We start from the raw sequence: 112,429 nt of genomic DNA on the forward strand, positions 1-112,429 counted from the left end.
GTGAGGGTGGCGCCGCGGACGGAGAGGGCGGCGGCGATGGTGGGGAGTATGCCGTCGCGGCGGTGGAGGAGGGTGGGGGCGTGGGGGGTTTCGGTGGCGCTCCAGCCGATGCGGGGGTCGCCGGACGGCCCGGTGTGCGGTGCCGTGTGTGGTCCCGTCTGCGTCGCGTTCATGATCGTCTTCCCCTCCCGAGCCTCCCCCGGAGGTCACAGAGTGCCAAATGCCGTGGCTGGTGCGGAAGCTGGGGCGGTGCGACACGCCCGGGTTTGGGCGGGCTGTCACGGCGGGGTGACGGCTGGTCACGGAAGCGGAGGGTGGCTGACCGGTGCCCGGTGACCGGTGCGGTCGTACCGCATAGGCTGTCGGCACCGCGATCCACGCGGCGGACGTGTGGAGAGGGTTGTACAGGAGATACGGGGCGGGTTGGCCGGTGGCGGTCATCGCGGTCCGTAACGAACGCCGCAGGGGGCAAGCGCCATGACGACAGGTCGGCTCGGGCAGCAAGCCGCGCCGCCGAACGCGGCTTATGCCGGGCAGGTCGTGCATTTCCCGGATCCGGTCCGGGCGGCACGTCACCCGAGAGGGGTACGTGTGGATGAGCGCGGTTACCCCGACTTCTCGCCGTATGCGCGTGCTGCTGCGGAGATCGCGGAGCCGCCGGAGGGGTTCGGGGTCGACGAGTTGCGGCTGACGGACTACGTGTCGGCGAATGCGGCGCTTGCGGCCTCCGGGCATGAACTGTGGGACACGGTGCCGGCGGTGGCGACGCCGCATGGCTGGACGTGGCATCACGTGGTGGGGTCGCGGCGGCTGGAGTTGGTGCCGGTCGAGGTCAAGGCGTTGCTGCGGCATCACGGTGGGATCGCGACGGCGGCGGTGGATCAGGGCAAGCGGGGGACGCGGCCGTTGCAGGAGACGCGGCCGGCGCATTTCGGGTTGCCGAAGTCGGGTGTGGCGGTGACGGAGTCGCAGGTGCAGGGGGTCGAGGAGGACCTCGGGTATCGGTTGCCGGGTGCGTACCGTTCGTTTTTGAAGGCTGCGGGTGGGTGTGCGCCGGTGGGTGCGGCGCTGGATGCCGAGCTGGGGTTGCTGGTCGACCAGCCGTTCTTCACGGTGCGGGACGAGGCGGCGGTCAATGATCTGGTCTACGTCAACAAGTGTCTGCGTGACCATCTGACCAAGGATTACTTGGGTGTTGGGTTTGTGCAGGGCGGTTTGCTGGCGTTGAAGGTGAAGGGCGAGCGGCCCGGTTCGGTGTGGTTCTGTGCGTATGACGACGCGAGGGACGTGGATCCTTCGTGGGCGCCGGCGGATCGGGTGGAGCGGTTGTTGCTGCCGTGCGGTGAGGACTTCGACGCGTTCCTGGCGCGACTCGCGGGCAATCCGCCGGAGTTGGAGACGGTGGCGAATCTGATGGTGGACGGCGGGTTCGCGTATTCCGTTCCGGTCTCTTCCGTCTCTTCGGTGGGGGAGTGAGCGTTGCGATGGTGACCTTCGCGCAGGCGCAGGAGCGCGCCGAGGAGTGGATCAACGGGGATGTGCCGGCGTATCAGCATCGTGAGGTGCGGGTGCGGGAGTTCGGGCTCGGGTTCGTGGTGTGGGCCGAGGACCGGGCGGAGGGGCCGCGTTCGGACGGGGGTCTGCAGCGGCTGGTGATCGCCCGGGACAGCGGTGAGGCGACGCTGTGGCCTTCGCTGCCGGTGGGTGAGGTGATTCGCCGGTACGAGGAGGAGTACGGCCGGCGGGACGAGGCCGCGGAGCCGGTGCCGGCGGCTTCGGCGCGGGTGGATCTGAATCAGACGTCGTTCCTGTTGAGTCCGCCGGAGTGGTTGCAGGAGGCGGCGGACAAGCTGGGGATGGCGGATCGGCGGGGCGGCGCGGCTGCTACGTCCGGTGGTGGCGCGGGGTGGCCGGAGGCCGGGGCGGGCGGTGACGGGCCGGGTGCGCCCGCGGCGCCGACTCCGTGGGCCGGGACGGACACCAACGGCGGCGGCGAGGACCTTTCCGTCCCGCTGCCCGCGACCGTGTTCGCGCCGCCGCTGAACGATGCGGGCGAGGAGACACCGCCGGACGCCGAGACGGCGCTGATGGCGGGCGGCAGCGGGCTTCCGCGGACGACGGAGGAGCGGGCCCTTGATGAGCCGGGGGCTCCGGGGGGTTCGCCTGCGCCGCCGCCGGGCTATGGATATCCGCAGGGCGCGGCAGCGCAGGGGGCGCCTCCTCCGCCACCGGCGCCTCCGTCGTACGGTTATCCGCAGCCGCCGGGTGCCCCTGGGCGGCCGCTCGCGCCGAACGCCGGGGACATCGCCGACGCCGCGACGAGCAAGGCGGCTCCGCCGTCGCGCCGGGGTTCGTCCACGCCGCCTCCGCCGAGTGCTCCGGGAACGCCGGGTGCGCGGCCGGGGTCCGGAGCGGGCGGTTACGTTCCGACGCAGCTGGTGTCGGCGCTCGGTCCCGAGGGGCCGGAGGATGCGACGCCCGGGGCACCGGGGGGTGCCCCGAATCCGCCGGGTGCGCCGACTCCTCCGGGCGTCCCGCACCCGCCGGGCGCGCCGAACGCCCCCGGCGGTACGCCTCCGGCCAACGTCCACCAGGCCGCCACCATGCTCGCCGACCCCAGCCGGATGGGGCCGGGTGCGCCGCAGCCTCCGGGCGCACCTGGTGCTCCGGGCGCGGGTGCGCCGCAGCCTCCGGGGCCTCCCGGTGCCCCGCAGCCTCCGGGCGCCCCCTTCCCTCCGGGTGCTCCCGGCATGAGTGCCCCGCCCCAGCCTCCTGCGGCTCCCGGTGCGCCTGGTTTTCCGCAGGCGCCGGCTCCCGGGGGGCCTGGCGCGCCCCAGCCTCCGGGTGCTCCGGGGGCCCCTGGCTTCCCGCAGCCCTCCGGTGCTCCGGGCGGCCCCGGCTTCCCGCAGCCTCCCGGTGCTCCTGGTGGGTCTCAGCAATCCGGCGCTGGGGGTAGCTCTGGCGCCGGGCAGCCTCCGGTGGGCCCCGGTGCTCCGGGCGGCCCCGGCTTCCCGCAGCCTCCCGGTGCTCCTGGTGGCCCCAGTGGTTCTCAGCCTTCCGGTGCTCCGGGTGGTTCGGGTGCCCCGCAGCCTCCGGTGGGCCCCGGTTTCCCGCAGCCCCCGGGTGCTCCTGGTGGCCCCAGTGGTTCTCAGCCTTCCGGTGCTCCGGGTGGTTCTGGTGCCCCGCAGCCTCCGGTGGGCCCCGGTGGTCCGGGCGGACCCGGCTTCCCGCAGCCTCCCGGTACTCCCGGTGCTCCCGGCTTCCCGCAGCCGCCTGGAGCTCCGAATGCGCCCGCGGCCCCCGGCACCCCGCCGCCCCCTGGTGCTCCGGGAGGTCCTGGCGGCCCCGGTGCTCCCGGTTCCGCCGGTGGTCGAGGTGCCGTACACCATGCGGAGACCGTGTTGGCCGGGCCCCCGGTGGGTGCACCCGGTGCGCCCCCGCCGCCGGCCCCCGGTGTCCCCGGTGTGGCTCCGGGCGCCCCGCAGCCGCCCGTGCCGCCCGGTGCGGTGCCGCCGCCCCCCGCCTACGGCTATCCGCAGCCGCAGGGTCAGCCCACCGTGGGCCCCGGTTATCAGGCCGTGCTTCGGTACCGGGCGCAGGACGGGTCCGAGCAGCAGTTGATCCGGCGGTCGGCGCCGGGTGTGCCGCATCCGGAGTGGCAGATCTTCCATGAGCTGCGCGGTATGAACGTGCCGCCGGACCAGGTGCTGGAGCTGCACACCGAGTTGGAGTCGTGCGAGCTGCCGGGTGCGTACTGTGCGCGGATGATCCGCGAGCAGTGGCCGCAGGCGCGGATCACGTCCATCGCGCCGTACGGGACGGATCACGCGAGCCGGCAGCAGGGCATGCAGCAACTGCTGGCGCACCAGGGCGAGTTGCACCAGGTGGCGGACGGGCCGGCCCGGCCTGCTCCGGTGCGGGCGCCGTTGCCGCCGGTGCAGTCGGCGCCGCCGATTCCGCCGGAGGCGGTGGGGCAGGAGCTGGCGGGTGCGTTCGGGCCGGGTGTGTTCCGGTTCGAGCAGGCTGCCGTGTCCCGGCAGGGTGTGCCGCCGGTGGTGGCGCATTCGCTCGTGGCGGCGGGGCTGCCGATGGACATGGGTCCGTTCTTCTGGGCGCAGGCCCAGCCGGGGCGGCCGGTGCCGACGCTTGCCGAGCTGGCGCAGGAGCGTGGTGTGCAGCCGGCCTCGGACGCGGGCTCGTATCTCGTCATGGGCAGCGACTTCGGCCGGGCGGTGTGTGTGCAGTACGGCACGGCGAACATCGTGGCCGTGCCGGTGGAGGCGGGGCCGGGTGGTGCGCCGGTGCCGCCGCAGTTCGTGAACACGGGGCTGCCGGAGTTCCAGCGGTGTCTGGCGCTGCTGGGCCGGATGTGGCGGCTCAGGTTCGGTCTGAACCAGGAGCAGGCGGGCCGTTGGACCGTCGACTTCCAGGCCCAGCTGGCCTCCCTCGATCCGGCGGCGCTCGGTTCACCGGAGAGCTGGTGGTCGGTGCTGCTGGAGCAGATGTGGGACGGGCTGCTGTGATGCACCGCCGCTGAGGAACTGGCTGCTCGGCGCGGGCCGGGCCGGTCACAACGACCGGCCCGGCCCTTTTGCGTTCGTACGCCGATCGCGATACGCCTTCGGAGTGTCGCGTTATGAACACTTCTGCCCGATATATCAAGATGTGCGCGAAATCATCATTGCGCGCCCGTACGGCGGAGAGTTCGGCGGAGAGGGGTTCCAGGATGAGCAGCACACCGATCTCGCCCCATGGCTTCGGGGCCGTACGGGGGCGCGGTTACTGCCCCGAACAGGTCGAAGTGTTCGCCGAGGCGCTCTCCCTGGACCGGGATGCCGCCTGGGAGCGGGCGGCCCGGCTCACCGTTCTCGCCAAGGACATGGAGGCGGAGGCCGCGCTGCTGCAGGAGACCGTGTCGAAGCTGTCCCCGCAGACCTACGAGTCGCTCGGGGAGGGCGCCCGGGACCTCTTCCTGCATGTGCAGGAGGAGGCCGCCGCCGTACGGGAGCGGGCCCGGCAGGAGGCGCAGCGCCTGGTGGAGGCCGCCCAGGCGCACGCGAGCGGTGTGCTGGACGCCGCCCAGGCGCACGCCGAGTCCGTGCTCGCCGAGGCCGAGGAACATGCCGGTCAGCGGCTGCTGGTGGCGCGTGCCGAGGCCGACGAGATCCGCATCGGCGCCCGGCAGGCGCTGAAGGAGGGCCGGGGCGAGGTGCTGGCCCTGCTCAGGGAGGCGCGGCAGCGCGCCACCGTGAAACTCGCCGAGCAGGCCCAGGAGTTCGCCGAGCGGTGGGACGAGGTGGAGCGGGCCGAGGCCGAGCGTGCGGCGGCGATCGATGCGCACGCCGCCGGGCTGATGGCCCGGGCGGAGGCCGAGCTGGCCGAGGCGAGGCGGGAGTTCATGGCGGCGGAGGAGTACGCCCACCGCTGCCAGGAGGAGGCGAACGCGCGCGCCGCGGAGATCCTCGCGGCGGCGCGCCGGCAGGAGGAGCAGATCGCCCGGGAGACGGAGCAGGTGCTGCAGCAGCACAGCGAGCGCTCGGACGAGATGCAGGTGCAGATGGACAACGTACGCAGCAGTCTTACGGCGTTGACGGGTTCGGCGTCGGGGGAGTGACGGGCGGGACGGGGGCGCCCGGCACAGGCCGCGCCTCCGTCCCGCCGACCACGGCCGGCGCCGCTCGGGCGCCGCGGGCCGTCACCCGCTTCTGCGTACCGCCCCTGCCAGGATCCACCCCTCCACGGCCTCGTACTCGCGTCGCTGTTCCTCCGACGCCCGGCGGCCGGAGGCCACCGTGCCGAGCCAGCCGAAGGCGAAGCCCAGGGGGATCGTCACCAGGCCGGTGGTGGTGAACGGGAACCAGTTGAAGTCGGCGTCGGGGAAAGCGGAGACGGGGGAGCCGGAGACCAGGTTGGTGCCCGGCATGATCAGCAGGACCGCGAGCGTGCCGCCGATCAGCGTGCACAGCAGGCCCATACGGGTGTAGCGGCGCCAGAAGAGGCTGTAGACCAGGGCGGGGGCGATCGCGGAGGCGCCCAGACAGAAGGACAGGGTCACCAGGGGTTGCAGGCTGTGGTGCTGGACCAGGGTGGCCAGCAGGATCGCCGGGACGCCCACCGCGAGGGCGGAGACCCGGGCCAGCAGCATCTCGCGGCGCTCCGACAGCTCCTGTACCCGGGCGGCGAAGACGTCATGGGCGAGGGAGTTGGCGCAGGCGAGGATCATCCCGGCGACCGAGGCGAGCAGGGTCAGGAAGATCGCCGTGGTGACCGTGGTGAACAGGAACGTCTCCGACGTCGACACGTTCGCACCGAACGCCGCCCGGGAGCCGAGCAGGTACGCCGTGTTGCCCTGGGGGTCGGCCTGCGCGATCGCCGCCCGTCCGATCAGTGCCGTCGCGCCGAACCCGACGACCGTCATGATGAGCACGAACAGCACCACCGACGACACCGCCCAGGACATCGAGCGGCGCACCTGACGGGCGCTGCGCGCGGTGTACATGCGCATGGTGACGTGCGGCAGACAGGCGCCGCCGAGGACGATGGTGAGCTCCGAAGTGATCATGTCCAGGCGGGGGTTGGAGCTGCCCGCGAACTCGACGCCGGAGTGCAGGAAGGCGGAGCCGACCCCGCTCTGCGCGGCCGCGGCGTTGAACAGCGCTCCCGGGTCCCAGTCGAAGCGCTGCAGCACCAGCAGGGCGACCACGGCGCCCGAGCCGAGCAGCATCACGATCTTCACGATCTGGATGAGGGCGGTGCCCTTCATCCCGCCGATCGCCGCGTAGCTGATCATCAGGGCGCCGAGCCCGATGATGCAGCCGGTCTTCAGCGAGTCGCTGGAGAAACCGAGGATGAACGCCAGCAGCTGTCCGGTGCCCGCCAGTTGGACCAGCATCAGCGGCAGCAGTGCGGCGATGGTGACCACGCAGGCGGTGATGCGCACTCCGCGCCCCGGCATACGGCGGGCCAGCGCGTCCCCCATGGTGAACCGGCCCGCGTTGCGCAGGGGTTCGGCCAGCAGGAACATCAGCAGCATCAGCGACAGCGCGGTGCTCAGGGCGAGCGCGATCCCGTCGTAGCCGCACAGGGCGATCACGCCGCCCGTGCCGAGCACGCTCGCCGCGGAGATGTAGTCACCGGCGATCGCGAGGCCGTTGCGCATGGGGGAGAGGGAGCCGTAGCCGGTGTAGAACTCGTCGAGGTCGTCGCCGTCCGGTCCGGTCATCACGCACAGCAGCAGGGTGATCGCGGCGACGGTGGAGAAGGCGACCAGGGACATGGCCTGGGCGCTTCCGCTGAACCCTGTCATCGTGCGGCCTCCCGCTTGGCGTCCAGCTCGGCCTGCTTGCGGATGCGGTCGGCGATCGGGTCGACGTAGCGGCGGGCCGTGTGCTCGTACAGCGCGATCGCCAGCCAGGTGACGGGTATCTGGAGCAGGGCGAGCAGCAGCCCGGTGGGCAGTCCGTCGGCGACGGTGGTCGTCATGAACGACGGGGCGAACGCCGACAGGATCAGGAACAGCGTGAAGTAGCCGAGTGCGGTGAGGGTGGCGGTGCGCCGCTGCCAGCGGTGCGCACTGCGCAGGATCCGCAGATCGCTGTGGTGGCCGAGAGGGGCCTCGGGAGGGCGGCGCCGAGTGGCCGGTTCGGGCGGCGGGGAGGGCGGCATCCACGGGTAGGTGGCCTCGTACGGCTGGGACGTGTTCTGCGGTGCATGGCGGTACGGGTACGACGGGGACCGGTCGTAGGACATCCCGGTGCTCCTTGCGTGGCTCGGGTCCTGTGCGGGGACCGCAGGGAGGTTGGGGGGCGGTGCGGAGCCACGCACGCTACTCGCCGGTTTCCGGCGGCGCGGCGTTTTCACCAAACTGGCCGGTCGGTATGCGCTTACTACGCTGACCTGCGGTGTTACCCGCGTTAACTCAGACTTTTGCGCCCCGGGGGATGACATATGCCCCCGCCGCGGACCGTCAGTCCTTGAGCACCGGGAAGCGTCGCGGGGCCAGGAACAGCAGCACCAGGAAGGCCGCGGCGGCCGCGCACGCCGCGCCCAGATACACCGCGTGCACGGCGTCCGCGATGGCCCGCCGCGTGGCCTCCGGCACCGCACCCCCGTCCAGGCCCCGGGTCACCGAGTCCAGGTCGCTCGCGCCGCCCAGCCGCCCGGCCAGCACCCCGTTGGCCACCGCGCCGAACACCGACGCCCCGATCGTCTGGCCGGTCTGACGGCAGAACAGCACCGACGCCGTGGTCGTGCCGCGCTCCGCCCATCCCACCGTCGACTGCACGCCCACGATCAGCGGGAGCTGGAACAGGCCCAGGGCCGCGCCGAGCAGCAGCATCAGCAGGGCCGGCTGCCAGGCCCGCCCCGGATAGGGCAGGAAAGGGAAGGCGAACAGGATCAGCGCCGCCGTCCCGATGCCGAGCATGGCGGTGTTGCGGAAGCCGATCCGCCGGTACACGTGCTGGCTCAGCGCCGCCGAGACCGGCCAGCTCAGCGTCCACACGGACAGGACGAAGCCGGCCGCCACCGGGGCCAGGCCCAGCACCGACTGCGCATACGTCGGCAGGAACACGCTCGGCGCCACCATCAGCAGCCCCAGCGCACCCAGGGCGAGATTGACCGCCGCGATCGTACGGCGCCGCCACACCCAGCCGGGGATGATCGGCTCGGCCGCCCGGCGCTCGACCAGGACCACCACCCAGGCCAGCGCAAGTCCCGTACCGAACAAGGCCGTTGACGGGCCCGACAGCCAGGGCCAGGCCACCCCGCCCTGCACCAGGGCCGTCAGCAGGACGCCCCCGCACGCGAACACCGCGAGCGCGCCCGCCCAGTCGATACGAGGGCGCTCGGCCGACTCCCGCTGAGGCTCGTGCAGATGACAGACCACGAGCCACAACGCCACTGCGCCGATGGGGAGGTTGACCAGGAAGATCCAGCGCCAGTCCGCGTAGGCGGCCAGGACACCGCCCACACCCGGGCCGGCCACCGCCGAAACCGCCCACACCGTGGACAGCTTGGACTGGATCTTCGGACGGTCCTTGAGCGGGTAGAGGTCGGCGGCGAGCGTCTGCACCGTGCCCTGGAGCGCCCCGCCGCCCAGGCCCTGGAGGATGCGGAAGGCGATCAGCGCGCCCATGTTCCAGGCCACCGCGCACAGCAGCGAACCGGCCAGGAACACCGACGCGCCCGCTATCAGGACCGGCTTGCGGCCGAAGGTGTCCGACAGCTTGCCGTACACCGGGAGCGTCACCGTCACGGCGAGCAGATAGCCGGAGAACAGCCAGGAGAACACCGAGAAACCGCCCAGGTCTCCGACGATCTGCGGGACGGCCGTCGAGACGATCGTGGAGTCGAGGGCGGCGAGCGCCATGGCGAGCATCAGCGCGGCGACCACGGCGCCGCGTCCGCGTGTGTCCGGCGTGCGCTGCTCCGCAGCCGTCCGTATTCCGGCCTCCCCCTGGTCCACAGGATTCCTTCCCCTTGCATCTATCCGCCGCAGAACAGCTTCCCACTTGACCCTGACGCGACGGGAGGGTGGAAGCTCAGTGGGCCGGAGGGTGGAGCGGAACCCCGAGAACGTCTCCACCCGTCGGTGGACTGCCCCTAGGGGTTCCTCCGTACTACGGCCCGGGGAGGGTTCGTACCGCCGGAGGAGGAACGGGGCCGGGTGCGTCCTTAACCTGGTTTTACGTCGCTGGGGAGCCGGTGAGGGGTGGTTGACCGAACCGGCGGGGGTGGGGTTTTCCCCAGCACAAGAGGGTGCCGGGCACCAGCGCGCCGGACCCCTCCGCGAGGCCAGACTCATCCGCGTAACCAGCACAGCACGTCCGGCAGGACCGGTCCGACGCAGTACTCGTGCGTCGTCTTCGTAACCGACATAGGAGACTTACCATGACTTCGGCCGTGACCATTCCCAGGCACGGGGGCACTGGAGGGCGTACGGCCGTAGCCGCGCGGGCGCGGCAGGTCGTGAAGGCGTACGGGGCCGGCGAGACCCGTGTCGTCGCCCTCGACCACGTGGACGTCGACATCGCCCGCGGGCAGTTCACCGCGATCATGGGCCCCTCGGGCTCCGGCAAGTCCACGCTCATGCACTGCCTCGCCGGGCTCGACACCGTCTCCTCGGGGCAGATCTACCTCGACGAGACCGAGATCACCGGGCTCAAGGACAAGAAGCTCACGAAGCTGCGCCGGGACCGGATCGGGTTCATCTTCCAGGCGTTCAACCTGCTGCCGACGCTGAACGCGATCGAGAACATCACGCTGCCCATGGACATCGCCGGGCGCAAGCCCGACAAGCAGTGGCTGGCGCGGGTCGTCGACACCGTGGGGCTGAGCGACCGGCTCAAGCACCGGCCCACCCAGCTCTCCGGCGGCCAGCAGCAGCGCGTCGCCGTGGCCCGGGCGCTGGCCGCCCGGCCCGAGATCATCTTCGGTGACGAGCCGACCGGAAACCTCGACTCCCGTGCAGGGGCGGAGGTGTTGGGCTTCCTGCGCCGCTCGGTCGACGAGCTCGGGCAGACCATCGTGATGGTCACGCACGACCCGGTGGCGGCCTCGTACGCGGACCGGGTGCTGTATCTCGCCGACGGCCGGATCGTCGACGAGATGCACAAGCCGACCGCGGACGCCGTCCTCGACCGCATGAAGGACTTCGACGCCCGGGGGCGCACGTCATGACCGTGCTGAAGACGTCGATGCGCAACTTCTTCGCGCACAAGGGGCGGATGGCCCTCTCCGCGATCGCCGTGCTGCTGTCGGTGGCCTTCGTCTGCGGGACGCTGGTCTTCACCGACACCATGAACACCACCTTCGACAAGCTCTTCCAGGCGACGTCGTCCGATGTGACGGTGAGCGCCAAGGGCGCCTCCGACAGCGGGGAGACGACCTCCGACAACGGCAAGCCGCCGGTCATGCCGGCCTCCGTGGTCGCCAAGGTGCGCGCCGCGCAGGGCGTGAAGGCGGCCGAAGGGACCGTCTTCTCCACCTCCGTGACCGTCGTCGACGCCAGGAAGGACAGCCTGTCGCCGTCCAGCGGCGCCCCGACCATCGTCGGCAGCTGGAACGGCAACGACGCCCGCACCATGAAGATCACCTCCGGTACGGCGCCCAAGGGCCCCGACCAGGTGATGGTCGACCGCGACACCGCCGACAAGCACCACCTCAAACTCGGTGACGAGATCGGCGTGATCAGCGCGGTCGGCACGCACGAGGCGAAGATCTCCGGGATCGCCGACTTCCAGGTCACCAACCCCGGTGCGGCGATCTTCTACCTCGACACGAGGACCGCGCAGCAGACGCTCGTCGGGAAGACCGGCGTCTTCACCAACGTCAACGTCACGGCCGACCCCGGGGTGACCGACCCGCAGCTGAAGAGGAACGTCGTCTCGGCACTCGGCACCACCTACAAGGTGCAGACCGCCAAGGAGACCGCCGACGCCAACCAGAAGGACGTCGAGGGCTTCATGAACGTCATGAAGTACGCGATGCTCGGCTTCGCCGGGATCGCCTTCCTCGTCGGCATCTTCCTGATCATCAACACCTTCTCGATGCTGGTCGCCCAGCGGACCCGCGAGATCGGCCTGATGCGGGCCATCGGGTCCAGCCGCAAGCAGGTCAACCGGTCGGTGCTGGCCGAGGCACTGCTGCTCGGTGTCTTCGGATCCGTCCTCGGTGTCGGCGCGGGCGTCGGCCTCGCGGTCGGCCTGATGAAGCTCATGGGCCGGTTGGGCATGCACCTGTCGACCGCCGATCTGACGGTCGCCTGGACGACCCCGGTGGTCGGTCTGCTGCTCGGCGTCGTCGTCACCGTCCTCGCCGCCTATCTGCCCGCCCGCCGGGCCGGCAAGGTCTCCCCGATGGCCGCACTGCGCGACGCCGGCGCCCCCGCCGACGCCAAGGCGGGCCGCATACGGGCCCTGGTGGGCCTGCTGCTCACCGGCGCCGGCGGCTACAGCCTGTACCTGGCCGCGAACGTCGACAAGGCGAAGGACGGCTCGCTGTGGCTGGGCCTCGGCGTCGTGCTCTCCCTCATCGGGTTCGTCGTCATCGGCCCGCTCCTCGCGGGCGGTGTGGTGCGCGTCCTGGGCGCCGTACTGCTGCGGGCCTTCGGACCGGTCGGACGGATGGCCGAACGCAACGCGCTGCGCAACCCGCGCCGCACGGGCGCCACCGGCGCCGCCCTCATGATCGGCCTCGCCCTGGTCGCATGCCTCTCGGTGGTCGGCTCCTCCATGGTGGCCTCCGCGACCGACCAGCTCGACAAGACCGTCGGCACGGACTTCATCATCCAGTCCGACAGCGGCCAGTTGGTCACACCGCAGGCCGTCAAGGCCGTGAAGGACACGCCGGGGCTGGCACGGGTCACCGAGTACAGGCGGAACCAGGCGGACTTCACCACCCCCGACGGCAAGACGCTCGACGACACGGCCATCACGGCTGCCGACCCGACGTACGCGACCGACCTGCGCACCAAGACGGTCGCCGGGAACCTCAAGGACGCCTACCTGCCGGACTCGATGTCCGTGCACGAGAAGTTCGCCAAGGCCCACGGGGTCCACCTCGGTTCGAAGATCAAGGTCGCCTTCAAGGACGGCTCCACGGCCGAGCTGACGGTCCGCGCGATCACCAGCAGCGACGTCGTCATCGACCAGGGGGCGATGTACACGTCGATCTCGACGCTGGCGAAGTACGTCCCCGCCGACAAGATGCCCCTCGACCAGCTGGTCTTCGCCACCGCCAAGGACGGGCAGCAGGACGCCGCGTACAAGTCGCTGAAGTCCGCCCTGCACGACTACCCGCAGTACAAGGTGCGCGACCAGACCGACTACAAGCAGGCGCTCAAGGACCAGATCGGCCAGCTGCTGAACATGATCTACGGCCTGCTGGCCCTCGCGATCATCGTCGCGATCCTCGGTGTCGTGAACACCCTGGCGCTGTCGGTGGTCGAGCGGACCAGGGAGATCGGGCTGATGCGGGCGATCGGTCTGTCGCGGCGGCAGCTGCGCCGGATGATCCGCATGGAGTCCGTGGTGATCGCCCTGTTCGGTGCCCTGCTGGGGCTCGGCCTGGGCATGGGCTGGGGGGCGACGGCCCAGCAGTTGCTCGCCCTGGAGGGCCTGAAGGTCCTCGAGATCCCGTGGTCCACCCTGATCGCGGTCTTCCTCGGCTCGGCCTTCGTGGGTCTGTTCGCCGCCCTGATCCCGGCGTTCCGGGCGGGCCGGATGAACGTACTGAACGCGATCGCCACCGAATAGCCACCGCACACGGGGGTTGCGGGGGAGCGCCCGGTGCCGGGGAGTCCTGGGGGACTCACCGGCACCGGGCAGTTTCGTGCGTCCTCAAACGCCGGACGGGCTGACTTTTCGCCGGCCGGGGTTTGATCTTTTCAGCCCGTCCGGCGTTTGAGGACGAGGCCGTTCAGGCCGAAGCGGGGGCGTGGGGGCGGCAGCCCCCAGGGACGGGACGGGTAGGGGCGGCGGGGGCGAGAAGGCTCCGGCGCTCGGGCCAGCGGCGACGTACCCTGGAAAACCCCCGGCCCGCCGCGCGCGTCGGGCCCTTCGCGTTGCCCGCCCCCCGGACGAAAGCCGCCCCGAATGAGCCTGCACGGTCTGCTCGACGCCGTCGTCAAGGACACCGCCCTCGCAGAAGCCGTCAAGGCGGCCACAGACGGCAACCGCATGCACATCGACCTCGTCGGCCCCCCGGCCGCCCGACCCTTCGCGATCGCCGCCCTCGCCCGCGAGACCGCCCGCCCCGTCCTCGCGGTGACGGCGACAGGCCGCGAGGCCGAGGACCTGGCCGCAGCCCTGCGCTCGCTGCTGCCGCCGGACGGCGTCGTGGACTACCCCTCCTGGGAGACGCTCCCGCACGAGCGGCTGAGCCCCCGTAGCGACACCGTCGGCCGTCGCCTCGCCGTCCTGCGCCGCCTGGCCCACCCCCGCCCGGACGACCCCGAGACCGGCCCCGTCTCCGTCGTCGTAGCGCCGGTACGATCCGTGCTGCAGCCGCAGGTCAAGGGTCTCGGCGACCTGGAACCGGTGGCACTGAGGACCGGCCAGACCGCCGACCTGAACGAGGTCGTGGAAGCCCTGGCCGCCGCCGCGTACGCGCGCGTGGAGCTCGTCGAGAAGCGCGGCGAGTTCGCCGTACGAGGCGGCATCCTGGACGTCTTCCCGCCCACCGAGGAACACCCCCTGCGCCTGGAGTTCTGGGGCGACGACGTCGAGGAGATCCGCTACTTCAAGGTCGCCGACCAGCGCTCCCTCGAGGTCGCCGGGCACGGCCTGTGGGCGCCGCCCTGCCGTGAGCTGCTGCTGACGGAGGACGTACGTGCGCGTGCCCGCGCCCTCGCCGAGCAGCACCCCGAGCTGGGCGAGCTGCTCGGCAAGATCGCGGAGGGCATCGCGGTCGAGGGCATGGAGTCCCTCGCCCCCGTCCTGGTCGACGACATGGAGCTGCTGATCGACGTGCTGCCCAAGGGCGCCATGGCCGTCGTATGCGATCCGGAGCGGGTACGTACGCGTGCCGCCGATCTGGTCGCGACCTCCCAGGAGTTCCTGCAGGCGTCCTGGGCGGCGACGGCGGGCGGCGGCGAGGCCCCCATCGACGTCGGTGCCGCATCGCTGTGGTCCATCGCGGACGTCCGCGACCGGGCCCGCGAGCTGGACATGATGTGGTGGTCGGTCTCGCCCTTCGCCGCCGACGAAGAGCTCGATGCAGACACCCTCAAGCTCGGCATGCACGCCCCCGAGACCTACCGCGGCGACACCGCCAAGGCCCTCGCCGACACCAAGGGCTGGCTCGCCGAGGGCTGGCGCACGGTGTTCGTCACCGAGGGCCACGGCCCGGCGGCCCGCACGGTCGAGGTGCTCGGCGGAGAGGGCATCGCGGCCCGCCTCGACGTGGAACTCGGGGAGATCTCCCCGTCCGTGGTGCATGTGTCGTGCGGCTCGATCGACTACGGCTTCGTCGACCCGGCGCTCAAGCTCGCCGTCCTGACCGAGACCGACCTGTCCGGCCAGAAGGCGGCCGGCAAGGACGGCGCCCGGATGCCGGCCCGCCGCCGCAAGACCATCGACCCGCTCACCCTGGAGGCGGGCGACTACATCGTCCACGAGCAGCACGGCGTCGGCCGCTACATCGAGATGGTGCAGCGCACCGTCCAGGGCGCCACCCGCGAGTACCTCGTCGTCGAGTACGCCCCCGCCAAGCGCGGCCAGCCCGGCGACCGCCTGTACATCCCCACCGACCAGCTGGAGCAGATCACCAAGTACGTCGGCGGGGAGGCGCCCACCCTGCACCGCCTGGGCGGCGCCGACTGGACGAAGACCAAGGCGCGCGCGAAGAAGGCCGTCAAGGAGATCGCGGCCGACCTCATCAGGCTGTACAGCGCGCGCATGGCGGCCCCCGGCCACACCTTCGGCCCGGACACCCCCTGGCAGCGCGAGCTGGAGGACGCCTTCCCGTACGCGGAGACGCCCGACCAGCTCACCACCATCGCCGAGGTCAAGGAGGACATGGAGAAGTCGGTCCCCATGGACCGTCTGATCTGCGGTGACGTCGGCTACGGCAAGACGGAGATCGCGGTCCGGGCCGCCTTCAAGGCCGTACAGGACGGCAAGCAGGTCGCGGTCCTCGTCCCCACGACCCTTCTCGTGCAGCAGCACTTCGGGACGTTCTCCGAGCGCTACTCCCAATTCCCCGTCAACGTGAGGGCGCTCAGCCGCTTCCAGACGGACACCGAGGCGAAGGCCGTCCTGGAGGGCCTGCGGGAGGGCTCGGTGGACGTCGTCATCGGCACCCACCGCCTGTTCTCCTCGGAGACCAAGTTCAAGGACCTCGGTCTGGTCATCGTCGACGAGGAGCAGCGCTTCGGCGTCGAGCACAAGGAGCAGCTGAAGAAGCTGCGCGCCAACGTCGACGTCCTGACGATGTCCGCGACCCCCATCCCCAGGACCCTGGAGATGGCCGTGACCGGCATCCGCGAGATGTCGACGATCACCACACCTCCGGAGGAGCGCCACCCCGTCCTGACCTTCGTCGGGCCGTACGAGGAGAAGCAGATCGGCGCCGCCATCCGCCGCGAACTCCTGCGCGAGGGCCAGGTCTTCTACATCCACAACCGGGTCGAGTCCATCGACCGGGCCGCCTCCCGGCTGCGGGAGATCGTCCCCGAGGCGCGGATCGCGACCGCCCACGGCCAGATGTCCGAGTCGACCCTCGAACAGGTCGTCGTCGACTTCTGGGAGAAGAAGTACGACGTCCTCGTCTCGACGACGATCGTCGAGTCCGGCATCGACATCTCCAACGCCAACACCCTGATCGTGGAGCGCGGCGACAACTTCGGCCTCTCCCAGCTGCACCAGCTGCGCGGCCGGGTGGGCCGCGGCCGCGAACGCGGTTACGCGTACTTCCTGTACCCGCCGGAGAAGCCCCTGACGGAGACCGCCCACGAGCGCCTGGCCACCATCGCCCAGCACACCGAGATGGGCGCGGGCATGTACGTCGCGATGAAGGACCTGGAGATCCGCGGCGCGGGCAACCTCCTCGGCGGCGAACAGTCCGGCCACATCGCCGGCGTCGGCTTCGACCTGTACGTCCGCATGGTCGGCGAGGCCGTGGCGGACTACCGGGCCTCCCTGGAGGGCGGGGTGGAGGAGGAGCCGCCCCTGGAGGTCAAGATCGAGCTCCCCGTCGACGCGCACGTCCCGCACGACTACGCGCCGGGCGAGCGCCTGCGTCTGCAGGCCTACCGTGCCATCGCCTCCGCCAACACGGAGGAGGACATCAAGTCCGTACGCGAGGAACTCGTCGACCGCTACGGCAAGTTGCCCGAACCGGTGGAGAACCTGCTGCTCGTCGCGGGCCTGCGGATGCTCGCCCGCGCCTGCTCGGTCGGCGAGATCGTCCTGCAGGGCAACAACATCCGCTTCGCACCGGTGGAGCTCCGGGAGTCCCAGGAGCTCAGGGTGAAGCGCCTGTACCCGGGGACCGTCATCAAGCCGGCCGTCCACCAGGTGCTGGTACCGCGTCCGAAGACGGCGAAGGTGGGCGGAAAGCCGCTCGTCGGGCGGGAGTTGCTGGGCTGGGTGGGCGAGTTCCTGGCGTCGATCCTGGGGTCGTAGAGCCGGACGGCAGACGGACGTGCGAAGCCGTCCGCGGGAGGCGGATTCCGCGGACGGCTGCTCTGTGGCCGTACGGCCCTGGTTCTACGGCTGTTCGGGCCTGTCGCGATCCATGCCGAGCTGCCCCTCGATGCGCTGCTGGGCGTCGTCGACCTGGTTCTCGTACTTGTTGCCCGTTCTCTCGTTGGCCTTGCGTTCCGCCGCGTCGGACATGTCCTTGGCCTTGTCCTGCAGCTGGCGGTTGCTCTTGAACCTGTCGAAGATGCCCATTCAGAGCTCCTTCCCGAGATGGCTCAGCAACGACGATACGGCCGATATGTGACATGTGCCCACTTGGGACGGTTCTGGTCTGGACCTCATGAGTGCCCCCGTGCGCCCTCTCGCTACGGTGTGCGGACAGTCGTACGGGACATGCGTACGAGAGAAGACCGCCCGTGCGGGGGCGGATCGTGCAGCAAGGGGAGGGCATAGCGTGAGGCGTCTGAGGGGCGGGGCGGCGGCCGCCATGGTGCTGGTGTTCGCCGTGGCCGGATGCAAGGCGGAGACCAGGACGGGATCCGGTGGACCGCAGGAGACCGGCGGCGGGGGCGCCGCCCTCACGGCCGCCGAGTCGCTGACCGTGAAGGGGCGCGCGCCGAAGACGGGTTACGCCCGGGACAGGTTCGGCGCCGCCTGGGCGGACACCGACTCCAACAGCTGCGACACCCGTGACGACATCCTCAAACGGGACCTGGACGACGTGAAGTTCAGCGACGGCAAGTGCAAGGTGTCGTACGGCGTCCTGGAGTCGGACCCGTACTCCGGCCAGAAGGTGACCTACCGGCGCGGCCGCAGCCTCGTCGACATCGACCACCTGGTCGCCCTCTCCGACGCCTGGCAGAAGGGCGCCAAGTACTGGGACGCGCGCAAGCGCATAGCCCTCGCCAACGACCCGCTCAACCTCCTCGCTGTCGACGCGAGCGCCAACCGCGCCAAGGGCGACGGCGACACCGCGACCTGGGTGCCGCCCAACAAGGCCTACCGGTGCACCTATGTCGCCGCCCAGGTCGCGGTGAAGAAGAAGTACGAGCTGTGGGTGACCGCCGCCGAGAAGTCCGCGATGGAGAAGGTCCTCAGGACCTGCCCGGGGCAGAAACTCCCCTCCGGCGGCAACCCGACCGAGGCGCCGGCCCGGTTCCGCGCCGACTGACCGGAACCGGGCAGGAGCCCGGTTTACGCCTGCTTCTTCAGCGCCGCGAGGACCGTCGTCGTCACCTTCTTCGCGGACGCGGCGCCGTTGTCGCTGCCCGCGGTGGACAGCACGGTGACCACCGAGTTGCCGGACCGGGCCGCGATCAGCGTGGTGCCGTTCTGCCAGGTGCCGCTCGTCAGCGTCATCGTGTAGGCCTCGTCGCCGAGCCCGGACGTGGACTTGCCGGTGAGCTTCACCTTGGCGTGCGCGTCGGTGTCCGTGAACGTGGCGCACTCGGCGGCGACGGACTGCAGGCTCTTCATCACCGCGGCGGCCGTGGTGCCCTGGAAGGTGTCGATCTCCTGGGCGACCTCCTGCGTCTTGTCCTTGCTCGCGTAGTCGTTCTGCGCGAACGACACGCCCCCCTTGTAGCCGCTCACCTGGATCCAGGACGTGGCTTCCAGCCTCGTGCAGTCCGGCTTCCCGCTCTTCTTGGCGGACGGGGAGAGGAGGGTGTCGCCGGTGTCCGAGGAGCCGTCGGCCTCGATGGTGAGCCCGGCGGGGAAGGCCGACGCGGGCGCCAGCGCCTTCTTCAGCTGCGTACCGGTGGGCAGAGAGGCGTTGGGGTCCTTCGTCTTGGCCGCGGCCGCCTTGCCGGAGGAAGCCGCGCCCCCCTGGTCGGAGGAGGAGCCGGACGAGCAGGCGGTGAGGGCCAAGGGGAGGGCCGCGACGGCGAGCAGGGTGGCGACACGGGGCGAGAGACGCATGACAGTCCTTCAAAGGATGGTGTTGAAACGGGGGAGCGCACGGCATGCCGTGCAAGGGCCGGAGGCGGCCCGGGGCGTGGGGAGTGGGGCCGCCCGTGGAAGCCGGTGGAACGGCTCGGTGAGCGGCGAGCGGTAAGCGTAAGCGTGCGGGCGGGACGGCCGAACCCCAGGTGGGGGGCGGCCGGGGACCCGGCGCCGTGCCGGGCGCCCGCGCCGCGCCCGGCGGTCACGGGAGGAGCAGGGTCAGGCCGCCTTCTTCCAGTCACCGCAACCGGTGGTCTTGAAGTAGGCGTCGCCCGGGCTGATCGTGACGACGGCCGTGCCGGTCACGTTGTTGTTCGCGATGATCGAGTGGAGCGAGTGGTCGGCGTCCTTGGTCCGCTCCCAGTAGCAGGAGTCGTCCTTGTTGCCGGTGGACCTGTAGGTGCCGGGGACGATGTCGGAGCCGACTCTGAACATCCCGCCGTCACCGGCCATCCCGGCGGCGGGCGTGCCCTTCGCCTTGGCGTCGACGGCCTCCCAGTCCTTGCAGCCGTTGGACTTGAAGAGCTTGTCCGTGGCCTTGACGGTGACGTAACCGGTGCCGCGCACGTTGTCGTTGGCCAGGATCGAGTCCATCTCGCCCTTGGCGTCCTTGGCGCGCTCCCAGTAGCACATGCCGTCGGTGTTGCCGGTGGTGCGGTAGGTGCCGGGCTTGACGTCCGAGCCGACCCGGAAGTCGCCGTCACCCGCGAAGGCGGCCTTCTTCTCGGCTGCCTGTGCCTTCCCGCTGCGGGAATCGTGCTGCGCGGAGGCCGAGGAGTTCTTGCCGGAGTCGGAGGCGGAGCCGCTTCCCTTGTCACCTGCGTTCGCCGATACGACGCCGATGACCACGACCCCCACGACGGCGCCCAGCGTGAGCTTGCCCTTCATGCCCATGACGGTGTCCCCCCTCGGACGTTCGGATGTGGCGAACTGCCGTTGCCCGGCTTCTGCCGTTCACGGTGTTCGCTGGGTCAATAAGAGCAGAGGCTGTGAACCGAGTCAACACGATTCACGGGGTTGGGGGTGTACACGGCCGTGAATGCATGGATCTTGCGTGCGTCGGTATGCTCGGCGTCACACTGCGACAACGAGGGGAGCCGGCGGGTGCAGGACAACGCGACAGAGGTGACCGCCGCCGGGATCGCACGGCTGGCCGGCGTCGGCCGCGCCGCCGTCAGCAACTGGCGCCGCCGCCACGCCGACTTCCCCAAGCCCGTCGGCGGCACCGAGACGAGCCCGTCCTTCGCGCTCGCCGAAATCGAGGCCTGGCTGCGCAAGCAGGGCAAACTCGCCGAGGTGCCACTCCGTGAACGCGTCTGGCAGCAGCTCGCCGGGCATCCCGAGGGCCCCGTCACGGCGCTGATCCACGCCGGCTGTGTGCTGCTGCTCATCCACGACCGGCCGACCGTCTGGCTGGAGGCGAGCGCGGGGTCCGACGAGCGGCTGGCGGCGATGTTGACGGGGGTGCTGGAGGACGTCCTGGTGCCGCGCTTCGGTGCGGCGGCCCGAGGGCGCGGTGTTCACAGCGGATCGGCCGGAGGTGCGGTGCCGAGTGTGAACTCCCCGCAGGCTGTGAACTCCCCGCTCGCCGTGAACACGGTCACCGCCGCCCACACGCCCGCCACCGCCCCCACACCACCTGCCGTGCAAGCCCCCTCCGGCCCCCAACTCCTCCCCTCCGCGCCCCTCCTGCGCGGCGTCGCCGAACTCGCCGCCGCATCAGGCGCCCGCCAGACCTTCGAGTTCCTCCTCGGCCGCCACCTCGACGCCAACCCGCGCCAGTACACGCTCACGCCCACCGAACTCGCCGGCCTCATGGCCGACCTGGCAGGTACCGCCCGCACCCTCCTCGACCCCGCCTGCGGCACCGGCGCCCTCCTGCGCGCCGTCACCCCCAGACCCGATCAGGAGCTCTACGCCCAGGACAGCGCCCCCGACCTCGCCGCGCTCACCGCCCTGCGCCTCGCCCTGCACACGCCCGCGACCGTGCGCGGTGCCGCGGGCGACACCCTGCGCGCCGACGCCTACCCCGGGCTGCGCGCCGACGCCGTCCTGTGCCACCCGCCGTTCAACGAACGCAACTGGGGCCACGACGAACTCGCCTACGACCCCCGCTGGGAGTACGGCTTCCCGGCCCGCAACGAATCCGAGCTGGCCTGGGCCCAGCACGCCCTCGCCCGCCTCCGCGACGGCGGCACCGCCGTCCTGCTCATGCCGCCCGCCGCCGCCTCCCGGCGCTCCGGCCGCCGTATCCGCGCCGACCTGCTGCGCCGCGGCGCACTGCGCGCCGTCGTCGCCCTGCCCCTCGGCGCGGCACCCCCGTACAACATCCCGCTGCACCTGTGGGTGCTGCGCCGCCCCGACAAGGCGCCCGGCCAGCCCGAGGTGCTGCTCGTCGACACCGGGCAGTACGCCACCGAGGGACGCGGCGGGCCCGACTGGCGGGCCGTGCGCGAGGCCGTGCTCGACGCCTGGGGCGCCTTCGACCGTGCCGGAACGCTCGACGAACGCCCGGGCCTGGCCCGCTCCCTCCCCGTCATCGACCTCCTCGACGACGACGTCGACCTCGCGCCGGCCCGCCATCTGCCGCCCCCGGCCGCGGCCGACGGTGCCGGCGCGCTCACCGCCGTACGCGAGCGCCTCGGCGAGACCCTGCGGCTGGCCGCCGAGCTCACCCCGCCGCCCGCGGACCACGCACAGGCCGCGCCCCGCTGGCCGTTCACCACCGTCGGTGAACTCGCCCGCGGAGGCGCCCTGGTGCTGCGCACCGGCGGCAACGGCGGCCACGCGCGCGTGCCCGTCCTCACCGACCACGACGTCTTCGCCCAGACCGCCCCCTCCGGCGCCCTGCCCGAGAGCGACGAGGACGCCGTGCTGACGCAACCGGGCGACGTCGTCGTGCCGGTGCTCGGCGGCGGCTCGGTGGCCCGCGTGATCGACGACGCAACCGCGGGCGCCGCCCTGGGGCGCAACCTCGTCCTCCTGCGCCCCGATCCCACGGCGCTCGACCCCTGGTTCCTCGCCGGCTTCCTGCGCGGCACCGCCAACAACCGCCAGGCCAGCAGCTACGCCTCCACGGCCACCCGCCTCGACGTGCGCCGTCTCCAACTGCCCCGCCTCCCCCTGGACGAACAGCGGCGCTACGGCGAACGCTTCCGCGCCCTCGACGACTTCGAACGCGCCCTGCGGCACGCGGGCCGCCTCGGAGAGCAACTCGTGCGCGGGATGTACGACGGGCTGACGGACGGGACGGTGGCACCGGACTGACCGGACCGAGGCGTTCCCGGTCCCGGGACGTGACCAGCGCTGCAACGGTTCGGTACAACCCGGGACGCGTTGTCCTTGTCGGCCTATACGCTCGGACTCAGTACTCGTGCCGGTACTCATGTTCGTCCCCACCAGGCCTCCAGGAGCAGCCATGCAGGGCCACGGCTACGCCGCGCCTCCGCCCCGTCGACCCTCGACCGGGGTGCTGGTCCTGCTGCGCGTGGTCTTCGTGGCGGTGGCGCTGTGCAGCATCGGGTTCCTGGCGTGGGTGGCGACGCTCCGCGCGGCGATCGTCACCCGCAGGGCCGCCGACTGGTGGATCTTCGCGGCCTCGGTCGTGGTCCTCGGCATCAGCTTCGCCTTCCTGAGCACCGACCACACCGACGACTTCAGCACCCCCAACGGCAACACGGGCATGATCATCCTGTTGCTGAACGCGGTGGCCTGCGTGGGCTACTACCTCTACGCGGACATACGTCACTTCCACCGGCCCCACCAGCTCTACGCCGGGGGACCGCCCGCCGCGCCGGGCTACGGGTATCCGCAGCCCGCGTCGCCGTTCACCGCGACCACCGTGCCGAGCACACCGCAACCCCCGTACACCGCGCCCCCGATGCCGCACACCCCCGCGCCCCAGCCGCCCGTCCCCGCCCCGCCGCAGCGCCCCGCGCCCGCCCGTATCGACCAGGTGCGCGCCGAACTCGACGAGCTCAGCGACTATCTGCGCCGGCACCCGGGCCACCCGGACGGCAACCACGAGGGCGGAAGGTGACCGTGGCGGCAGGACGGGTCGTCGCCGGCCGCTATGAGCTGTCCACGCTCATCGGGCAGGGCGGCATGGGCCAGGTGTGGACGGCGTACGACCAACGGCTGGACCGGCGCGTGGCGGTGAAGCTGCTGCGCCCCGACAAGGTGGCCGGGCAGGAGGCCGACGAGCTGCGCCGCCGCTTCGTGCGCGAGTGCCGGGTGACCGCGCAGGTCGACCACCCCGGCCTGGTCACCGTGCACGACGCGGGCAGCGAGGGCGAGGAACTGTTCCTCGTCATGCAGTACGTCGACGGCGCGGACCTCTCCGACCATCTCGCGGAACACGACCCGTACCCGTGGCAGTGGGCGGTGGCGGTCGCCGCGCAGCTGTGCGCCGTGCTGAGCGCCGTGCACGCCGTACCGATCGTCCACCGCGACCTCAAGCCCCGCAATGTGATGGTGAAGCAGGACGGCACCGTCACCGTCCTCGACCTGGGCGTCGCCTCCGTCATGGACGCCGACACCACCCGCCTGACCCACACCGGCACCCCCATCGGCTCACCCGCCTACATGGCGCCCGAGCAGGCCATGGGTGGTGCGGTCGGCCCGTACACCGACCTGTACGCACTCGGTGTGCTGCTGCACGAACTGCTCAGCGGCGACGTCCCGTTCGCGGGTTCCACGGCGCTCGGCGTACTGCACCGGCATCTGTACGAGGCCCCGGTCCCCGTCCGCCGTATCCGCCCCGAGGTCCCCGAGGCGCTCGAAGGCCTCGTCCTGCGCCTGCTCGCGAAGGACCCGCAGCACCGTCCGGCCTCCGCGCAGGAGGTGTACGAGCACCTGGCGCTGCTCCTGCCCGCGCGCGGGATGCCCACCGGGGCGCCGCTCGACCCCACCCGCCCCTTCCTGCGCCCGCACGCTCCCTGGCCGGACCGCGCGCGCACGCCCGCGCCCCAGCCCGCCCCGGTCACCCCGGCGGTCGAGAAGGCAGAGAAACCGGACGTCGCCCGCGCCGTCGACGAGGTCAAGCGACTCCTCGGCGAAGGCCGCATCACCCAGGCCGTCGACATCCTCGGCGCGATCCTGCCCGCAGCCGCCGAACAGCACGGCGAGCACTCGCCGGTCGTCCGCACCCTGCGCAAGCAGTACGCGGCCACCCTCATGGACGACGGCCAGTACCGGCGCGCACTGCCCGAACTGCGCCGCCTCGCCGACGAACGCGCCGCCGAGGCAGGCCAGGCCGACCCGCAGTCGCTGCGCTTCCGCTACGAGGCCGCCCAGTGCCTGGAGTCGCTCGGCGAACCGGCGGCCGCGCTCGCCGAGTACCGCGCGCTGCTGCCGTACTACGAGAACCAGTACGTGGCCGGCGACCCCGAGCTCGCCCACGACGTCCGCCGCCGCATCGGGCACCTCCTGCTCGCCCTCGGCGACCGCGCAGCCGCCCACGACACCCTCGCCCGGCTGCTGCTCGACGTGGAGCGCCTGCGCGGTCCCGGACACCCGCTCGTGGCCGAAATCCGCCGCACGTTGGGGTGGTTGGGGCAGGTGCGTGGCTAGTTTTTACCGATCCTTGAGGGATTCTTGTGACCTCTGGGGGCTTACCTTTCCCGAACGCTTGATCGCGGCCGGATACGTTTCCGTTCGTTTTACGCCAGGCGCCGCATCACGCCGGGCGCACCGCTTTGCGCCGGGCACCGCACAAGGCAGCCGACGCACAACCAGGGGTGGGGTACACATGGCCGGCCATCGGCAGTCCAAGAAGCGCAGATACATCACCTGGGCCGCCGCCGGTGCCGCCGTGGTCGCGGGAGCCGGCCTCGCCGCGCAGAACTCCATGGCCGCCACCACCTGGCCCGCACAGAAGACCTACACCGGCCGCGCCTTCGACACCTGCGCCGCGCCCTCCCTGGCCGCGATGAAGGCCTGGCACACCGGCTTCTACGGCGCCGCGGCCGTCTACGTCGGCGGCAAGAACCGCGGCTGCTCCCAGCCCAACCTGACCGCCTCCTGGGTGAAGTCGGTCAGCACGGTCGGCTGGAAACTCATCCCGCTCTACGTCGGCGCCCAGCCGCCCTGCCAGTCCGGCTCCAGCCCCGAGAAGATCACCGCCACCACGGCCGCCTCCCTCGGCAGGACCGACGCGGACGACGCCGTGGCCAAGGCATCGGGGCTCGGCATGAAGGCCGGCAGCCCGATCTACCTGGACATGGAGTCGTACGACATCACGAACACGTCGTGCAACAACGCCGTGCTCACCTATGTCCGCGCCTTCGACAAGGAACTGCGCGCCAAGGTGTACCGCGCCGGCTACTACGGCTTCACCAGCTCCAGCGCGAAGGCCATCGCGAACGCCACCGACAAGACCGACCTGCCGGGCAACCTCTGGTACGCCCTGTGGGACAAGCAGAACACCACGACCACGGACTGGCCGTTCGGCTCGACCCAGTACACGGACCACAGCCGCGGTCACCAGTACCTGGTCAACAGCAAGGAGACGCGGAACGGCTACACGATCACCGTGGACCGCGACGCATGGGACGCCCCGGTGGCCATCACCGGCTGAGCCCCGGCCCCGCGGAGGCGCGGCGGTGCCCGAAGTCGCCGTGAATCGTTGGTCGAATGGGTTGGCCACAGCCGACCCACTGCCTACCATCGATCACCGCAAGACTTTGTGCACCGTCGCACAATCTCCTCGGGAGGCTCCCTTGCACCGCCGTCGCACCGCGCTCGTCCTCACCGCCGCGATCGCCGCCGCGGCCCCCCTCCTGACCGCCTGCGGAAGCGATGCGCACCCCGGTGCGGCAGCCGTCGTCGGCGGCCGGCGGATCACCGTGGCGCAGCTGGAGACCCGGGTGAACGAGGTGCGCGCGGCGCAGCGGGCCGCCGTGAAGGACGACACGCAGTACAAGCAGGCCGTCTCGCAGACCGCGAGCCTCACCCGCGACACCCTGCACGGAATGGTCATCGACCAGGTGCTGCACCGCGCCGCCCGGGACGCGGGCGTGAGCGTCACGCCCAAGGAGGTCCAGCAGATGCGCTCCGGCCTCGAGCGGCAGGTCGGCGGCTCCAAGGCGCTGCAGACGGCCTGGCTCCAGCAGTACGGCGTCGCCCCGCAGCGCCTCGACGAGAACCTGCGCCTCCAGCTCGAGGCCCAGAAGCTGGCCCAGGCCCTCGGCGCCGACACCAGCAAGCCGGCCTTCTGGAACGCCCTGTCCAAGGCGTCCAAGGAACTCCACGTCGACCTCAACCCGCGCTACGGCACCTGGGACGTCCAGAAGAGCAGCCGCGTCGACGCGAAGACCCCGTGGGTGCGGGAGGTCACGGCGACCGGGACGCAGCAGACGGCGTAACGGTCCACTCCGGGGCCGCCGCCCCTGTGGACGGCGGCCCGGCGGACCACAGCCCTGTGGACAACTTCCGGGGCTGTCGGCGGTGTGCGTTACGTTCGGATCGTGAACGCAACCAGCTCCGAACAGGCCCCCGGCCGCATCGTCCTGCTCACCACCAGCCACCGCGTCGCGCCCGGCCTGCTGTCGTGGCCCGCCTGGCAGGCCCTGCACGCCGCCGACCGGGTGCTGTGCTCGGACGGCGCCCACCCGCAGCTGCCGTACCTGCGGGAGGCGGGCATACGGGTCGACGAGGCCGCCCCCACCGCCGAGGAGCTGGTCGACGCGTGCGCCGGCGGCCGTACGGTCGTGGTGGTCGCGACCGGCGAGGGCGAGCCGGCCCTCACCGACGGCCTGGCCCGCCTAGCCGGCTCCGGACGGATACAGATGCCGGAGCTGGAGCTGCTCCCCGCCTCCTACGACCTCCCGGGCGCCCGCCTCCTGGACCTCGTCCAGGTCATGGACCGCATCCGCGCCGAGTGCCCGTGGTCGTCACAGCAGACCCACAAGGGCCTGGCGAAGTACGGCATCGAGGAGGCGTACGAACTCGTCGAGGCGATCGAGGAGGGCGACCGCGAGGAACTGCGCGAGGAACTGGGCGACGTCCTGCTCCAGGTGGTCTTCCACGCCCGGATCGCCGAGGAGGACCCGGACGCCCCCTTCTCCGTCGACGACGTGGCCGCCGGCATCGTCGCCAAGCTCATCCACCGCCACCCGCACGTCTTCGGTGACGAGACCGCCGCCACGCCCGAGGAGGTCAAGGAGCACTGGCTGCGCACCAAGGCGGTCGAGAAGCAGCGCACCTCGGTGACGGAGGGCATCCCGCTGGGCCAGCCGGGCCTGGCCCTCGCGGCGAAGCTGGCCTCGCGGGTGCGGACGGCGGGCCTGGACGTGCCGCTGCCCCAAACGGAGGGCGTCGGTTACGAGTTGCTCGCGCTGGCGGTGCGCGCCGAGGCGGCGGGCGTCGACCCGGAGGCCGCGCTGCGGGCGGCCGCCCGGGCCTACCGGGACGCGATCAAGGAGACGGAGGGCAGGAGCCGGTCAGGCGGCGGTGAACCGCACGGGCAGGTCTCTTAGCCCGCGCATGATGAGCCCGCCCCGCCAGCGCAGCTCGGCGGGGTCGGCGGCGAGCTCGAGATCGGGCAGGCGGCGCAGCAGCGTCTCCAGGGCGGTGCGGCCTTCGAGACGGGCCAGGGGGGCGCCGAGACAGTAGTGGATGCCGTGGCCGTACCCGAGGTGCTGGTTGTCCCGGCGGGAGAGATCGAGCGTGTCGGGCTCCGGGAAGCGTGCCGGGTCGCGGTCCGCCGCGGCCAGGACGACCAGGACGGGGTCTCCGGTGGCGATGCGCTGCCCGCCGATGGTCAGCGGCTCGGTGGCGAAGCGCCAGGTGGCCAGTTCCACCGGGCCGTCGTAGCGGAGCAGCTCCTCTATACCGGTGTCGAGCAGTGCGCTCTCACCGCGCCCGATCGACTCCTGGAGCCGCTGCCGCTGCCCGGGGTTGCGCAACAGCGCATAGGTCCCGTTGCCGATCAGGTTGATGGTGGTCTCGAAGCCGGCGAAGAGCAGCACGAAGCACATCGCGGCGGCCTCGTTCTCGGTCAGGTGCTCGCCGTGGTCGGAGGCGCGGATGAGACCCGAGATCAGGTCCTCGCCGAGGTCGCTGCGCTTGCGGTGGATGAGTTCGGCGAGATAGCCGCGGATCTTCTTCACGGAGCGGGCGACACCGCCGCGCGGACCGCCGCCGTGCCGGATCATCATTCCCGCCCAGTCGCGGAAGTCGTCCTGGTCCTCGCGCGGGACGCCGAGCAGATCGCAGATCGCGTAGATGGGGAGGGGGAAGGCGAAGTCGTGGATGAGATCCGCCTGCCCGTGCGGCGCGAACCGGTCGATGAGGTCGTCCGTCAACTCCTGCACCCGCGGCGCGAATTCGGCCACCCGCCGGGGGGTGAAGGCCTTGGAGACGAGGCGGCGCAGCCGGGTGTGGTCCGGCGGGTCGATATTGAGCAGATGCGTCATGAGATTGGCGCTGCGCTCACCCGGGATACCGGTCCTGCTCTTGCCCTGCGCGTCCTCGGCGTGATGCTCGGGGTTCTTCGAGAGCCGCCCGTCCGCGAGCGCCTGACGTGCGTCGGCATAGCGGGTCACCAGCCAGGCCTCGACCCCGCTGGGAAGTCTCGTCCAGTGGACGGGGGAGTGCTCGCGCAGCCAGGCGTAGGCCGGATACGGGTCGCCGGCGAATTCCCAGGTGAAGAGTTCGGGAGCGGTGTTGGGGACGTTCACGGGACGACCGTATCGGGACCCCGCAGGTGGATGCGCCGCCGCGGCTGACGAGTCAAAGATGATGCGCGTTCAAGTCTGTGATCTTCACGTGATCTACGCGGCATTAACTTGTGACAAGTGATCGACACCGGCTACGTTCACGGACCAGCGCGGCGGTATCGAACGCCTGTCGGTGTCATGCGCCGCGCGGTCATTGCTGTCTCGCGAAAGGCCTCCGCATGCTCTCCGGGAACGGTCGACACCGTCGCCCCCGTCAGGCTCCGGCCATCCTCGTCGCGGCCGGAGTGACCGGCTCCGCCATCGCGATCCCGCTCTTCGCCGCGGGTGGCGCCAGCGCCGCCGACGGCACCACGTGGGACAAGGTCGCCCAGTGCGAGACCGGCGGCTCCTGGAGTGAGAACAGCGGCAACGGGTTCTACGGCGGGCTCAAGTTGACCCAGGAGAACTGGGAGAAGTACGGCGGGCTCGACTACGCCCCCAGGGCCGACCTCGCCAGCCGCAACCAGCAGATAGCCGTCGCCGAGAAGCTCCTGGACGACCAGGGCGTCGGCGCCTTCCACACCTGCGGACTGACCTCCGGGCTCACCGAGGACTCGGGTTCGGCCGCCATCGACACCGGCGTGCTGGGCGGCGGTTCCGGTTCGTCTGATTCATCCGGTGCGTCCGACTCGACCGGTCTGTCCAACTCCTCGGGCAGCGCTTCCGATAGGTCCTCTTCTTCGGATTCGTCCTCCGGCTCGTCCTCCAGTGCCTCCCCTTCGACCTCCGCGAGTGCGACGGACAACTCCACCGAATCCGGCACATCCGCCTCGCCGTCCACCTCTGCGTCCAAGAAGGCGACGGGCGACCCACAGGGTGCCGACAGCTCGTCGACAGACAAGGCGAAGGGGGACGACTCGGACAATCTCGAGCCCCCGGCGTCCACTTGGACCCTCGTCGACACCGGTACGACCGGCACCGGCCGCCACCGTGGCGCCAGCGCCGACGAGACGGCCGACAAGGCCGCCGACAGGACCGAGGCCGACGGCGGCACGCACGACACGTACACGGTCCATGCCGGTGAGACCCTCGCCTCCATCGCCGACTCCCTTGACCTGGACGGCGGGTGGCGTGCGCTCTACGCCGCCAACAAGAACGCCATCGGCACCGACCCGAACCACATCTTCGCCGGTCAGACCCTGAAACTCGGTACCGAATAGGGCGAAAAACAACGGGAGTTCACGTCACACTTCGCCACTGAATGTCCGGTTTAGTGAAAGTGTGGGATGAGTCTCAGAAGCCCTGATCGTCTTTGAAATTCGACGGATCGCGTGTCTACCGTCGTCACCGCTCGTCAACACGAGCCCCGGCTGCCGCAACGCCGAATCCTGCCAGCGGCCGTACGGGAACAGTCGTCGCGTAAAGCGCCGTAGGCAGGAGCGGGGGACCCAAGGTAGGTGCCGGCCCGGGCAGTTGACGGGCGGCTAGGGGTGTAGCCGTGTCTCGTGAGAGCGAGAGCGCGGCCGGGCAACTCAACCGGCCCGAACCCGACAGCTCACCTCGCAGGCGTCGGTGAGGGGATCGAACCATGCTGTTTTCCGGCAAGGGCAAGCACCGCCGTCCGTCCAAGGCCACCCGCGTCGCCGCGCTGGCCGGCGTCACCGGCGTCGCCATCGCCGCTCCGCTGATGGCGGCCGGCAACGCTTCCGCCGCCACCGCCTCCGAGTGGGACAAGGTCGCCCAGTGCGAGTCCGGCGGCAACTGGTCCATCAACACCGGGAACGGCTACTACGGCGGCCTGCAGTTCTCCGCCTCCACCTGGGCCGCGTACGGCGGCACCGCCTACGCCCCGCAGGCCAACCAGGCCAGCAAGGCGCAGCAGATAGCCGTCGCCGAGAAGGTCCTCGCCGCGCAGGGCAAGGGCGCCTGGCCGGTCTGCGGCACGGGCCTGTCCGGTGCCGCCTACAACGGCAGCGCCCCCGCCACGAACACCACCCACTCCGACTCGCAGGCCGCTTCCCGCTCCGCCGAGCGCCCGGCCGCGAAGACCGAGAGCACGAAGAGCGCGAAGACCGTCACCACCCCGACCGGCAAGAAGGTCAAGAAGGGTGACGGCGAGTACAAGGTCGTCAAGGGCGACACCCTCAGCTCGATCGCCGAGAAGCACGGCGTCAAGGGCGGCTGGCAGAAGCTGTTCAAGCTGAACAAGGACATCGTCGAGGACGCCAACCTCATCTACCCGGGTCAGCAGCTGCACCTCAAGTGACAGCCTCGTGATCTCCCCGCTCCGGTGCGTGTTCCCCCGTACGCACCGGGGCGGGGTTTCTTTTTGCCCCCTGCTTTGTCCCCACTCTTTGTTCCGTTCGGAAACAATTTACTCTCGGTTCTGCCCAAGAGGTGGTCGGCAACGTGGCCGATCGGCCTCGGGCGGTTAGGCTCGTCCCGCAGAGCCACCGCGCTACTGCCGTAGCCGTGTCACATCCAAGAAGGAGATGCTCGTGCCGTCCATCGACGTCGTCGTAGCCCGGGAAATCCTGGACTCCCGAGGCAACCCCACGGTCGAGGTCGAGGTCGGCCTCGACGACGGCAGCACGGGTCGTGCCGCCGTCCCGTCCGGCGCCTCCACGGGCGCCTTCGAGGCCATCGAGCTCCGCGACGGTGACCCCAACCGCTACCAGGGCAAGGGTGTCGAGAAGGCCGTCCTCGCCGTCATCGAGCAGATCGGCCCCGAGCTGGTCGGCTACGACGCCACCGAGCAGCGCCTGATCGACCAGGCCATGTTCGACCTGGACGCCACCGACAACAAGGGCTCCCTCGGCGCCAACGCCATCCTCGGCGTCTCGCTCGCCGTCGCCCACGCCGCCTCGGAGGCCAGCGACCTGCCGCTCTTCCGCTACCTGGGCGGCCCGAACGCGCACCTGCTGCCGGTGCCGATGATGAACATCCTGAACGGCGGCTCGCACGCCGACTCCAACGTGGACATCCAGGAGTTCATGATCGCCCCCATCGGCGCGGAGTCCTTCTCCGAGGCCCTGCGCTGGGGCACCGAGGTCTACCACACGCTGAAGAAGGTCCTGAAGAGCAAGGGCCTGGCCACCGGCCTCGGCGACGAGGGCGGCTTCGCCCCGAACCTCGGCTCCAACCGCGAGGCCCTCGACCTCATCCTCGAGGCCATCAAGGAAGCCGGCTACGCCCCCGGCGAGCAGGTCGCCCTCGCGCTCGACGTGGCCGCCTCCGAGTTCTACAAGGACGGCAAGTACCTCTTCGAGGGCAAGGAGCGCTCCGCCGCGGAGATGACGGAGTACTACGAGGAGCTGGTCGCGGCCTACCCGCTCGTCTCCATCGAGGACCCGCTGTTCGAGGACGACTGGGCCGGCTGGAAGGTCATCACCGACCGCCTCGGCGACAAGGTGCAGCTCGTCGGCGACGACCTGTTCGTCACCAACCCCGAGCGCCTCGCCCGCGGCATCGAGGAGGGCACCGCCAACGCCCTGCTCGTCAAGGTGAACCAGATCGGCTCGCTCACCGAGACCCTGGACGCCGTCGAGCTGGCCCAGCGCAACGGCTTCAAGTGCATGATGTCCCACCGCTCCGGCGAGACCGAGGACGTCACCATCGCCGACCTGGCCGTCGCCACCAACTGCGGTCAGATCAAGACCGGTGCCCCGGCCCGCTCCGAGCGCGTCGCCAAGTACAACCAGCTGCTGCGCATCGAGGAGATCCTCGACGACGCCGCGGAGTACGCGGGCCGCAGCGCCTTCCCGCGCTTCAAGGGCTGACCCAACCTGGGCTAAGCCTTAGCCAGTCGTACGTACGTCCCCGTACCGGTCCCGTACCGTGTGCGGGGACGTACGCACGTGTGACGGGAGGCGGGGACATGGCCGTGAAGGACCGGGACCGGTTCTCCACCGCGACCAGGATCAGGCTGCTCGGCGAGCAGACGGCGGCCCGGGTCTACCGCTCCCAGACCAAGCGGCAGGCCCGCCGGTCGCGGCTGACCGGCCGGGCGGCGCTGCTCGCCCTGGTGCTGTGCTCGATGGTGGTGGCGCTGGCGTACCCCATGAGGCAGTACGTCTCCCAGCGCTCCCAGATCGCCGATCTCCAGCGGCAGAAGGAGCAGGCCGCGGCGCGGGTCGAGCAGCTGCGCGACCTCAAGGCGCGCTGGCAGGACGACGAGTACGCCGAGCAGCAGATCCGGCTGCGGCTGCACTATGTGCTGCCCGGGGAGACGAGTTACGTCGTGATCGACCCCAGCGTGGCCAAGCAGTCGCGCTTCGAGCAGGGCGCGGGCCACCGCCCCTGGTACACGAACGTCTGGGACGGGGTCGACAAGTCCGACGCCTCCGCCCAGTGAACCGACAGAGGAATTCAGTACAGGCATGGATACGCCCCCGCCGCCCACCCCGCGCACCGAGCCCACCGACGCCGATGTCGAGGCCTTCAAGCGGCAGCTCGGGCGGCCGCCGCGCGGGTTGCGCGCCATCGCGCACCGCTGCCCCTGCGGCCAGCCGGACGTCGTGGAGACGGCCCCCCGACTGCCGGACGGCACGCCCTTCCCGACGACGTACTACCTGACGTGCCCCCGTGCCGCCTCGGCGATCGGCACGCTGGAGGCGAACGGCGTCATGAAGGAGATGACGGAGCGGCTCCAGACGGACCCGGAGCTGGCCGCCGCCTACCATGCCGCGCACGAGGACTACATCGCGCGCCGTGACGCCATCGAGGTCCTGGAGGGCTTCCCGAGCGCGGGCGGTATGCCCGACCGGGTGAAGTGCCTGCATGTACTGGTGGGCCACTCGCTGGCCGCGGGCCCGGGCGTCAACCCGCTGGGCGACGAGGCGATCGCGATGCTGCCGGAGTGGTGGCTGAAGGGGCCGTGCGTGCAGCCGCTGGTGGCGCCCGACCCGGCGGACGAGCACCCGGGTGAGGAGGGTGAGGTCACCGACCCCACCGAGGTCCGCAGCGGCTTCTTCGCGTACGCACCGCTCGTCCCCGCCGGCTTCAGCCGGGTCGCGGCCGTGGACTGCGGTACGAACTCCATCCGGCTCCTGGTCGCGGACGTGAACCCGGCGACGGGTGAACTGCTGGAGCTCGACCGGCGCATGACGATCGTGCGGCTCGGACAGGACGTGGACCGGACCGGGCGGCTGGCCCCCGAGGCGCTGGAGCGGACGTTCGCGGCCTGCCGGGAGTATGCGGAGGTGATCCGCGACCTGGGTGCCGACAAGGTGCGCTTCGTGGCCACGTCGGCCTCCCGGGACGCCTCCAACCGCGACGAGTTCGTACGGGGCGTCGTGGACATCCTGGGTGTCGAGCCCGAGGTCATCTCCGGCGAGCAGGAGGCGGAGTTCTCCTTCACCGGGGCGACCAAGGAACTGAAGGGGCGTGACGACCTCGGCCGTCCCTATCTGGTGGTCGACATCGGCGGCGGCTCGACCGAGTTCGTCGTGGGCGACGAGCGGGTGCGCGCGGCGCGCTCCGTCGACGTCGGGTGCGTGCGGATGACCGAGCGGCATCTCGTCCGGGACGGCGCCGTCACCGACCCGCCCACCGAGGAGCAGATCGCGGCCATGCGGGCCGACATCGAGCGGGCCCTCGACCTCGCCGAGGAGACGGTCCCGCTGCGCGAGGCGCGCACGCTGGTCGGCCTGGCGGGGTCGGTGACGACCGTGTCGGCGATCGCTCAGGAGCTGCCCGAGTACGACTCGCAGCGCATCCATCACTCCCGGATCTCCCACGACAGGGTCCGCGAGATCACCGAGTGGCTGCTGCACTCCACCCACGCCGAGCGCGCGGCCGTCCCCTCCATGCACCCGGGACGCGTCGACGTGATCGCCGCGGGCGCCCTCGTACTGCTGTCGATCATGGAGCGGATCGGCGCCGAGGAGGTCGTGGTCAGCGAGCACGACATCCTCGACGGGATCGCCTTCAAGGTGGCGGAAGGCGTCTGACGATCCGGCTGCTGCGGCCTACTTGAACCAGTACCGGACGCCGTGGTGGTGCGAACAGGTGCCCTGCGAGTGGCGCGAGTAGGACAGGGTCGCGTCCTTGCACTTCGCCGTCTCGTACTTGTCCTTCGGCCGCTGGTGGTGCGTCCAGCCGCACACGCCGGTGGTGTGGCTGACGCAGTGGTGGGCCGTGTTGGTGGCAGGCAGAGTGGCCGCGGAAGCGGTCGGTGCGCTGATGAGGACGCCGGCGAGGGCGACGGTGATCGCCGAGGCAGCAAGACGTGCGCGCATATGGAGTTCCTCCCCCTTGAGGTGCGTGGCAGCGGGAGCTTATAGCGGTGTGAAGGACTTGTGGCCTTTGTTGGAGAAGTCATGGAGGTGGCTTTTCGTCCCCGCCCGTCGGGTCGTGGCGTAGGTCTCGATTGTTACCGAGCGGTAGCTCTCGGACGAGCAGGTCGGATAGCGTATGAGCGTGTCCAGGGGACCTTCCGGGGCCCCTGGGCGACACGCCGCCAGGAAAGTTCGTGAAGTTCTTCACAAGGAATTCCGCCCTGTGGAAGCACGAAAAGGGGCCGGTTGGGCCTTCCGGGGGCCGAACAGGCCCTTGAACGTGTTCAGAAGGGGTATGGGAAGCTTCCCTGGAGGACGCTCACGAGGGGGTGTTGCGGAGGGCTCACGGCACCTCCGATGGCGCGGAGAGGCAGCTCACGCGGCATTGACAACGGGACGTAACGCCCCGCGGAGACCTCGCCGCGACCCACCCCGCGGCAGCGAGTCGCGGAGGATAACACACCCCCTGCAAGAGCTTGTGAAGGGGCGCACGAGCGACCCCCCTGGGGCAGGTGGATACTCGATGGCATGAGCACCACGGAGCGTCCCAGGATCCTCGTAGTAGGCGGTGGGTACGTAGGCCTGTACGCAGCTCGGCGCATCCTCAAGAAGATGCGCTACGGCGAGGCGACCGTCACGGTCGTCGACCCCCGGTCGTACATGACCTACCAGCCCTTCCTCCCCGAAGCCGCCGCCGGCAACATCTCCCCGCGCCACGTCGTCGTCCCGCTGCGACGCGTGCTGCCGAAGGCGGAGGTCCTCACCGGCCGGGTCACCACCATCGACCAGGACCGCAAGGTCGCCACGATCGCCCCGCTGGTCGGCGAGGCGTACGAGCTGCCCTTCGACTACCTGGTGATCGCGCTCGGCGCGGTCTCCCGCACCTTCCCGATCCCCGGCCTCGCCGAGCAGGGCATCGGCATGAAGGGCATCGAGGAGGCCATCGGCCTGCGCAACCACGTCCTCGAGCAGCTCGACAAGGCCGACTCCACGACCGACGAGGAGATCCGCCGCAAGGCGCTCACCTTCGTCTTCGTCGGTGGCGGTTTCGCCGGCGCCGAGACCATCGGTGAGGTCGAGGACCTGGCCCGCGACGCGGCCAAGTACTACAAGAACGTGTCCCGCGAGGACATGCGCTTCATCCTCGTCGACGCCGCCGACAAGATCCTCCCCGAGGTCGGCCCCAAGCTGGGCGCCTACGGCAAGGAGCACCTGGAGAGCCGCGGCGTGGAGATCTACCTCTCCACCTCGATGGACTCCTGCGTCGACGGCCACGTCGTGCTGAAGAACGGCCTCGAGGTCGACTCCAGCACCATCGTCTGGACCGCCGGCGTCAAGCCGAACCCGGTCCTGTCCCGCTACGGCCTGCCGCTCGGCCCCCGCGGTCACGTCGACTGCGCCCCGACCCTCCAGGTCCAGGGCACCGACTACATCTGGGCCGCCGGCGACAACGCCCAGGTCCCGGACCTCGTCGGCCGCAAGGCGGGCAACGAGAACGCCTGGTGCCCGCCGAACGCCCAGCACGCGCTGCGCCAGGCCAAGGTCCTCGGCGACAACGTGATCTCCGGTATGCGGGGCTTCCCGCAGAAGGACTACAGCCACGGCAACAAGGGCGCCGTCGCGGGTCTCGGCCTGCACAAGGGCGTCGCGATGATCGTCATGGGCAAGATGAAGATCAAGCTCAAGGGCCGTCTCGCCTGGTACATGCACCGCGGCTACCACGGTCTGGCCATGCCGACCTGGAACCGCAAGGTGCGCGTGTTCGCCGACTGGACCCTCGGCATGTTCCTCAAGCGCGAGGTCGTCTCCCTCGGCGCGATGGAGCACCCGCGCGAGGAGTTCTACGAGGCCGCGAAGCCGGCCCCGGTCGCCGCCGCGCCCAAGGAGAAGACCGAGGCCAAGGCCTCCTGACCGGTTCCGGTCGCTGATCCAACCGGAAGACCTCCCGCCGTCCGTGGTGCGGGGGGTCTTCCGGCGTTTCCGGGGGCGGACGGGCTGGAAGACAAACGCCAACGGGGGACTGCGCTGCACCCCCTTTTTGTTTATACGTGGTGTTGGACATTCCGGGAGTGCTGTCACGGAGGTGTGCGCCATGGCCGACGCCGCTCAGCGGCTGAAGAGCCTCGTCGAACAGTTGCTTGGGGTCCCGCTCCCGGTGCGCATCCGCGCCTGGGACGGTTCGCAGGCAGGGCCGCCGGGCGCACCGGCACTGGTCGTGCGGAACCGGCGGGCGGTACGGCGGCTGCTGTTCAAGCCGGGGGAGCTGGGGCTCGCCCGCGCCTGGGTCGCCGGGGACCTGGACATCGAAGGGGATCTCTACGCCGCCCTCGATCTGATGTCGGAGCTCGTGTGGGAGCGCGGGGAGGACGCCAGGAGCCTGCTGCAGATGGTGCGCGACCCCGAGGTGCGCGCCGCCGCCCGCGGCCTGGTGAAGATCGCCGGGCTCCCGCTGCCGCCCGCGCCGCCCCGCGAGGAGGTCCGCAGAGCCCGCACGCATCTGCACACCAAGCGCAGCGACAAACGCGCCATCAGCCACCACTACGACGTCGGCAACGACTTCTACGAGATCGTCCTCGGCCCGTCGATGGTCTACTCGTGCGCCTACTGGCCCGCCCCCGACGCGACCCTGGAAGAAGCCCAGCGCGACAAGCTCGAACTCATCTGCCACAAACTCGCCCTGACAGCCGGTCAGCGGCTGCTCGACGTCGGCTGCGGCTGGGGCTCCCTGGCCATCCACGCCGCCCGCGAGTACGGCGTGAACGTCGTCGGCATCACCCTGTCGCAGGAACAGGCCGCGTACGCCCGCAAGCGCGTCGCGGACGAGGGGCTGACCGACCGGGTCGAGATCCGGGTGCAGGACTACCGGGACGTCCCCGACGACCCCTACGACGCCATCGCCTCCGTAGGCATGGCCGAACACGTCGGCACGGAAAGGTACTTGGAGTACGCCGAGGACCTGTACCGCCTCCTGAAGCCCGGCGGGCGGCTGCTCAACCACCAGATCGCACGGCGCCCGCAGCGCGACGAGTCCTCGTACAGCATCGACGAGTTCATCGACGCCTATGTCTTCCCCGACGGTGAACTCGCCCCCCTCGGCAGCACCGTCGGGCAGCTGGAGCGCGCCGGGTTCGAGGTCCGGGACGTGGAGGCGATCCGCGAGCACTACGGGCTCACCCTGCGCCGCTGGGTGGCCAACCTGGAGGCCGACTGGCCCCGCGCGATGCGGCTGGCCGGGCCCGGCCGCGCCCGCGTCTGGCGGCTGTACATGGCCGCCTGCGCCCTCGCCTTCGAGCGCAACCGCATCGGCGTCAACCAGGTGCTGGCGGTGCGGACACCCGAGGGCGGAGAGTCCGGGATGCCGCTGCGCGCCCGCACCTGGGGTGCGTGATTCCCGTACGTACGAAGGGGCCCCGTTCGGCGAGCGAACGGGGCCCCGAGCGTCGTACCGCTACTCCGACTTGATCGCCGTCAGCATGTTGAGCCGCGCCGCCCGGCGGGCCGGCCACAGGGCCGCCAGGACGCCGACCGTCGCCGCCAGCAGGAGGAAGACGGCCATCCGGGTCCACGGCAGAACCAGTTCGTACGTCGCCATCTTCGTGCCGAGGAGTTCACCGGCCGCCCAGCCGAAGAACACGCCCAGGCCGATGCCGAGCACCCCGCCGAAGAGCGAGATGACGAGGGACTCCAGGCGGACCATCCGCTTGATGCCCTTGCGGTCCAGGCCGATCGCGCGGAGCATGCCGATCTCCTGCGAGCGTTCGAAGACCGACATGGCCAGGGTGTTGATGACCCCGAGGACCGCGACGATCACCGCCATGGCGAGCAGGCCGTAGAGCATGTTCAGCATCAGCGTGAACATCTGCGCGATGTCGTTCGACAGGTCCTGCTTGCTCTGGACCTTGATGGCCGGGTTGGTGCCGAGGGCCTTCTCCAGCTTGTCCTTGGTCGCGTCCGAGGCGCCGCCCGCCGTCTTGACCAGGACCCGCATGTCGCCCGGGTCGGTCATGTGCGGGGTGACGAGGTTCTTGTCGAGCAGGATGCCCCGGATCAGGTCGTTGCCCTGGTAGATCCCGGAGACCGTCAGACGGGAGGACCTGCCGTCCTCGTAGTGTGCGGTGAAGGACGAACCCGCCTGCCAGCCGTGGGACTTGGCGGTGTCCTCGTCGACGGTCACCTGGGTGCCGCCCACCTTGAAGGTGCCGTTGTCCACCTTCAGGTCGGTCAGCTCGGCGATCGCCGGGCCGTTCACGCCGGTCAGGGACTCGCCCGTGCCGTCGATGCGCGAATAGACGTTGCGCAGGGGACTGGTGGCGGTCACCCCGGCGGTGGAGTTCAGCTTGTTGTCGACGTCCGGGGAGAGCTCGTTGCCGTTCGCCATGGAGACGACGTAGTCGGCCCTGATGGCGGACGAGGCCATCTTGTCGATCGACTTCTGCAGGCTGCCCGCCATCACCGTCATACCGGTGATGAGGGTGAGCCCGATCATCAGCGCGGAGGCTGTGGCGGCCGTACGGCGCGGGTTGCGCACCGAGTTCTGCCGGGCCAGCTTGCCGGAGACGCCGAAGACGCGCAGCACCGGAGCCGCGGCCGCGATCAGCGGGCGGGACAGCAACGGCGTGAGGATGAAGACGCCGATGATGAGCAGGACCGCGCCGAGACCCATCGGCCCTTGGCCGTCCGAGCCGTCCATCGTCGTGGCCGCCAGGACGGTCGCGACGCCCGCGGCACCGAACAGCGCGCCCAGCGTGTTGCGCAGCACCAGCGACTTGGTGGTCGCCTTGGCGTGCACGCTGCTCATCGCGGCGACCGGCGGGATCTTCGCGGCCCGGCGGCCGGGCAGCCAGGCGGCCAGCATCGTGATGACGACGCCCACCGCGAGGGCGCTCGCGACCGTGCCGGGCGAGACGATCAGGGGCCCGTCCGGGACGGTGGCGCCCAGCGTGTTCATCAGGGAGCGCAGTCCGGCGCCGATGCCGATGCCCGCGACCAGTCCGGTGACGCCTGCGACCACGCCGACCACGAAGGCCTCGATCAGCACGGACCGGGTGACCTGGCGACGCGAGGCGCCGACGGCGCGCAGCAGCGCCAGTTCCTTGGTGCGCTGGGCGACCAGCATGGTGAAGGTGTTGGCGATGATGAACGTGCCGACGAACAGCGCGATACCGGCGAAAACCAGCAGGCCCTGCTTCAGCCCGCTCATCGACGCGGAGATCTGCTCGGCCTGGTCGGCAGCGAGCTTCTTGCCGGTGGTGGTCTCGACGAGCTTCGTCCCGAGCGCGTTGTCCAGTCCGGCTTTCAGCGCGGTCTGGGAGGTGCCGGCGGCGGCCTTCACATCGATCTCGTCGTACGTGCCCGGCTTGCCGAACAGCTTCTGTGCGGTGGCCGTGTCGTAGAGGGCGAGGCTGCCGCCCGCCGCGACATTGCCGTCGTCGGTCGTGAAGACGCCGCTGATGGTCGGGGTCAGGACCGGGCCGTTCACGGACAGCCGGACCTTGTCGCCGACCTTGTACCCGGCGCGCTCGGCCGTCTTCGCGTCGATGGCGACCTGGTCCGCGCCGTGCGGTGCGCTGCCGGACTTCAGCGGGTACCGGGCGTCCTTGTCGCCCCAGTAGTTGCCGCCCTGCGACTGGAAGCCGCCGCCGATGAGCTTGCCGTCCTTGTCGGCGATGGCGGTGAAGCCGTTCACGACGCCGACCGCGGACGCGGCCCCCGGCACCTTGGTGCTCCTGTCGAGCATGGCCTGGGTCAGCTCGGGCGTCTTGCTGATCGTGTTGCCCTTGTCCTCCTGGGACTTGGCCCGCACGGCCACGTCGACCCGGTCGAAGCCCTTGGCCGAACTGTTCTGGTAGGCGTCGGAGATGGTGTTGGTGAAGACCAGCGTGCCGGAGACGAACGCGACGCCGAGCATGACGGCGAGCACGGTCATCAGCAGCCTGGCCTTGTGCGCGAAGACGTTGCGCAGTGCTGTGCGGAACATCAGACGGTGCGGCCCTTCGCGTCGAACTGCTTCATGAAGTCGAGCACGTTGTCGGCTGTCGGCTGCAGCATGTGGTCGACGATCTGCCCGTCCGCGAGGAAGACCACCCGGTCCGCGTACGCCGCCGCCACCGGGTCGTGGGTCACCATGACCACCGTCTGCCCCAACTCCCTCACGGAGTTGCGCAGGAAGCCCAGTACCTCGGCGCCGGAGCGGGAGTCGAGGTTTCCGGTCGGCTCGTCGCCGAAGATGATGTCGGGCCGGGAGGCGAGGGCGCGGGCCACGGCCACGCGCTGCTGCTGGCCGCCGGAGAGCTGGGCCGGGCGGTGACCGAGACGGTCCCGCAGCCCCACCATGTCGATGACCCTCTCCAGCCACTGCCGGTCGGGCTTACGGCCCGCGATGTCCATCGGCAGGGTGATGTTCTCCAGGGCCGTCAGCGTCGGCAGCAGGTTGAACGCCTGGAAGATGAAGCCGATCTTGTCCCGGCGCAACTTCGTGAGCTGCTTGTCCTTGAGCGAGCCCAGCTCGGTCTCGCCGATGCGCACGGAGCCGGAGGAGAAGGTGTCGAGACCGGCCACACAGTGCATCAGCGTGGACTTGCCCGACCCGGAGGGGCCCATGATCGCGGTGAACTCGGCCTGCCGGAAGTCGACGGAGACCCGGTCGAGGGCGACCACCTGGGTCTCGCCCTGTCCGTAGATCTTCGAGAGATCCGTGGCTCGTGCGGCCACGGTGGTGGTCGACCGGTCGGCGACGGGTGTGGTGGTCACGGGCAGGAACTCCTCGTGGGACGACGTCTTGAAGGGGACGTGTTCCATCGTGGTGGCCGGAGTCCGCCGTGTAGTCAGCCGCTGTTCCGGTTCCCGGGGGCGACTTCGGAGGGACCCGGATCCGCCGTGTCATACCTGGGGATGACGGGGACCCCTGACGGCCCGGGCTCCGGCGGCCCCGGCGAACACCCCGTCGAGAACCGGTGGAGCACCCTCGTTCGGGCGGTGAAATTCCGTCATTCCGCATACACCGCCGACCGCCGCACGCAAGGCTATTGGCAAGTGCGGATGGCCCGTTCCATGGGCTGATGCACCCTCAGACGTCAATAAAATAAGACAACATCGGTCCGCCGTTCCGCTGTTCGGGGGATGTATCCCGATAGGCTCGGAACCTCGACGCGGAGCCCATGGCCTGCCCGGATGGTGGAATGCAGACACGGCGAGCTTAAACCTCGCTGCCCCTACGCGGGCGTGCCGGTTCAAGTCCGGCTCCGGGCACCACCATGTCGTCGATGTGTGGCGATACCTGCATCCTGCATTGAAGACTTCATCGCGCGACCCGTTGACATCGGACCTGAGCGGACGGAAACTCACGTCAGCAATTCGGTGAACTAATTTTCACTGGACGAACAAAGGATGCAGGGATGCGCACCACCGTCGGCATCATCGGAGCCGGCCCCGCCGGTCTCCTCCTCGCCCGGCTGCTCCACAACGCCGGCATCGACTCGGTCGTGCTCGAGAGCCGTGACCGCGCCTACGTCGAGCGGCGCCAGCGCGCCGGGATCCTGGAGCAGGGGACGGTGGACGTGCTGCGCGCGGCCGGCGCCGCCGAGCGCATGGACCGCGAGGGGCTGCGCCACGACGGCATCGAGCTGCGGTACGCGAAGAAGCGCCACCGGGTCGACTTCCCCGCCCTCACCGGCGGCCGGTCCGTGATGGTCTACGCACAGACCGAGGTGTGCAAGGACCTCATCGCCCTCCAGCTCAAGGAGGGCGGCCCGCTGCTCTTCGAGGCGGAGGCGCTGGCCGTCGAGGGCGCGGACACCGAAAGCCCGTCCGTCCGGTTCCGGCACGAGGGCCGTGAGTCCGTCCTGGAGTGCGACTACGTCGTCGGCTGCGACGGCTTCTGGGGCGTGGCCCGGCAGGCGGTCCCCGCGGAGCTCACCCGCGTCTTCGAGCGGACGTACCCCTTCGGCTGGCTCGGCATCCTCGCCGACGTGCCGCCCTCGCACGACGAGCTCGTCTACGCCCGCCACGACCGCGGCTTCGCCCTGCTGTCCATGCGCTCCCCTTCCGTCTCCCGTCTCTACCTCCAGGTGCCCGAGGGCACGGACGCCGAGGAATGGGGGGACGAGGAGATCTGGGCCGAGCTTGAGCGCCGCTTCGAGACCGAGGACGACTGGCGGCTGGAGCGCGGGCCGATCACCCAGAAGTCGGTGACCCCCATGCGTTCGTACGTCCACGAGCCCATGCGCCACGGCCGGCTCTTCCTCGCCGGGGACGCGGCGCACATCGTGCCGCCGACCGGAGCGAAGGGGCTGAACCTGGCCGTGGGGGACGTCGTGACCTTCGCGCGGGCGCTGACGCACCAGAAGGAGACCGGTTCGGCGGAGCTGCTCGACGCCTACTCCGAGACCTGTCTGCGCCGCGTCTGGCAGGCCGAGCGGTTCTCGTACGACATGACCACCATGCTGCACCGCACCCCCGACGCCACCCCCTTCGAGGACCGGCTGCAGCTCGCCCGGCTGGAACGCATCGCCTCCTCGCGGGCGGCCGAGACCGACCTCGCCGAGGGCTACACGGGCTTCCCGCTGCACTGACGTAGGGGGGTCCGACATACGGACGGCGTAAGCAGCTGATCTCCGACGGGTTCCGGCCATGTCGCAGCTTGGTCATGAATGGGGCCCCACGGTGAGGGGAATCACGGATCCGCGTAGCGTGTTGCGCACCACGACGAGGGAAAGATCCTCCCCAAGCACTAGGGTCAATCCTTTGCCTACCCATTACCCTTGATGCTCAAGGCCGCGCACGGCGGCCACGGAGGAGTGCAATGAGGAGCAGAAACCCGGTCTTCTCGCGACGGGGGTTCAGCCGCGACAACGGCTACGCGGGCTTCAACGCCGCGCCGCAGGCCGGGGGCCCCGCCGTCGCCACGCAGGGCAACCCGTACGCCCAGCCGGCCGGCAACCCGTACGCGCAGAACCCCTACGCCCAGCAGGGCCTGCAGGGCGCCCCGCCGCAGGCACCGGCCACCACCGGCCGGATGACGATGGACGACGTCGTGCTGCGCACGGCGTCCACGCTCGGCACGCTGATCGTGACGGCCGCGCTCGCCTGGGCGCTGCTGCCGGTCGACGACGCCCACATCAGCCGGTCCTACGGCATCGGCATCGGCGCCGCGCTGATCGGCATGGTCCTGGCGTTCGTCCAGTCCTTCAAGCGGACGGCCTCGCCGGCGCTGATCCTGTCGTACGCCGCGTTCGAGGGTGTCTTCCTCGGCGTCGTCTCCAGCATCGTCGACAACCGCATCGCGAGCGGCGCGGCCATGCAGGCCGTGATCGGCACGATGGCGGTCTTCGCCGCGGTGCTGATCGCGTACAAGGCCGGCTGGATCCGCGTCAACCGCCGCTTCTACGGCTTCGTGATGGCGGCCGCGCTCGGCTTCGTGCTGCTGATGATGGTGAACCTGCTGTTCGCCGTCTTCGGCGGCGGTGACGGCCTCGGCTTCCGCAGCGGCGGGCTCGGCATCTTCTTCGGCGTCGTCGGCGTCATCCTCGGCGCCTGCTTCCTCGCCCTGGACTTCAAGCAGGTCGAGGACGGCATCGCCTACGGCGCGCCGAAGGGCGAGGCGTGGCTGGCGGCCTTCGGTCTGACGCTGACGCTGGTGTGGATCTACATGGAGTTCCTGCGGCTCCTCGCCATCCTGAACAGCAACGACTAGTCGCCGACGGCCGTGAGCAGGCCGTGAGCAGCAAAGGGCCCCGGGTGTTCCTGCCCGGGGCCCTTTGCCGTCGTGCAGTGCGCGCCTAGAGGAATTTGCGCGCGGCCCTCCTCAGGTCGTACTCATGAACAATCGCCTTGGCGTGGCCGTACGCCAGATTGTGCTCGTGGCGGAGCCAGCTGACCTTCTCCTCGAAGTTGAAGAGAGCCGGGCCTTCCTCGACGGCGCGCAGCCAGTCGGAGACTTCACGGCCGGTGCAGTGGGGGATGCGGGCTAGCAGGTTGCGATGGGTCTCCTCGGAGAAGACTTGGGACATCGGCGCCTCCGGACGCAAAGGGGATGTAAGCCGGTCCTTCAGGTCACCGTGCCTGAGCGTTCGCCCGTTGGCAACAGTCCGGATGCGACGCGTACGCTCCACTCCGTGGTTGATACGACGCCCTTGACTCGTGCCGTTGATCACTTCGCCGACCGTTTGAGGGCCGCACCTCAGAGTCGGCTGCAGCGCGGCGCCGCCGCCGAGGCCCTGGAGCTGGCCAGGGAGATGGCCCGGCGCGCCCAGGCCGTGGAGGAACCCGGGACGGAGCCCCGGGAGATGCCGGACGCCGGGATGTTCGCCGCCGCGGACCAAATCACCGTCGCAGTGCATGACTTGGCCCTCGTGCTGAGTGACGAGGGCCAGGTGGAGGAAGCTCTGCGGTTGGTGGAGGAGGCGCAGAAACGCGCCGGAGTGTGATCCCTACAGCGACGCTATGACCCTGTCCGCCAGGATGTAGACGTTCTCCTCGCCGCACTCGAACGTCAGCGTGTACGCGCCCGAGATGCCCGAGCCGCCCAGCAGGACCGGGGATTCACCCGCGCGCAGGGCCGCGGCGAGGCGTTCCGCCGTTTCGCGGTGGCCCGGGGTCATACAGAGGGTGGTGCCGTCGGCGAAGACGTAGACGTCGAGGGTGCCCAGGGGGCCCGGGCGGACATCGGCCAGTTCGACGCGGGCGGCGGCGAGCTCTTCGAGGGTGGCCACCGTGCGCTCGTGGTCGTTCACGACCGGTGACTGGACCGGGACGAAGTCCGGGTGGGACGGGTGGCGGCGGCGGGCCGCGGCAAGCTCGGGAGAGTCCCCCGCGAACTCGTCGGCGTCCGCGGTCGGCTCGCTCACCGGCTCCAGACCCATGAAATCGGCCTGCCGGGGCAGGAACAGCTCGCTGTCCGCCAGGCCGAGCAGTGAGGGCGCGTCGGAGGCGTCACGGGCCTCCTGGGCGGCCCAGAAGGCGCGCGCCTCGGCCAGTTCGCGCTCGCGCTCCTCGGCGAGCGCCTCGGCCACCGCTGCGCGTATGTCGTCGGCCTCCGAGGAGGGGCGGGCGGCCGGCACCAGACCGCGGGCGGAGCGGTGCTCGGCGAGCTGGGTGTGCAGTGCCGCGACCTCACGGCGCAACACCATGAGCGTCCGCAGGACGGCGACACCCACGGCGCCCGTGGCGGCCGTGATGACCAGCAAGGTGATCGGCATGGCGCTCACTGACGTACTCCCGGTTCAAAGTCGACCCCCGACTTCCTACATCAGCTTGAAGGGCGGACTAACCAGCTGTCAGTGCGTAACGTCACGAAACGGGCAGGACTTTGGGTCCGGGGTTTAGTGGCGCGCCCTCCTTGACCTGGGTAAATCCCCCTTCTAAGGGAGATAGGTCACATCCTGGGGGAGATTGGATCACAAAATGGCCCGGAGGGCCGGGGTTTCCCGGACTCCGGGCCATCGGCTCACGGTGGGTGCCGAGTTGACTACCGAGAGGTTCGGTCAGGGGTTCAGCTGAGGCGCTCGATGACCATCGCCATGCCCTGGCCGCCGCCGACGCACATCGTCTCCAGCCCGAACTGCTTGTCGTGGAACTGGAGGGAGTTGATGAGCGTGCCGGTGATGCGGGCGCCGGTCATGCCGAAGGGGTGGCCGACGGCGATGGCGCCGCCGTTGACGTTCAGCTTCTCCAGCGGGATGTTCAGGTCGCGGTAGGAGGGGATCACCTGGGCGGCGAACGCCTCGTTGATCTCGACCAGGTCGATGTCGTCGATGGTGAGGCCGGCCAGGCGCAGCGCCCGCTGCGAGGCCTCGACCGGGCCGAGGCCCATGATCTCCGGGGACAGGCCCGAGACGCCGGTCGACACGATGCGGGCGAGCGGGGTGAGGCCGAGCTCGCGGGCCTTGGTGTCGGACATGATGACGACCGCGGCGGCGCCGTCGTTGAGGGGGCAGCAGTTGCCGGCGGTGACCAGGCCGTCGGGGCGGAAGACGGGCTTGAGGCCCGCGACGCCCTCCAGGGTGACGCCGGCGCGGGGGCCGTCGTCCTTGGAGACGACGGTGCCGTCGGGGAGGGTGACCGGGGTGATCTCGCGCTCCCAGAAGCCGTTCTTGATGGCTTCCTCGGCGAGGTTCTGGGAGCGGACGCCGAACTCGTCCATGTCCTGGCGGGTGATGCCCTTGAGGCGGGCCAGGTTCTCGGCGGTCTGGCCCATCGCGATGTAGGGGTCGGGGACCAGGCCGTCCTCGCGCGGGTCGTGCCAGGTGGTGCCCTCCTGCTGGGCGACGGCCTCGGTGCGGGCCTCGGCCTCGGCGAAGAGGGGGTTGTGCGTGTCGGGAAGGCTGTCGGAGTTCCCCTTCACGAACCGGGAGACCATCTCCACGCCGGCCGAGATGAAGACGTCGCCCTCGCCGGCCTTGATGGCGTGCAGGGCCATGCGGCTCGTCTGCAGGGAGGAGGAGCAGTAGCGGGTGATGGTGCAGCCCGGGAGGTGGTCCATGCCCATCTGTACGGCGACGATGCGGCCGAGGTTGTTGCCCTGCTCGCCGCCGGGGAGGCCGCAGCCGAGGTGGAGGTCGTCGATGTCGCGGGGGTCCAGCTCGGGGATCTTGGCGAGGGCCGCCTGGATGATGGTGGCGGTGAGGTCGTCGGGGCGCAGATCCTTGAGGGAGCCCTTGAAGGCGCGGCCGATGGGGGAGCGGGCGGTCGAGACGATCACGGCTTCGGGCATCACGGCTCCATTGGCGTTACGGGGTTGGGCTGGGCTTGTTGGGAAGTTACCCGTACGTATGGCTTGGGTCACGGGTGTCGCCGTGTGACCCTGACCGCAATTTTCTAAGCGCTTGCTTTTTCCGGCCCCCGCCGCCCCTTCCCGTCCCGACCCGGGGGCCAGCCCCCGGACCCCCGCTCCTCAAACGCCGGAGGGGCTGATTTTTGCCGGCCGGGGTTTGATCTTTCAGCCCGTCCGGCGTTTGAGGACGAGGCCGTTCAGGCCGAAAGCGGGGGTCTGGGGGCGGCAGCCCCCAGGGGACGGGAATGGGAAGGGGCGGCGGGGGCGAAATCACTGGGACGGCTGCTGCACGGGGGCCCGGTCGGGCTCCGGGACGCGGCGGCGGCGCCGGCGTTTGAGGAGGGCCCAGGGGCCCCGGGGGCCGGTGGGCATGGCTGCCGTGACCTCCGTGCCCGCCTCCGAGGCAGCCTCCGCGGCCGCCTTCGCCACCGGCAGGAAGCCCTCGCGGCGCGTGACGTCGGGGCGCTCCTCCTCGGCCGGCCACAGTTCCAGGGCGGCGCAGACCGTCGGCAGCACCGCCATCGCCGCCGTGGCGTACCCCTCGGCCGAGGGGTGGTAGTTGTCGGGGCCGAAGAGCTCGCGGGGGTTCGCCTCGAATTCGGGGCCGAGCAGGTCGCCCAGCGACACCGTGCGCCCGCCCTGCTCCACCGTGCCGATCGTCTGGGCCGCCGCCAGCTGACGGGAGGCCCGGCGGGCCAGCCAGCGCAGGGGCTGCTGGACCCGCTCCACCGTGCCCAGGTCGGGGCAGGTGCCGACCACCACCTCCGCACCGGCCGTCCGCAGCCGCCGTACCGTCGACGAGAGGTGGCGGACCGAACGGGTCGGCGGCATCCGGTGGGTGACGTCGTTCGCGCCGATCATGATCACGCAGATGTCCGGGACCAGGGAAGGGTTCGCCAGGACCAGTGCCACCTGACGGTCCAGGTCGTCGGACGTGGCCCCCGGGAGGGCCACGTTGTGGAGTTCCACCGGGCGTTCCGCCACCGCGGACAGCCCGGAGGCCAGCAGTGCGCCCGGTGTCTGGCTCGCCCGGTGCACACCCTGTCCCGCCGCCGTGGAGTCACCGAGCATCGTCAGGCGCAGGGGCGGTTCGTCGGGGACGGCGTACGTGGTGCCGTAGAGGCCGTCCGCCACGGGGACCCGGCCGCCGGAGCCGTTGCCCACATGGCGCCTGGCCATCCGGACCTCCGCCAGCAGCAGACCGACGGCGGCCGCGCCGGCCAGCCCGATCCCGCCACCGCCGTACGCAGCGCCGGCCGCGATCCGCCGGGCCACCCTCGCCCTCGACATGCTCGTCATACGTCGCCGCCACCTCCTCGAAGCCGTACATCCACTCCTTGCCCCGTACCGGCCGTTCGCCAATCTCAACGAGAAGTGAACGGCCCTCCCGGGCCGTAGGCTGGCGGGACAATCACGACCACTTCTTTTGCAAGCATCCGGAGACAACGGTGCATTTCCACGACTCGATGATCAGTCTCGTCGGCAACACCCCGCTGGTGAGGCTCAACAGCGTGACCAAGGGCATCCGGGCGACCGTCCTGGCCAAGGTCGAGTACTTCAACCCCGGCGGCTCCGTGAAGGACCGCATCGCCCTGCGCATGATCGAGGCGGCGGAGGAGAGCGGCGCGCTCAAGCCCGGCGGGACGATCGTGGAGCCGACCAGCGGGAACACCGGCGTCGGCCTGGCCATCGTGGCGCAGCAGAAGGGGTACAAGTGCATCTTCGTGTGCCCCGACAAGGTGAGCACCGACAAGATCAACGTGCTGCGGGCGTACGGGGCGGAGGTCGTCGTCTGCCCGACGGCCGTCGACCCCGAGCACCCGGACTCGTACTACAACGTCTCCGACCGGCTGGTGCGTGAGACGCCGGGGGCGTGGAAGCCCGACCAGTACTCCAACCCCAACAACCCGCTCTCCCACTACCACTCGACCGGCCCCGAGCTGTGGGAGCAGACCGAGGGGAAGATCACCCACTTCGTGGCGGGCGTGGGCACCGGCGGCACCATCTCCGGCACCGGGCGGTACCTCAAGGACGTGAGCGACGGCTCCGTCCAGGTCGTGGGCGCCGACCCCGAGGGATCCGTCTACTCGGGCGGCTCCGGGCGGCCGTACCTCGTGGAGGGTGTGGGTGAGGACTTCTGGCCCACCGCCTACGACCGGACCGTCGCCGACGAGATCGTCGCGGTCTCCGACAAGGACTCGTTCCAGATGACCCGGCGGCTCGCCAAGGAGGAGGGGCTGCTGGTCGGCGGCTCCTGCGGCATGGCGGTCGTGGCGGCCCTGCGGGTCGCCGAGCGGCTGGACGAGAACGGCGTCGTGGTGGTGCTCCTGCCGGACAGCGGCCGCGGGTACCTCAGCAAGATCTTCAACGACGAGTGGATGGCCGACTACGGCTTCCTCGAGGACGAGGGCCCGAGCGCCCGCGTCGGGGACGTTCTCAGCGACAAGGAGCACGGCGCGATCCCGTCCCTCGTCCACATGCACCCGGACGAGACGGTCGGGCAGGCCATCGAGGTGCTGCGCGAGTACGGCGTCTCGCAGATGCCGATCGTCAAGCCCGGCGCCGGCCACCCGGACGTGATGGCCGCCGAGGTCGTGGGCTCGGTCGTGGAGCGTGAGCTGCTCGACGCCCTGTTCACCAAGCGGGCCTCCCTGGAGGACCCGCTGGAGAAGCACATGTCCGCCCCGCTGCCCCAGGTGGGCTCCGGCGAACCGGTCGGCGACCTGATGTCCGTGCTCGGCGCCGCGGACGCGGCGATCGTCCTCGTCGAGGGCAAGCCGACCGGTGTGGTCAGCCGGCAGGACCTGCTGGCCTTCCTTGCGAAGGGCGGGAAGTAGCGGCAAACGTCCGGTGAACGGCGGGTGCCGGAGGCGAACTTCCGTTTGCCTACCGAAGTGGTGGACTTCCTCGAAGTGGTACGAGCGTGTCACGTCCACGCAGCACACGCTTAACACGGGTCCGGCACATTAGTGGGTGTCGGCAGGGCGGGAGCGGCTCCCCGCCCCAGCCGGCACCGAAACGTCCAAGGACCTCCGGAGCGGCTCCCGGACCTCCATGGACGCCCGGACGTGAGACCCGGCCCTGACCCGGTCAGCGTCCCTCGCGGGGACCGCCGTCGTCCCGCCCCCCGGCAACGGGGGTGCGGCGGTCCCCGCGCACATCTTTTCCGGCGGGGCTACGCGCCCGTAGTGGCCCAACTGCCCAGCAGGGCAAGCCTTTCCGCCGTCTCCGAGCCCGGCTCCGGTGTGTAGGCCACGATCGTCTGGTCCGGTTCCCCCGGGACCGACAGCGATTCGTACGGCAGGGTCAGCAGGCCCGCGACCGGGTGGCGGACGCGCTTGACGCCGTACATGCAGGCCCTGACCTGGTGGTCGGCCCACAGGCGGCGGAAGTCCTCGCTCTTGAGGGAGAGTTCGCCGACGAGGTCGCGCAGGCCGGGGTCGTCGGGGCGGGCGCCCGCGTTCAGCCGCAGATGGGCCACGGTCTGGGCGGCGACCGCGGACCAGTCGGGGTAGACCGTACGGCCCTCGGGGTCCAGGAACAGGTGGCGGACGATATTGCGCCGGGCGGGCGGCATCCGGCTGAAGCCGCTCAGGGCGTCGGCGAGCGCGTTCCAGGCCAGGACGTCCATCGCGGGCCCGAGGACGAACGCCGGGTTGTGCGCCATGCCGTCGAGCAGCACCTGGATGCCCGCGCGGACTCGGGGCGCGGCCCGGCGCCGCTCGCGCTTCTTCTGCGGACGGGCCACGGCGTACAGATACGCGTGCTCCTCCTCGTCCAGCCGCAGCACGCGCGCGATGGCGTCCAGCACCGCGTCCGAGACGCTCGGGCCCCGGCCCTGTTCGAGGCGGATGTAGTAGTCGACGCTCACTCCGGCCAGCTGCGCCACCTCCTCCCGGCGCAGACCGGGCACGCGGCGCCGCCCGTGCGAGGCCAGCCCCACCTCCTCGGGCCGGATGCGGGCGCGGCGTGTGCGCAGGAAATCTCCGAGGTCCCCGTCCATGGGTTCGATCGTAGGGGAGGCGCGGGATTCGAACCTGGTACTGGCAGACCCAGGAAAAGCTCATCCCTGGGTAGGTCCCGCCGGGCGGCGCAGGGTGGTGGACGTCGCCGGGAAACGCCCGGGCGGCTTCCTTGTGGAGGAGCACTCATGTCGTACGAGAACCTGGCCGGCCGTACCGCAGTCGTCACCGGGGCCGCGAGCGGGATCGGCGAGGCCGTTGCCGTGCTGCTGGCGGCGCAGGGCGCGAGGGTCGCGCTTCTGGCGCGGCGCCGGGAACGGCTGGACTCGATCGTGGAGAAGATCCGGGCGAACGGCGGGCAGGCGCTCGCCGTGGTCGCCGACGTGACGGACGGCGGGTCGGTGGACGCGGCCGTCGAACGGATCCACGCCGCCTACGGGACCGTCGACCTGGTCGTGAACTCGGCCGGTGTCATGCTGCCGAACCCCATCGACGACGGGCGGGTCGACGAGTGGCAGCGGATGCTCGACACCAACGTCACCGGTGTGCTGCGGGTGATCCGCGCCTTCACCGCCGACCTGGTGGGCGCGGCCGCGGACGGCCGCACCGCGGACCTCGTGAACATCTCGTCCATCGGCGCGCACATCACGTTCCCCAACTACGCGGTGTACGGGGCGACCAAGGCCGCCGTCACCTATATCTCGCAGTCCCTGCGCGGCGAGTTCGGGCCGCGTGACGTGCGTGTCACCAACATCGAGCCCGGGCTGACCGAGACCGAGCTGGCGCAGCACATCGACAGCGACTCGCTGCAGGAGCAGGTGGCGGGGATGCTCGAGGCGCTGGGCTCACTGGCGGCCGAGGAGGTCGCCGATGTGGTGGCGTACGTGAGCAGCCGTCCCCGGCACGTCAACCTGCGGCAGATCATGGTGCTGCCGACCCGGCAGGTGTGAGGTCAGTCCTCCCAGCGGTCCTCGTCCTTGGCGGAACGGCGGCGGCGGCCGAAGAGGGCCGGGTTGACGCGGGCGGCCTGGAAGGCGTTCACGCCGACGATGCCGGCCCAGGTGATGAACAGGCCGGCCAGATGACCGATGCCGCCGCCGATCGCGGACAGCGGGATCGCCAGGACCAGCGAGACGATGCCGAAGCCGAAGCGCTCGCCCCAGGAGTCCGTCGGCGGCTTCGGCGCCCGGGTGCCACGGGCCACCACCATCTGCTGCTCGGCGAGCTGCCGGCGCACCCGGCGCTCGACCGCGCCGTCGATGCGCTGGTCGACCTTCTCCAGGAACGAGTCGACCAGCGCCGACTCGTACTCCTCGCCCAGTTCCCTGCGCGCCTGGAGGGTGGCGTTGAGTTCCTTCTTGAGCTCGGCGTCCCGCGCGTCCATCCCCGTCTCCATTCCCGTCATGGGAACCCACGTTAGGGAGCCGGGGTGCTCACCGCACTGGGGATAGCCCCCCTGTCGGGGCTGGGGCTGACCGGGAGGACACCGACGTCTCCAGAACCCTGCGGTGGCTCCGGCCGACCCCGCTGATGGCTCGAAGTGGTGGAAGTGGTTAGGGCAGGACGGAAATGAGCCCGGTGTCCAGGTCGAACCTGGCCGCCGTCACCGTGGCCGCCGCGAACGCGGAATCCGCGCGGATCGCGTCCCGTACCCAGACCGTGTTGGCCCGCATGGTGTGTTCGGCCCAGTCGCCGGGCAGGTGCCGGGTGCGCAGGGCGGCCGGGGCGATCTCGTCCACCAGCAGCTCCAGATGGCCGGGGACCGGTGCGCCCGTGCGCAGGTGGTCCAGCGTGGCCGCGACCGCCCCGCAGCGCTCGTGCCCGAGCACCAGCACCAGCGGGACATGCAGTTCCTGGACGCCGTACTGGATGGAGGCGAGCACCGCCTCGTCCAGCACCTGGCCGGCCGTCCTTATGCAGATCAGGTCTCCGAGGCCCTGGTCGAAGACGAGTTCCGGCGGCACGCGGGAGTCGATGCAGCCGATGACCACCGCGAACGGGTGCTGACCGGCCGCCAGCGCGTGCCGGTGCAGCAGTCCCTCGTCGGGGTGGCGGGAGCCGCCGGTGGCGTAGCGCCGGTTGCCGGCGAGCAGTTCGGCCAGGGCGGCGCGGGCGGTCGTCGGGCGGGGACGGGCGGTGGTTTCCAGGGGGTCGGCGGGGGCCGCCGACGCGGGGGCGGCGGCCAGCGCGGCGACGGCGGTGGCGGCGAGAAAGGCCCTGCGGTTCGAGGCCATGACGCATCCTCAGGTGTTGTGCTGACAGCGCGCCTTCACCGTATGCATGCGATCAGTAACCCTGAGTGCCGGTTTAAGGACACTTGGTTGATTCGTCGTCAGATCATCGCCGCACGGAAACCGCTTCTTGATCTCTTGATCTCGTGACCGGTTGGTCAGGCCAGCCCGTGCTGCTTCGCGTACGCGTCGGCCACGTCCTCCGGGTCCTTCTTGTCGTTGTCGACCTGGCTGTTGAGCTGGGTGAGCTGGGCCGTCGTCAGGACGTTGCCGAGCCTGGCGAGGGCCTTGCGGACCTTGTCGTCGGCCTTGCGGTCGGCGATGAGCGGGACGATGTGCTGGCTGGGGATCAGGTTCTTCGGGTCGGTCAGCACCACCCAGCCGTTGGCGGCTATGTCGGTATCGGTGGTGAAGAGGTTCGCCACGTCCACGTCGCCCTTCTTCAGGGCGCCCTTGACCAGCGGGCCGTCGGAGTCGAGCGACTTGAACTCCTTGAACTCCACGCCGTAGACGTCCTTCAGGCCGATCGCGCCCACCCGGCGCTTCTTCACCTCGGGCGCGGCGCCGATGACCAGCTTGCCGTTCTGCTTCGCCAGGTCGGCGAGTGTGGTCAGGCCGTACTTCCTGGCCGTCTGGCGGGTGACCACGAAACAGTCGGAGTCGGCGGCCTGGCCGTACGGCAGGACCTGGAGGCCGCTGGGCATCGCCAGCGTGAGCGCGTTCTGCATGGTGCCGGGCTCCGCCGAATCGTCCTTCGGGGCCAGGTAGTTGAGGAGGGCGCCCTGGTACTCGGGGAGCAGGTCGATGTCGCCGCTCGTCAGGGCGGGGATCACGATCTCGCGGGTGCCCAGGTTGGGGCGGACCTTCACCTTCACACCGGCCTGCCGGAGCACGGCCGCGTAGAGGTAGCCGAGTACCTGGTTCTCGGTGAAGTTGGCGGTGCCGATGGTGACTCCGCCCTTGCTGGAGCCGCCGCCGGAGGCGGAGCCCTGGCCGTCGAGGGAGGTGATGCCGCTCGCGCAGGCGGAGAGGGCGGGGACGGAGGCCGCGGCGAAGAGGCCGCCGAGGAGGGTGCGTCGGTTCATCGTCTGGATTCCCTAGGCGGTGCGGTGGCGGAAGAGGAAGCGCTGGAGGGTGCTGAGCAGCAGGTCGAGGAGTACGGCGACCACGGCGACCAGCACTGCGCCGCCCAGCACCTGCACGAGGTCGCGCTGGGCGAGGCCGTCGAAGACGTAGCGTCCGAGGCCGCCGAAGGAGACGTACGCGGCGATCGTGGCCGTCGCGACGACCTGGATCAGCGCCAGGCGCAGGCCCGTCATGATCAGGGGGAGCGCGAGCGGCAACTCGACCTGGAACAGGACCTGGTGGCCGCGCATGCCCTGGCCGCGGGCGGCGTCGCGGACGTCCGGGTCGACGGCCGTCATCCCGGCGTAGGTGTTGGTGACGATCGCCGGGACCGCGAGCGCGACCAGGGCGACGTACACCGGGAGCATCGACAGGCCGCCGGCCAGGAAGACCAGCACGACCAGGCCGACGGTCGGCAGTGCGCGGCCGAAGGACGACAGGTTGATCGCGACGAAGGCGCCCTTGCCGGTGTGGCCGATCAGCAGGCCGAGGGGGAGGCCGATCGCGGCCGCGATGAGGGTCGCGAGGAGGGAGTACTGGAGGTGCTCGGCGAGGCGGTGGGCGATGCCGTCGGGGCCGGTCCACTGCGATCCGCTGGTCAGCCAGCTGCCGAGGTTCTTGAAGAGTTCGTACATCTCAGGCTCGCCGCCTCTTCCACGGGGTGAGGGCGTACTGGAGGGCCACCAGCAGGGCGTCCGCGACCACGGCGAGGAGGATCGTGAGGACCACGCCCACGATCACCGGGGTCGGGAAGTTGCGCTGGAAGCCGTCGGTGAAGAGCTGGCCGAGGCCGCCGTCGCCGATGTAGGTGGCGACCGAGACCAGGGAGATCGACATGACCGTCGCGATACGGACGCCCGCCATGATCACGGGGAGCGCGAGCGGGAACTCGACGGTGAGGAGCGTGCGCAGCGGGCGCGTGCCCATCGCCTTCGCCGCCTCCTTGGTCTTCGCGGGCACCGAGTCGAGGCCCTCGACGGTGTTCCGCAGCAGTACGACGAGGGTGTAGACGGTCAGGCCGATGACCGTGGTGGTGCGGGTCAGGCCGCTGATCGGCAGCAGGAGCACGAAGATCGCGATTGACGGGATCGTGAACAGGACGTTCGAGAACCCGAGCAGGAAGCCGCGCAGGGGGCGGACCCGGTGCGCGACCACCGCGAGCGGCAGTGAGATCAGGACGCCGAAGAAGACGGCGGTGAGGGCGGCCTGGAGGTGGGAGACCGTGAGGCTGGTGAGGTCGTCGGTGTGGTCGCCTATCCACGACCAGTCGATGGTCATGCGCCCACCCGGGCTTCCGTGTGCGCCTGGCCGGCGTGCTTGTGGATGTCGTCGCGGGACGAGACCCCGGTGAGGACGCCGTCCGTGTCGACGCGGGCGATCAGGCCGGTGGGGGAGGCGACCGACTCGTTGAGGGCCGAAAGGAGGGAGTCGGTGTCCTCGAGCGGGCGTACGGGGAGTTCGGCGTCCGTGCTCGCCCAGTGCCGGGGCTTGCGTGCCTCGTCGAGTACGAGGGTCCAGGCGCCGCCCTCGGGGGCCGGGCCCTGCGGGACGTCCGCGAGGGTCTTCAGCGAGAGCAGCTTCAGGCCGCGCTCGGCGCCGAGGAAGTCGGCCACGAAGTCGTCGGCCGGGCGGGCGAGGAGTTCGGCGGGTGCGGCGCACTGCACCAGATGGCCGCCGGTGCGGAAGATCGCGATCTGGTCGCCGAGCCTCACGGCCTCGTCGACGTCGTGGGTGACGAAGACGATGGTCTTGCTCAACTCCTTCTGGAGGCGCAGGAGTTCGTCCTGGAGCTGGGTGCGCACCACCGGGTCGACCGCGCCGAACGGCTCGTCCATCAGCAGGACGGGCGGGTCGGCGGCCAGCGCTCGGGCCACACCCACGCGCTGCTGCTGGCCGCCGGAGAGCTGGTGCGGGTAGCGCTTGCCGGCGTCGGCGGCGAGGCCGACGGTCTCCAGCAGCTCGGCGGCCCGGGCGCGGGCCTTCCTGCGGCCCCAGCCGAGCAGGAGCGGCACGGTGGCGATGTTGTCCAGCACCGTGCGGTGCGGGAACAGCCCCGACTGCTGGATGACGTACCCGATGGAGCGGCGCAGCTCGGCGGCGTCCTGACGCGTGACGTCCTGGCCGCCGACCCGGATGGTCCCGGAGGTCGGCTCCACCATGCGGTTGATCATCCGCAGGGTGGTCGTCTTGCCGCAACCGGAAGATCCGACGAGGACCGTCACGCCCCCTTCCGGCATTTCCAGGGAGAGGTCGTGGACTGCTGTCGTGCCGTTGGGGAAGCGCTTGTGGACCGCGTCGAACTGGATCATGAGTTGTCCCTTGCCCGGCTGTATAACGTCATGCAGAGTTCTTGGTAGCTGAATAGGTTGTCAACGGGTTGGTGTTAATCCGAGGTAACAGATGACCGAAGAGCAAGATCGAGTGTCCGGATTGAGGGGAGATTGTGGTCATATGTCGTCTCGGATCGTGGACACACCGCCCGCGGCGTTCTCCGGGGGCACCGGACTCGTCGTCCTCGACGGGGTCGGTCTCGGCGTCGCGGACGTCGTGCACCTCGCCGACGGGAGTGCGCGGCCCGTCCCCGGAAGCGAGGCGATGCGGCGCGTCGAGGAGTCCTGGGACGCCGCCCGGCAGATCGCCGCGACCGGCCGTGTCTACGGCCGCTCCACCGGCGTGGGCGCCAACCGGAATGAGGACGTGCCCACCGAGGCGGCCGCCGAACACGGCCTCAGACTGCTGCGCAGCCATGCCGGTGCGATCGGCGAGGAACTGCCCGCGCGGGAGGTGCGGGCGATGCTCGCCGTCCGCGCCAACCAGCTCCTCGCGGGTGGCGCAGGTCTCAGGCCCACCGTCGTCACCGCGCTGTGCGAGGCGCTGGAGAGCGGGGCGCATCCGGTAGTCAACGAGTTCGGCTCGGTGGGCACGGGGGACATCGCGGCCCTCGCCCAGGCGGGCCTCGCGCTCGCCGGGGAGCACCCCTGGCGGGGGCCGAACGCGCCCAAGCCCCAGCCCCTCGACAACAACGACGCCCTGGCCTTCATCAGCAGCAACGCCCTCACCCTCGGCCAGTCCGCGCTCGCCCTGCACGAACTGCGCGGGCTTGTGCAGGCCACCCAGGTCGTCGCCGCCCTCTCCCTGCTGGCCGTCGACGGCTCGCACGAGGCGTACGCCGCCCCCGTGCACGCCGCCCGCCCGCACCGGGGCTCCAGCGAGGTCGCCCGCCGGATGCGGGAGCTGATCGGCGCCGCGGACCGGCCCACGCCTCCCCTCGGCCGGATCCAGGACCCGTACGGCTTCCGCTGTCTGCCCCAGATCCACGGCCCCGCGCTGGACGCGGCGGACGCCCTGGAGGAGGTCGTCGCGATCGAGATCAACGCGGCCGCCGAGAACCCGCTGATCTCACCCGAGGACATGGCCGCCTACCACCACGGCGGCTTCTACCAGGCCCAACTCGCCCTCGCCCTGGACCACTTCAGGCTGTCCCTCACCCAGGTCGCCCGCCTGTCGACCTCCCGCCTCTCCACGCTCAACGAGCCCGCCTTCACCCGGCTGCGGCCCTTCCTCGCCGACGACGTGCCCGCCTCCTCCGGCGTGATGATCCTCGAGTACGCCGCCGGGGCCGCCCTCGGTGATCTGCGGGCCTTCTCCGCCCCCGCATCGCTCGGGCACGCTGTACTCTCCCGGGGCGTCGAGGAACAGGCCAGCTTCGCCTCGCTCGCCGCACGTCAGACACTGCGCGCCTGCCGCGCGTACCGTCTCGTCGTGGGCTGCGAACTGGTCGCCGCCGTACGGGCCCTGCGCCAGCGCGACCTGCGGCCCGAACCGGACCTTCCGGTGGGCCGCGCGCTGGAGCTCGCCGAGTCGGTGCTGGCGGCCGACCAGGCCGACCGGCCGCTCACGGACGACGTGACGGCGGCGGCCGCACTGCTGGACCGGTTCACGGACATCTGGAGGGGGAGCGGGTCATGAGCACGGAGAGGGACATGAGCGTGGTGGACAGTCCGGCGGGGCGGCTGCAGGCGCTCTTCGAGGGGCACCGGCTGACGCCGACCCAGCGGCGCATCGCGCACAGCATGGTGCGGCGCGCCGCCGACGTGCCGTTCCTGTCCAGCGTGGAGCTGGCCGAACTGGCCGGGGTCAGCCAGCCGTCCGTGACCCGCTTCGCCGTCGCCCTCGGCTTCGACGGCTACCCGGCGCTGCGCAAGCACCTGCGCGAGGTCGCCCCCGCCGAACAGGCCGCGGACGCCGGCTCGTACAACGAGTACCAGCAGGCCGTGGAGGCCGAGATCGAGAACCTCCGGCACCTCGCCGAACTGCTGGCCGACCCCCGGCCCGTGCAGAAGGCGGGCCGGCTGCTGGCGGCCTCCCGCCCGCTGCCCGTCCTCGGCCTGCGCGCCGCCGCCTCCCAGGCCTACGGCTTCGGCTACTTCGCCGCCAAGGTCCACCCGGACGTACGGCTGCTCAACGAGGGCGGCACGATGATCCACGACCGCATCGAGGCCGCCGTACGGGCCGGGGCGACGGCGCTGCTGTGCTTCGCGCTGCCACGGCATCCGCGTGAGGTCGTGGACACGCTGGCCTTCGCGAAGGAGGCCGGCCTGACGGTCGTCACGGTCGCCGACTCGGCCTTCGCGCCGGTCGCCAAGGTCTCCGACCTGCTGCTGCCCGCCGCCGTCGGCACGGGCCTCGCCTTCGACACCGCCTGCGCGCCGATGCTGCTCGGCCGCGTCCTGCTGGAGGCGATGTGCGACGACCTGCCGGACGCGCAGGCCCGCCTGGAGGAGTTCGACGCACGGGCGGCGGCGCGCGGGCTGTTCGTGGAGTAGCCCCACGTTTTCCAGCCCCACGTTTTCAGATTCGTCTCACGTTGGCTCGTTAACGTGCGTCTCACGGATGCCGCACAGACATGAGACGGGAGACGGACGTGGCACGCGGAGAAGGCAGAGCCCAGGGTCTGGCTCGGGTGGCCGTCGTCGTACGGGCCGGAGCCGCACCTCTTTGGTGGGCCGGGGTGTTCGCGGCGGGTGTCGGGGTGCTGGTGCCGGGGATCACGGGCCGGCGGATCGGGGTCATGGCCGGAGCGGCGTTGTTCATCGTCGCCGCGGCCGTCGTCTCGTGCGCCCGCCGCAGGCGGTACGCCGCACTCGCCCGGGCGGCCGCCCGCGCCGGCAGGCACGACGTGCTCCAGGACCGCGCGGTGAGCGTGCGCAACTGGCGCCGCGGGCACCGCTGGTGGCTGCTGCTCGCCTTCGCGGCGGCCGTGGGCAGCGCGTTCGCGGTGCCCGCCGCCGGGGGCATGCTGCTCGCCGGGTGCGGCACCGGGCTGCGGCTGAAGGCCGCCTGGCTCGGGCGGCGCGAACGGGCCGACGACGTCCTGCTGTGGGTACGCGTCGACTGGCTCACCGCGAACGGCGGCCGCCCGGCCGGAAAGGCCGTCAAGGCGTACCGCAGCACGGGCATCGCGGCGGGCGACGCGGCTCCCGGGGGAGCGCGGCGCCGCACCGCGGCGCTCGTCTGACGAGACGGACGGTCAGACTTCGAGCTCCTCCTCGATCTTCCTCAGCTGGTGGCGGGCCATCGCCAGGTTGGACCTCTTGGCGTCGAGCACCAGGTACAGGAACAGACCGTTGCCGCCGCGGCCGCTGATCAGGCGGATCAGGTGGTACTGGTCGCTCAGCGTGATCAGGATGTCCTCGATCTGGCCCTTCAGCCCGAGGTGCTCCATGGTGCGCATCTTGGCGCGGACGACATCGGTGTTGCCGGCGGCGGCGACATTCAGGTCGAAGCCCTTGCTGCCGCCCATCGTGCCCAGCGCCATGCCGCTGGTGTAGTCGACGAGCGCGACGCCGGTGGCGCCCTCGATGGAGGCGAGCGCCTCTTTCAGTGCGGTTTCGGTGTTGGCCATGACTGTGCTCCTCGGTTCCTCTCAACTTTCCGTGGTGGTGCGCGCGTTGGTGGTCGTGCTGCGTGGTGCGCGCGGGGTTCTGGTCCGTGGGGCGGCCGGCTTGGCTTCCGGTTTGGCCGCCTTGGCCTCCCTGGCCGGACTGCTCTGGTGGGCGGGTGTCGTGCGGCTGTCGCCGAGCTCGCCGATGCGGGCGGCCGCCCGGCGGCCCTCCAGGAGGAGCCGGCCGAGGTTCACGCGGTCCTGGGCGAGCAGCGTCAGCACGGCTGCGCCGCCCGCCGCGTACGTCGCCACATAGCCGTAGGCGCCCCGGACGAGCAGTTCGCGGAACTCGCCCTGTCCCGTCGCGTCCGCCAGCTTCACCGCTGCTCCGTGCGCGGTCTCGACGAGCGCGGCCATGCCGTTCGGCTCTACGCCCGGGGTGTCGTGGGCGAGGACGCGCCCGTCGAGACCGGTCGCGAGGGCGCCGGTGAGCTGGGGGACGCGGGCTCTCAGACGGCGCAGCTCCTCGAGGATGTGGGGGTCGGCAGCCATCCGGTGTCTCCTCTCGAACCAGTCAAAGGGCCTCCAGCGCATCCCTGAGCCTCTTCAGCAAGACGGTGTGGGGATCGGGCGGCAGCTGTTCGGGGCCGGTGGGCGGGGGCGGCGGCTGAGGTGGTGGCGGCTGTGCCGGTCCGGGCAGCGGTGACACGACCCCTGCCGCCGTCAGCCGCCGCACGTCCACCAGGGTGTGGAAGGCCGGGCGGCCCAGTTCGCGGGCGATGTCGGGTGCCGTACGCACGCCGTCCAGCCGGTCCAGCACGGTCTGCTGGCGGCGGGTGAGGGCGGGGGCCGCCACGGGGTCCGCGCGGATCAGGGGGGCCTCGTCGGTCCTCGGGTCCGGCCAGATGCGGTGGAGGAGGTCTCGGCGGCGCAGCGTCTCGTGCTCCAGGGCGGCCACCGGGACCGGGCGGACCGGCCCGAGCGGGTGGGCCGTGCCGTAGCGGAAGCGGCCGGGCGTGCTGCTCGGGGCGAGGGCGAAGTACGCGGCGTCGTACAGGGCCGTCAGCCGGCACAACTCCAGGGCGCCGGAGGCGAGAAGACCGCGGTCGACGAGGTGGCCGGCGACGCCGTGACCGTCGTCCGCCTCCGTGAGCGCCCGCTGCCAGGCCTCGGGGGCGAGCGTGCCATGGGCCGTGAGGAGGGTGTCCAGGCCGGGCGCGTACGGGCTCTCGGCGTGTACGACCAGGCCCTCGGCGAGGTGGAGCGTGCCGCGCTCGCGGACCAGGACGCCGGTGGCCCGCTCGGCGGCGAGCCGGGTCAGCATCGGGGAGACACCGCCCCACCCCCGCTCACCGGCCGCGGTCTTGGTGCGCACGGGCAGGCGCGGGGGCTCGGCCGTCCGGACGGCGGTCATGCCAGCACCAGCCGTTCGGCCATCTCGCCCAGCCGGATGCGGGCCAGCGCCAGGTTGCCCTCCGCGCGGGCCAGCCACAGGTGCAGGAACACACTGCCGTCGAAGGAGGCCCCCACGAACCGCAGCACGTGATAGCTGTCCCGGTTGCTGACGATCAGGTCCTCGACCGGCGGATCGGCGTCGGCGGCCGCCCCGTCGTCGGGATCGTCGTCCGGCGCGAACGCATGCTGCTCGGCGGCCAGCCGGGCGATCTCGGCGGCCTCCACCGCGGCCGCCTCCCGGTCGCCGCCGGGGGACTCGCCGACGGTGCCCAGGGCCAGCCCGCTCATCCAGTCGATCAGTGCGGCCCCCCGGGCACCGGGCAGTCGCATCGCTTCCAGCAGACACTCGTCGATTCCGGGCACCGTGGCTCCCCTCCCGCCTGCGGTTCGGCTGAGTGACGCCGAAACTACGCAACGTGTGCGCGAGGGGTGAGCGTTCTGGCATTTTCCGGTGGAACATGCGTCGGACGACTAAGGTGGGTCAACTTGCCTTGATTCACAGGTAGTTGACGATCAGATCCGCTGGTGCATGTCAACGGTGGTCAGGCGCCCGGAGGGTGGTGAGCGAGTCCGCGTGCGCCCCTCCCGACTCGGCCACGATCTCGTCGAGACTCTGCGGCTCCCGGACGGTCGCGAAGGAGATGCCCCCGGCCCCGTCCGGCGCGAAGCCGTAGATCCCGGGCCGGGCGAGGGAGTTGTACGCGTAGTGGTGCGCGAAGTAGTACGCGCCCGTGTCCAGCGCCGCCGCGTAGTCACCTTGCTCCAGCAGCGGCAGCGCGCGTCCCTCCGCCAGCAGGTCACCCGAGAAGCAGGCCGGCCCCGCCACGTCCTGCACGACCGCCGGGCCCTCCTTGGGGCGCCCCTTGCCGTCGTAGGCGGCGATCCTGAGCGGCCAGGCGCCCGGCACGTACACCGTCCGTGTCGCCACCTGCACGCCCGCGTGCGTGACCGCGACCGGCCGCCCGCCCGCGCTCTTGGCGTACTCCACCCGCGCCACCACCGTGCCGTGCTTGGCCAGCAGCGACCGCCCGAACTCGGTGACCAGTCCGTACCGCCCGTCGAACAGTCCCGGCACCGCCTCGCTCAGCAGCCGCGCGTAGTGCGCGTAGGTCGGTGTCGTGTCGTCCGAGCCGAAGTTCACCGGCAGTCCGCCGCCGATGTCGAGGGTGTCGATCTGCGGGCGCCCGAGCCGCCGGTTGATCTCCTCGGCGAGTGCATACGTCTCGGCCACGCCCTGCACCATCAGTGAGAGCGGAATGCCCTGCGACCCGGTGTGCGCATGCAGCCGCCGCAACCACGGGCGGTCCGCATACGCCCGCACGACCCACTCCCGCGCCCCCTCGTCGCGCAGCGCCACCCCGAACTTCGAGGTCGCCGTCGCGGTCGACGTCGCCTCGATGGACCCCCCGCCGACCTGCGGGTTCACCCGGATCCCGAGCGGAGAGCGGCTGTTTGCCGACCGCATCAGGGCGTCGATGCGGTCCAGCTCCTGCGGGTTGTCCGCGTTGACGGCGATGCCCAGTGCCAGCGCCTCCCGCAGCTCGGCCGGGGTCTTCGCGGGCGAGTCCAGGACCGTGCGGTTGGGCGGCACGCCCGCCGCCCGCGCCAGCGCCAGCTCGCCCGGGCTCGCCACCTCCGCACCGATCCCCTCCGCGCGCAGCAGCCGCAGCACCGGCACCAGCGGGGTCGCCTTCACCGCGAAGGCGTGCAGCACGGGTGTGCTGGGCGCCGTGACCGCGTCGAACGCCGCCCGCAGCCCGGCGGCCGCCTCCCGGATGCCGGTGACGTCGAGCAGCCCCACGATGGGGGTGCCGGGTCCCAGCAGCCCCTGCTCCACGGCGGCCCGCACCGCGTCGTCACGCCGGGCCGACCGCTCGGCCCCGTCCCCGTCCCTGTCGTACCTGCCGTCCCTGCCGTCCATGGCATCCCCCGTTCCTCGCCGTCCGTGCCTGTGCATCCAGCCAAACATCTGCGGCTGGCGCATGCTGGCCCGCGGATGTATTGACTAGTTCTATTCAGGAGGTCAGGATGTGAATAACAGCAGCAACAATCCGCTAGGAGGCAGACCATGTCAGGACCCCGCCCCGTCCGAGCACCGCGCGGTACGGAACTGAGCGCCCTGGGATGGCAGCAGGAAGCCGCCCTGCGGATGCTGCAGAACAACCTCGACCCGGAGGTCGCCGAGCACCCCGACAAGCTCGTCGTCTACGGCGGCACCGGCAAGGCGGCCCGCGACTGGCGCTCCTTCGACGCGATGGTGCGGACCCTGAAGGGGTTGAAGCAGGACGAGACCATGCTGGTCCAGTCCGGCCGCCCGGTCGGCGTCATGCAGACCCACGAGTGGGCCCCGCGCGTCCTCATCGCCAACTCCAACCTGGTCGGCGACTGGGCCAACTGGGAGGAGTTCCGCCGCCTGGAGGCCCTCGGCCTGACCATGTACGGGCAGATGACCGCCGGCTCCTGGATCTACATCGGCACCCAGGGCATCCTCCAGGGCACCTACGAGACCTTCGCCGCCGTCGCCGCGAAGAAGTTCAACGGCACCCTCGCCGGGACCATCACGCTGACGGCCGGCCTCGGCGGCATGGGCGGCGCCCAGCCCCTCGCCGTGACCATGAACGACGGCGTCGCCATCTGCATCGACTGCGATCCGCGTGCCATCGAGCGCCGCATCGAGCACCGGTACCTGGACGTCAGGGCCGACAGCCTGGAGCACGCCCTGCAGCTCGCGGTGGAGGCCCGCGACGCCCGCCGCCCGCTCTCCATCGGCCTGCTGGGCAACGCCGCCGAACTGCTGCCCCGCATGCTCGCCGAATCCGCCCCCATCGACATCGTCACCGACCAGACCTCCGCCCACGACCCGCTGTCGTATCTGCCGGTGGGCATCGACTTCGACGACATGGCGGACGCGGCGGCGAAGGACCCGGCCGGGTTCACGGTGCGCGCGCGGGAGTCGATGGCCAAGCACGTCGAGGCGATGGTCGGCTTCATGGACGCCGGTGCGGAGGTCTTCGACTACGGCAACTCGATCCGTGGCGAGGCCCAACTCGCCGGGTACGAGCGGGCGTTCGCGTTCCCCGGTTTTGTGCCGGCGTACATCCGGCCGCTGTTCTGCGAGGGCAAGGGGCCCTTCCGGTGGGCCGCGCTCTCGGGTGAGGCGTCCGACATCGCGAAGACCGACAAGGCGATCCTGGACCTCTTCCCGGAGAACGAGTCCCTCGCGCGCTGGATCAAGATGGCGGGGGAGCGGGTCCACTTCCAGGGTCTGCCCGCGCGTATCTGCTGGCTCGGCTACGGCGAGCGGGACAAGGCCGGGGAGCGGTTCAACGACATGGTGGCCTCCGGAGAGCTGGCGGCTCCGCTGGCCATCGGGCGGGATCATCTGGACTGCGGTTCCGTGGCGTCCCCGTACCGCGAGACCGAGGCCATGCTCGACGGGTCCGATGCGATTGCCGACTGGCCGCTGCTGAATGCCATGGTCAACGTGGCGTCGGGCGCGTCCTGGGTGTCCATCCACCACGGCGGTGGTGTGGGCATGGGGCGGTCCATCCACGCGGGGCAGGTGTCCGTCGCCGACGGCACCAAGCTCGCGGGCGAGAAGATCCGGCGCGTGCTGACGAACGACCCCGGGATGGGTGTCATCCGGCATGTCGACGCCGGGTACGACATCGCGGAGTCCGTCGCCGACGAGCGGGGTGTGCGGGTTCCCATGCGCGAGGGTGACGACGCGTGAGGCAGGTCGAGGGCGGGCACGGCAACTCTTCGGTGGGGGCTGAGCTCTCGTCGCCGACTGCGGCTCCGGCTGTGCCCACCCGTTCCGCCCTGCGGAACGACTGCCCACAGCCTGGACGGCCTGGGCGGTATGACGCCCCGCAGCCCGGGCAGGCGGGTGCCCCGGAGTCCGGCGGTGGTGGCTCGTTCCATTCCATGTGGCGGGAGTTGCTTCCCATCGGGCGGCACGCCGGGTCTCGTGGGTACCGGCGCTTTGCGTGGACCGGTGCCGATGTCGAGTGCCGGGCCTGGTTCAAGGAGCAGGCCCGTGTGCGTGGGCTGGCGTACGAGGTCGACCGGAACGGGAATCAGTGGGCCTGGGTCGGGGATCCGGGGGCCGGCGACGCCGTGGTCACGGGGTCGCATCTTGACTCCGTGCCGGACGGGGGTGCCTTCGACGGGCCCCTGGGTGTCGTGTCCTCCTTTGCCGCGCTCGACGAACTCCGCGGCCGCGGAGTGGAGTTCCGCAAGCCGCTCGCCATCGTCAACTTCGGTGACGAGGAGGGCGCCCGGTTCGGGCTGGCCTGTGTCGGGTCGCGGCTCACCGCCGGGCAGCTCACCGTCGAGAACGCCCACAAGCTGACCGACGGCGACGGGGTCAGCCTGCCCAAGGCCATGGAGGGCGCCGGCTACGACCCCGATGCCATCGGGGCCGACCCGGAGCGGCTCGGGCGGATCGGCGCCTTCGTCGAACTGCACGTCGAGCAGGGCCGGGCGCTCGATCTGTCCGGCGACCGCGTCGGCATCGCCAGTGCCATCTGGCCGCACGGCCGCTGGCGCTTCGACTTCCGGGGCGAGGCCAACCACGCCGGCACGACCCGTCTCGTCGACCGGCGCGACCCCATGCTGTCGTACGCCGAGACCGTCCTCGCCGCCCGCCGGGAGGCCGAACTCGCCGGTGCCGTGGCCACCTTCGGCAAGATCGCCGTCGAGCCGAACGGCGTCAACGCCATCCCCTCCCTCGTGCGCGGCTGGCTCGACTCCCGCGCCGAGGACCAGGAGCGCCTCGACGCCGTGGTCGGCGGGATCGAGAACGCCGCCCGCGAGTACGCCGCCGCACACGGCATCGACCTCGACGTCGTCCGTGAGTCCTTCACGCCCGTCGTCGAGTTCGACCACGCCCTGCGCGACGAAATGGCCCGCATCCTCGGCAAGGACACCGACATCACGGTGCCCGTGCTGGGTACCGGTGCCGGACACGACGCCGGAATCCTCTCCGGGAGCATCCCGACCGCCATGCTGTTCGTGCGCAACCCCACGGGTGTCTCGCACTCCCCGGCCGAGTTCGCCGCCGAGGACGACTGCGTGGCCGGGGTGCTCGCACTCGCCGACGTACTGGAAGGGCTGGCCTGCAGGTGACGCACCCCCACACGCGGACGTACTGGCTGGAGCACGCCTGGCTCGACACCCACGTCGAGCCGGGAGTCGCCCTCGACGTCGCCGACGGCCGCATCACTGCCGTCCGCACCGACGTGCCCACTCCGCCCCCGGGCGCCGAGATCCTGCGCGGACTCACGCTGCCCGGGCTGGCGAACGCCCACTCGCACGCCTTCCACCGCGCCCTGCGCTCCACCGTCCAGGTCGGCTCCGGCACCTTCTGGACCTGGCGCGAGGTCATGTACTCGGTCGCCGACAAGCTGACCCCGGAGACCTATCACGCGCTCGCCCGCGCCGTGTACGCCGAGATGGCGCTGGCGGGCGTCACCTCCGTCGGCGAGTTCCACTACGTCCACCACGCGCGCGGCGGCACCCCCTACGCCGACCCCAACGCCATGGGCGAGGCCCTCATCGCGGCCGCCGCCGACGCCGGTATCCGTATCACCCTCCTCGACACCCTCTATCTCTCCTCCGGCCTCTCGAACCGGCCCGGCGGCGAGCCGCCCAACACCCACCAGCTGCGCTTCTCCGACGGCAGCGCGGAGACCTGGGCCGAACGCTGTTCAGTTCTCAAGGAACGGGACCACGCGCGGATCGGTGCGGCGATCCACTCCGTACGGGCCGTGCCCGCCGACCAGTTGGCGACCGTGGCGGGGTGGGCCGAGGAGCGGCGGGCCCCGCTCCATGTGCACCTGTCGGAGCAGACCGCCGAGAACGAGGCGTGCCTGGAGGTCCACGGGTGCACCCCGACCCAGCTCCTCGCCCTGCACGGGGTGCTCGGCCCGCGCACCACCGGCGTCCACAACACCCATCTCACCGCCGAGGACATCTCCCTCATCGGCGGCTCCGGCACCGGAACCTGTATGTGCCCGACGACCGAACGGGACCTCGCGGACGGCATCGGACCGGCCACCGCCCTGCAGAACGAGGGCTCCCCGCTCAGTCTCGGCTCCGACAGCCACGCCGTCATCGACCTGCTCGAAGAGGCCCGCGCGATGGAGCTCAACGAGCGCCTGCGCACCCGCAGCCGCGGCCACTGGACCGCCGCGGCCCTGCTCCGTGCGGCCTCCGCCGACGGTCACGCCGCCCTCGGCTGGGACGAGGCGGGCAGGATCGAACAGGGCGCCCTCGCCGACCTCACGACGATCGCGCTCGACTCGGTCAGGACAGCGGGGCCGCTGCCCAGGCTCGGTGCCGAGACCGCCGTATTCGCCGCGAGCGCGGCGGACGTACGGCACACGGTCGTGGGCGGCCGGCACGTCGTACGCGACGGCGCGCACGCGCTCGTACCGGATGTGCCGCAGGCCCTGACACAAGCCGTCGAAGCCCTGCGCGGCTGACCAACATCCCCCGTCCGGCCACCCACGAGGACACGACGATGAGCAGCACCGTCATCACCAACATCGCCACGCTGGTCACCAACGACCCCTCCCTCGGTGACGGCTCCCCCCTCGGACTGATCCAGGACGCGGCGCTCGTCATCGACGGCGACCGGGTCGCGTGGACCGGTGAATCAAGCAAAGCACCCGCCACTGACAACCGGGTCGACGCCGGCGGCCGGGCGGTCCTCCCCGGCTTCGTCGACTCGCACTCCCACCTGGTCTTCGCGGGCGACCGGACACAGGAGTTCAACGCCCGGATGTCCGGGCGGTCCTACAGCGCGGGCGGCATCCGCACCACCGTCGCCGCCACCCGCGCCGCGAGCGACGAGGAGCTGGAGGCCAACCTCACCCGCTACCTCGCCGAGGCCCTGCGCCAGGGCACCACGACCTTCGAGACGAAGTCCGGCTACGGCCTGACCACCGAGGACGAGTCCCGCGCCCTGCGCATCGCCGCCGCCCACACCGACGAGGTCACCTACCTCGGCGCCCACATCGTCTCCCCCGACTACGCCGACGACCCCGCCGGCTATGTCGCCCTCGTCACCGGCGAGATGCTCGACGCCTGTGCGCCGTACGCCCGTTGGATCGACGTCTTCTGCGAGAAGGGCGCCTTCGACGGCGACCAGGCCCGCGCGATCCTCACCGCCGGAAAGGCCAGGGGCCTGCACCCGCGCATCCACGCCAACCAGCTCTCCTACGGCCCCGGCGTCCAGCTGGCGGTCGAGCTCGATGCCGCGAGCGCCGACCACTGCACCCATCTCACGGACGCGGACGTCGACGCGCTCGCGGGCAGCCGTACCGTCGCCACCCTGCTGCCCGGCGCCGAGTTCTCCACCCGCGCCGAGTGGCCGAACGCCCGCCGTCTCCTCGACGCGGGCGCCACCGTCGCCCTCTCCACCGACTGCAACCCGGGCTCGTCCTTCACCTCCTCCGTCCCCTTCTGCATCGCCCTCGCGGTACGGGACATGGGGATGACCCCGGACGAGGCGGTCTGGTCGGCCACCGCGGGCGGCGCCCGGGCCCTGCGCCGGGACGACATCGGCCGCCTGAGCCCCGGCGCCCGTGCGGACCTCATCACCCTCGACGCCCCGAGCCATGTCCACCTCGCCTACCGGCCGGGTGTGCCGCTGGTCACCGGCGTGTGGCGGCGGGGCGTCCGGGAAGTGTGACCGGGCTTCCCGGTCAGGAGGCCCCAGCCCGCCAGCGCTGCTCGGCACCGTCGTCCAGCGGCCGCAGCGACAGCCCGTCGCCCCAGTACGGAGTCAACGCCGTCTCGATGGCGATCGCGGGCCGGATCACCCCGTCGGCGTCCACCATGAACATGAGGTTCTGGCCGTTCCTGCTGTACACCGAGTCGCACCCCCAGATGCCCACGCCCCGGTCCACATCACCCCGGCTGTCCAGGCAGAAGTCCGGGTCGGCGGAGGACTGCACCACCCCGCGCCCGGAGTCGACGCGCCAGCGCTGGGTGCGGGACGAGGAGCAGGGGGCCGTGACGACGTCCGTGCCGTCCTCGAAGTCGCCGTCGCGGACGTCCAGGCACCGGCCGGTGGCCACGTTCACGATCTGCGCGAACGTGCCGTCCGGGGCGTGAGTGGGCGAGGGGGAGGGCTTCGGAGACTTCGAAGGCGACTTCGAGGGCCGCTCGGACGGGGTGGAACTCCGCGTCGGTGACGGCGACTTGCTCTTCGCCGAGGGCGACGGTGACGGCGAAGGGACGGCGGAGACCGTCGCCGTGACCGTGACCTGCGCCGGGACCGTCGGCGTGCCCACCGCGCCCGCCTCCTCCTGGGGCGGCGAGGACGGTGAAGCGGCCTGGGAGAGCAGGAAGACGATCAGGGGCGCCAGGGCCACGCCGACGGCGATCGAGGTCAGCAGCAGGCGCCGGGACGGAGGCCACGGCGCGAAGTCCGCACGCGCCTTGGGACGCGGCGCCTTGGGACGCGGCACCTCGGGCGTCGTGACATACGCCGTGCCCGCCCACGGCAACAGGCCCTCGGCCAGCACGGTGCGGGGCGCGTCGCGCAGGGCCGACAGTTCCTCGTAGGCCGTCGTGCAGTGGGCGCAGTGCACCATGTGGGCCCGCAGGTCGGCGCTGGTGCGCGGGTTGTGCGGCCGTACCGACTCCTCGATGAGCCGGCCGAAGTTGCCGCAGCGCGGGTCGGCCGAGGCGGCCAGCCGGGACCGCAGACACGCCTGGCCCATGGCCTGGAGGGCCGAGGCGGTCTCATGGCCCACGTCCTCGCGGGTCAGACCGAGGAAGGCCGCCGTCCTGTCCTCCGCCTCCTGCTCCACGACGCCGTACCAGACGAGGCCCTGGGCACGGGACGGAAGGGACCGGAAGGCGGTGAGCATGGGCGGTACGGGGACCTCGGAGCCCGCCGCGGTCAAGGCGAGCAGCAGGCCCGGGTCGAGACCGCCGGCTCGCCCTTCGGCCGGCCAGGAGGCGGCCAGGCGCCCGGTCAGCAGCAGGAGGTGGAGACGGAGGGGGACCAGCGGTTCGGTGCCGCGTGCCGTCTGCCGGGCCGCCACGGTGAACGCCTGCGCGGCCAGGTCGCGTGCGGCGGACTCGCTCGCCGTGCACAGCCGGGCGTAGTCGAGGACCGACGGCTGATGGCGGGCGCGGAGTTCCTGCAGGGCCGGATAGAGGGTCGGGGCGCTGGTGCGCAGCAGTTCGGTCAGCCGCGCGTCGGACGCGCCCGCATGCACCTCTGTCCGGGGGACACCCCCGGATCCCCGGCCGTCCCCGGTCTCGACTCCATTGTCGGTCCCGTCGGCCCGAGCCATCCTTCCGCCTCCTTGCACCCTTGCAGCCCGCCGGGCTTCTGACCTACCGGCGGGTATGGGGGCCCATAGTGATGGATGGAAACCTCTGGGGAAAGAGTTTCTGTGGGTAACCCAGGGAACGTCTGAGCGCGGCCCGCCCGGCAACCGGACGGACCGCGCTCAGAGAGACGAGGCAGGGGAGACTGTCACTCCTCCACCGTCACTCCTCGATTGTCAGGCCCTTGCGCAACCGCATCAGCGTCCGCGACAGCAGCCGCGACACATGCATCTGCGAGATGCCGAGTTCCTCGCCTATCTCGGACTGGGTCAGGCCCGCGACGAACCGCAGGGAGAGGATCTGCCGGTCCCGGGACGGGAGTTCGGCGATCAGCGGTTTCAACGACTCGACGTACTCGATGCCTTCGAGTCCGTGGTCCTCGTAGCCGATCCGGTCCGCGAGCGCGCCCTCCGCGTCGTCCTCCTCGGGCTGGGCGTCCAGCGAGGAGGCGGTGTACGCGTTCGACGCCGCCATGCCCTCGACGACCTCTTCCTTGGTCAGCTCGAGGCGCTCGGCGAGTTCCGCCACCGTCGGCGCCCGGTCGAGCTTCTGGGCCAGCTCGTCACCGGCCTTGGCCAGGTCGAGCCGGAGCTCCTGCAGCCTGCGCGGTACGCGCACGGACCACGAGGTGTCGCGGAAGAAGCGCTTGATCTCGCCGACGATGGTCGGCATGGCGAACGTGGGGAACTCGACACCCCTCGCCAGTTCGAACCGGTCGATCGCCTTGATCAGGCCGATCGTGCCGACCTGGATGATGTCCTCCATCGGCTCGCTCCGTGAGCGGAAGCGGGAGGCGGCGAACTTGACCAGCGCGAGGTTGAGCTCGACGAGGGTGTTGCGCACGTACGAGTACTCGTGCGTGCCTTCCTCGAGGGACTCAAGGCGCTCGAAGAGGGTCTTGGAGAGCGCGCGTGCGTCTACCGGTCCCACTTCGTCGTACGGGGGGATCTCCGGAAGGCCTGCCAGTCCGGCAAGCGTGTCTGGGTCGCTGCTCTCGATGCTCTCGATGGGATCCAGATGTTCCGGAGGGGATGTCGACGTCGCCTCCTGGGTATGCGATGCGTCGAGCCGGGGTGACATGATGTCCTCCATCGTTCTCGGCATATGGCTGCCGAAGCCAGTGCGTGCACTGCGGTGTGCGGCGCCTCCAAAGCCGGCCGTGGTCGGTTGCGTATCTCTACTAGCCCTACCCGCTTTCCCACGTCCGTCGCAAGTGCGTTCTGTGGGTATATGTCCGTTTGAGTGCGGTTGTTCGGGTGTCGGAGAGTGTGAGGAAGGCGTAGTGTTCGAGGGCGTGAGTCAGCAGCCACGACGTCGGGAGAAAGACGGCATGGACCGCGGGACGGTCGGCAGCGCACAGTCTGGCCGGCTACTGGTGGAGGTCAGGGAAGAGGGCTCCAGCGCCGTAGTGACCCCGGTGGGTGAGTTGGATCACCACACCGCCGATCTGCTGCGTGAGCCTCTTGAGGAATGCCTCGCCAAGGGAATCAGCCGGCTGGTGGTGGACTGCACACGGCTGGAGTTCTGCGACTCCACCGGACTCAATGTGCTGCTCGGCGCACGCCTGAAGGCGGAGGCCGCGGGGGGCGGAGTGCATCTCGCGGGGATGCAGCCCGTGGTGGCGCGCGTCTTCGAGATCACCGGGGCGGAAGCGGTCTTCACCGTCCATGACACGCTCGAGGCGGCCCTGGCCGAGGAATCCGGCTGAGCCCGGCCGCCGCGCCCGACCCCGTGTCCTGCCCCACTCACCCCTGTGTGACCGGCCTTTTCCGGGCGTCGCGCACTCCGGGCCGAATAGAGGGGTGTTCTGCCGGTTCGGTCGGGCAGGAGACATCCTGTCGGCAGGGACATCCTGAACAAGTCGGCAGCAACATGTCCGACGGCACAGCGGCGGATCCACCGTCGAGGTACGTACTGACTTTTGAATCGTGAACTGGTGAATCGGTGAATCGGTGAGGTGAAGCGCTGATGAGCACCACCCGGCCTTACTCGCCGGGCGACCGCGGCCCGGAGCCGAGCGGCGCTTCCGGGGCGTCCGAGGGCGACGAGGCCCCGTCGTCGGCTGCGCCCGTGTCGTCCGCGGGCGGTGGCCAGGCCCGCAGGCTGAACTTCGACGGCGAGAGCGGCGTCGTGCCGCTCGCCCGCGACTTCACCCGCCAGGCGCTGTACGCGTGGGGCTGGCTGCCCGCCGCCACGGCCGACCAGCGGGCCGCCGCCGAGGACGTGCTGCTCGTCGTCTCCGAGCTGGTCACCAACGCCTGTCTGCACGCCGAGGGCCCGGACCAGCTGTGGATCGCCTGCGACAACAAGGTCATCCGCATCGAGGTCTCGGACAAGGGCTCCGGCCAGCCGGCACCCCGCACCCCGCACCGCGCGGGCCGTCCCGGCGGGCACGGCATGTTCATCGTGCAGCGGCTGTGTCTGGACTGGGGAGTCGTACGGACACCGGGAGTGACCGGCAAGACCGTGTGGGCGGAGCTGGGCGCCCCGGCGTAATTCGCTTGGCGGGCCCGGCCCCGCTGCCTACTCTCGTCTGCAACGCGCTGACGGAGACAAGTAGCCGGGGCCCATGCGGGCCGTGGCGAATCCACTCCCGAGTGCGGGGAGGAAATGCCCCGCCGGCCGGCCCCCGTCATCGGGCCAGAACGAGGCCGTCGTACAGCCGCGAAGACGCGTTCGTACGGCGGTGAAGGCGTGGTGGCACCGCGAGCACCCTCTCGCCCACGCCCCGAGGGACCATCCCCGGGGCGGCGCGTGCCGCTCCGGCAGAACCGGACGGAGCGCGCACCATGCTCGACGTCACCCTCATCCGAAACCGTCCCGACCAGGTTCGCGCGGCCCTCGCCAAGCGAGCCGTCGATGCCGACATCCCGGCCTTCCTCGCCCTGGACGCCGCCTTCCGTGAGGCCCGGGCGGCCGTGGAGCGGCTGCGCGGCGAGCGCCGGCGCATCTCGGCGGACATCGCCGTACGACGGCGGGCCGGCGAGGCCGCCGAGGAGCTCCAGGCCGCTGCCGGGGCCCTGGCCGACCGGCTGACGGAGGCCGAGGCCGGGCTCGACCGGCTTGCACGGCGGCACCAGGACTTCCTCGACGCCCTGCCCAACCTCCCGGACGACGACGTCGTCGCGGGCGGCAAGGAGAACAACCAGGTCGTACGGGCCGTGGGCGCCCCGCCAGCGTTCGGCTTCGCACCCAGGGACCATGTGCAGCTCGCCCAGGACCTCGGCCTCGTCGACCACCGGCGGGGTGCGGCACTCGCGGGCAGCGGCTACTGGATCTACCGCGGCGAGGGCGCCGCCCTGGAGTGGGCGCTGCTCAGCCACTTCCTCGACACCCACCGCCGGGCGGGCTACGAGTTCGTGCTGCCGCCGCACCTGCTCACCCATGAGGCGGGCTATACGGCCGGACAGTTCCCGAAGTTCGCCGACGAGGTCTTCCGCGTGGACGAGCACTTCCTCCTCCCCACCGCCGAGACCGCCCTGGCCAACCTGCACCGCGGCGAGACCCTCGACGAGCGCGAGCTGCCGCTCAAGTACGTCGCCTACACGCCCTGTTACCGCAAGGAGAGCGGCGCCCACCGCAGCGCGGACCGGGGCACTCTGCGCGGCCACCAGTTCAACAAGGTCGAGCTGTTCCAGTACACGCGCCCCGGGGACTCGGACGCCGCCCAGCTCGAACTGCTCGCCCGTGCCGAGGAGTTGGTCGCCGGACTCGGCCTGCACTACCGCGTCACCAAACTCGCGGCCGGGGACACCAGCCCCGCCCAGGCCAAGACGTACGACGTGGAGGTCTGGCTGCCGAGCCTGGGGGCGTACGCCGAGGTCAGCTCGGTGTCGAACGCCCGCGACTACCAGGCGCGGCGCGGGGCCATGCGCTACCGCCCGGCGGGCGGCGGCAAACCGGCCCATCTGCACACCCTCAACGCCTCGGGCCTCGCCACCAGCCGCCTGCTGCCCGCGCTCCTGGAGCAGCACCAGCGGGCTGACGGCACGGTGGCGGTGCCGGAGGTGCTGCGGCGGTGGGGAGCGCCGGACGTCCTGCGGGCGCGGTAGCCCGGGGTTACCCGCGGTCACCCCCTCCACTCGAACCCCCTCACGTGCGCGCCGGATCCCCACAACTCCGGCGCGCACCTTCTCTTCCCTCCTCAGGGCGCCGGGCGTACCTTGACGGCCGAATCTGATGTGCCGTCAGGAACTGACGGAGGAAACCGAGGATCTCGAAGAGGGAGCGGAACCGTGTCGTACCGGAATCGAACCGCCGCGCTCGCGTCCGCCGCGGCCCTGGCCGGCTCGGCGGTGCTGCTCGCCGCCCCCGCAGCCGAGGCCACGGTCGTCGACGTCAACTACCAGTGCAAGACGCCGATCGGCAACAAGAGTGCCGTCTCGCCCATCGACATCAAGAGCGTGAAGAGCGGCAGCGGCTACCGGCTCACCATGTCGTGGCAGAAGGGCGTCTCCTCCAGCCCGGTCGAACTGGGCAAGGGGGCGATGAACCCGAGCGCCACCATCGTGCTGGGCGGCGCCGACAGCGGCACGGTGTCCGTCTCCGGGCCCGCCAACCAGGCGGCGATCCCCGCCAACACCCCCATCAAGATCAACGACTTGACCGGCACGTACACGCCGAAGAAGACCGGGAAGGTCACCTTCACGCCGGGCGTCCTCACCATCAAGGCGCTCGGTACGACGACCACGTGCACGCCGTCGAACAGTCCGGGGCCCGCGCTCAGCCTTGATGTGACGGCTGCGGGGGGCTCCGCCGGGGGTGGTCAGGGCGGTGCGGATTCCGGCGGTTCCCTGCCGCAGACCGGGCCTGACGACTCGGCCATTGCCCTTGGCACGCTCGGTGGGACGGTGCTGCTCGCCGGCGCGGCCGGGGCGTTGTGGGTGACTCGGCGGAATCAGGTGGCCCGGCGGTAGCGGTTCTCGGCTGTGCCGCGGTGAGTCGTGGATTGTCTGCGGCGCCGCCGTGGCTGGTCGCGCAGTTCCCCGCGCCCCTTCGGGGCGCTGCACCACCGCCGAGCTACGACCGCTGGAGCCGCGGGATGCCATCTGTCGTCCGTGTCCTGTTCGTGTCCCTTCTGTGCGTGCTGATCGCTGCGCCCACGGCGTCCGGTGCCGACGGGTGGTCGTTGGTGCCCTCGGGTGGTGGGCGGCCCTCCGTCTACGCCGAAGGTGCGCCCGGGGCCGTTCTCCAGGACACGGTGTCCGTGGTCAACCGGAGTGGGCGGGCGGTCACGGTGCGGCTGAGTGGCAGCGGGGTTCCGGTCACCTTTGCCGCCGAGCGGGTACGGGTGCCCGCCCGTACGCGGGCCGAGGTGCCGTTCGCGGTGACTGCGCGGGGTGATCGCAGTGGCGTGATCGTCGCCCGGGACCAGGACGGTCGCCGGGCCGTGGTTCCGGTGCGGCTGCGGGCGGGTGGGCCGGTGCTGTCCGCGCTGACCGTGGAGCACGTGGCGGTGCGTGGCGACCGCATCGCTTACGACCTGGTCAATCGCGGTACCACGGATCTCGTGCCGAGCCTTGCAGTGCATGTCGACGGCGTCTTCGGACCGGTCCTCGACCGGGCCCCGCGCACCTTGCCCGTCCGCCTCCGCCCCGGCCACCGCCTCCGTCTCGCCGAACCCTGGTCCGACCGCCCAGCCCTGGACTCGGTCGACGTCCGGCTGACCGTGACGGCGCCGGGCGGTGCGCACGACTCGGCCGGCGTGGCGGCGCGGTTCGTGCCGTGGAGAGCGGTGACGGCGGCCGCGGGTGCGGTGGTGGCGGGGGCAGTGCTGCTTCTCGTACGAGGTCTACGACGTCGTAGGCGCCGCACGGGCGACGGCGAGGCGCTCGAATCCCCGGGTACGGAAGTCGAGTTGACGGGAGCGGTGACGTGAACGGCAAGCTGCGGATCACGGCCTTGCCGGTGGTGCTCGCGCTGCTCCTGCTGCCCCTGGCGGGCACGGCTGCGGCGGACGGGCCGACCGTCGGGCTCTCCAAGTCGCAGGCCGGCACCGGCGGTTCGATCACCGTCAGCGGCAGCGGCTGGCGGCCGAACGCCCTGCTGATGATGCTGGTCTGCGGGCAGGCGACCCCGTCCCGGGGCGTGATCGGCGGCACCAACTCCTGCGCCAACTCGGACGGAAGGGCCGTCACCACCGACGCCAAGGGCACCTTCAGCAAGAAGCTGCCGGTCGCGGAGCCGCCGGTGCCGTGCCCGTGCGTGGTGCACGTGGCGACGGTCGAGGGCGCGAAGGCGCAGGCGGACGCGGTCTTCCAGGTGGCCGGACACGCCGTCGAACCGCTGCCCGCCGAGCCGTCCGGCGGGCGCCTCGCGGTCCTCACGGACACCCGGCTCGACGGGTCGAGCGGCCTGCTCACCTGGTTCGGCGCGCCGCCCGCACGCACCCTCGTCTTCACCGTCGGCAACGCCGGCACCACAGCGATCAGGAACCCGGTCTTCCAACTCGGCACCTCCCACGGTGTGTTCGCCCCGCAGTGGGAGGACCAGGAGTGGCGCGGCACCATCGCACCCGGCAGGAAGGCGCAGATCGAACTGCCCGTCGAGCTGACGGCGGGCGCGCACGGCGACTACACCGTCTCCCTCAAGTACAGCGGCAAGGTCCTCGCCGAGCAGCCCTGGGGCGTGGGCCGCCCGTGGGGCGTGACCCTGTTCTGGCTGCTGGTCTGCGTGGTCGTGCCGGCCGCGCTGTTCCGCGCCGGGATGGCGGTCGTGGACCGGGTACGGCCGCGCCGCGCCGGCGGCCTCCGGCACCGGGGACTCCGTCTGCCGGAACTGGCCCTGCGCATGCCGAAGTTCAGTCCCAAGGCGGCCCAGGAGCCCCCCTCGAACTCGACCCTGCCGTGGTTCACCCCGGACTCCGATCCGGGCACGGCCGGTCGGCTCTCCGCACCGCACCACGACGACAGCCCGACGAGTCCTACGACTCCCACCAGGAAGGGACCCCCGTGAGAAAGCGCAGGAGAGTCACACCGGTCGGCAGCGGGAGAGCGGGTGCGGCAGGCACCGCGCTGGTACTGGGCTCGGCAGGCATCCTGCTGGGCCTGGCCGCCGGGCCCGCGCAGGCCGCGGAGGTGTCGTTCGCGACGCACTGCGTGCCGCCCGCGGGCATCACTCCCGTCGACGGCACCACGAAGGTCGAGATCACCGCGCCGGCCACGGCCAAGGTCGGCGACACGGTGGACGTCGTATGGAAGTTCGTCCAGGCCGCCTCCAAGAACCCGGACATCATCGATCTGCCCGCCAACTCGGTTCAGCCGTCCGGGGTGTTGAAGGCGGCCGGCGCGCAGGCCGCCGACATCGCGATGCAGGGCACGCGCACGAACCCGGCCATCCCCAAGGGCGGCGCCATGGTGCTGTCCGACATGAAGGGCAGCCTGAAGCTGACGGCACCGGGCGAGGTGACGCTGACGCCGGACGCGTACACCGTCAACGCCATGTCCACGGACACCAAGTGCACGCCGAAGGAGACCGTGCAGAAGGCGGCGACGATTCAGGTGGCGCCGGGCGACGGAAGCTCGTCGAGCACGACGCCGGAGCCGACGGACTCGGCCTCCCGGTCCGCCTCGCCGTCCGCGTCGGCCTCCGCTTCCGCCAGTGACGGCACCGGCAGCGACCAGACCGACTTCACCGGCAAGCAGGTCGACGTCCCGTACACCTGCCAGTCGCCCATCGGTGAGAAGAAGGCGACCTCGCCCATCCAGATCGACGCCAGGAAGAACGGCGGCAGTTTCGACCTCACCGTGCAGTTCAAGAAGTCCGTGATGGACAGCCCGGCCGACATCCCCAAGGGCTCGGTCAAGCCGTCGATGGAGGTGGTCCTGGGCGGCGCCGACAAGGGCACGGTGCACGTCGAGGGCCCGACGAACTCCAAGGACATCAAGTCCGGCGAACCCATCGAGATCCCCGACCTCACCGGCACCTACAAACCGGGCGCGGACGGCAGGTCGACCCTGTCCCCGGGCGTCCTGACCATCAACGCCCTGGGTACGACCACGACCTGCAAGCCCGACAGGACCCAGGTCTCCCTGACCCTGGACACGACCCAGCAGGCGAGCGGCGCGTCGGGCGGTTCGTCGTCGAGCTCGGGCGGTACGTCGTCCTCGTCGTCCTCCTCGTCCAGCGGGGGCCTGGCGCAGACGGGGGCCGACGACCACGGTGCGCTGAAGGCACTGGGCCTGGTGGCGGGTACGGCGGTGTTGCTGGGTGCGGCGGTCTTCACGTTCCTGCCGGGCCGGCGGGTCCGGTAGCGGCCCGGAGGGACAACGGAGAGGGCCGCTGCACCACCGGGTGCAGCGGCCCTCTCGGCCAGGACCACGTCAGTGGACGTCGCCCATCAGCTTGTTGACCTTGCTGCGGTACATCCACACCGCGACACCCGCGAACACGGCGAGCACCGCCTCCAGGGCGACGAAGCCCGTCTTGTCGAGGTTGACCCCGCCGACGGCCGGGTTCGACAACAGGGCCGTGATCGAGTCGCCCGCGGTGACCGCGAGGAACCAGACGCCCATCATCTGGGAGGCGTACTTCTTCGGCGCCATCTTCGTCGTCACGGACAGGCCCACCGGGGACAGCGTCAGCTCACCGATCGTCTGGACGAAGTAGATCGCGACCAGCCACATCGCCGCGGCCTTGTGACCGCCCTCTGCGATCGACAGCGGAGCGAGGAAGAGGAAGAACGACGCACCGATCAGCACCAGGCCGGAGGCGAACTTCACGATCGTGCTCGGCTCCTTGCCGCGCCGGTTCAGCCACAGCCACAGCCAGGCGAAGACCGGCGCCAGCGCCATGATCATGACCGGGTTGACCGACTGGTACCAGGAAACCGGGAACTCCCAGCCAAGGATGGTGTTCTCGGCCTTGCCGTCGGCGAAGATCGACAGGGTCGAACCGCCCTGGTCGTAGATCATCCAGAAGACGGCGGCGGCCACGAAGAACCAGACGTACGCCGACACCTTGGAACGCTCGGCCGGGTCCAGGTCCTTGTCCCGGCGGATGCGGGCGATGACGAAGATCGGCACGATCAGACCGATGAGGGTCAGCGGGATCAGCGCCCAGTTCAGGGTGAAGTGGCCGGAGAAGCCGACGACACCGTAGAAGACCACGGCGATCGCCAGCCAGAACAGGCCCTTGCGCAGCGTGGCGGACTTCTCCTCGGCGGACAGCGGCGTGGGGACGACGCTGCTCTTCTCGCTCAGGTGACGGCTGCCGAGCAGGTACTGGGCCAGTCCCAGCCCCATGCCGAGCGCGGCCAGCGCGAAGCCGAGGTGCCAGTCGTACTTCTCACCGACGGTGCCGATGACCAGCGGCGCGGCGAAGGCGCCCAGATTGATGCCGATGTAGAAGAGCGTGAAGCCACCGTCACGGCGCGGGTCCTCCGGACCCTTGTAGAGGTGACCGACCATCGTGGAGATGTTGGCCTTCAGCAGACCTGAGCCGATGGCGACGAGGCCGAGGCCGACGAAGAAGCTGGCCGCGACCGGCAGCGCCAGGCACAGGTGGCCGAGCATGATGATGATGCCCGCGACGGCCACCGTCTTGCGGGGGCCGAGGAAGCGGTCCGCGACCCAGCCGCCGGGCAGGGCGAGCAGGTACACGAGCGACACGTACACCGAGTAGATCGCAGTCGCCGTGCCCGCGTTCAGGTGCAGGCCACCCGGGGCCACGAGGTAGAGCGGGAGCAGGGCCCTCATGCCGTAGTAGGAGAACCGCTCCCACATCTCGGTCATGAAGAGAGTGGCCAGTCCGCGAGGGTGGCCGAAGAAGGTCTTCTCGGAGCCGGGGGTGTCCGGGCGGACCGAGTCCTTCGTCAGGCTGGACGCCATGGTCGTTCCTTGCTGTGCTGGTGGGGGTTTACCGCACACAAAAGAGACCTTCGGCGTCAAATGGTTGCCAAAGGTCCCCGCAGTGCTACAGGCGTTGTTTCACCATACGGCAGGACAGTGCCGGATATGGAAGGACTTGAGACGGGGATCACAGGTGGAGGTGGAACCATACACACCTTTTCCAAGGTCTCTTCGACGATGGCACCGCACAGACACAGGTTCGCCTCGGAGTGCCCGAAGGTAAGAATCACGGGTGCCGATCACACCACAGCACCTGTCAAGAGCGGACTACCATCACCTCATGACCCGTGTACTGCTCGCCGAGGACGACGCGTCCATCTCGGAGCCGCTGGCCCGTGCCCTGCGCCGGGAAGGTTACGAGGTCGAGGTGCGCGAGGACGGACCCACCGCGCTCGACGCCGGAAACGCCGGCGGCATCGACCTGGTCGTGCTGGACCTCGGTCTGCCCGGCATGGACGGCCTCGAGGTCGCCCGCCGGCTGCGCGCCGAGGGCCACACCGTGCCGATCCTCATCCTGACCGCGCGTGCCGACGAGGTGGACACCGTCGTCGGCCTCGACGCGGGCGCCGACGACTACGTCACCAAGCCGTTCCGCCTCGCCGAACTGCTCGCCCGTGTCCGGGCCCTGCTGCGGCGCGGTGCGGCCGAGCCGGCGCAGCCGCCCGCCACGCACGGCGTGCGGATCGACGTCGAGTCGCACCGGGCGTGGATGGGGGACGAGGAACTCCAGCTCACCGCAAAGGAGTTCGACCTGCTGCGGGTGCTGGTGCGGGACGCGGGCCGGGTCGTCACCCGGGACCAGCTGATGCGCGAGGTGTGGGACACCACCTGGTGGTCGTCCACGAAGACCCTCGACATGCACATCTCCTGGCTGCGTAAGAAGTTGGGTGACGATGCGGCGAACCCGCGGTACATCGCCACCGTGCGGGGTGTGGGTTTCCGGTTCGAGAAGAGTTAGTCGGTTACGCGCGTTGCGCCGTCGTGGCTTGTGTGGGTTCGCGGCTGCCGGCCGTATGTGGCTGGTCGCGCCCACGCGGCGGAGCCGCAAGTCAACACAGCGCCGCGCCCCTATGGGGCGCTCTCGCACCGGTGTTGTAGAGCCACTGTTCGGAGGGCCTCGTGCGTCGTCGTCTCATTCAGTCCACGCTTGCCGTCGTGCTCGTGGTCATCGCCGTCTTCGGGGTGTCTCTGGTCATCGTCGAGACGCGGACCATCAGCAACAGTGCGCAGGAGCGGGTGAGCTCCGAGGCGCAGCGGCTGGCCAGCATCGTGGACAGCCGGCTCATCGGGGCCGGGACGGTCAGTGCGGAGGTGCTGAAGGGACAGGTCACGGGGGAGCGGTACGCCGTGATCGAGATCCCGGGGCAGTCGGCCATCGCGGTCGGCACCAAGCCCGAGGGCGAGGTCATCCGCGGCCGGGCCACCGGTGAGGAGGGCGAGCGGGTCGTCGTCGAGGAGCCGCGTTCGACCGTGAGCCGGGAGGTCGGCCGCACGCTGCTGATCATCGGGCTGGTCGCGCTGCTCGCCGTGGTGGCCGCCGTACTGCTGGCGATCCGGCAGGCCAACCGGCTCGCCTCCCCGCTCACCGACCTCGCGGAGACCGCCGAGCGACTCGGCTCCGGCGATCCGCGGCCCCGCCACAAGCGGTACGGCGTTCCCGAGCTGGACCGGGTGGCGGACGTCCTGGACTCCTCCGCCGAGCGCATCGGCCGCATGCTCACCGCCGAGCGGCGCCTGGCCGCCGACGCCTCCCACCAGCTGCGCACACCGCTGACCGCGTTGTCGATGCGGCTGGAGGAGATCACCCTCACCGACGACCCGGACACGGTGAAGGAGGAGGCCAATGTCGCCCTCACCCAGGTCGAGCGGCTGACGGACGTGGTGGAGCGGCTGCTGACCAACTCCCGGGACCCCCGCACCGGCAACGCCGTCTCCTTCGACCTCGACGAGGTCATCCAGCAGCAGCTCGCCGAGTGGCGGCCCGCCTACCGCCAGGCCGGTCGGGCGATCGTCAGCTCCGGCAAACGGCATCTGCAGGCGGTCGGCACACCGGGCGCGGTCGCGCAGGTGCTGGCGGCGCTGATCGAGAACTCGCTGATGCACGGCGGGGGCACGGTGGCGTTGCGGACCCGGGTGACCGGCAACCAGGCGGTCGTGGAGGTCACCGACGAGGGACCGGGCGTGCCCGCCGACCTCGGTGCGCGGATCTTCGAGCGCACGATCAGCGGACGGAACTCGACGGGCATCGGGCTGGCGGTGGCGCGGGACCTGGCGGAGGCGGACGGCGGCCGCCTGGAGATGCTGCAGACCCAGCCGCCGGTGTTCGGCCTGTTCCTCTCGCGTACGCCGCTGAAGCGGCCGCCGGCGGAGGACGAGGAGCCGATGGTCCGCTAGGCGGTCCGCCAGGGAGTGCCGCGATGGGGCGTCGGTGGTCTGCGGCCTCAGCGTGGCTGGTCGCGCCCGCGTGGCGGAGCCGCATTCAGACACGGCCCCGCGCCGTCTGGGGCTCTCCGCGGCGGTCAGCTGAAGCGGCCGCCGGCGGAGGACGAGGAGCCGATGGTCCGGTGAGACCGGACCCCCCGTGGGGGGTGGCGGTTCAGCTGACGCGCGCCTCGGGCTTCGGACGGTGGGCCTCGGCCGTCTCGGCCTCTTCCAGGATCGATTCGGCGTCGGCGACGGCATCGTGGGCGGGCAGGGCCTTGAACACCCACGAGCGGTAGGACCAGAACCGGAACAGTGTGCCGAGGCCGATGCCGACGACCTTGAAGATGTTGCGCTGCAGCGAGCTGTCCCAGCCGAAGCCGTAGATGGCCGCGTACAGGATGCCGTTCTCGATCACCAGGCCGACCGCGCTGAAGGCCAGGAAGAGGGAGAGCTCCTTCGTCCGGGCGCTCTTGTCCCGGTCACGGTAGGTGAAGTAGCGGAAGCCCAGGTAGTTGACGCCGATCGCGACCACGGTGGCGATCACGTTGGCGCGCACGGCCTGCAGGCTCGTGAGGTGCCAGAGCAGATTGGAGACCCCGAAGTTCACGACGGTGCCCAGGGCACCCACCGCACCGAACTTCGCAACTTCGTGTGCGAGCCTTCGCAGCCCGGCGGAACCATGTCCCATGGCCGTGCAGGCCCCCATTCGGTCGGTTTCGTCAACTCAGCCATGCTAACCACCCCCCTTCTCAAACGCCTGTCCTTGCGCTCACAGACGGGATAGAGGTGGGAAAGAGGACCGGAAAAGCCCGGAAAGGCGGGAGTAAGAGACCCCGGAAACGGCCGGAAACCGGCCGACGTGGCGTGGCCGATACCCTAGGGGCGTGACGTTCCCGGTAGTCGGCATGGTCGGCGGAGGCCAGCTCGCTCGTATGACACACGAGGCAGGCATTCCGCTCGGCATCAGGTTCAAGCTCCTCAGTGACACCCCTCAGGACTCCGCGGCGCAGGTCGTCGGCGATGTCGTCATCGGCGACTATCGCGACCTCGACACGCTGCGTGAGTTCGCGAGGGGCTGCGATGTGATCACTTTCGATCACGAACACGTACCCACCGAGCACCTCAGGGCGCTGGAGGCGGACGGCATCCCCGTGCGCCCGGGCCCCGACGCGCTCGTGCACGCCCAGGACAAGGGCGTGATGCGCGCGCGGCTCGACGCGATCGGTGTGCCGTGCCCGCGGCACCGGATCGTGACCGATCCGGCGGACGTGGCCGCCTTCGCGGCGGAGGGCGACGGCTTCCCGGTCGTCCTCAAGACCGTCCGCGGCGGCTACGACGGCAAGGGCGTGTGGGTCGTCGACGACGTGACCGAGGCCGAGGACCCGTTCCGCGCGGGCGTCCCGGTCCTCGCCGAGGAGAAGGTCGACTACGTACGGGAGCTGGCGGCGAACGTCGTGCGCTCCCCGCACGGCCAGGCGGTCGCCTACCCGGTCGTCGAGTCCCAGCAGGTGAACGGCGTGTGCGACACCGTGATCGCGCCCGCGCCCGACCTGGAGGAGACCCTCGCCCTGCAGGCGGAGGAGATGGCGCTGCGCATCGCGAAGGAGCTGGACGTCGTCGGCCACCTCGCCGTCGAGCTGTTCCAGACCCGCGACGGCCGCATCCTCGTCAACGAGCTCGCGATGCGCCCGCACAACTCCGGCCACTGGACCCAGGACGGGGCCGTGACCTCGCAGTTCGCCAACCACGTGCGCGCGGTCCTCGACCTCCCGCTCGGCGACCCGCGCCCGCGCGCCAAGTGGACCGTGATGGTCAACGTGCTGGGCGGCGACTACCCGGACATGTACTCCGCGTATCTGCACTGCATGGCCCGCGACCCCCAGCTGAAGATCCACATGTACGGCAAGGACGTGAAGCCCGGCCGCAAGGTGGGGCACGTCAACACCTACGGCGACGACCTGGACGACGTCCTCGAGCGCGCACGTCACGCAGCCGGTTACCTGAGAGGCACGATCACCGAATGAGTACTGCTGCCGGCCCGCTCGTGGGCATCGTCATGGGTTCGGACTCCGACTGGCCCGTCATGGAGGCCGCCGCCCAGGCCCTCGACGAGTTCGAGATCGGCTACGAGGTCGACGTCGTCTCCGCGCACCGCATGCCGCGCGAGATGATCGCGTACGGCGAGCAGGCCGCCGAGCGGGGGCTCAAGGTGATCATCGCGGGCGCCGGGGGTGCCGCCCACCTCCCCGGGATGCTCGCCTCCGTCACCCCGCTGCCGGTCATCGGCGTCCCGGTGCCGCTGAAGTACCTGGACGGCATGGACTCCCTCCTGTCGATCGTGCAGATGCCGGCCGGTGTGCCCGTCGCGACGGTGTCCGTCGCAGGCGCCCGCAACGCGGGCCTGCTCGCGGCCCGCATCCTGGCCACGCAGGACGAGGAACTCCTCGGCCGCATGCGGGAGTTCCAGCAGGAACTGAACGACCAGGCCACCGAGAAGGGCAAGCGCCTGCGCGCCAAGGTCGAGGGGTCCGGCGGCTTCGGCTTCGGCTCGGGGAAGTGACGGCGATGACCTCCGCCTCGCTGGAGGCGGCCCGGGAACTCCTCGCCGAGTTCCCGGTCGTCGACGGCCACAACGACCTGCCCTGGGCGCTGCGGGGGCAGGTCCGCTACGACCTCGACGCCCGCGACATCGCCGTACACCAGAACGCCCATCTGCACACCGACATCCCGCGCCTGCGCGAGGGTGGTGTCGGTGCGCAGTACTGGTCGGTGTACGTCCGCTCCGATCTGCCGGACGCGGTGCCCGCGACGCTCGAACAGATCGACTGCGTACGGCAGTTGCTGGCCCGCTACCCGGCGGACCTGGCGCCCGCGCTGACGGCCGCCGACATGGAGGCGGCGCGCAGGGACGGCCGTATCGCCTCCCTCATGGGAGCGGAGGGCGGGCACTCCATCGCCTGCTCCCTCGGCACCCTGCGCGGCCTGTACGGGCTGGGCGTCCGCTACATGACGCTCACCCACAACGACAACATCCCTTGGGCGGACTCGGCGACCGACGAGCCGAACGTCGGCGGCCTCACGGCCTTCGGCCGCGAGGTGGTCCGGGAGATGAACCGCCTCGGCATGCTCGTCGACCTCTCGCACGTGGCGGCGACGACCATGCGCGACGCGCTGGACGCCACGTCCGCGCCGGTGATCTTCTCCCACTCCTCCTCCCGGGCCGTCTGCGACCACCCGCGCAACATCCCCGACGACGTGCTGGAGCGGCTGCCCGGGAACGGCGGCGTGGCGATGGTGACGTTCGTGCCGAAGTTCGTGCTCCAGGCGGCCGTGGACTGGACGGCCGCCGCGGACGAGAACCTGCGTTCGCACGGCTTCCACCACCTCGAGACGACGCCCGAGGCGATGAAGGTGCACCGCGCCTTCGAGGAGCGCAACCCGCGCCCGGTCGCCACGGTCTCCACGGTCGCCGACCACCTGGACCACATGCGCGAGGTCGCCGGCATCGACCACCTCGGCATCGGCGGCGACTACGACGGCACGGCCTTCACCCCGGACGGCCTCAGCGACGTCTCGGGCTACCCGAACCTGATCGCCGAGCTGCTGGACCGAGGCTGGTCCAAGCCCGACCTGGCCAAGCTGACCTGGCAGAACTCGGTACGGGTCCTGGCCGCGGCGGAGGACGTGTCCCGCGAACTCCGGGCGACCCGCCCGCCGTCCAACGCGACGATCGAGTCCCTGGACGGCTGACCGTCGGGGGCGCCGATCCGAGCCCGGTACCCCCGAACGCCCCACTCATCAGGAAGCGCCCCGCGCCCCCGTGCGACGGTGACCGTACCCCTTTGGGGACGATTCACGACGTACGGAGCCCGCCATGGCAGATCTCCAGGACGACGAACTGCAGACCATCGGGGAGCTTGACGGCATCGGCCTGCCGGACCCCTTCCAGGCCGGGTCCTACCAGCCCGTCTCCGATCCGGGCGACGACCCCGTGGAGCGCGCCCATGCCATCCTCGCCGTCCATCCCGTCGCCGACGGTTACAACGGGCTCCCCTGGGCCCTCAGACATCTGTCCTGGTACGACCTGGAACTCGGCGAGAGCGATGTCGAGACGGATGTGCCGCGGCTGCACGAGGGGCACGTCGGCATGCTGTTCGGGTCGCTGCACCTGCCGGAGGGCATCGACGGCGACCGGATCGTCGCCGCCACCCTGGAGCAGCTGGACCTCGTGAACATCGTGGCGCGCGCCCACCCCGAGGGGCTGCGCCTCGTCTGCACCGCCGGGCAGGCCACCGACGCCCACAACTGCGGCCGTATCGCCGTGCTGCTCGGCCCCGCCGAAGCCGCCGCGCTCGGTGACTCCCTCGGCATCCTGCGCGGCCTGCACACCCTCGGCCTGCGCGTCCTCACGCTGTCCGGGGTGTCCTGGGCGAGCGAGGACGGACTCACCCGGTTCGGTGAGGAGGTCCTGCGGGAGATGAACCGGCTCGGGGTGCTCGCCGACCTCTCCGGTGCCTCCGCCGACACCGTCCGCCGCACCCTGGCGGTCTCCAGGGCGCCGGTCCTGTTCACCCGCTCCGCCTCCGCCACCCTGCGCCCCCACCCGGCCAACCTCTCCGACGACCTGCTCACCCGGCTGGGGGCCGCCAAGGGCCTGTGCATGGTGCCGCTGACGCCGGACCAGACGGGCCCGTCCGTCCATGACGTCGCCGACCACCTCGACCATGTGCGCGAGGTGGCGGGCCCGGACTGCGTCGGCCTGTCCGGAACCTACGACGCCGGCACCGCCCACCCCCAGGACCTGGGCGACGCCTCCTGCTACCCGCACCTCATCGCCGAACTTCTGCGCCGCGGCTGGTCCGAGCCCGATGTCGCCCTGCTGACCTGGGGAAACGTGCAGCGCGTGCTGCGCACGGCCGACTTCACGGCCCGCGCGCTCCAGGAGCGCCGGGAGCCCTCGACGGCGACGATCGCGCAGGCCGACGGCCGGCCTACGGTTCGCTGATCCGGCACAGGCAGAACGGATGCCCGGCCGGGTCGGCGTACACCTGGAAGTCCTTCTTCTCCCGGTCCTCCAGGTCCAGCGGCCGCGCCCCCAGCGCCAGCACCTTCTCGTGCGCCGCGTCGATCTCCTCCCAGGTCGACCCGGCGTCGAAGTCGAGGTGGAACTGCTGCGAGTTGCGGTCCGCCCGCGGCCACTCGGGCGGGGTGAGGCCCTCCGCCCGCTGGAAGGCGAGCCGGGGCCCGCCGGGGATGTGCAGGACGACCCAGTCGGGGTCCTCCTCCTCGGGCGTACCTCCCGCGACGCCCGCGTAGAAGCGGGCCAGAGCGCGCGGGTCGGGGCAGTCGAGGACGACGGAGCGGAAGCGGGCCACTGGCATGGTGTCCTCCCGGTTCAGCAGGCGCAGAGACAGAACGGGTGCCCGGCCGGATCCGCGTAAACCCGCCAGGTGCGCGAGCGGTCGTCGGCGTCCAGCGGCTTTGCGCCGAGCGCCAGCACACCCGCCTCGGCCGCGTCCAGGTCCTCGACGGTCAGGTCCAGGTGGAACTGCTGCGAGTGGTCGGGCGCGGGCCACTCGGGGGCGACGAAGCCGGGGGAGGCCTGGAAGGCCAGCGCCCGGCCGTCGGGGGTGGTGAGGTCCGCCCAGCCGTCCTCCGTCTCGACGGTGCCGCCCAGCACCTCGGCGTAGAACCCGGCCAGCGCGCTCGGGTCGGGACAGTCCAGGACGACGACGCCCAGTTTGGCGAGAGCCATGACTTCCTCCTGCGTTACCTATAGATGCGGTCATGCAGTAACGGTTACTGCATGCTGCCTCATTGGAGGTAACGTCGCAAGCATGAGTGAGAGATCGGCCGCACCGGGGAGCCTGGTTCTCGTCGAGTCCCTGGTGAACACGCTGGACATCGAGTCCGGCGCCGACGCGCTGGACACGGCGGACGGCCGGGCGCGGTTCGGTCTCCCGGAGGCAGAGGTGCCGGCTGCACGTGAGCTGCGCGAGTCACTGCGCGCCGTGCTGCTCGCCCACGCCGGTCATCCGCCGCACGCCACGGTGACGCCCCTGGGCGAACTGCTGGCCTCGGCGCCCCTGCGCCTGACCGTCGACACCGCGGACGGCTCGGCGGCCCTCGCCCCGGCCGACGCGGGCCCCCTGCTCTCCCGTGTCGCCGCCGCTGTCGCCGAATCGCTCGTCGCCGGTACCTGGCTGCGCCTGAAGGCCTGCGAGTCGGTCACCTGCCACTGGGCGTACTACGACCGCAGTCCGGCCAGCCGCGGCCGCTGGTGCTCCATGCAGGTGTGCGGGGCGCGCGCGAAAATGCGCCGGTACCGGGCGAAGTAGTTCCCCGGCAGCGTCGGCGGCCGGTGGTGCAGAATGCAACAAGACGCCGGTTCGGCCGACTGAGCCTCGGCCGAACCGGCGTCGTTCGTGTCTGTGAGCCGGAGTGCGGCGGCTACGCGGTGGGGCGGCCCATCGCCCGGTACGTCCAGCCCGCCTTGCGCCACAGCTCCGGGTCGAGGGCGTTGCGCCCGTCCAGGATCACCCGGGCCGCCGCGACCTCGCCCAGCCGCGCCGGGTCCAGCTCCCGGAACTCCCGCCACTCGGTCAGATGCAGCACCACGTCGGCGCCCCGCACCGCCTCCAGCGCCGTGTCGGCGTAGCCGAGCGTCGGGAAGACCTTGCGGGCGTTGTCCATGCCCTTGGGGTCGTACACGGTGACCTGGCCGCCCTGGAGGTGGATCTGCCCGGCGACGTTGAGGGCGGGGGAGTCGCGGACGTCGTCCGAGTCGGGCTTGAAGGTGGCGCCGAGCACCGCGACCCGCTTGCCCAGGAAGGGACCGCCGCCGAGCGCCTGCCGCGCCAGCTCCACCATCTGCCCGCGCTGCCGCATGTTGATCGAGTCGATCTCGCGCAGGAAGGTCAGCGCCTGGTCGGCGCCGAGCTCACCGGCGCGTGCCATGAAGGCCCGGATGTCCTTGGGCAGACAGCCGCCGCCGAACCCGATGCCCGCCCGCAGGAACTTCTTGCCGATCCGGTCGTCGTACCCGATCGCCTCGGCGAGCTTGGTGACGTCGCCGCCCGAGGCCTCGCACATCTCCGCCATCGCGTTGATGAAGGAGATCTTGGTGGCGAGGAAGGAGTTCGCGGAGGTCTTCACCAGCTCGGCGGTCGGGAAGTCGGTGACGACGAACGGCGTCCCCTCCGACAACGGCGTCGCGTACACCTCGCGCAGCAGCTTCTCCGCCCGCTCGCTGCGGACGCCGACCACGATCCGGTCGGGGTGCAGGGTGTCGTCGACGGCGAAGCCCTCGCGCAGGAACTCGGGGTTCCAGGCCAGCTCGGCGTCCTCGCCGGCAGGGGAGTTCTCGACGAGGAAGCGGGCCAGCCGGTCGGCGGACCCGACCGGCACGGTCGACTTGCCGACGACCAGGGCGGGCCCGGTCAGATGCGGGGCGAGCGAGGCGAAGGCGGAGTCGACGTACGACATGTCGCAGGCGTACTCGCCGTGTTTCTGCGGGGTGTTGATGCACAGGAAGTGGACGTCGCCGAAGGCCCCCACCTCGGCCCAGTCCATGGTGACGCGCAGCCGCCCGGTGGATCCCTCGATCCCGGCGACGTGCCTGCGCAGCAGCTCGTCGAGGCCCGGCTCGAACATCGGGGCCTCGCCCCGCGCCAGCTTCTCGATCTTCTCCGGTACGACGTCCAGGGCGAGCACCTCGAAGCCCAGCTCGGCCATCGCGGCGGCGTGTGTCGCGCCGAGATAGCCGGTGCCGATCACGGTGATCCTGAGGGCCATGGGTGCTCCAGAAGGGGGACGTCGTTGGTGCCGAGCCGAGCATAGTCGGGCCGCTTGCCGGGCACTTTTCCCGCTGTCGCCAAGCTCACGTATCACTCCCGTGGGCGGCCCCCTAAAATTTGAGTTACTTAACGGTAATTAGCGCCATCACCACAGTGCGTCAGAAGCGTCCTTGGAGCGTGAGAAACCTTGGCCGGATCGGCTGACTTCGACCTGTACCGCCCGTCCGAGGAGCACGACATGCTCCGCGACGCGATCCGTTCACTGGCCGAGGCGAAGATCGCGCCGTACGCCGCCGTCGTGGACGAGGAGGCCCGCTTCCCGCAGGAGGCCCTGGAGGCCCTGGTCGCGAACGACCTGCACGCGGTGCACGTCCCCGAGGAGTACGGCGGCGCGGGCGCCGACGCACTGGCGACGGTCATCGTGATCGAGGAGGTCGCGCGCGTGTGCGTCTCCTCGTCCCTGATCCCGGCCGTGAACAAGCTGGGCTCGCTCCCGGTGATCCTCTCCGGCTCCGAGGAGCTGAAGAAGAAGTACATGGGCCCGCTCGCCAAGGGCGACGCGATGTTCTCGTACTGCCTCTCCGAGCCGGACGCGGGCTCCGACGCGGCCGGCATGAAGACGAAGGCGGTCCGCGACGGCGACCACTGGGTGCTCAACGGCGTGAAGCGCTGGATCACCAACGCGGGCGTCTCCGAGTACTACACGGTGATGGCGGTGACGGACCCCTCGAAGCGCTCGAAGGGCATATCGGCCTTCGTCGTCGAGAAGTCCGACGAGGGCGTCTCCTTCGGCGCTCCGGAGAAGAAGCTCGGCATCAAGGGCTCCCCGACCCGCGAGGTCTACCTCGACAACGTCCGCATCCCCGCCGACCGCATGATCGGCGAGGAGGGCACCGGCTTCGCCACGGCGATGAAGACCCTCGACCACACCCGCATCACGATCGCGGCGCAGGCGCTGGGTGTCGCGCAGGGTGCCCTCGACTACGCCAAGGGCTATGTCCAGGAGCGCAAGCAGTTCGGCAAGCCGATCGCCGACTTCCAGGGCATCCAGTTCATGCTGGCCGACATGGCCATGAAGGTCTCCGCCGCACGCGCCCTCACCTACCAGGCCGCGGCCGCCTCCGAGCGCGGCGACAAGGACCTGACCTTCCAGGGCGCCGCCGCCAAGTGCTTCGCCTCGGACGTGGCCATGGAGGTCACCACGGACGCGGTGCAGCTGCTCGGCGGTTACGGCTACACCCGTGACTACCCGGTGGAGCGCATGATGCGCGACGCGAAGATCACCCAGATTTATGAGGGCACGAACCAAGTTCAGCGGATCGTGATGGCGAGGAACCTGCCCTAGCAGGGTTTTTGCAGGTCAGAAGCTGTTTCGAAGGTCCGGAGGGACACCCTCGGGTTTCTGGCCGTTGCGGTCCGATCAGGGCCGTTCCTGGGCGTCATGCTGGGGGAATCCTGGGCAGATGCCGGGCTGAAAACAGCCACTGACCTGCACAAATAACACAGCCCCCGGCGTCGCGCCGGGGGCTGTTGTCGTACGCGCATCAGGCGACCTCTGATGCCTCCGTCGGGTCGTCGGCGCCGGGCGTCAACATCGTTGCGATGGCGGCCCGACCGCGCTGCTCGGCCCCTTCGAAGATGTAGTGGTAGTGCTCCCTCAGCACGTCCGTGCTGCTGTGGCCCATCCAGTCGGCCACATCGTTCTCGGGGACTCCGGCGTACAGCAGCCGCGATCCGTAGTAGTGCCGGAGTGAGTGAGCCTTGCAGTACTCCACCTGCCCCTTGCTCAGAGCCTCCATCCAGATCTTCGGGTAGAAGTACGACGCGTAGAGGTAGCCAGTCCGCGTCACGTTGGGGAAGAGGAGCCGCTCAGGCCCCCACACGCCGTGGTTCTTGATGTGCCGCCGAAGCTCGAAGGCGACGTTCGGAGGGAGGGGGACCGTACGCCCTGGCTCGCCCTCGTCACGAGCCTTGATGTGACGACGCTGGATCGCGCTGTTCTTCCCCGACTCGCTGTCTCCGTCCTCTGCAATCTGGAAGTCGACGCGAAGGGTCTCGGCCTTGAAGTCGATCTGGTCGCGAGACACTGCCATCGCCTCCCCCAGCCGCAGGCCGCATCCGGCCATGAGCCACAGCATCGCGCGGTAACGGGCAGGCGCGGCATCCAGCATCGCCAGGACTTCTCGCGTGGTAAGCCGCCGGGCGGTGCTCTTGTGCTCTCGGATCTCCTTGGCGCGGCTGCCCGCGCCCTTGACCTTCTTGCACGGGTTCCGGCCGATGATCTCGTTGGCGACGGCCCAGTCCATCATCCCGGAGAAGAACGAGAACCGCTGACGCCGTGTGCGAGTGGACAGCTTCCGGTCCTGCTCCATCCACAAGAGCCACTGCTCAATGTCAGCGACTTTGAGGGACACGATGGAACGCGCCTTGAAGAACGGCTCAATGGTCGTGTTGAGGATCGACCGGTACTGCTTCTTGGTGCTGTTCTCCAGCTTCCTCTGATTCGTCCACTGCTCCCACACAGCCGTCACCGGCTGCTTGCCCAACCTGTCGTCCAAGTAGGTCCCAGCGTCGAGTTCCTGTTCCTTGCGCTTGCGCTGGTCGTCTGCTCGCTTCTTGGTCTCGAAGGTCTTCTGCCGCTGTTTGCCGTCCGGGTCGTACCAGTAAGTAGTCCACTTCTTCGGGTCGTCCTTAGACCGCGCAACCCATGCCCTTGCCACTTGCCCTCCCCTTGGCTGTTTCTACTGCTCACCCATCAAGTGAGCAGTCACTCTGTCCAGGTACTCACCGTTCGTGATCTCTCTTGCCTTGACGGTGAGCTGCCCTCCGGCCTTGCCGGGCACGGTGGTGAGCAGGGCCCGTTTCCGAGCCTCTTTTAGGTGGCCTCGAATCGTCTCGGGACGCTTGTGGGTTAGTTCGGCCAGGTGCGCCGTGACGTTGGGAACGGCCCGTGCAACGGCCCGGACGTAGGACTCGGCCAGGAACGCCAGGTAGGCATCCGAGATGCCTTCAGTGCCGAGCAGCCACCGCAGCGCCTCTGCCTCTGTGTCCTGCGTGACCTGCTGTTCAGGCTCGGTCGGCCGCGCTGCGCGGAACTGGTCGCCCGCCTTCTTGAAGTCGATCTGTCGCAGCACAGTGGAGGACACGCCGCCCTGCGTGGAAGCGGGGTCGGCGTCCGGGTGCGGGGTGATCAGTACCCGTGTGGGGCCGCTGGCCGGGTCGGCGTCGGCCGCCCAGCGCATGAGCACCCGCCACGGCCCTACGTCCTGCGTGATCTCGATGTGTTCACTCACACCCTCACCATACCACCCCGGGTGGGCAGCCCTAGGTTTGACAGTCAGGGTGGGCGGACGTACATCTGGAAGTAGGGCCGGACAGCAACGGACGGAAGCGGCCGTCCACGGGCCAGTAGAGGAGACGCATTGACCAAGCTGATGACTGTTGAGGACGTGGCCGACTACCTGAACAAGCCCAAGGGATGGGTGTACGGGAACTGGAAGGCTGAACAGATCCCGTTCCGAAAGGTGGGGCAGTCGCTTCGGTGCCGCCCTGCGGACCTGGATCGCTGGCTGGACGCTCAGGGGGCGGAGTGACGGACGTCTACCCGCGCCGGTTGCTGGCTGCGACGTACGACGTGAAAGAGGAGTGGAGTCGTGCCCTCTTCGAAGCGTTCGGCCCTGGCGGCCTGCTCGCTCGGGAAGCCCCCGAGTTCAAGCGTGAACATCTGTTGTGGGCACTGGCCCAGCTCCGATGCGTGAACGGCCGTACTGGAGAGATGTTCACCGGGGATACCGAGCTGGCCCAGCGACTGGGCTACAACACGAAGGACCACCCCGGCAAACGGTGCCGCGAGACGCTGACGCGGTTCGGATTCTTCACCCAGCATGGCAAGCGTGGGCGGGCCGCGATGTTGCGGCTGTCGGCTCCTGTGGTCGTCCTGGAGGACTCCGAGACCTTGGCGGCATCGGCCAATAGCGAAGTGCTGACTGTGACGGACACCAAGCCAAGGGCAACGCCGAAAAACGGAGCGTCACGGCCGGCTGAGCCGTCCGCATCAGGTAGCGCACCGTACGGAGATCCGTTCGACACGCTTCCACCCTGGGGGCCGGACAGGCGTTATTAGGGCCCCATTTCCCCGCTGAACCGGGGACTTAGTTTATAGAGAGTAGTTGGTAGTACGTAGCTCATAGAGCGTAGGTATTAGTGAGTAGGAACCCCTTTGTCGGGGCTCTCTCTCATTTCAGTCCGAATGTCCCAGGACCTTTGGGGGTCCTGAACCAGCCCAGGCCAGTGGAGTTAGGCAACTGGTTGCCAACAACACACAGGAGGAGTGCATACCTCCTGGCGATGGGTGCATACCCGAGAGAATTTGTCCCGCCCCGGGCTGCGTGCATCCATGCGTGATGTGCGCCTCACTTCGGGCCTGCGACGTCCCAGGCCGGAGCTTTTGACACCGACATCTTTATTGAGAGCCTTCCTCACGGGATCTCGTCAGGCCCCGGCCTCTTCGGCCGGGGTTTTCTTTTTGCCTGAAGTCGCGCGTATCTGCGTGACCGGAATGGAGCCCACGTGTTCGATCGTCACTTCTTCGCTACCCGTCGTGCTGCTCTGGGTCTTTCTGTCGAGGCCCTGGCAGCTGAAATGCTCGTCGCTCCCTCGACTGTGCGTCGCTGGGAGTCCGGCGAGACCTGCCCGAGCCTTCGCATGCTGGTTCTGGCTTCCCGCCACCTGTGCATTCCACTTCTCTGGCTGATCAGCGATGAGGACACGGAGGAGCGCCGCAAGGCCGAGACCGTTGCCGAGCTTCTGCGCGAGGACACCCCCGAAACCGCCTGACAGCTGAATTAGCTAGACCACTTCACAGAGGAGTAACCATATGACCGCTTTCGTTTATCAGAACCCCGGCTCTACCACCTTCATCCCCGAACTCTGGGATGCCGAACTGCTTACACAGTTTGACCCGCTGCTGGTCTGGGCCTCTCCACTGGTCTCGAATTACAAGTATGAGGGCACCATTTCGAAGGCTGGCGACGTGGTGCACATCAACTCTCTGGTTCGGCCCTCGATCGGTGATTACAAACTGCCTGATGGGATGACGGGGCAGCGCCCCGAAACGGTTGATCAGAAGCTTTACATCACTGAGGCCAAGTACCTACAGCTCTACATCGAAAATGTTGAGCAGATACAGGCGATCGGAGATATGAACTCTCCGATCAATCAGCAGATGATTCGGTCTCTCGCCCGGGATGCTGACACATTTATGGGCACCATCATCGCTTCCGGGGCTACCCCGCTGCCGAACATTGCGGCGCCTGCTGCCAATGCCCCTCAGGCGCTCTATGGCGGGCTTCTGGACATGATGCTGGCCTTGGACGACGCCGACATTCCCGGAGGACGTTACGCGGTCGTCTCACCGCGTGTGAAGCGGCACCTGATCGAACACCCCTCGGTCGCCAATGCCGCTGCCTACGGTGAGGCTGGCGTGACTGCGAACGGCTTCATCGCCCGTCTCGCAGGCTTCACGCTGATGTCCACCACGGCCATGCCCGCCGGTGTGGACATCGTTGCGGGTCATTCGGAGTTTGCCACGTTCGCATCTCAGTTCACCGGCTTCCGTGACGGTCAGTCGGAGAAGTACCGGGCCAACTACATTGACACCCTTCACGTCTACGGCGGGAAGATCGTTCGGTTCCCTGAGGTGGATACGCAGTTGGCGGACAACACGTTTGATGAGACGAAGCCGACCAAGGGAATCGTCAAGGCTGTTGTCGACTGGTCGTGATTTTTGATTTGTTCGGGCCCTTGTCGACCGGCAGGGGCCCGCTCCCGTTCACCCTGCGTCGACCAGCCCTCGTGCCGGCCATCGACCACATGTAATTGAAACCGGAGGAGACCATGCCGAGAATGCGTAACCCGAACTCGCCGCACTCCCGATACAAGGGGTTGGATGTGCTGCCGAACGACCACGGCCTTCCTGTTCCTGAGCTGCCCTCGGTGAGGGAGTGGTCAGATTCCGAATGCGAGCAGTGGCACCAGTGGTGGAACAGTCCGCAGGCTGCACGCTGGGATGAGTCTTACGTCCCGACCGTGGCAGTCATGCTGACCTACTACGGCAAGATCCTCGATGGCACCGCTACCCGCGATCACCTCACTGAGTTCCGGCAGTTGGCTACGTCCCTTGGTCTGACCGCTGACGGCATGAAGCGGTTGGGCTGGGCCTTTGAGGGGGACGAGTGAGCAGACGAGCTGCCAAGGCGGGGGCGGCTGGAGCCCACGACGGTATACACCGACCCGGTAATGAGTGCCCATGGACTGAGCCGCAGTGCTCGGCCTGTGCCGAAGAGTTCGCTATTCACATCGGCTGGCAGGCAGCCGGAAAATTGAAGCCCTGGGATGACGAACTGACGCACCAGCCCAAGAAGTGTTATGTGTGCCGCCAGAAGTGAACTGAAAAGCCTTTGGGGATTTGATTGACAAACGCGATCGAAGGACAGCAACCCCGGTGGGTCCTTTCTTTATCTAAATAGGCATTACCCCCGGCATTCATAAACATTTGAGTAATGCTTCAGTTATTCGTTAGTTACCATTCCGTGATAGGGGTGCGGAAGAATGGAGGTCAAGCGGGGAAGTCGTAGAGCAACGCTCCGGACCCTCACTCAGACTTCCGCACTAACGAAGGAATGCAGCGCTATGCGTAAGACGGTGCTTGTGCCAGTTGAGTACACCTTTTGCGATGCACACATTGCGCGTGACGGTTCTGAGGTTGAGGCCACTTCATCACTGACGCTGGGTAAGGACACCTGGCACCTGTGCCTTGAGCACGACGTTTCGTTCGGCAGGTACCTCTGTGACGCACTGGGCGCGCCGTCTGAAAGAGAGGCCGTACAGGCTGAGCCTGCGTCCGTGCCGGTCGTTGAAGCTGTCCCGGAGCCGGAGCCGGAGCCGGAGCCGGAGCCGGAGCCGGAAGCGGTGCCCGTGGCGGAACCCGACCCTGAGCCGGTGCCGTCCGTGATGATCGCTGGTGAAGTTCCGGGGTATGACTGGGCGGATGCCCGGGATACGGTGCGCAACCTTGGCTATCAAGTGGTCGGCCGTGCCGATGACAGCACGGTCCTGCTGATCCTGGGGGAGGGTGGCGACCGTAACGCCACCAAGCTGGGGGATGCGTCCGAGCGTGGCATCCCGTGCATGGACGTGCGCACTCCGGGCCGCTTCAAGTCGGCTGTTCGGGCAGGTGAGTTGGTCGGCGGTGACCCGCTTCCGGAGCCTGCCAAGGTCGACCACTCGGGGATGAGCGAGCGTGAACGCAACCGTGCCGTTCGGGCATGGGCACGAGAGAACGGCTACGCCGTGCCCACGAAGGGGCGCATTCCCATGCATGTCCGTCACGCCTACGAGCTGACCCATCGGGACGTATCCGAGGGAAAAGCGGCAGCGGCCTGACCGCCGCCCCCGCTGTGCCGGGCGTCGAGTGCGCCCGGCCTCCCCGGCCAATGGCCACCCAACCAACCCTGTTCGAGATAGAGGCTGCCTAATGAGCACCCCCGTTCTGTACGGTCCCATCGGTCGCGCGGTTCGCAGGATCGCCCCGTTCGTTGAGGCGGACCCGTTGGGGGTGTATGTGGCCGCCCTGTCGATGTGGAGTGCCGCGATCGGTGGCACGGTCAAGGTGTCTTCCCGTGGCCCCCGACCGGTACTGCTGTGGTCGGCTCTGGTGGCTGGTACTGGGCGCGGTAAGGGGACCGCGCTCCGGGCCGCTCATCACGTCCTGGACAAGGCTCTGGGCCGTTTCCTGGCCACGCACACCACGTCCGGCATTACGTCCGGGGCGAGTCTGGTCAACCACCTGTGGGAGCAGCAGGAAGCGACGGCCGAGACTGAGCACGGGCGGGACGTGCGGACTCTGGTGGTCGAAGAAGAGTGGTCGGAAGTGCTCCGCAGGGTGAAGCGGGATGCATCGTTCACGACCAAGCTGCGGACCGCGTGGGATGGGGCGACACTGCGGAACACGACCAAGGATGAGGCGCAGGAAGTGCGCGACCCCGCCATGGTTCTGCACTGTCACGTCACGCCCTCTGACTGGTCGAAGTACGTGGGCGAGGCGGAAGCGGCGGGAGGCTCGTACAACCGCATCCTTCCCTTCCTGCTGGGGTCCGTGCCCCTGCTGGATGACGACCGGGTGACGCTGCCTGATGTGGATGGGCGGGACCTGTCCGACGCCTACGGTTGGGCCACTGCCCGGCCCCGTGTGGTCACGCTTGCAGAAGACGCCCGGCCGCTGTGGCGGGTGGTTCGCCGGTACGCCCGCATCCTGGGTGAGACCCTGGCCGAAGGGCAGGCAGTTTTCATCGAGCGAACGGCAGAGCAGACGCTCAGGGTTGCGGCCTGCCTGGCAGCGTCCGAGTGCTCGGAGACGATCACGGAAGAGATGCTGTCGGCCGCATTCAGCTTGGTTCGCAGGTCGGTGCAGGACGCCGTACGGATCACCAAGGGAGCGACCTCCCCGAAGGTGAAGCGGCAGCTGCTCAGCCTTGCGGACAAGGTCCGGGCCCGGATCGTAATGCACGGCGGACGGGCCATGTCGTCTCAGGTGCTCCCGTACGTGGGAGCGACCGCCGCAGAGGTCAAGGCACTGCCCGGAATCGTCGTGACTGTGGAGCGGTCGGGGAAGACCGGCCGACCGGCCACCGTTTTGTCACTCGGCGGTGACAGTTCCGAAAGCGCTGAGTCCACAGAAACCGTCGCGGAGCCGATGCCGGCCGAGCCGGAGCGTAAACAGAAGTGCGCGCCCGTCGTCCGGCTGGACGCCTACCGCCCGGAACCGAAGCAGGCCCCCGAACCCGCGTCCGAACGGAAACGGCCGGAACCGCTCGCAGAGTCCAACCCCTTCCGCGCACTGCTCTAACCAACCAAAGAAACAGCCCCGGCCACTGGCCGGGGCTTCTTTGTTGCTTCGATTACTGCGCCGGACACGCCAGTTCAGGCTTCGAGTGATTCGGGGAACACGTCACCACTGCCAGGGACAGATACGAGGGACGTTCGAGGTAGAAGCCGCACGACACATCAGCACCCGAGTGCAGTTGTTCGGCAGCAGCGTTCACCAGCCGGGCCAGCCGCGTAGTGTCTCGGTCCCCTTCCGAGGCGAACCGAGGTGCGTACTCGGCCAGCCGCTCACCGAGCCATGACGCGGCTTCCTTCGCCTCCTCCCACGTGCCACGAACTAAGGAACGTGGCTTGACGAGCCAGTACGCCGTTTCCAGCGGCGGAAGATCAACGGTCGGGAACTCGGCCGACACCTCCCGATACCGCTGGATCAGCTCCGGTCTACTCCCAGCTGGGGGCGGCTCAGGGTGCGGGGGCCGCCGTAGGGCCTCGTTGTCGAAGCGCTCTTTCGGGCCGGTCCATAGATAGCCGTGGTGGTGCACGAGTCGTTCCCGTTTCGAGAAGTGCCAGCCGGGCACAGGCCCAGGGACGGGGATGGTCCCGAGCCCGACTGGCGGAGGGGGATCAGACGTTCAGTCCGAAGCGCGCCGGGTCGATACCGGCCGCGTCCAGTTCCTCCGAGGTGAACCGCAGCGGCTGTGCGTCGGGCCGCTTGCTGTCACCGAGGGCCCAGGCGTCCTCACCGATTCGGGCCAGGGTCACGCACCCCTCGGTACAGGGGCCGCCGCACGCCTGGACGAACGAGGCCCCGCTGATGTCGAGCGCGTACAGGTCGGTTCCGTTCTGCATCACTGCACCTTCCTGCTCAACTGATCGCGGCCATGACTGACCGCCGCCGCCCGTACCGGGCGGGAGTTCAGGGTTCCCACTGCTCGCGGCAGGGGGTTCTACTCGGCGCGAACCACCATCGCGAACGAAGTACGGATGCGCCGGAAACCGGCGTGCCCGGACCGGCCCGTGTGGCTCATGCACTCCACGTCGACGGAGGCCGAGTCATCGGCGGGAGTCGCCTTCCAACCGCAGTGCAGACACTCGGCCTCGAACGTCACGTCCGTGTCGGGATGCTCGGTGATCCGGTGCATCACGTACCGCATGGCGGCGGCCCTGACGCTCACAGCCCACCTCTACGGCTCCGCGCATTGGCTGCGGCGACTCTGCCGCTCAGTCCCGCTGACGGGCTACTGGGCGGGGGCTTGTAGTCAGGACACTTCGGGCTCCCGCACTCACACCGAGGCCAGTGCAAAGCCGAACTCGGCGCAAGGTCCGCGCCTTCGGGGCCAGGGTCGCTCTTCTGCACTATGAGCACGCCGCCGACGCCGAATGCCCCGGAGAGACGGGCGAGAAACTGCCGGGCCTCACTGCTGCCCAGATGATCAGCCGCTTCGGTCCCATGTGCCTTGCTGTCGCTCACCATGGCCCCCATCTTCGGCGGCCCACGATCGCGCCTCTAGCCTGTTTCCTGTTCCCGCAAAAAGTCGTTGCGGATACCTTCGATCAGATCCCGCATTTCGTCACCGGCCAGCGCGGATCGCTCGAATCCTTCGAACTTATCGACGTAGAGACTCACATCTCGGGGGTCCGTAACGACGACTTCGGCATGGACGGTTTCAACGGTCACCATGCGGTCGTCACGGATGACGAAGGCGTGATTTGCGATGTCGTGTTGCTGAACCCGCAGAGGGACTATCCGGATGTCCACGTGGGAGAGCCGTGAAATAGAGACGATGCGATCGAGCTGAGCAGCCATCATCTGCGGTTGCACGATGCGCCAGCGCAGAACAGGTTCGGTGATGATGAACCGAAGCGACTTGGCGTTGTCGTAGAGAACCGCTTGCCGTTCGAGTCGCCCATTGATCGTTCGCGTGAGAGCGTCTTCACTCAGGTTGTGGCGTTGCAGAATGGCCCGGATGTACTCGGGAGTCTGGAGCAGGCCCGGAACGAGCGCGGGTTGAAACAGCCGCAGTACAGACATCTGGGCTTCCAGAGCCTTGGCGGCCTGCTGGCCCTTGTGGACCCCGATCCGCTTGAGCAGGCGCCAAGCCGTCGCCTCCGTCGCTGACGCGCGTGCGGCTTCCGCGTACTCCGCCTTGACCTCGTCCGAGACGCCGATGGCGGTCAGGATGCGCTCTACGTCCGTCGCGCTGGGTGCCAGCTTCGCATTCTCGATCTTGGACAGCTTGGACGGAGACATGAGGGCGCTGCGGGCCACCGCTTTGGCTTCCTTACCGGATGCCACTCGCAGGGCCCGCAGCGCGGCTCCAAGCTGTGCTCTGTTCACGCCCCGTACTTGGCCCACCATTCGGTGAACGGCTCCGCGTGCGCGAGTGCCGCGTCACGGTATCGTTTGAATTCCGCCGTTCGTTCCGGCGGTAGCACTTCCGACCCCAGATACTTCCCGCTTCCGTCGTAGTTCATGACGGCCACGGATTCGGAGTCGAAGAACCAGAAATCCGGAACGTTCTCCAAGGGGTTGGGTTTGCCTGTGATATCGAGGATGAAGAACTCTTCGCCCCCGGTCATGTTCTTCTGGTAGCCCCAGCCGAGTTCAAACCTAAGGTAGTCCGTGATCGGGCGGGACAGGACATGGACCCGGTAGACCCGTTTCCCCTTCTCGGTGTGCGAGCGTAGTTCTTCGACCCAGCCCGCGTTGTAGTCGTCCGGCTGTGAGTCCCCGGCCAGGAATGCCTGATAGGCGTCGACGCTTCCGGACTTGCTGTAGTCGTCCAGGGTTTCGAGCCGGAACGCCTCGCGCTCGAACGAGTCGAAGAGGTCGCCGAGGGTCCTAGATGAGGTTGTCACGGATGGCCTTCTGGATCAGTTCCATCGGGATCTCGACCAGGGTTTCGTGCGCGGGAATCTGAAGCCCGTGATCGGTCGGCGTCTCGCCCTGTACCAGGAAGGTGCCGCGATCCGTCGCGTAGATCGTCGGGCAATCCTTGATGTCGCACGTGCTGACCAGCTTGGTGACCTTCATGGTCTGGGTTCCCCTCTCCCGTGCCGCTGCCAGTACCCCGCATCTGGGTTGATGCTCCCGAGGGCTGGGCGCACTGGTCAAGCGATCACGGTTGACGGAACGGGAAACCGCGTAACCTGCGCCGGGCCTGCTCGTATAGCGCGCGACTGGCGGAGGTGCCTCCAGCGCGCCTTCTGCCTGCGCAGACTGCTGACGATCATGGGGAAATGCTGGGGACACCCCCTCTGGGAGGGGCCTTCGTGCAGGTCAGGGCCGTATGACCTGTAAAGCACCCAGATCTACGAGGGCACCAACCAGGTCCAGCGCATCGTGATGGCGCGGAACCTGCCGTAGCACCCCTGCACGCAGACGACAGCCCCCGGCGCCCTGCCGGGGGCTGTCCCGCGTTCGGGCTCAGTCGTCGAGCCCCTCCGCCGCCCGCCTCTCGCGCAGCTCCACGATCGCCCGCCGCCGCGCCAGCCGATGGGTGCGGCGGATCTGGGCCTCCTGGTAGCGGCGCCGGTCCTTCTCCGTCTCCGGCAGCACCGGCGGCACCCGGCGGGGCTTGCCGTCGGCGTCCACCGCGGCGAAGACCAGATAGGCGGAGCCGACCTGGGTGGGCGGGGTGGACTCGTTCCAGCGCTCGGCCAGGACCCGGACCCCGACCTCCATGGACGTCCGGCCGGTCCAGTTGACCTGCGCCTTGACGTGGACCAGGTCGCCCACGCGGACCGGCTCCAGGAACACCATCTCGTCCATCGACGCCGTGACGGCGGGGCCGCCGCTGTGCCGGCCTGCCACCGCGCCCGCCGCGTCGTCCACCAGCTTCATGATCACGCCGCCGTGCACCGTGCCCAGAAGGTTCGTGTCGTTGTGGGTCATGATGTGACTGAGTGTGGTCCGGGACGCCGAGGTGGGCTTGCCAGGGACCTCTGGTATGTCCGAGGTGTCCGATTCCGTGGCGGGGGCCTGGTCTGTCATGGCCTCCACCTTATGCCGAGGCGACATCTGCGGACTTTGTGTTGGCTTCGCAACAGCAGTGCCCTGATTTTCCTACGACCCTTGTGAAGGGCATGGCTGCTCCCGGCACACTGGGCCCCATGAACGATTGGCCCGAGGCATGGTCCGACGACAACCGCAACCGGTACGGACGCGGCAGCGCCAGCGCGCACCCGGAGGGTGCCCGCGCGATGCGGCAGGTCCGCCGGCCCGCCTCGGGCGCGTACGGGGGCTCCGGCCCGTCCGCCCCGCCGTACGGCGGCGGGGTGCCCCAGCAGCCCTCGTACGTCAACGGCGCGGGGTACGGCGGCGACAACGGGAGCGGCGGCTACGACAGCGGCTACAACACCGGCCAGGTCTACGGCTCGCCCGGCGGCGGAGGGCCGGGCGGCCCGGGTGACCAGGGCGAGTACCGGCCGCGGCCGAACTGGCGGCGCCGTATCAAGTGGACCGCGATCACGCTGGTGACGGCGCTGGCCGTGACGTCGGTCGCCACGTACTTCTGGGCCGACGGCAAGCTGCACCGGGACGTCGACCTGTCCACGGTCATCGACCGGCCGGCCTCGGGCGACGGCACGAACTACCTGATCGTCGGCTCCGACAGCCGGGCCGGGCTGTCCTCCGAGCAGAAGAAGCAGCTGCACACCGGTTCCGCGGAGGGCAAGCGGACCGACTCGATGATGATCCTGCACGTCGGCGACAGCGGCGACACGCTCATATCGCTGCCCCGCGACTCGAACGTCACGATCCCCTCCTACAAGGGGTCGACCTCCGGCAAGACCTACCCGGCCACCGGCCGGCAGACCAAGCTGAACGCGGCCTACGCGGAGGACGGGCCGACGCTGCTCGTCCGCACGGTCGAGGCCAACATGGGCCTGCACATCGACCACTACGTGGAGATCGGCTTCGCCGGCTTCGCCAACATCGTGGACGCCGTCGGCGGTGTCACGATCAACATCGACAAGGGCTTCAAGGACAAGTACTCGGGCGCCGACTTCAAGTCCGGCGAGCAGACCCTGAACGGCGAGCAGGCCCTGGCCTTCGTCCGTACCCGGCACGCCTTCGCCACCTCCGACCTGCAGCGCACCAAGAACCAGCAGAAGTTCCTCTCGGCGCTGGCGCACCAGGTGGCCACCCCGTCGACGGTCCTGAACCCCTTCAAGCTGTACCCGACACTGGGCGCGGGTCTGGACTCGCTCACCGTCGACAAGGACATGAGCCTGTGGGACCTGGCGTCCATGTTCTGGGCGATGAAGGGCGTCAGCGGCGGTGACGGCACGTCGATGAACATGCCGATCTCCGGCTCCGTCGGCGGCAACCTCGTCTGGGACAAGGCGAAGGTCAAGACGCTGGTGGACGAGCTGAACAACGACCAGAAGGTCACGGTCTCGGGTGGCTGAGCAGCCTGGCAGAGCACCGTTCGACGCGGTGCTCTGCGACGTGGACAACGTGATCCGGTCCTACGACCCCTCCGGGCTGCACGCCCTGGAGCGGGCCGCCGGGCTCGCCGAGGGCACCACCGCGAAGGTCGCCTTCGCGCCGGAGAACGGGCTGCCGGTGCTGCTGGGCCGGGTCGATGTGCAGGAGTGGGTGCAGGCGATCGCCGAGGGCCTCGCCGGGCTGGCCCCGGAAGCCACGGCCTGGGACCTGGGCACCGCCCTGCTGGAGTCACCCTTCTCGGCCGACGAGACGGTGGTCTCGCTGCTGCGGCGGGCGCGCACCCGGGTGCCGCTCGTCCTCGTCAGCAACGCCACCGTCCGCCTCGAGGACGACCTCACCGCGCTCGGCCTCGCCGACCTGGCGGACGAGGTCGTCAACAGCGCCCGCGTAGGCCTCGCCAAGCCGGACCCCCGCATCTACCGCCTGGCAGCAGACCTGGCCGGCGTACGCCCCGAACGCTGCCTGTTCATAGACGACACCGAGGAAAACACGGAGGCAGCGGCAGCCCTGGGAATGCAGCCGCTCCACTTCCACACGGCGGCAGACCTGGAACGGGCCCTGGCCCCCCTGTTCACCACGTAGCCTGCGGCCCTCGCACCCGCCGTAGCCTGCGGGCATACGTGCCGCCTAGGGCGGCACGGGTGGGCGCAGGCGGCACCCCGCAAGCGCCGGGCCGCGCACCCGCCGTAACCGAGGGCACCCACACCGCGGGTGCCCTCGATCCGCGTTCAGACAGCCGTCACATCGCGACGCCCGACATCGCACGGCACATCTCGGCACACCGCCGACACGCCTCCGCGCACCGCATCATCTGCTTGTCGTCCGGCATGCTCATACACGCCTCCGCACACATGTCGCACGCCTTGGCGCACATCGCGCACATCTCGGCCGACATCGGCGAGCGGCGCATCATCATGTCCGCGCACATGCGCGTCGTCTCGGAGCAGTCCATGAGCGCACGCATGATCTGCATCTGGGCCTGCCCACCCATCTGCATGCAGGAGCTCATGGTCTCCTCGCAGACGCTGTGGCAGGACATGCACGCCTGGACGCAGTCCTGCATCTCCTTGCTCATGGCGGTCATGGTTCCGGGCTGGGTCATGGCTCCTCCTGAGAGGCAGAGGGGCCCGGGGGTGGGCCCCGTGCCCTTCTGTTCCTACGCCCGCCGGACGCCCCGCGCCATCGGGCGGACGCCAACAATTCCCACCGAATGCCGCACAGTGCGCGACCTGCGACATTCCGTCACGGGTCATGGCACGGGGCCGTTCGGGTTACGAGCAGACCTCCTGGTCCCCCGTCATCACCCCGGGCTCCCCCTGGTCCGCGGCCTCCGCCCGCACCCGCCGCACCTGCTTGAAGTCGGCCCCGGCGATCACCTTCAACGTCGCCCCGAGCCCCGGCATCTCCCGCAGCTCGCTGCCGGGCAACGCGGTGGCCAGCGCTTTCGCGGAGCGGTCCCACCCGGGGTCGTAGACGATGACCGTCCGCTTCTGGCCGTGGTCCTCCGCGTCCGCCGGCACCCGCGTGGTGCGAAAGCCCGTCGCCGCCAGCGCGGCGTCCACCCGCTTGCCGAGTCCCTCCGTGGCCGTGCCGTTCTCGACCTGGACGTGGATCTGCTGCGGGTCCACCTCGACCGGCACCGGCTGGGGGCGGGACGGGCGCGCGGCCAGCGGCTTGTCGTCGCGCAGCGACTGGAAGAGGCGTTCGGCCTTGGCGGTGTCCCACTTCACCGTCTCGCCGATGCCCGGCACGACGTACCCCATCTGCCCGATCGGCACGGTCGTGAACTCGGAGGACGAGGGGGAGAAGTTGCGCATCGCCCGCCCGAGATCCAGCAGCTCGTCCGTGCCGAAACCCTTGTCCGCGCGCACCGACCCCAGCACGGCCCGTGTCACGTCCCGGAACTTCATCGGGTTCAGCAGGATCCCGGAGGACGTGGCCCGCTCGATGAGCGCCGCCAGGAACCGCTGCTGGCGCTTCATCCGGCCGAGGTCGGAGTCCGCGTCGACATGCCTGGCGCGCACGAACTGCAGGGCCTGTCCGCCGTTGAGGACGTGCGTCCCGGCGGGCAGGTCGAGTCCGGTGTAGGTGTCCTTCAGGGGGAAGGCGGTGCAGACGGAGACTCCGCCGAGCACGTCCACGGTCTTCATGAAGCTCGTGAAGTCGACCTCCAGATAGTGGTCGATCTTCACATGGGTCATGTCCTCGACGGTCTGGACGGTGAGGTTCGGGCCGCCCTCCGCATACGCAGCGTTGATCTTGAGGGGGTGGCCGGGGATCCGCTTCCCGGTCTTCTGGTCGGTGTGCGCGGGCGTCATGGCGTACGAGTCGCGCGGCAGGCTCACCACGGTCGCCCGCTCCCGGTCCGCCGAGATGTGCACGATCATCATGGTGTCGGTGCAGTGGCAGGGCTCGCCGCCCAGGTGGTAGCGGTGCCGCTCCTCGTCGCTGATCCGGTCGCGGCCGTCGGTGCCGACCAGCAGGACGTTCATGCCGTGACCGGCCTTGGGGCGGTTCTTCATGTCCTTGAACGGGTCCACGCGGGCGATACCCGCGTCCAGGCTGGTGACCACGGCATGCCCGATCCCGGCGGAGGCGAGCACCACCACGGAGAGCGTCGTCGCCGCCCGCATCACCCAGCGCGGCTTCCTTGGTGGCACGGGCGGCCGCGGCCCGCGCGGCGGTGGGGTGCGCGCGGGCTGGGGCCGGCGCTGCGGAGGGGCGGGCGCGGCGGACCGAGGCTGCGTGGGCAAGGCGGACACCTCCGGGCGACGGCCGTACGTGGGACCGTGAGCACCGTAGGCCGATACGATCTGTAGCCCGGGCCACCGCCCCGGCGGCGCGCAAAGGTGTCCCCCGTTCGCGGTAACGTAACGGGCGATGAACGCCAACCCCGACGCGCCGCTCCCCGCCGTTTCTGTGATCATGCCTGTCCTCGACGAGGAGCGGCATCTGCGCGGAGCCGTCCAAGCGATCCTCGCGCAGGAGTACGCCGGCGAGATGGAGGTCGTCCTCGCCCTCGGTCCCTCCAAGGACCGCACGGACGAGATCGCCGCCGAGCTCGTGGCCGCCGACCCGCGCGTGCACACCGTCCCCAACCCGGCAGGGCGTACGCCCGCCGCCCTCAACGCCGCGATCAAGGCCTCCCGGCACCCGATCGTCGTCCGCGTCGACGGGCACGGCATGCTCTCGCCGAACTACATCGCGACGGCCGTACGGCTCCTGGAGGAGACCGGCGCGCAGAACGTCGGCGGCATCATGCACGCCGAGGGCGAGAACGACTGGGAGCACGCGGTCGCCGCCGCCATGACCTCGAAGATCGGCGTCGGCAACGCCGCCTTCCACACCGGTGGCGAGGCCCAGGCGGCCGAGACCGTCTACCTCGGGGTGTTCCGGCGCGAGGCGCTGGAACAGCAGGGCGGGTACAACGAGGAGTTCATCCGTGCCCAGGACTGGGAGCTGAACTTCCGCATCCGGGAGGCCGGCGGACTGATCTGGTTCTCGCCGGAGCTGAAGGTGTCGTACCGGCCGCGGCCGTCGGTCAAGGCCCTCGCCAAGCAGTACAAGGACTACGGCCGCTGGCGGCACGTCGTCGCCCGCTACCACGAGGGCTCGATCAACCTGCGCTACCTGGCGCCGCCGACGGCGGTCCTGGCGATCGCGGCCGGTCTCGTGGTCGGCGCGGTCCTGACGCCCTGGGGTTTCGTAATCCCGGGCGGCTACCTCGCGGCGATAACCCTGGGGTCCGTCCCGGCGGGCAAGGGGCTGCCGCTGAAGGCGCGGCTGCAGATCCCGGTCGCTCTCGCCACCATGCACATGTCGTGGGGCTGGGGCTTCCTGACCAGCCCCAAGGCGCTCGCGAAGAAGGTCATCGCCTCCCGGCGCCCCGCGGTGCTCGCCTCCAACTGAGCACCCGGGGCCGCCTCTTGAACCCGGGCTACCAGGTGTAGCCCGGGTTCACGTGCATGCACTGCTTCTTGTCCGAGCCGTTGATGACCTGGGCCGAATCCGGGGTGGAGTCGTCCTCCTTCGGCGCGGTGTACTTGGTGCCCGTGCGCCAGTCGGCGCCGACCACCAGCGTGATCCCGGACACGTCCGTGGACTTCTTCACCGCGGACACCGGGATGCCGAGCGCCTTGGCCACCCGCTGGGCGTCGCCCTCCAGATCCGCGCTCGGGTAGCGGATCACCGTCGTGGCCTCGCTCAGCGCAGCGGAACGAACCGCCACCGCCTGTGTGAACCCCTTGCCGAGGAGAAGCTGGGCGACCGTGTTGGCCCGCCCGCCGACGGGTGCCCGGGTCTCGGTCCGCGTGCCGTTCTCCACCTGTACGGCGATCTTGTCATCGGCCGCGGCCGGGTCGGAGCTCGCCTTCGCGGGCGTGGTCTTCTTCTGGCCCTTGCCGTCCAGCGCGATGTCGTCGCGGACCAGCCGGAACAGCTTCGCCGCGTCACCAGGCTTGGGCACCACCCGGCCGTCGGTCGCGGAGATGTACTGCCACGGCATCGTGGTCATGGTGATGCGCTTGGTGGGGACCTTCCTGAGTTCCTTGCTCAGGTCGTACAGCTTCGCCACCGTGCCGAGCCCGTCGTCCACCGTCAGAGCCTTGGTGGCCGTCTCGGCGAGAGACTGCAGCTTGCCCGGGTTGCTCAGCGTGGCGTTCTCGCGCAGCTGGCGGACCATCGCGTTCATGTACTGGTGCTGGGCCTTGGCCCGGGCTATGTCGGTGTTGTCCTCGAAGCCGTACCGGGTGCGCAGCCACTGCAGGGCCTGGACGCCCTTGACGTAGGTGGTGCCCCTCTTCAGCTTCAGGCCCGAGCCGTGGCCCCTGCTGTCCTTGGAGTAGACGTTGGCGTCCACGCAGACCGGTACGCCGCCGATCGCGTCCGCCATCGACACCACACCCGAGAAGTCGATCATCATGAAGTGGTCGATGTGGATGTCGGTGAGCTTCTCCCAGGTCGCCACCGTGCAGCCGGGGCCGCCGCGGCCCAGCGAGTCGTTGGTCATGGTGAACGTGGTGGCCTGGTACACCTTGCCGCTGTCCGGGTCCGTGCACTTGGGCATGTCCAAGCGGGTGTCGCGCGGCATGCTGACGACCGACATGTTGCTGCGGTCCGCCGAGAGGTGCAGCAGCATCTGCACGTCGGCGCGCGGCGCGGTGTTGAAGGTGTCCTTGGCGCCGCCGAGCTTCTGGTTCTCCTTGGAGTCCCGGGCGTCGGAGCCGATCAGCAGGATGTTCAGCGGCGTCTGACCGGCCGCGTTGGCCTTCGACTCGGCCGCCCGGTCCTTCGCGTCGCCGAGGTTGAGGGCGTCCTTCTTGATGTTGGCGTTGAGGTGCTGGTAGTAGAGATAACCGGCCCCCGCCGTGCCGAGTATCACCACCGCCAGGACGATCGCCGCCCAGCGCAGGACGCGCCGTCTGCGGCGCTTCCCGTCAACGCCCGGGCCCTTCCTGCGTCTGCCTCCGCCGTGCCGGCCGTGCTCGGTCGTCGCGTCCCGGTCCCGCGGTGTCAGGGACATCGTGTCCTCGACCGCGGAAACCTTTCCGCGCACACTGCTCCGCGCCAACTCCCTGCCTCCCACCCCTGGACATGCCGAACCTCTCCGCTGCCCGGTCCCCCCGGATCAGGCGAATGAGAGGGCGCGCCGTCCCCCTGAAGTCCTTCGGACGTGAGCGCGCCTCATCATTGTGCAGTCAGTTGGGAGTTCGCTGTGGGAATCGGTGAAGATCAGGTCCAGCGGTACCGTTCGTACACGTCCATGCACTGGCCCTTGTCCGAGCCGTTGATGGCGTCCGCGTTGCCGGGCAGATCGCCGGCCTTGGGTTTCGACTGCTTCGGATACGCCGTGCCGGTGCGCCAGTCGGCGCCGACGACGACCGTGACCCCGGAGACGTCCGTCGACCTCTGCACCGAACTCAGTGGAATTCCCAGCGACTTGGCGATGCGCTGGGCGTCGCCCTCCAGTTCCGCGCTCGGGTAGCGCACGACGGTCCGGTCCGCGGAGAGCCCCGCCGTCGCGTCCTTGGACGCCTTGCTGAACCCCTGCTGCACCAGCTCCTGGGCGACCGTGCCCGCGCGTCCGACGACCGGGCCGAGAGTGGAGGTGCCGGTGGCGTTCTGCACCACGACACCGATCGCGCCGTCCGGCGCCGACGGAGCCTTCGTGGGCTCTTCCGCGACGGTCGTCTTCTTCGCGTCCGAGGCCTTGCCCTTGTTGT

Annotated in this window: 104 protein-coding genes, 1 tRNA gene, 1 pseudogene and 1 riboswitch (2 of these 107 cut by a window edge); of the genes and pseudogenes, 59 read left to right on the forward strand and 47 right to left on the reverse strand. The window is 70.1% G+C overall.

Annotated elements, in window-relative coordinates:
• Positions 1-173, reverse strand: the start of a protein-coding gene (locus ACFY1E_RS37670) for a YwqJ-related putative deaminase (protein WP_389084433.1). The gene continues 355 nt to the left of window position 1, outside the view; only the first 173 of its 528 coding nucleotides appear in the window; it begins with the start codon at positions 171-173; its stop codon lies beyond the left edge, outside the window.
• A gap of 304 nt (positions 174-477) precedes the next feature.
• Between ACFY1E_RS37670 and ACFY1E_RS37675 the strand changes: the two genes are divergently transcribed.
• The 3 genes from ACFY1E_RS37675 (at position 478) to ACFY1E_RS37685 (ending at position 5,614) form a co-directional block, all read left to right on the forward strand.
• The gene (locus ACFY1E_RS37675; protein ID WP_389084436.1) at positions 478-1,476 is read left to right on the forward strand and encodes an SMI1/KNR4 family protein; all 999 of its coding nucleotides are present in this window, start codon (positions 478-480) and stop codon (positions 1,474-1,476) included.
• An 8-nt stretch (positions 1,477-1,484) separates the two neighbouring features.
• Complete coding sequence (locus tag ACFY1E_RS37680) at positions 1,485-4,523, forward strand: SUKH-4 family immunity protein (protein ID WP_389084682.1); 3,039 nt, start codon at positions 1,485-1,487, stop codon at positions 4,521-4,523.
• A gap of 203 nt (positions 4,524-4,726) precedes the next feature.
• The gene (locus ACFY1E_RS37685; protein ID WP_389084438.1) at positions 4,727-5,614 is read left to right on the forward strand and encodes a cellulose-binding protein; all 888 of its coding nucleotides are present in this window, start codon (positions 4,727-4,729) and stop codon (positions 5,612-5,614) included.
• 81 nt (positions 5,615-5,695) lie between these two features.
• On the opposite strand, the gene ACFY1E_RS37690 is transcribed toward ACFY1E_RS37685, so the two are convergent.
• The 3 genes from ACFY1E_RS37690 to ACFY1E_RS37700 all read right to left on the reverse strand — a co-directional run bounded on the left by ACFY1E_RS37690 (position 5,696) and on the right by ACFY1E_RS37700 (position 9,466).
• Positions 5,696-7,306 (reverse strand): cation acetate symporter, encoded by a 1,611-nt coding sequence (locus tag ACFY1E_RS37690; protein WP_389084441.1) that lies wholly within the window; start codon positions 7,304-7,306, stop codon positions 5,696-5,698.
• Positions 7,303-7,749, reverse strand: a complete 447-nt coding sequence (locus ACFY1E_RS37695) for a DUF485 domain-containing protein (protein ID WP_389084443.1) — start codon at positions 7,747-7,749, stop codon at positions 7,303-7,305. The genes ACFY1E_RS37690 and ACFY1E_RS37695 overlap by 4 nt, the downstream gene beginning before the upstream one ends.
• 217 nt (positions 7,750-7,966) lie before the next feature.
• Entirely contained in the window at positions 7,967-9,466 is a 1,500-nt protein-coding gene (locus tag ACFY1E_RS37700) for an MFS transporter (protein ID WP_389084446.1), read from the reverse strand.
• A 425-nt stretch (positions 9,467-9,891) separates the two neighbouring features.
• Here ACFY1E_RS37700 and ACFY1E_RS37705 point away from each other — a divergent pair, with 425 nt between their 5' ends.
• The 3 genes from ACFY1E_RS37705 to mfd all read left to right on the forward strand — a co-directional run bounded on the left by ACFY1E_RS37705 (position 9,892) and on the right by mfd (position 17,126).
• Positions 9,892-10,680 (forward strand): ABC transporter ATP-binding protein, encoded by a 789-nt coding sequence (locus tag ACFY1E_RS37705; protein WP_389084448.1) that lies wholly within the window; start codon positions 9,892-9,894, stop codon positions 10,678-10,680.
• Entirely contained in the window at positions 10,677-13,256 is a 2,580-nt protein-coding gene (locus ACFY1E_RS37710; RefSeq protein ID WP_389084450.1) for an ABC transporter permease, read from the forward strand. Before ACFY1E_RS37705 ends, ACFY1E_RS37710 begins: the two co-directional genes overlap by 4 nt.
• Before the next feature lie 339 nt (positions 13,257-13,595).
• The gene (gene mfd / locus ACFY1E_RS37715; RefSeq protein WP_389084452.1) at positions 13,596-17,126 is read left to right on the forward strand and encodes a transcription-repair coupling factor; all 3,531 of its coding nucleotides are present in this window, start codon (positions 13,596-13,598) and stop codon (positions 17,124-17,126) included.
• 84 nt (positions 17,127-17,210) lie between these two features.
• Here the strand turns inward: mfd and ACFY1E_RS37720 are convergent, their stop codons facing one another.
• Entirely contained in the window at positions 17,211-17,396 is a 186-nt protein-coding gene (locus tag ACFY1E_RS37720) for an antitoxin (RefSeq protein WP_389084454.1), read from the reverse strand.
• A gap of 235 nt (positions 17,397-17,631) precedes the next feature.
• Between ACFY1E_RS37720 and ACFY1E_RS37725 the strand changes: the two genes are divergently transcribed.
• On the forward strand, positions 17,632-18,315 hold the full coding sequence (locus tag ACFY1E_RS37725; protein ID WP_389084685.1) for an HNH endonuclease family protein: 684 nt from the start codon (positions 17,632-17,634) through the stop codon (positions 18,313-18,315).
• Between the two features lie 23 nt (positions 18,316-18,338).
• Here ACFY1E_RS37725 and ACFY1E_RS37730 read toward each other — a convergent pair whose 3' ends face one another.
• Complete coding sequence (locus ACFY1E_RS37730) at positions 18,339-19,064, reverse strand: hypothetical protein (RefSeq protein ID WP_389084456.1); 726 nt, start codon at positions 19,062-19,064, stop codon at positions 18,339-18,341.
• A gap of 243 nt (positions 19,065-19,307) precedes the next feature.
• Positions 19,308-19,982 (reverse strand): hypothetical protein, encoded by a 675-nt coding sequence (locus ACFY1E_RS37735; protein ID WP_389084458.1) that lies wholly within the window; start codon positions 19,980-19,982, stop codon positions 19,308-19,310.
• 210 nt (positions 19,983-20,192) lie between these two features.
• On the opposite strand from ACFY1E_RS37735, the gene ACFY1E_RS37740 reads away from it, so the two are divergent.
• From ACFY1E_RS37740 to ACFY1E_RS37765, 6 genes are all read left to right on the forward strand, one after another.
• A complete protein-coding gene (locus tag ACFY1E_RS37740; RefSeq protein ID WP_389084461.1) occupies positions 20,193-22,355 on the forward strand; it encodes an N-6 DNA methylase in 2,163 nt (720 codons plus the stop codon).
• 151 nt (positions 22,356-22,506) lie between these two features.
• Complete coding sequence (locus tag ACFY1E_RS37745; RefSeq protein WP_389084463.1) at positions 22,507-23,127, forward strand: hypothetical protein; 621 nt, start codon at positions 22,507-22,509, stop codon at positions 23,125-23,127.
• Between the two features lie 38 nt (positions 23,128-23,165).
• Complete coding sequence (locus ACFY1E_RS37750) at positions 23,166-24,659, forward strand: protein kinase (RefSeq protein WP_389084687.1); 1,494 nt, start codon at positions 23,166-23,168, stop codon at positions 24,657-24,659.
• A 178-nt stretch (positions 24,660-24,837) separates the two neighbouring features.
• Entirely contained in the window at positions 24,838-25,665 is an 828-nt protein-coding gene (locus ACFY1E_RS37755) for a glycoside hydrolase domain-containing protein (protein WP_389084466.1), read from the forward strand.
• 142 nt (positions 25,666-25,807) lie between these two features.
• A complete protein-coding gene (locus ACFY1E_RS37760; protein ID WP_389084468.1) occupies positions 25,808-26,452 on the forward strand; it encodes a SurA N-terminal domain-containing protein in 645 nt (214 codons plus the stop codon).
• A 102-nt stretch (positions 26,453-26,554) separates the two neighbouring features.
• Positions 26,555-27,565, forward strand: coding sequence for a nucleoside triphosphate pyrophosphohydrolase (locus tag ACFY1E_RS37765; RefSeq protein ID WP_389084471.1), 1,011 nt, complete (start codon positions 26,555-26,557; stop codon positions 27,563-27,565).
• Here ACFY1E_RS37765 and ACFY1E_RS37770 read toward each other — a convergent pair.
• A complete protein-coding gene (locus tag ACFY1E_RS37770; protein WP_389084473.1) occupies positions 27,530-28,768 on the reverse strand; it encodes a cytochrome P450 in 1,239 nt (412 codons plus the stop codon). The two genes, ACFY1E_RS37765 and ACFY1E_RS37770, sit on opposite strands and share 36 nt — an antisense overlap.
• A 218-nt stretch (positions 28,769-28,986) precedes the next feature.
• On the opposite strand from ACFY1E_RS37770, the gene ACFY1E_RS37775 reads away from it, so the two are divergent.
• From ACFY1E_RS37775 to ACFY1E_RS37800, 6 genes and pseudogenes are all read left to right on the forward strand, one after another.
• Complete coding sequence (locus tag ACFY1E_RS37775; protein WP_389084476.1) at positions 28,987-29,967, forward strand: transglycosylase family protein; 981 nt, start codon at positions 28,987-28,989, stop codon at positions 29,965-29,967.
• 195 nt (positions 29,968-30,162) lie between these two features.
• Positions 30,163-30,331, forward strand: a riboswitch (cyclic di-AMP (ydaO/yuaA leader).
• Between the two features lie 4 nt (positions 30,332-30,335).
• The gene (locus tag ACFY1E_RS37780; protein WP_389084478.1) at positions 30,336-31,013 is read left to right on the forward strand and encodes a transglycosylase family protein; all 678 of its coding nucleotides are present in this window, start codon (positions 30,336-30,338) and stop codon (positions 31,011-31,013) included.
• A gap of 226 nt (positions 31,014-31,239) precedes the next feature.
• Positions 31,240-32,526, forward strand: coding sequence for a phosphopyruvate hydratase (gene eno, locus ACFY1E_RS37785; RefSeq protein WP_389084480.1), 1,287 nt, complete (start codon positions 31,240-31,242; stop codon positions 32,524-32,526).
• Between the two features lie 98 nt (positions 32,527-32,624).
• Positions 32,625-33,101 carry a septum formation initiator family protein gene (locus ACFY1E_RS37790; RefSeq protein ID WP_389084483.1) on the forward strand — a complete coding sequence of 159 codons (477 nt, stop codon included), beginning with the start codon at positions 32,625-32,627 and terminating at the stop codon, positions 33,099-33,101.
• A 25-nt stretch (positions 33,102-33,126) separates the two neighbouring features.
• Positions 33,127-33,528: pseudogene (locus tag ACFY1E_RS37795) on the forward strand (DUF501 domain-containing protein); the annotation flags it as partial.
• A gap of 237 nt (positions 33,529-33,765) precedes the next feature.
• Complete coding sequence (locus ACFY1E_RS37800) at positions 33,766-34,698, forward strand: exopolyphosphatase (RefSeq protein ID WP_389084690.1); 933 nt, start codon at positions 33,766-33,768, stop codon at positions 34,696-34,698.
• 18 nt (positions 34,699-34,716) lie between these two features.
• On the opposite strand, the gene ACFY1E_RS37805 is transcribed toward ACFY1E_RS37800, so the two are convergent.
• The gene (locus tag ACFY1E_RS37805) at positions 34,717-34,986 is read right to left on the reverse strand and encodes a DUF3761 domain-containing protein (protein ID WP_389084485.1); all 270 of its coding nucleotides are present in this window, start codon (positions 34,984-34,986) and stop codon (positions 34,717-34,719) included.
• Between the two features lie 567 nt (positions 34,987-35,553).
• Here ACFY1E_RS37805 and ACFY1E_RS37810 point away from each other — a divergent pair.
• Positions 35,554-36,936 (forward strand): NAD(P)/FAD-dependent oxidoreductase, encoded by a 1,383-nt coding sequence (locus tag ACFY1E_RS37810; protein WP_115907743.1) that lies wholly within the window; start codon positions 35,554-35,556, stop codon positions 36,934-36,936.
• 181 nt (positions 36,937-37,117) lie between these two features.
• The gene (locus tag ACFY1E_RS37815; RefSeq protein ID WP_389084487.1) at positions 37,118-38,413 is read left to right on the forward strand and encodes a class I SAM-dependent methyltransferase; all 1,296 of its coding nucleotides are present in this window, start codon (positions 37,118-37,120) and stop codon (positions 38,411-38,413) included.
• A gap of 60 nt (positions 38,414-38,473) precedes the next feature.
• Here ACFY1E_RS37815 and ACFY1E_RS37820 read toward each other — a convergent pair whose 3' ends face one another.
• Positions 38,474-41,002, reverse strand: coding sequence for an ABC transporter permease (locus ACFY1E_RS37820; protein ID WP_389084490.1), 2,529 nt, complete (start codon positions 41,000-41,002; stop codon positions 38,474-38,476).
• On the reverse strand, positions 41,002-41,775 hold the full coding sequence (locus ACFY1E_RS37825; RefSeq protein WP_389084492.1) for an ABC transporter ATP-binding protein: 774 nt from the start codon (positions 41,773-41,775) through the stop codon (positions 41,002-41,004). Before ACFY1E_RS37825 ends, ACFY1E_RS37820 begins: the two co-directional genes overlap by 1 nt.
• A 414-nt stretch (positions 41,776-42,189) precedes the next feature.
• Between ACFY1E_RS37825 and ACFY1E_RS37830 the strand changes: the two genes are divergently transcribed.
• The 3 genes from ACFY1E_RS37830 (at position 42,190) to ACFY1E_RS37840 (ending at position 44,716) form a co-directional block, all read left to right on the forward strand.
• Positions 42,190-42,276, forward strand: a tRNA-Leu gene (locus ACFY1E_RS37830).
• 143 nt (positions 42,277-42,419) lie between these two features.
• Complete coding sequence (locus tag ACFY1E_RS37835; RefSeq protein WP_389084494.1) at positions 42,420-43,595, forward strand: 4-hydroxybenzoate 3-monooxygenase; 1,176 nt, start codon at positions 42,420-42,422, stop codon at positions 43,593-43,595.
• A gap of 230 nt (positions 43,596-43,825) precedes the next feature.
• Positions 43,826-44,716, forward strand: a complete 891-nt coding sequence (locus tag ACFY1E_RS37840) for a Bax inhibitor-1/YccA family protein (protein WP_389084497.1) — start codon at positions 43,826-43,828, stop codon at positions 44,714-44,716.
• 85 nt (positions 44,717-44,801) lie between these two features.
• Here the strand turns inward: ACFY1E_RS37840 and ACFY1E_RS37845 are convergent, their stop codons facing one another.
• Complete coding sequence (locus ACFY1E_RS37845; protein WP_115907750.1) at positions 44,802-45,032, reverse strand: DUF4287 domain-containing protein; 231 nt, start codon at positions 45,030-45,032, stop codon at positions 44,802-44,804.
• A gap of 105 nt (positions 45,033-45,137) precedes the next feature.
• Between ACFY1E_RS37845 and ACFY1E_RS37850 the strand changes: the two genes are divergently transcribed.
• On the forward strand, positions 45,138-45,449 hold the full coding sequence (locus ACFY1E_RS37850) for a hypothetical protein (RefSeq protein ID WP_344402148.1): 312 nt from the start codon (positions 45,138-45,140) through the stop codon (positions 45,447-45,449).
• Between the two features lie 3 nt (positions 45,450-45,452).
• Here the strand turns inward: ACFY1E_RS37850 and ACFY1E_RS37855 are convergent, their stop codons facing one another.
• The 3 genes from ACFY1E_RS37855 to ACFY1E_RS37865 all read right to left on the reverse strand — a co-directional run bounded on the left by ACFY1E_RS37855 (position 45,453) and on the right by ACFY1E_RS37865 (position 49,093).
• Positions 45,453-46,220 carry a hypothetical protein gene (locus ACFY1E_RS37855; RefSeq protein ID WP_389084501.1) on the reverse strand — a complete coding sequence of 256 codons (768 nt, stop codon included), beginning with the start codon at positions 46,218-46,220 and terminating at the stop codon, positions 45,453-45,455.
• 293 nt (positions 46,221-46,513) lie between these two features.
• A complete protein-coding gene (locus ACFY1E_RS37860; protein WP_389084504.1) occupies positions 46,514-47,734 on the reverse strand; it encodes an acetyl-CoA C-acetyltransferase in 1,221 nt (406 codons plus the stop codon).
• A 330-nt stretch (positions 47,735-48,064) separates the two neighbouring features.
• The gene (locus ACFY1E_RS37865; protein ID WP_389084506.1) at positions 48,065-49,093 is read right to left on the reverse strand and encodes an SGNH/GDSL hydrolase family protein; all 1,029 of its coding nucleotides are present in this window, start codon (positions 49,091-49,093) and stop codon (positions 48,065-48,067) included.
• Between the two features lie 149 nt (positions 49,094-49,242).
• Here ACFY1E_RS37865 and ACFY1E_RS37870 point away from each other — a divergent pair, with 149 nt between their 5' ends.
• On the forward strand, positions 49,243-50,631 hold the full coding sequence (locus tag ACFY1E_RS37870; protein WP_351482675.1) for a cystathionine beta-synthase: 1,389 nt from the start codon (positions 49,243-49,245) through the stop codon (positions 50,629-50,631).
• A 338-nt stretch (positions 50,632-50,969) separates the two neighbouring features.
• Here the strand turns inward: ACFY1E_RS37870 and ACFY1E_RS37875 are convergent, their stop codons facing one another.
• A complete protein-coding gene (locus ACFY1E_RS37875; protein WP_389084509.1) occupies positions 50,970-51,797 on the reverse strand; it encodes a helix-turn-helix transcriptional regulator in 828 nt (275 codons plus the stop codon).
• A 147-nt stretch (positions 51,798-51,944) separates the two neighbouring features.
• On the opposite strand from ACFY1E_RS37875, the gene ACFY1E_RS37880 reads away from it, so the two are divergent.
• Positions 51,945-52,706: an SDR family oxidoreductase gene (locus ACFY1E_RS37880; RefSeq protein ID WP_389084511.1), complete on the forward strand. Its 762-nt coding sequence runs from the start codon at positions 51,945-51,947 to the stop codon at positions 52,704-52,706.
• 2 nt (positions 52,707-52,708) lie between these two features.
• Here ACFY1E_RS37880 and ACFY1E_RS37885 read toward each other — a convergent pair whose 3' ends face one another.
• From ACFY1E_RS37885 to ACFY1E_RS37910, 6 genes are all read right to left on the reverse strand, one after another.
• Positions 52,709-53,140, reverse strand: coding sequence for a hypothetical protein (locus ACFY1E_RS37885; RefSeq protein WP_389084692.1), 432 nt, complete (start codon positions 53,138-53,140; stop codon positions 52,709-52,711).
• A gap of 169 nt (positions 53,141-53,309) precedes the next feature.
• A complete protein-coding gene (locus ACFY1E_RS37890; RefSeq protein WP_389084514.1) occupies positions 53,310-53,990 on the reverse strand; it encodes a carbonic anhydrase in 681 nt (226 codons plus the stop codon).
• A gap of 155 nt (positions 53,991-54,145) precedes the next feature.
• A complete protein-coding gene (locus ACFY1E_RS37895; protein ID WP_389084516.1) occupies positions 54,146-55,072 on the reverse strand; it encodes an ABC transporter substrate-binding protein in 927 nt (308 codons plus the stop codon).
• Between the two features lie 12 nt (positions 55,073-55,084).
• Entirely contained in the window at positions 55,085-55,747 is a 663-nt protein-coding gene (locus tag ACFY1E_RS37900) for an ABC transporter permease (protein ID WP_030941765.1), read from the reverse strand.
• Between the two features lies 1 nt (position 55,748).
• Complete coding sequence (locus ACFY1E_RS37905; protein WP_389084518.1) at positions 55,749-56,390, reverse strand: ABC transporter permease; 642 nt, start codon at positions 56,388-56,390, stop codon at positions 55,749-55,751.
• Positions 56,387-57,421, reverse strand: coding sequence for an ABC transporter ATP-binding protein (locus ACFY1E_RS37910; RefSeq protein WP_389084520.1), 1,035 nt, complete (start codon positions 57,419-57,421; stop codon positions 56,387-56,389). The genes ACFY1E_RS37905 and ACFY1E_RS37910 overlap by 4 nt, the downstream gene beginning before the upstream one ends.
• Positions 57,422-57,563: 142 nt before the next feature.
• On the opposite strand from ACFY1E_RS37910, the gene ACFY1E_RS37915 reads away from it, so the two are divergent.
• The 3 genes from ACFY1E_RS37915 (at position 57,564) to ACFY1E_RS37925 (ending at position 60,630) form a co-directional block, all read left to right on the forward strand.
• Positions 57,564-59,081 (forward strand): aromatic amino acid ammonia-lyase, encoded by a 1,518-nt coding sequence (locus tag ACFY1E_RS37915; protein ID WP_389084522.1) that lies wholly within the window; start codon positions 57,564-57,566, stop codon positions 59,079-59,081.
• Complete coding sequence (locus ACFY1E_RS37920) at positions 59,078-59,938, forward strand: MurR/RpiR family transcriptional regulator (RefSeq protein ID WP_389084524.1); 861 nt, start codon at positions 59,078-59,080, stop codon at positions 59,936-59,938. Before ACFY1E_RS37915 ends, ACFY1E_RS37920 begins: the two co-directional genes overlap by 4 nt.
• An 80-nt stretch (positions 59,939-60,018) precedes the next feature.
• On the forward strand, positions 60,019-60,630 hold the full coding sequence (locus ACFY1E_RS37925) for a hypothetical protein (protein ID WP_389084526.1): 612 nt from the start codon (positions 60,019-60,021) through the stop codon (positions 60,628-60,630).
• A 12-nt stretch (positions 60,631-60,642) separates the two neighbouring features.
• Here ACFY1E_RS37925 and ACFY1E_RS37930 read toward each other — a convergent pair whose 3' ends face one another.
• From ACFY1E_RS37930 to ACFY1E_RS37950, 5 genes are all read right to left on the reverse strand, one after another.
• Positions 60,643-61,017, reverse strand: a complete 375-nt coding sequence (locus ACFY1E_RS37930; RefSeq protein ID WP_389084528.1) for a hypothetical protein — start codon at positions 61,015-61,017, stop codon at positions 60,643-60,645.
• Positions 61,018-61,038: 21 nt separating this feature from the next.
• Positions 61,039-61,548 carry a roadblock/LC7 domain-containing protein gene (locus tag ACFY1E_RS37935; RefSeq protein ID WP_389084530.1) on the reverse strand — a complete coding sequence of 170 codons (510 nt, stop codon included), beginning with the start codon at positions 61,546-61,548 and terminating at the stop codon, positions 61,039-61,041.
• Positions 61,549-61,570: 22 nt separating this feature from the next.
• Positions 61,571-62,410, reverse strand: coding sequence for a transcriptional regulator (locus tag ACFY1E_RS37940; protein WP_389084532.1), 840 nt, complete (start codon positions 62,408-62,410; stop codon positions 61,571-61,573).
• Positions 62,407-62,814: a hypothetical protein gene (locus tag ACFY1E_RS37945; RefSeq protein ID WP_389084535.1), complete on the reverse strand. Its 408-nt coding sequence runs from the start codon at positions 62,812-62,814 to the stop codon at positions 62,407-62,409. Before ACFY1E_RS37945 ends, ACFY1E_RS37940 begins: the two co-directional genes overlap by 4 nt.
• Before the next feature lie 169 nt (positions 62,815-62,983).
• On the reverse strand, positions 62,984-64,372 hold the full coding sequence (locus ACFY1E_RS37950; RefSeq protein WP_389084537.1) for a diaminopimelate decarboxylase: 1,389 nt from the start codon (positions 64,370-64,372) through the stop codon (positions 62,984-62,986).
• 147 nt (positions 64,373-64,519) lie between these two features.
• On the opposite strand from ACFY1E_RS37950, the gene hutU reads away from it, so the two are divergent.
• The 4 genes from hutU to hutI all read left to right on the forward strand — a co-directional run bounded on the left by hutU (position 64,520) and on the right by hutI (position 70,150).
• A complete protein-coding gene (hutU, locus tag ACFY1E_RS37955; protein WP_389084539.1) occupies positions 64,520-66,184 on the forward strand; it encodes a urocanate hydratase in 1,665 nt (554 codons plus the stop codon).
• Positions 66,185-66,378: 194 nt separating this feature from the next.
• The gene (locus ACFY1E_RS37960; protein WP_389084541.1) at positions 66,379-67,581 is read left to right on the forward strand and encodes an allantoate amidohydrolase; all 1,203 of its coding nucleotides are present in this window, start codon (positions 66,379-66,381) and stop codon (positions 67,579-67,581) included.
• Complete coding sequence (locus tag ACFY1E_RS37965; RefSeq protein WP_389084543.1) at positions 67,578-68,939, forward strand: formimidoylglutamate deiminase; 1,362 nt, start codon at positions 67,578-67,580, stop codon at positions 68,937-68,939. The genes ACFY1E_RS37960 and ACFY1E_RS37965 overlap by 4 nt, the downstream gene beginning before the upstream one ends.
• Positions 68,940-68,977: 38 nt before the next feature.
• Positions 68,978-70,150: an imidazolonepropionase gene (gene hutI / locus ACFY1E_RS37970; protein WP_389084546.1), complete on the forward strand. Its 1,173-nt coding sequence runs from the start codon at positions 68,978-68,980 to the stop codon at positions 70,148-70,150.
• A 13-nt stretch (positions 70,151-70,163) separates the two neighbouring features.
• Here the strand turns inward: hutI and ACFY1E_RS37975 are convergent, their stop codons facing one another.
• Positions 70,164-71,768 (reverse strand): ricin-type beta-trefoil lectin domain protein, encoded by a 1,605-nt coding sequence (locus ACFY1E_RS37975; RefSeq protein ID WP_389084548.1) that lies wholly within the window; start codon positions 71,766-71,768, stop codon positions 70,164-70,166.
• A gap of 199 nt (positions 71,769-71,967) precedes the next feature.
• Entirely contained in the window at positions 71,968-72,897 is a 930-nt protein-coding gene (locus tag ACFY1E_RS37980) for an RNA polymerase sigma factor SigF (RefSeq protein ID WP_389084550.1), read from the reverse strand.
• A 238-nt stretch (positions 72,898-73,135) separates the two neighbouring features.
• On the opposite strand from ACFY1E_RS37980, the gene ACFY1E_RS37985 reads away from it, so the two are divergent.
• The 7 genes from ACFY1E_RS37985 (at position 73,136) to ACFY1E_RS38015 (ending at position 80,057) form a co-directional block, all read left to right on the forward strand.
• Positions 73,136-73,513, forward strand: a complete 378-nt coding sequence (locus ACFY1E_RS37985) for an STAS domain-containing protein (protein ID WP_389084694.1) — start codon at positions 73,136-73,138, stop codon at positions 73,511-73,513.
• Between the two features lie 260 nt (positions 73,514-73,773).
• Positions 73,774-74,301 carry an ATP-binding protein gene (locus ACFY1E_RS37990; protein ID WP_389084553.1) on the forward strand — a complete coding sequence of 176 codons (528 nt, stop codon included), beginning with the start codon at positions 73,774-73,776 and terminating at the stop codon, positions 74,299-74,301.
• Positions 74,302-74,594: 293 nt separating this feature from the next.
• Positions 74,595-75,857, forward strand: coding sequence for a serine--tRNA ligase (gene serS, locus ACFY1E_RS37995; protein WP_389084555.1), 1,263 nt, complete (start codon positions 74,595-74,597; stop codon positions 75,855-75,857).
• Between the two features lie 183 nt (positions 75,858-76,040).
• Positions 76,041-76,721: an LPXTG cell wall anchor domain-containing protein gene (locus ACFY1E_RS38000; RefSeq protein WP_389084558.1), complete on the forward strand. Its 681-nt coding sequence runs from the start codon at positions 76,041-76,043 to the stop codon at positions 76,719-76,721.
• A 125-nt stretch (positions 76,722-76,846) separates the two neighbouring features.
• Positions 76,847-77,683 (forward strand): hypothetical protein, encoded by an 837-nt coding sequence (locus ACFY1E_RS38005; RefSeq protein WP_389084560.1) that lies wholly within the window; start codon positions 76,847-76,849, stop codon positions 77,681-77,683.
• The gene (locus tag ACFY1E_RS38010; protein ID WP_389084562.1) at positions 77,680-78,759 is read left to right on the forward strand and encodes a neocarzinostatin apoprotein domain-containing protein; all 1,080 of its coding nucleotides are present in this window, start codon (positions 77,680-77,682) and stop codon (positions 78,757-78,759) included. The genes ACFY1E_RS38005 and ACFY1E_RS38010 overlap by 4 nt, the downstream gene beginning before the upstream one ends.
• Positions 78,756-80,057, forward strand: a complete 1,302-nt coding sequence (locus ACFY1E_RS38015) for a hypothetical protein (RefSeq protein WP_389084565.1) — start codon at positions 78,756-78,758, stop codon at positions 80,055-80,057. The genes ACFY1E_RS38010 and ACFY1E_RS38015 overlap by 4 nt, the downstream gene beginning before the upstream one ends.
• A 69-nt stretch (positions 80,058-80,126) precedes the next feature.
• On the opposite strand, the gene ACFY1E_RS38020 is transcribed toward ACFY1E_RS38015, so the two are convergent.
• Positions 80,127-81,632 carry an oligopeptide:H+ symporter gene (locus ACFY1E_RS38020; protein ID WP_389084567.1) on the reverse strand — a complete coding sequence of 502 codons (1,506 nt, stop codon included), beginning with the start codon at positions 81,630-81,632 and terminating at the stop codon, positions 80,127-80,129.
• Positions 81,633-81,933: 301 nt separating this feature from the next.
• Here ACFY1E_RS38020 and ACFY1E_RS38025 point away from each other — a divergent pair, with 301 nt between their 5' ends.
• Both ACFY1E_RS38025 and ACFY1E_RS38030 read left to right on the forward strand, forming a co-directional pair.
• The gene (locus ACFY1E_RS38025; protein ID WP_030941720.1) at positions 81,934-82,611 is read left to right on the forward strand and encodes a response regulator transcription factor; all 678 of its coding nucleotides are present in this window, start codon (positions 81,934-81,936) and stop codon (positions 82,609-82,611) included.
• A 161-nt stretch (positions 82,612-82,772) separates the two neighbouring features.
• A complete protein-coding gene (locus ACFY1E_RS38030; RefSeq protein WP_389084570.1) occupies positions 82,773-84,047 on the forward strand; it encodes an ATP-binding protein in 1,275 nt (424 codons plus the stop codon).
• Positions 84,048-84,249: 202 nt separating this feature from the next.
• Here ACFY1E_RS38030 and ACFY1E_RS38035 read toward each other — a convergent pair whose 3' ends face one another.
• Positions 84,250-84,765, reverse strand: a complete 516-nt coding sequence (locus ACFY1E_RS38035; RefSeq protein ID WP_389084572.1) for a GtrA family protein — start codon at positions 84,763-84,765, stop codon at positions 84,250-84,252.
• Between the two features lie 196 nt (positions 84,766-84,961).
• Between ACFY1E_RS38035 and ACFY1E_RS38040 the strand changes: the two genes are divergently transcribed.
• From ACFY1E_RS38040 to ACFY1E_RS38055, 4 genes are all read left to right on the forward strand, one after another.
• Positions 84,962-86,101 carry a 5-(carboxyamino)imidazole ribonucleotide synthase gene (locus tag ACFY1E_RS38040; protein ID WP_389084575.1) on the forward strand — a complete coding sequence of 380 codons (1,140 nt, stop codon included), beginning with the start codon at positions 84,962-84,964 and terminating at the stop codon, positions 86,099-86,101.
• Positions 86,098-86,637 (forward strand): 5-(carboxyamino)imidazole ribonucleotide mutase, encoded by a 540-nt coding sequence (gene purE / locus ACFY1E_RS38045; RefSeq protein ID WP_389084577.1) that lies wholly within the window; start codon positions 86,098-86,100, stop codon positions 86,635-86,637. Before ACFY1E_RS38040 ends, purE begins: the two co-directional genes overlap by 4 nt.
• A gap of 5 nt (positions 86,638-86,642) precedes the next feature.
• Entirely contained in the window at positions 86,643-87,827 is a 1,185-nt protein-coding gene (locus ACFY1E_RS38050; protein ID WP_389084580.1) for a dipeptidase, read from the forward strand.
• Between the two features lie 124 nt (positions 87,828-87,951).
• Positions 87,952-89,082 carry a dipeptidase gene (locus ACFY1E_RS38055; protein WP_389084582.1) on the forward strand — a complete coding sequence of 377 codons (1,131 nt, stop codon included), beginning with the start codon at positions 87,952-87,954 and terminating at the stop codon, positions 89,080-89,082.
• Here the strand turns inward: ACFY1E_RS38055 and ACFY1E_RS38060 are convergent.
• Together ACFY1E_RS38060 and ACFY1E_RS38065 are read right to left on the reverse strand one after the other, a co-directional pair.
• Complete coding sequence (locus tag ACFY1E_RS38060; RefSeq protein WP_266955999.1) at positions 89,069-89,458, reverse strand: VOC family protein; 390 nt, start codon at positions 89,456-89,458, stop codon at positions 89,069-89,071. The genes ACFY1E_RS38055 and ACFY1E_RS38060 overlap by 14 nt on opposite strands.
• Before the next feature lie 14 nt (positions 89,459-89,472).
• A complete protein-coding gene (locus ACFY1E_RS38065; protein ID WP_389084585.1) occupies positions 89,473-89,832 on the reverse strand; it encodes a VOC family protein in 360 nt (119 codons plus the stop codon).
• Between the two features lie 82 nt (positions 89,833-89,914).
• Between ACFY1E_RS38065 and ACFY1E_RS38070 the strand changes: the two genes are divergently transcribed.
• Positions 89,915-90,415 (forward strand): CGNR zinc finger domain-containing protein, encoded by a 501-nt coding sequence (locus tag ACFY1E_RS38070; protein ID WP_389084587.1) that lies wholly within the window; start codon positions 89,915-89,917, stop codon positions 90,413-90,415.
• Between the two features lie 112 nt (positions 90,416-90,527).
• Here the strand turns inward: ACFY1E_RS38070 and ACFY1E_RS38075 are convergent, their stop codons facing one another.
• A complete protein-coding gene (locus tag ACFY1E_RS38075; protein ID WP_389084589.1) occupies positions 90,528-91,871 on the reverse strand; it encodes a UDP-glucose dehydrogenase family protein in 1,344 nt (447 codons plus the stop codon).
• Positions 91,872-92,060: 189 nt separating this feature from the next.
• Between ACFY1E_RS38075 and ACFY1E_RS38080 the strand changes: the two genes are divergently transcribed.
• Positions 92,061-93,218, forward strand: coding sequence for an acyl-CoA dehydrogenase (locus ACFY1E_RS38080; RefSeq protein ID WP_344402106.1), 1,158 nt, complete (start codon positions 92,061-92,063; stop codon positions 93,216-93,218).
• 199 nt (positions 93,219-93,417) lie between these two features.
• Here ACFY1E_RS38080 and ACFY1E_RS38085 read toward each other — a convergent pair whose 3' ends face one another.
• Together ACFY1E_RS38085 and ACFY1E_RS38090 are read right to left on the reverse strand one after the other, a co-directional pair.
• The gene (locus ACFY1E_RS38085) at positions 93,418-94,593 is read right to left on the reverse strand and encodes a tyrosine-type recombinase/integrase (RefSeq protein ID WP_389084591.1); all 1,176 of its coding nucleotides are present in this window, start codon (positions 94,591-94,593) and stop codon (positions 93,418-93,420) included.
• 21 nt (positions 94,594-94,614) lie between these two features.
• Positions 94,615-95,166 (reverse strand): hypothetical protein, encoded by a 552-nt coding sequence (locus ACFY1E_RS38090; RefSeq protein ID WP_389084593.1) that lies wholly within the window; start codon positions 95,164-95,166, stop codon positions 94,615-94,617.
• A 129-nt stretch (positions 95,167-95,295) separates the two neighbouring features.
• Between ACFY1E_RS38090 and ACFY1E_RS38095 the strand changes: the two genes are divergently transcribed.
• The 7 genes from ACFY1E_RS38095 to ACFY1E_RS38125 all read left to right on the forward strand — a co-directional run bounded on the left by ACFY1E_RS38095 (position 95,296) and on the right by ACFY1E_RS38125 (position 100,778).
• On the forward strand, positions 95,296-95,466 hold the full coding sequence (locus ACFY1E_RS38095) for a helix-turn-helix domain-containing protein (protein WP_389084596.1): 171 nt from the start codon (positions 95,296-95,298) through the stop codon (positions 95,464-95,466).
• Positions 95,463-95,996 carry a hypothetical protein gene (locus ACFY1E_RS38100; RefSeq protein WP_389084598.1) on the forward strand — a complete coding sequence of 178 codons (534 nt, stop codon included), beginning with the start codon at positions 95,463-95,465 and terminating at the stop codon, positions 95,994-95,996. Before ACFY1E_RS38095 ends, ACFY1E_RS38100 begins: the two co-directional genes overlap by 4 nt.
• Before the next feature lie 446 nt (positions 95,997-96,442).
• Positions 96,443-96,709, forward strand: a complete 267-nt coding sequence (locus ACFY1E_RS38105; protein WP_389084601.1) for a helix-turn-helix domain-containing protein — start codon at positions 96,443-96,445, stop codon at positions 96,707-96,709.
• A gap of 40 nt (positions 96,710-96,749) precedes the next feature.
• Positions 96,750-97,655, forward strand: coding sequence for a hypothetical protein (locus ACFY1E_RS38110; protein WP_389084603.1), 906 nt, complete (start codon positions 96,750-96,752; stop codon positions 97,653-97,655).
• Between the two features lie 122 nt (positions 97,656-97,777).
• Positions 97,778-98,110 (forward strand): hypothetical protein, encoded by a 333-nt coding sequence (locus ACFY1E_RS38115; protein ID WP_389084605.1) that lies wholly within the window; start codon positions 97,778-97,780, stop codon positions 98,108-98,110.
• A gap of 453 nt (positions 98,111-98,563) precedes the next feature.
• Positions 98,564-99,316 (forward strand): histone-like nucleoid-structuring protein Lsr2, encoded by a 753-nt coding sequence (locus tag ACFY1E_RS38120; protein ID WP_389084607.1) that lies wholly within the window; start codon positions 98,564-98,566, stop codon positions 99,314-99,316.
• Positions 99,317-99,407: 91 nt separating this feature from the next.
• Positions 99,408-100,778 (forward strand): DUF3987 domain-containing protein, encoded by a 1,371-nt coding sequence (locus ACFY1E_RS38125; protein WP_389084609.1) that lies wholly within the window; start codon positions 99,408-99,410, stop codon positions 100,776-100,778.
• A 52-nt stretch (positions 100,779-100,830) separates the two neighbouring features.
• Here ACFY1E_RS38125 and ACFY1E_RS38130 read toward each other — a convergent pair whose 3' ends face one another.
• The 7 genes from ACFY1E_RS38130 to ACFY1E_RS38160 form a co-directional block, all read right to left on the reverse strand.
• Positions 100,831-101,298, reverse strand: coding sequence for a hypothetical protein (locus tag ACFY1E_RS38130; RefSeq protein WP_389084612.1), 468 nt, complete (start codon positions 101,296-101,298; stop codon positions 100,831-100,833).
• An 82-nt stretch (positions 101,299-101,380) separates the two neighbouring features.
• Positions 101,381-101,605 (reverse strand): DUF397 domain-containing protein, encoded by a 225-nt coding sequence (locus ACFY1E_RS38135; protein ID WP_389084614.1) that lies wholly within the window; start codon positions 101,603-101,605, stop codon positions 101,381-101,383.
• 98 nt (positions 101,606-101,703) lie between these two features.
• Entirely contained in the window at positions 101,704-101,931 is a 228-nt protein-coding gene (locus ACFY1E_RS38140; RefSeq protein WP_389084616.1) for a hypothetical protein, read from the reverse strand.
• A 332-nt stretch (positions 101,932-102,263) separates the two neighbouring features.
• On the reverse strand, positions 102,264-103,094 hold the full coding sequence (locus ACFY1E_RS38145; protein WP_389084619.1) for a helix-turn-helix domain-containing protein: 831 nt from the start codon (positions 103,092-103,094) through the stop codon (positions 102,264-102,266).
• Positions 103,091-103,615 (reverse strand): DUF6879 family protein, encoded by a 525-nt coding sequence (locus tag ACFY1E_RS38150; protein WP_389084621.1) that lies wholly within the window; start codon positions 103,613-103,615, stop codon positions 103,091-103,093. The genes ACFY1E_RS38145 and ACFY1E_RS38150 overlap by 4 nt, the downstream gene beginning before the upstream one ends.
• Positions 103,599-103,790 carry a hypothetical protein gene (locus ACFY1E_RS38155; RefSeq protein ID WP_030115393.1) on the reverse strand — a complete coding sequence of 64 codons (192 nt, stop codon included), beginning with the start codon at positions 103,788-103,790 and terminating at the stop codon, positions 103,599-103,601. The genes ACFY1E_RS38150 and ACFY1E_RS38155 overlap by 17 nt, the downstream gene beginning before the upstream one ends.
• Positions 103,791-104,183: 393 nt before the next feature.
• Entirely contained in the window at positions 104,184-104,777 is a 594-nt protein-coding gene (locus ACFY1E_RS38160; protein WP_389084624.1) for an acyl-CoA thioesterase, read from the reverse strand.
• Between the two features lie 92 nt (positions 104,778-104,869).
• Between ACFY1E_RS38160 and ACFY1E_RS38165 the strand changes: the two genes are divergently transcribed.
• Together ACFY1E_RS38165 and ACFY1E_RS38170 are read left to right on the forward strand one after the other, a co-directional pair.
• Positions 104,870-106,168, forward strand: coding sequence for an LCP family protein (locus ACFY1E_RS38165; RefSeq protein ID WP_389084626.1), 1,299 nt, complete (start codon positions 104,870-104,872; stop codon positions 106,166-106,168).
• Positions 106,161-106,790, forward strand: coding sequence for an HAD family hydrolase (locus ACFY1E_RS38170; protein ID WP_389084628.1), 630 nt, complete (start codon positions 106,161-106,163; stop codon positions 106,788-106,790). Before ACFY1E_RS38165 ends, ACFY1E_RS38170 begins: the two co-directional genes overlap by 8 nt.
• 157 nt (positions 106,791-106,947) lie before the next feature.
• Here ACFY1E_RS38170 and ACFY1E_RS38175 read toward each other — a convergent pair whose 3' ends face one another.
• A complete protein-coding gene (locus tag ACFY1E_RS38175) occupies positions 106,948-107,310 on the reverse strand; it encodes a four-helix bundle copper-binding protein (RefSeq protein ID WP_389084630.1) in 363 nt (120 codons plus the stop codon).
• A gap of 169 nt (positions 107,311-107,479) precedes the next feature.
• A complete protein-coding gene (locus ACFY1E_RS38180) occupies positions 107,480-108,841 on the reverse strand; it encodes an LCP family protein (RefSeq protein WP_389084633.1) in 1,362 nt (453 codons plus the stop codon).
• Between the two features lie 247 nt (positions 108,842-109,088).
• Between ACFY1E_RS38180 and ACFY1E_RS38185 the strand changes: the two genes are divergently transcribed.
• A complete protein-coding gene (locus ACFY1E_RS38185) occupies positions 109,089-110,117 on the forward strand; it encodes a glycosyltransferase family 2 protein (protein WP_389084635.1) in 1,029 nt (342 codons plus the stop codon).
• A 28-nt stretch (positions 110,118-110,145) separates the two neighbouring features.
• Here the strand turns inward: ACFY1E_RS38185 and ACFY1E_RS38190 are convergent, their stop codons facing one another.
• Together ACFY1E_RS38190 and ACFY1E_RS38195 are read right to left on the reverse strand one after the other, a co-directional pair.
• Complete coding sequence (locus ACFY1E_RS38190) at positions 110,146-111,729, reverse strand: LCP family protein (protein WP_389084637.1); 1,584 nt, start codon at positions 111,727-111,729, stop codon at positions 110,146-110,148.
• A gap of 209 nt (positions 111,730-111,938) precedes the next feature.
• A protein-coding gene (locus tag ACFY1E_RS38195) for an LCP family protein (RefSeq protein ID WP_389084640.1) crosses the window boundary here: on the reverse strand, positions 111,939-112,429 show its end. 1,150 nt of this gene lie beyond the right edge of the window; the window shows 491 of its 1,641 coding nt (coding positions 1,151-1,641); its start codon lies off the right edge, out of view; it ends in the stop codon at positions 111,939-111,941.

The sequence above is a fragment of the Streptomyces sp. NPDC001604 genome, from assembly GCF_042893475.1.
In the GTDB taxonomy this organism is placed as follows: domain Bacteria; phylum Actinomycetota; class Actinomycetes; order Streptomycetales; family Streptomycetaceae; genus Streptomyces.

What these genes read in the sequence shown, in the direction of transcription:
- ACFY1E_RS37675 (WP_389084436.1), top strand. Translation starts at nt 478, where the DNA reads ATGACGACAGGTCGGCTCGGGCAGCAAGCCGCGCCGCCGAACGCGGCT.
- ACFY1E_RS37680 (WP_389084682.1), top strand. Translation starts at nt 1,485, where the DNA reads ATGGTGACCTTCGCGCAGGCGCAGGAGCGCGCCGAGGAGTGGATCAAC.
- ACFY1E_RS37685 (WP_389084438.1), top strand. Translation starts at nt 4,727, where the DNA reads ATGAGCAGCACACCGATCTCGCCCCATGGCTTCGGGGCCGTACGGGGG.
- ACFY1E_RS37690 (WP_389084441.1), bottom strand. Translation starts at nt 7,306, where the DNA reads ATGACAGGGTTCAGCGGAAGCGCCCAGGCCATGTCCCTGGTCGCCTTC.
- ACFY1E_RS37695 (WP_389084443.1), bottom strand. Translation starts at nt 7,749, where the DNA reads ATGTCCTACGACCGGTCCCCGTCGTACCCGTACCGCCATGCACCGCAG.
- ACFY1E_RS37705 (WP_389084448.1), top strand. Translation starts at nt 9,892, where the DNA reads ATGACTTCGGCCGTGACCATTCCCAGGCACGGGGGCACTGGAGGGCGT.
- ACFY1E_RS37710 (WP_389084450.1), top strand. Translation starts at nt 10,677, where the DNA reads ATGACCGTGCTGAAGACGTCGATGCGCAACTTCTTCGCGCACAAGGGG.
- mfd (WP_389084452.1), top strand. Translation starts at nt 13,596, where the DNA reads ATGAGCCTGCACGGTCTGCTCGACGCCGTCGTCAAGGACACCGCCCTC.
- ACFY1E_RS37720 (WP_389084454.1), bottom strand. Translation starts at nt 17,396, where the DNA reads ATGGGCATCTTCGACAGGTTCAAGAGCAACCGCCAGCTGCAGGACAAG.
- ACFY1E_RS37725 (WP_389084685.1), top strand. Translation starts at nt 17,632, where the DNA reads ATGGTGCTGGTGTTCGCCGTGGCCGGATGCAAGGCGGAGACCAGGACG.
- ACFY1E_RS37730 (WP_389084456.1), bottom strand. Translation starts at nt 19,064, where the DNA reads ATGCGTCTCTCGCCCCGTGTCGCCACCCTGCTCGCCGTCGCGGCCCTC.
- ACFY1E_RS37735 (WP_389084458.1), bottom strand. Translation starts at nt 19,982, where the DNA reads ATGGGCATGAAGGGCAAGCTCACGCTGGGCGCCGTCGTGGGGGTCGTG.
- ACFY1E_RS37745 (WP_389084463.1), top strand. Translation starts at nt 22,507, where the DNA reads ATGCAGGGCCACGGCTACGCCGCGCCTCCGCCCCGTCGACCCTCGACC.
- ACFY1E_RS37755 (WP_389084466.1), top strand. Translation starts at nt 24,838, where the DNA reads ATGGCCGGCCATCGGCAGTCCAAGAAGCGCAGATACATCACCTGGGCC.
- ACFY1E_RS37775 (WP_389084476.1), top strand. Translation starts at nt 28,987, where the DNA reads ATGCTCTCCGGGAACGGTCGACACCGTCGCCCCCGTCAGGCTCCGGCC.
- ACFY1E_RS37780 (WP_389084478.1), top strand. Translation starts at nt 30,336, where the DNA reads ATGCTGTTTTCCGGCAAGGGCAAGCACCGCCGTCCGTCCAAGGCCACC.
- eno (WP_389084480.1), top strand. Translation starts at nt 31,240, where the DNA reads ATGCTCGTGCCGTCCATCGACGTCGTCGTAGCCCGGGAAATCCTGGAC.
- ACFY1E_RS37790 (WP_389084483.1), top strand. Translation starts at nt 32,625, where the DNA reads ATGGCCGTGAAGGACCGGGACCGGTTCTCCACCGCGACCAGGATCAGG.
- ACFY1E_RS37805 (WP_389084485.1), bottom strand. Translation starts at nt 34,986, where the DNA reads ATGCGCGCACGTCTTGCTGCCTCGGCGATCACCGTCGCCCTCGCCGGC.
- ACFY1E_RS37810 (WP_115907743.1), top strand. Translation starts at nt 35,554, where the DNA reads ATGAGCACCACGGAGCGTCCCAGGATCCTCGTAGTAGGCGGTGGGTAC.
- ACFY1E_RS37815 (WP_389084487.1), top strand. Translation starts at nt 37,118, where the DNA reads ATGGCCGACGCCGCTCAGCGGCTGAAGAGCCTCGTCGAACAGTTGCTT.
- ACFY1E_RS37820 (WP_389084490.1), bottom strand. Translation starts at nt 41,002, where the DNA reads ATGTTCCGCACAGCACTGCGCAACGTCTTCGCGCACAAGGCCAGGCTG.
- ACFY1E_RS37835 (WP_389084494.1), top strand. Translation starts at nt 42,420, where the DNA reads ATGCGCACCACCGTCGGCATCATCGGAGCCGGCCCCGCCGGTCTCCTC.
- ACFY1E_RS37840 (WP_389084497.1), top strand. Translation starts at nt 43,826, where the DNA reads ATGAGGAGCAGAAACCCGGTCTTCTCGCGACGGGGGTTCAGCCGCGAC.
- ACFY1E_RS37845 (WP_115907750.1), bottom strand. Translation starts at nt 45,032, where the DNA reads ATGTCCCAAGTCTTCTCCGAGGAGACCCATCGCAACCTGCTAGCCCGC.
- ACFY1E_RS37855 (WP_389084501.1), bottom strand. Translation starts at nt 46,220, where the DNA reads ATGCCGATCACCTTGCTGGTCATCACGGCCGCCACGGGCGCCGTGGGT.
- ACFY1E_RS37860 (WP_389084504.1), bottom strand. Translation starts at nt 47,734, where the DNA reads ATGCCCGAAGCCGTGATCGTCTCGACCGCCCGCTCCCCCATCGGCCGC.
- ACFY1E_RS37865 (WP_389084506.1), bottom strand. Translation starts at nt 49,093, where the DNA reads ATGACGAGCATGTCGAGGGCGAGGGTGGCCCGGCGGATCGCGGCCGGC.
- ACFY1E_RS37875 (WP_389084509.1), bottom strand. Translation starts at nt 51,797, where the DNA reads ATGGACGGGGACCTCGGAGATTTCCTGCGCACACGCCGCGCCCGCATC.
- ACFY1E_RS37880 (WP_389084511.1), top strand. Translation starts at nt 51,945, where the DNA reads ATGTCGTACGAGAACCTGGCCGGCCGTACCGCAGTCGTCACCGGGGCC.
- ACFY1E_RS37885 (WP_389084692.1), bottom strand. Translation starts at nt 53,140, where the DNA reads ATGGACGCGCGGGACGCCGAGCTCAAGAAGGAACTCAACGCCACCCTC.
- ACFY1E_RS37890 (WP_389084514.1), bottom strand. Translation starts at nt 53,990, where the DNA reads ATGGCCTCGAACCGCAGGGCCTTTCTCGCCGCCACCGCCGTCGCCGCG.
- ACFY1E_RS37895 (WP_389084516.1), bottom strand. Translation starts at nt 55,072, where the DNA reads ATGAACCGACGCACCCTCCTCGGCGGCCTCTTCGCCGCGGCCTCCGTC.
- ACFY1E_RS37900 (WP_030941765.1), bottom strand. Translation starts at nt 55,747, where the DNA reads ATGTACGAACTCTTCAAGAACCTCGGCAGCTGGCTGACCAGCGGATCG.
- ACFY1E_RS37905 (WP_389084518.1), bottom strand. Translation starts at nt 56,390, where the DNA reads ATGACCATCGACTGGTCGTGGATAGGCGACCACACCGACGACCTCACC.
- ACFY1E_RS37910 (WP_389084520.1), bottom strand. Translation starts at nt 57,421, where the DNA reads ATGATCCAGTTCGACGCGGTCCACAAGCGCTTCCCCAACGGCACGACA.
- ACFY1E_RS37915 (WP_389084522.1), top strand. Translation starts at nt 57,564, where the DNA reads ATGTCGTCTCGGATCGTGGACACACCGCCCGCGGCGTTCTCCGGGGGC.
- ACFY1E_RS37920 (WP_389084524.1), top strand. Translation starts at nt 59,078, where the DNA reads ATGAGCACGGAGAGGGACATGAGCGTGGTGGACAGTCCGGCGGGGCGG.
- ACFY1E_RS37925 (WP_389084526.1), top strand. Translation starts at nt 60,019, where the DNA reads ATGAGACGGGAGACGGACGTGGCACGCGGAGAAGGCAGAGCCCAGGGT.
- ACFY1E_RS37930 (WP_389084528.1), bottom strand. Translation starts at nt 61,017, where the DNA reads ATGGCCAACACCGAAACCGCACTGAAAGAGGCGCTCGCCTCCATCGAG.
- ACFY1E_RS37935 (WP_389084530.1), bottom strand. Translation starts at nt 61,548, where the DNA reads ATGGCTGCCGACCCCCACATCCTCGAGGAGCTGCGCCGTCTGAGAGCC.
- ACFY1E_RS37940 (WP_389084532.1), bottom strand. Translation starts at nt 62,410, where the DNA reads ATGACCGCCGTCCGGACGGCCGAGCCCCCGCGCCTGCCCGTGCGCACC.
- ACFY1E_RS37950 (WP_389084537.1), bottom strand. Translation starts at nt 64,372, where the DNA reads ATGGACGGCAGGGACGGCAGGTACGACAGGGACGGGGACGGGGCCGAG.
- hutU (WP_389084539.1), top strand. Translation starts at nt 64,520, where the DNA reads ATGTCAGGACCCCGCCCCGTCCGAGCACCGCGCGGTACGGAACTGAGC.
- ACFY1E_RS37960 (WP_389084541.1), top strand. Translation starts at nt 66,379, where the DNA reads ATGTGGCGGGAGTTGCTTCCCATCGGGCGGCACGCCGGGTCTCGTGGG.
- hutI (WP_389084546.1), top strand. Translation starts at nt 68,978, where the DNA reads ATGAGCAGCACCGTCATCACCAACATCGCCACGCTGGTCACCAACGAC.
- ACFY1E_RS37975 (WP_389084548.1), bottom strand. Translation starts at nt 71,768, where the DNA reads ATGGCTCGGGCCGACGGGACCGACAATGGAGTCGAGACCGGGGACGGC.
- ACFY1E_RS37980 (WP_389084550.1), bottom strand. Translation starts at nt 72,897, where the DNA reads ATGGAGGACATCATGTCACCCCGGCTCGACGCATCGCATACCCAGGAG.
- ACFY1E_RS37985 (WP_389084694.1), top strand. Translation starts at nt 73,136, where the DNA reads ATGGACCGCGGGACGGTCGGCAGCGCACAGTCTGGCCGGCTACTGGTG.
- ACFY1E_RS37990 (WP_389084553.1), top strand. Translation starts at nt 73,774, where the DNA reads ATGAGCACCACCCGGCCTTACTCGCCGGGCGACCGCGGCCCGGAGCCG.
- serS (WP_389084555.1), top strand. Translation starts at nt 74,595, where the DNA reads ATGCTCGACGTCACCCTCATCCGAAACCGTCCCGACCAGGTTCGCGCG.
- ACFY1E_RS38005 (WP_389084560.1), top strand. Translation starts at nt 76,847, where the DNA reads ATGCCATCTGTCGTCCGTGTCCTGTTCGTGTCCCTTCTGTGCGTGCTG.
- ACFY1E_RS38020 (WP_389084567.1), bottom strand. Translation starts at nt 81,632, where the DNA reads ATGGCGTCCAGCCTGACGAAGGACTCGGTCCGCCCGGACACCCCCGGC.
- ACFY1E_RS38025 (WP_030941720.1), top strand. Translation starts at nt 81,934, where the DNA reads ATGACCCGTGTACTGCTCGCCGAGGACGACGCGTCCATCTCGGAGCCG.
- ACFY1E_RS38035 (WP_389084572.1), bottom strand. Translation starts at nt 84,765, where the DNA reads ATGGGACATGGTTCCGCCGGGCTGCGAAGGCTCGCACACGAAGTTGCG.
- purE (WP_389084577.1), top strand. Translation starts at nt 86,098, where the DNA reads ATGAGTACTGCTGCCGGCCCGCTCGTGGGCATCGTCATGGGTTCGGAC.
- ACFY1E_RS38050 (WP_389084580.1), top strand. Translation starts at nt 86,643, where the DNA reads ATGACCTCCGCCTCGCTGGAGGCGGCCCGGGAACTCCTCGCCGAGTTC.
- ACFY1E_RS38055 (WP_389084582.1), top strand. Translation starts at nt 87,952, where the DNA reads ATGGCAGATCTCCAGGACGACGAACTGCAGACCATCGGGGAGCTTGAC.
- ACFY1E_RS38060 (WP_266955999.1), bottom strand. Translation starts at nt 89,458, where the DNA reads ATGCCAGTGGCCCGCTTCCGCTCCGTCGTCCTCGACTGCCCCGACCCG.
- ACFY1E_RS38065 (WP_389084585.1), bottom strand. Translation starts at nt 89,832, where the DNA reads ATGGCTCTCGCCAAACTGGGCGTCGTCGTCCTGGACTGTCCCGACCCG.
- ACFY1E_RS38070 (WP_389084587.1), top strand. Translation starts at nt 89,915, where the DNA reads ATGAGTGAGAGATCGGCCGCACCGGGGAGCCTGGTTCTCGTCGAGTCC.
- ACFY1E_RS38075 (WP_389084589.1), bottom strand. Translation starts at nt 91,871, where the DNA reads ATGGCCCTCAGGATCACCGTGATCGGCACCGGCTATCTCGGCGCGACA.
- ACFY1E_RS38110 (WP_389084603.1), top strand. Translation starts at nt 96,750, where the DNA reads ATGACCGCTTTCGTTTATCAGAACCCCGGCTCTACCACCTTCATCCCC.
- ACFY1E_RS38115 (WP_389084605.1), top strand. Translation starts at nt 97,778, where the DNA reads ATGCGTAACCCGAACTCGCCGCACTCCCGATACAAGGGGTTGGATGTG.
- ACFY1E_RS38120 (WP_389084607.1), top strand. Translation starts at nt 98,564, where the DNA reads ATGCGTAAGACGGTGCTTGTGCCAGTTGAGTACACCTTTTGCGATGCA.
- ACFY1E_RS38125 (WP_389084609.1), top strand. Translation starts at nt 99,408, where the DNA reads ATGAGCACCCCCGTTCTGTACGGTCCCATCGGTCGCGCGGTTCGCAGG.
- ACFY1E_RS38135 (WP_389084614.1), bottom strand. Translation starts at nt 101,605, where the DNA reads ATGCAGAACGGAACCGACCTGTACGCGCTCGACATCAGCGGGGCCTCG.
- ACFY1E_RS38155 (WP_030115393.1), bottom strand. Translation starts at nt 103,790, where the DNA reads ATGAAGGTCACCAAGCTGGTCAGCACGTGCGACATCAAGGATTGCCCG.
- ACFY1E_RS38160 (WP_389084624.1), bottom strand. Translation starts at nt 104,777, where the DNA reads ATGTCGCCTCGGCATAAGGTGGAGGCCATGACAGACCAGGCCCCCGCC.
- ACFY1E_RS38165 (WP_389084626.1), top strand. Translation starts at nt 104,870, where the DNA reads ATGAACGATTGGCCCGAGGCATGGTCCGACGACAACCGCAACCGGTAC.
- ACFY1E_RS38175 (WP_389084630.1), bottom strand. Translation starts at nt 107,310, where the DNA reads ATGACCCAGCCCGGAACCATGACCGCCATGAGCAAGGAGATGCAGGAC.
- ACFY1E_RS38180 (WP_389084633.1), bottom strand. Translation starts at nt 108,841, where the DNA reads ATGCGGGCGGCGACGACGCTCTCCGTGGTGGTGCTCGCCTCCGCCGGG.
- ACFY1E_RS38185 (WP_389084635.1), top strand. Translation starts at nt 109,089, where the DNA reads ATGAACGCCAACCCCGACGCGCCGCTCCCCGCCGTTTCTGTGATCATG.
- ACFY1E_RS38190 (WP_389084637.1), bottom strand. Translation starts at nt 111,729, where the DNA reads ATGTCCCTGACACCGCGGGACCGGGACGCGACGACCGAGCACGGCCGG.